This window comes from Oceanihabitans sp. 2_MG-2023 (genome assembly GCF_030547245.1).
Lineage (GTDB): Bacteria > Bacteroidota > Bacteroidia > Flavobacteriales > Flavobacteriaceae > Oceanihabitans.
Map to the genome: position 1 here is coordinate 1 of NZ_JAUOQT010000003.1, position 115343 is coordinate 115343.

The 115343-nt window shown below is 30.2% G+C and carries 101 protein-coding genes (1 of these 101 running past the window's edge); 31 read left to right on the forward strand and 70 right to left on the reverse strand.

Annotation, left to right across the window (positions count from 1 at the left end):
• The 3 genes from Q4512_RS06645 to Q4512_RS06655 all read left to right on the forward strand — a co-directional run.
• Nucleotides 1-637, forward strand: a 637-nt coding sequence (locus Q4512_RS06645) for a T9SS type B sorting domain-containing protein (protein WP_303423215.1), incomplete at its 5' end; no start/stop codon positions are given.
• A 19-nt stretch (nucleotides 638-656) separates the two neighbouring features.
• Complete coding sequence (locus tag Q4512_RS06650) at nucleotides 657-1595, forward strand: pyridoxal-phosphate dependent enzyme (protein WP_303423217.1); 939 nt, start codon at nucleotides 657-659, stop codon at nucleotides 1593-1595.
• 110 nt (nucleotides 1596-1705) lie between these two features.
• Complete coding sequence (locus Q4512_RS06655) at nucleotides 1706-2167, forward strand: cold-shock protein (RefSeq protein WP_303423220.1); 462 nt, start codon at nucleotides 1706-1708, stop codon at nucleotides 2165-2167.
• Nucleotides 2168-2288: 121 nt separating this feature from the next.
• Here Q4512_RS06655 and Q4512_RS06660 read toward each other — a convergent pair whose 3' ends face one another.
• From Q4512_RS06660 to Q4512_RS06730, 15 genes are all read right to left on the reverse strand, one after another.
• Nucleotides 2289-3548, reverse strand: a complete 1260-nt coding sequence (locus Q4512_RS06660) for a mechanosensitive ion channel family protein (RefSeq protein ID WP_303423222.1) — start codon at nucleotides 3546-3548, stop codon at nucleotides 2289-2291.
• Between the two features lie 1035 nt (nucleotides 3549-4583).
• Nucleotides 4584-4817 carry a hypothetical protein gene (locus tag Q4512_RS06665; protein ID WP_303423224.1) on the reverse strand — a complete coding sequence of 78 codons (234 nt, stop codon included), beginning with the start codon at nucleotides 4815-4817 and terminating at the stop codon, nucleotides 4584-4586.
• A 32-nt stretch (nucleotides 4818-4849) separates the two neighbouring features.
• Nucleotides 4850-7930 (reverse strand): hypothetical protein, encoded by a 3081-nt coding sequence (locus tag Q4512_RS06670; RefSeq protein WP_303423226.1) that lies wholly within the window; start codon nucleotides 7928-7930, stop codon nucleotides 4850-4852.
• Nucleotides 7927-8757, reverse strand: coding sequence for a hypothetical protein (locus tag Q4512_RS06675; protein WP_303423228.1), 831 nt, complete (start codon nucleotides 8755-8757; stop codon nucleotides 7927-7929). The genes Q4512_RS06670 and Q4512_RS06675 overlap by 4 nt, the downstream gene beginning before the upstream one ends.
• On the reverse strand, nucleotides 8747-9721 hold the full coding sequence (locus Q4512_RS06680) for a TRAFAC clade GTPase domain-containing protein (RefSeq protein ID WP_303423230.1): 975 nt from the start codon (nucleotides 9719-9721) through the stop codon (nucleotides 8747-8749). The genes Q4512_RS06675 and Q4512_RS06680 overlap by 11 nt, the downstream gene beginning before the upstream one ends.
• Nucleotides 9722-9728: 7 nt before the next feature.
• Entirely contained in the window at nucleotides 9729-11021 is a 1293-nt protein-coding gene (locus Q4512_RS06685; RefSeq protein ID WP_303423232.1) for a GTPase-associated system all-helical protein GASH, read from the reverse strand.
• A 469-nt stretch (nucleotides 11022-11490) separates the two neighbouring features.
• Entirely contained in the window at nucleotides 11491-13707 is a 2217-nt protein-coding gene (locus Q4512_RS06690) for a CocE/NonD family hydrolase (protein ID WP_303423234.1), read from the reverse strand.
• A gap of 32 nt (nucleotides 13708-13739) precedes the next feature.
• Complete coding sequence (locus tag Q4512_RS06695) at nucleotides 13740-14474, reverse strand: CPBP family intramembrane glutamic endopeptidase (RefSeq protein WP_303423236.1); 735 nt, start codon at nucleotides 14472-14474, stop codon at nucleotides 13740-13742.
• Nucleotides 14475-14511: 37 nt separating this feature from the next.
• A complete protein-coding gene (locus Q4512_RS06700; protein ID WP_303423238.1) occupies nucleotides 14512-15132 on the reverse strand; it encodes a hypothetical protein in 621 nt (206 codons plus the stop codon).
• A gap of 325 nt (nucleotides 15133-15457) precedes the next feature.
• Nucleotides 15458-16432, reverse strand: coding sequence for an NAD(P)-dependent alcohol dehydrogenase (locus tag Q4512_RS06705; protein ID WP_303423240.1), 975 nt, complete (start codon nucleotides 16430-16432; stop codon nucleotides 15458-15460).
• Nucleotides 16433-16516: 84 nt separating this feature from the next.
• On the reverse strand, nucleotides 16517-17191 hold the full coding sequence (locus Q4512_RS06710; RefSeq protein WP_303423242.1) for a DUF6624 domain-containing protein: 675 nt from the start codon (nucleotides 17189-17191) through the stop codon (nucleotides 16517-16519).
• 75 nt (nucleotides 17192-17266) lie between these two features.
• Nucleotides 17267-17869 (reverse strand): hypothetical protein, encoded by a 603-nt coding sequence (locus Q4512_RS06715; RefSeq protein ID WP_303423243.1) that lies wholly within the window; start codon nucleotides 17867-17869, stop codon nucleotides 17267-17269.
• Between the two features lie 239 nt (nucleotides 17870-18108).
• Entirely contained in the window at nucleotides 18109-18840 is a 732-nt protein-coding gene (locus Q4512_RS06720; RefSeq protein ID WP_303423246.1) for a hypothetical protein, read from the reverse strand.
• A gap of 46 nt (nucleotides 18841-18886) precedes the next feature.
• A complete protein-coding gene (locus tag Q4512_RS06725; protein WP_303423248.1) occupies nucleotides 18887-19972 on the reverse strand; it encodes an acyltransferase family protein in 1086 nt (361 codons plus the stop codon).
• Between the two features lie 12 nt (nucleotides 19973-19984).
• A complete protein-coding gene (locus Q4512_RS06730) occupies nucleotides 19985-20569 on the reverse strand; it encodes an ankyrin repeat domain-containing protein (RefSeq protein WP_303423250.1) in 585 nt (194 codons plus the stop codon).
• A gap of 226 nt (nucleotides 20570-20795) precedes the next feature.
• Here Q4512_RS06730 and Q4512_RS06735 point away from each other — a divergent pair, with 226 nt between their 5' ends.
• Nucleotides 20796-22895: a helix-turn-helix domain-containing protein gene (locus Q4512_RS06735; protein WP_303423252.1), complete on the forward strand. Its 2100-nt coding sequence runs from the start codon at nucleotides 20796-20798 to the stop codon at nucleotides 22893-22895.
• Nucleotides 22896-23026: 131 nt separating this feature from the next.
• Here Q4512_RS06735 and Q4512_RS06740 read toward each other — a convergent pair whose 3' ends face one another.
• Nucleotides 23027-26314, reverse strand: coding sequence for a M1 family aminopeptidase (locus Q4512_RS06740; RefSeq protein ID WP_303423254.1), 3288 nt, complete (start codon nucleotides 26312-26314; stop codon nucleotides 23027-23029).
• A 2-nt stretch (nucleotides 26315-26316) separates the two neighbouring features.
• Entirely contained in the window at nucleotides 26317-27204 is an 888-nt protein-coding gene (locus Q4512_RS06745; RefSeq protein ID WP_303423256.1) for an ABC transporter ATP-binding protein, read from the reverse strand.
• Nucleotides 27205-27476: 272 nt separating this feature from the next.
• On the opposite strand from Q4512_RS06745, the gene Q4512_RS06750 reads away from it, so the two are divergent.
• Both Q4512_RS06750 and Q4512_RS06755 read left to right on the forward strand, forming a co-directional pair.
• A complete protein-coding gene (locus Q4512_RS06750; protein ID WP_303423258.1) occupies nucleotides 27477-28211 on the forward strand; it encodes a sensor histidine kinase in 735 nt (244 codons plus the stop codon).
• Nucleotides 28208-28906 (forward strand): LytTR family DNA-binding domain-containing protein, encoded by a 699-nt coding sequence (locus Q4512_RS06755; protein WP_303423259.1) that lies wholly within the window; start codon nucleotides 28208-28210, stop codon nucleotides 28904-28906. Before Q4512_RS06750 ends, Q4512_RS06755 begins: the two co-directional genes overlap by 4 nt.
• A 110-nt stretch (nucleotides 28907-29016) precedes the next feature.
• Here Q4512_RS06755 and Q4512_RS06760 read toward each other — a convergent pair whose 3' ends face one another.
• From Q4512_RS06760 to Q4512_RS06815, 12 genes are all read right to left on the reverse strand, one after another.
• Nucleotides 29017-29874, reverse strand: a complete 858-nt coding sequence (locus Q4512_RS06760; protein ID WP_303423261.1) for an alpha/beta fold hydrolase — start codon at nucleotides 29872-29874, stop codon at nucleotides 29017-29019.
• A 287-nt stretch (nucleotides 29875-30161) separates the two neighbouring features.
• Nucleotides 30162-30614 (reverse strand): hypothetical protein, encoded by a 453-nt coding sequence (locus Q4512_RS06765; RefSeq protein ID WP_303423263.1) that lies wholly within the window; start codon nucleotides 30612-30614, stop codon nucleotides 30162-30164.
• Between the two features lie 102 nt (nucleotides 30615-30716).
• On the reverse strand, nucleotides 30717-31373 hold the full coding sequence (locus Q4512_RS06770) for a hypothetical protein (protein ID WP_303423265.1): 657 nt from the start codon (nucleotides 31371-31373) through the stop codon (nucleotides 30717-30719).
• Nucleotides 31357-31848 (reverse strand): RNA polymerase sigma factor, encoded by a 492-nt coding sequence (locus tag Q4512_RS06775; RefSeq protein WP_303423267.1) that lies wholly within the window; start codon nucleotides 31846-31848, stop codon nucleotides 31357-31359. Before Q4512_RS06775 ends, Q4512_RS06770 begins: the two co-directional genes overlap by 17 nt.
• 405 nt (nucleotides 31849-32253) lie before the next feature.
• Nucleotides 32254-33504 carry a S41 family peptidase gene (locus Q4512_RS06780; RefSeq protein ID WP_303423269.1) on the reverse strand — a complete coding sequence of 417 codons (1251 nt, stop codon included), beginning with the start codon at nucleotides 33502-33504 and terminating at the stop codon, nucleotides 32254-32256.
• Between the two features lies 1 nt (nucleotide 33505).
• The gene (locus tag Q4512_RS06785; RefSeq protein ID WP_303423271.1) at nucleotides 33506-34618 is read right to left on the reverse strand and encodes a serine hydrolase; all 1113 of its coding nucleotides are present in this window, start codon (nucleotides 34616-34618) and stop codon (nucleotides 33506-33508) included.
• 29 nt (nucleotides 34619-34647) lie between these two features.
• Nucleotides 34648-35520 (reverse strand): SDR family oxidoreductase, encoded by an 873-nt coding sequence (locus Q4512_RS06790; protein WP_303423273.1) that lies wholly within the window; start codon nucleotides 35518-35520, stop codon nucleotides 34648-34650.
• A gap of 19 nt (nucleotides 35521-35539) precedes the next feature.
• On the reverse strand, nucleotides 35540-36142 hold the full coding sequence (locus Q4512_RS06795; RefSeq protein ID WP_303423275.1) for a hypothetical protein: 603 nt from the start codon (nucleotides 36140-36142) through the stop codon (nucleotides 35540-35542).
• A gap of 58 nt (nucleotides 36143-36200) precedes the next feature.
• Entirely contained in the window at nucleotides 36201-36845 is a 645-nt protein-coding gene (locus tag Q4512_RS06800) for a hypothetical protein (protein WP_303423277.1), read from the reverse strand.
• 88 nt (nucleotides 36846-36933) lie between these two features.
• Nucleotides 36934-38190 (reverse strand): serine hydrolase, encoded by a 1257-nt coding sequence (locus Q4512_RS06805; RefSeq protein WP_303423279.1) that lies wholly within the window; start codon nucleotides 38188-38190, stop codon nucleotides 36934-36936.
• 462 nt (nucleotides 38191-38652) lie between these two features.
• Complete coding sequence (locus Q4512_RS06810; protein ID WP_303423281.1) at nucleotides 38653-40404, reverse strand: helix-turn-helix domain-containing protein; 1752 nt, start codon at nucleotides 40402-40404, stop codon at nucleotides 38653-38655.
• Between the two features lie 255 nt (nucleotides 40405-40659).
• The gene (locus Q4512_RS06815) at nucleotides 40660-41709 is read right to left on the reverse strand and encodes a serine hydrolase (RefSeq protein WP_303423283.1); all 1050 of its coding nucleotides are present in this window, start codon (nucleotides 41707-41709) and stop codon (nucleotides 40660-40662) included.
• A gap of 367 nt (nucleotides 41710-42076) precedes the next feature.
• Here Q4512_RS06815 and Q4512_RS06820 point away from each other — a divergent pair, with 367 nt between their 5' ends.
• Both Q4512_RS06820 and Q4512_RS06825 read left to right on the forward strand, forming a co-directional pair.
• On the forward strand, nucleotides 42077-44530 hold the full coding sequence (locus tag Q4512_RS06820) for a Plug domain-containing protein (RefSeq protein WP_303423285.1): 2454 nt from the start codon (nucleotides 42077-42079) through the stop codon (nucleotides 44528-44530).
• A 151-nt stretch (nucleotides 44531-44681) separates the two neighbouring features.
• Complete coding sequence (locus Q4512_RS06825) at nucleotides 44682-47057, forward strand: TonB-dependent receptor domain-containing protein (protein ID WP_303423289.1); 2376 nt, start codon at nucleotides 44682-44684, stop codon at nucleotides 47055-47057.
• 6 nt (nucleotides 47058-47063) lie between these two features.
• Here Q4512_RS06825 and Q4512_RS06830 read toward each other — a convergent pair whose 3' ends face one another.
• Nucleotides 47064-48299 carry a hypothetical protein gene (locus Q4512_RS06830; RefSeq protein ID WP_303423291.1) on the reverse strand — a complete coding sequence of 412 codons (1236 nt, stop codon included), beginning with the start codon at nucleotides 48297-48299 and terminating at the stop codon, nucleotides 47064-47066.
• Nucleotides 48292-49599 carry a DUF4270 family protein gene (locus Q4512_RS06835; protein ID WP_303423293.1) on the reverse strand — a complete coding sequence of 436 codons (1308 nt, stop codon included), beginning with the start codon at nucleotides 49597-49599 and terminating at the stop codon, nucleotides 48292-48294. The genes Q4512_RS06830 and Q4512_RS06835 overlap by 8 nt, the downstream gene beginning before the upstream one ends.
• A gap of 237 nt (nucleotides 49600-49836) precedes the next feature.
• Between Q4512_RS06835 and Q4512_RS06840 the strand changes: the two genes are divergently transcribed.
• The 5 genes from Q4512_RS06840 (at nucleotide 49837) to Q4512_RS06860 (ending at nucleotide 53952) form a co-directional block, all read left to right on the forward strand.
• The gene (locus tag Q4512_RS06840) at nucleotides 49837-50736 is read left to right on the forward strand and encodes a hypothetical protein (protein ID WP_303423295.1); all 900 of its coding nucleotides are present in this window, start codon (nucleotides 49837-49839) and stop codon (nucleotides 50734-50736) included.
• 1 nt (nucleotide 50737) lies between these two features.
• Nucleotides 50738-51742: a kelch repeat-containing protein gene (locus Q4512_RS06845; protein WP_303423297.1), complete on the forward strand. Its 1005-nt coding sequence runs from the start codon at nucleotides 50738-50740 to the stop codon at nucleotides 51740-51742.
• An 88-nt stretch (nucleotides 51743-51830) separates the two neighbouring features.
• The gene (locus tag Q4512_RS06850) at nucleotides 51831-52181 is read left to right on the forward strand and encodes a DUF4907 domain-containing protein (RefSeq protein WP_303423299.1); all 351 of its coding nucleotides are present in this window, start codon (nucleotides 51831-51833) and stop codon (nucleotides 52179-52181) included.
• A 21-nt stretch (nucleotides 52182-52202) separates the two neighbouring features.
• The gene (locus tag Q4512_RS06855; RefSeq protein WP_303423300.1) at nucleotides 52203-53243 is read left to right on the forward strand and encodes a sensor histidine kinase; all 1041 of its coding nucleotides are present in this window, start codon (nucleotides 52203-52205) and stop codon (nucleotides 53241-53243) included.
• Entirely contained in the window at nucleotides 53224-53952 is a 729-nt protein-coding gene (locus Q4512_RS06860) for a LytTR family DNA-binding domain-containing protein (RefSeq protein ID WP_303423302.1), read from the forward strand. Before Q4512_RS06855 ends, Q4512_RS06860 begins: the two co-directional genes overlap by 20 nt.
• A gap of 86 nt (nucleotides 53953-54038) precedes the next feature.
• Here Q4512_RS06860 and Q4512_RS06865 read toward each other — a convergent pair whose 3' ends face one another.
• The 10 genes from Q4512_RS06865 to Q4512_RS06910 form a co-directional block, all read right to left on the reverse strand.
• A complete protein-coding gene (locus tag Q4512_RS06865) occupies nucleotides 54039-54653 on the reverse strand; it encodes a DUF6515 family protein (RefSeq protein WP_303423304.1) in 615 nt (204 codons plus the stop codon).
• 229 nt (nucleotides 54654-54882) lie between these two features.
• A complete protein-coding gene (locus Q4512_RS06870; RefSeq protein WP_303423306.1) occupies nucleotides 54883-55182 on the reverse strand; it encodes a hypothetical protein in 300 nt (99 codons plus the stop codon).
• 133 nt (nucleotides 55183-55315) lie between these two features.
• On the reverse strand, nucleotides 55316-56044 hold the full coding sequence (locus tag Q4512_RS06875; RefSeq protein WP_303423308.1) for a LytTR family DNA-binding domain-containing protein: 729 nt from the start codon (nucleotides 56042-56044) through the stop codon (nucleotides 55316-55318).
• Nucleotides 56045-56047: 3 nt separating this feature from the next.
• Nucleotides 56048-57082, reverse strand: coding sequence for a sensor histidine kinase (locus Q4512_RS06880; protein WP_303423310.1), 1035 nt, complete (start codon nucleotides 57080-57082; stop codon nucleotides 56048-56050).
• A 16-nt stretch (nucleotides 57083-57098) separates the two neighbouring features.
• The gene (locus Q4512_RS06885) at nucleotides 57099-57497 is read right to left on the reverse strand and encodes a DoxX family protein (protein WP_303423312.1); all 399 of its coding nucleotides are present in this window, start codon (nucleotides 57495-57497) and stop codon (nucleotides 57099-57101) included.
• A gap of 294 nt (nucleotides 57498-57791) precedes the next feature.
• Nucleotides 57792-58985 (reverse strand): DUF1566 domain-containing protein, encoded by a 1194-nt coding sequence (locus Q4512_RS06890; protein WP_303423314.1) that lies wholly within the window; start codon nucleotides 58983-58985, stop codon nucleotides 57792-57794.
• Nucleotides 58986-59009: 24 nt separating this feature from the next.
• On the reverse strand, nucleotides 59010-60230 hold the full coding sequence (locus Q4512_RS06895; RefSeq protein WP_303423316.1) for an ABC transporter permease: 1221 nt from the start codon (nucleotides 60228-60230) through the stop codon (nucleotides 59010-59012).
• A gap of 2 nt (nucleotides 60231-60232) precedes the next feature.
• Entirely contained in the window at nucleotides 60233-60976 is a 744-nt protein-coding gene (locus Q4512_RS06900; protein ID WP_303423318.1) for an ABC transporter ATP-binding protein, read from the reverse strand.
• Nucleotides 60977-60981: 5 nt separating this feature from the next.
• Complete coding sequence (locus Q4512_RS06905) at nucleotides 60982-62193, reverse strand: efflux RND transporter periplasmic adaptor subunit (protein WP_303423320.1); 1212 nt, start codon at nucleotides 62191-62193, stop codon at nucleotides 60982-60984.
• An 11-nt stretch (nucleotides 62194-62204) separates the two neighbouring features.
• Nucleotides 62205-63536 (reverse strand): TolC family protein, encoded by a 1332-nt coding sequence (locus tag Q4512_RS06910; RefSeq protein WP_303423322.1) that lies wholly within the window; start codon nucleotides 63534-63536, stop codon nucleotides 62205-62207.
• 424 nt (nucleotides 63537-63960) lie between these two features.
• On the opposite strand from Q4512_RS06910, the gene Q4512_RS06915 reads away from it, so the two are divergent.
• Nucleotides 63961-64929, forward strand: coding sequence for a sugar phosphate isomerase/epimerase (locus Q4512_RS06915; protein WP_303423324.1), 969 nt, complete (start codon nucleotides 63961-63963; stop codon nucleotides 64927-64929).
• 30 nt (nucleotides 64930-64959) lie between these two features.
• Here Q4512_RS06915 and Q4512_RS06920 read toward each other — a convergent pair whose 3' ends face one another.
• Both Q4512_RS06920 and Q4512_RS06925 read right to left on the reverse strand, forming a co-directional pair.
• Entirely contained in the window at nucleotides 64960-66285 is a 1326-nt protein-coding gene (locus Q4512_RS06920; protein WP_303423326.1) for an ATP-binding protein, read from the reverse strand.
• Nucleotides 66286-66398: 113 nt separating this feature from the next.
• Nucleotides 66399-67211, reverse strand: a complete 813-nt coding sequence (locus Q4512_RS06925) for an RDD family protein (protein ID WP_303423328.1) — start codon at nucleotides 67209-67211, stop codon at nucleotides 66399-66401.
• Nucleotides 67212-67232: 21 nt separating this feature from the next.
• Between Q4512_RS06925 and Q4512_RS06930 the strand changes: the two genes are divergently transcribed.
• From Q4512_RS06930 to Q4512_RS06960, 7 genes are read left to right on the forward strand one after another with little or no spacing between them, the layout of a single operon-like run.
• On the forward strand, nucleotides 67233-68198 hold the full coding sequence (locus Q4512_RS06930) for a stage II sporulation protein M (RefSeq protein WP_303423330.1): 966 nt from the start codon (nucleotides 67233-67235) through the stop codon (nucleotides 68196-68198).
• 23 nt (nucleotides 68199-68221) lie between these two features.
• Nucleotides 68222-68923: a DUF4129 domain-containing protein gene (locus Q4512_RS06935; protein WP_303423332.1), complete on the forward strand. Its 702-nt coding sequence runs from the start codon at nucleotides 68222-68224 to the stop codon at nucleotides 68921-68923.
• Nucleotides 68920-70128 carry a hypothetical protein gene (locus Q4512_RS06940; RefSeq protein ID WP_303423334.1) on the forward strand — a complete coding sequence of 403 codons (1209 nt, stop codon included), beginning with the start codon at nucleotides 68920-68922 and terminating at the stop codon, nucleotides 70126-70128. The genes Q4512_RS06935 and Q4512_RS06940 overlap by 4 nt, the downstream gene beginning before the upstream one ends.
• A 4-nt stretch (nucleotides 70129-70132) precedes the next feature.
• Nucleotides 70133-71137, forward strand: a complete 1005-nt coding sequence (locus Q4512_RS06945; protein ID WP_303423336.1) for a MoxR family ATPase — start codon at nucleotides 70133-70135, stop codon at nucleotides 71135-71137.
• Nucleotides 71138-71141: 4 nt separating this feature from the next.
• Nucleotides 71142-72476, forward strand: a complete 1335-nt coding sequence (locus Q4512_RS06950; protein WP_303423338.1) for a DUF58 domain-containing protein — start codon at nucleotides 71142-71144, stop codon at nucleotides 72474-72476.
• 42 nt (nucleotides 72477-72518) lie between these two features.
• On the forward strand, nucleotides 72519-72950 hold the full coding sequence (locus Q4512_RS06955; protein ID WP_303423340.1) for a redoxin domain-containing protein: 432 nt from the start codon (nucleotides 72519-72521) through the stop codon (nucleotides 72948-72950).
• Nucleotides 72951-72989: 39 nt separating this feature from the next.
• The gene (locus Q4512_RS06960) at nucleotides 72990-73634 is read left to right on the forward strand and encodes a thiamine phosphate synthase (protein WP_303423342.1); all 645 of its coding nucleotides are present in this window, start codon (nucleotides 72990-72992) and stop codon (nucleotides 73632-73634) included.
• 91 nt (nucleotides 73635-73725) lie between these two features.
• Here Q4512_RS06960 and Q4512_RS06965 read toward each other — a convergent pair whose 3' ends face one another.
• Complete coding sequence (locus Q4512_RS06965; protein ID WP_303423344.1) at nucleotides 73726-73917, reverse strand: cold-shock protein; 192 nt, start codon at nucleotides 73915-73917, stop codon at nucleotides 73726-73728.
• A 105-nt stretch (nucleotides 73918-74022) separates the two neighbouring features.
• Nucleotides 74023-75285, reverse strand: coding sequence for a DUF2130 domain-containing protein (locus Q4512_RS06970; protein WP_303423345.1), 1263 nt, complete (start codon nucleotides 75283-75285; stop codon nucleotides 74023-74025).
• Nucleotides 75286-75583: 298 nt separating this feature from the next.
• On the opposite strand from Q4512_RS06970, the gene Q4512_RS06975 reads away from it, so the two are divergent.
• Nucleotides 75584-76489, forward strand: a complete 906-nt coding sequence (locus Q4512_RS06975) for a DMT family transporter (RefSeq protein WP_303423347.1) — start codon at nucleotides 75584-75586, stop codon at nucleotides 76487-76489.
• 10 nt (nucleotides 76490-76499) lie between these two features.
• Here the strand turns inward: Q4512_RS06975 and Q4512_RS06980 are convergent, their stop codons facing one another.
• On the reverse strand, nucleotides 76500-78203 hold the full coding sequence (locus Q4512_RS06980; RefSeq protein ID WP_303423349.1) for a patatin-like phospholipase family protein: 1704 nt from the start codon (nucleotides 78201-78203) through the stop codon (nucleotides 76500-76502).
• A 742-nt stretch (nucleotides 78204-78945) separates the two neighbouring features.
• Here Q4512_RS06980 and Q4512_RS06985 point away from each other — a divergent pair.
• From Q4512_RS06985 to Q4512_RS07020, 8 genes are all read left to right on the forward strand, one after another.
• Nucleotides 78946-79164, forward strand: coding sequence for a hypothetical protein (locus Q4512_RS06985; protein WP_303423351.1), 219 nt, complete (start codon nucleotides 78946-78948; stop codon nucleotides 79162-79164).
• Nucleotides 79165-79295: 131 nt separating this feature from the next.
• Nucleotides 79296-79880 (forward strand): TetR/AcrR family transcriptional regulator, encoded by a 585-nt coding sequence (locus Q4512_RS06990; RefSeq protein WP_303423353.1) that lies wholly within the window; start codon nucleotides 79296-79298, stop codon nucleotides 79878-79880.
• A 72-nt stretch (nucleotides 79881-79952) separates the two neighbouring features.
• Complete coding sequence (locus tag Q4512_RS06995) at nucleotides 79953-80585, forward strand: nitroreductase family protein (protein ID WP_303423355.1); 633 nt, start codon at nucleotides 79953-79955, stop codon at nucleotides 80583-80585.
• A gap of 44 nt (nucleotides 80586-80629) precedes the next feature.
• Nucleotides 80630-81790 (forward strand): iron-containing alcohol dehydrogenase, encoded by a 1161-nt coding sequence (locus tag Q4512_RS07000; RefSeq protein WP_303423357.1) that lies wholly within the window; start codon nucleotides 80630-80632, stop codon nucleotides 81788-81790.
• 6 nt (nucleotides 81791-81796) lie between these two features.
• Nucleotides 81797-82603 carry a type 1 glutamine amidotransferase domain-containing protein gene (locus Q4512_RS07005; protein WP_303423359.1) on the forward strand — a complete coding sequence of 269 codons (807 nt, stop codon included), beginning with the start codon at nucleotides 81797-81799 and terminating at the stop codon, nucleotides 82601-82603.
• A 364-nt stretch (nucleotides 82604-82967) separates the two neighbouring features.
• Nucleotides 82968-86300, forward strand: coding sequence for a DUF2126 domain-containing protein (locus Q4512_RS07010; RefSeq protein ID WP_303423361.1), 3333 nt, complete (start codon nucleotides 82968-82970; stop codon nucleotides 86298-86300).
• Between the two features lie 20 nt (nucleotides 86301-86320).
• Nucleotides 86321-88876: a circularly permuted type 2 ATP-grasp protein gene (locus tag Q4512_RS07015; RefSeq protein WP_303423363.1), complete on the forward strand. Its 2556-nt coding sequence runs from the start codon at nucleotides 86321-86323 to the stop codon at nucleotides 88874-88876.
• Between the two features lies 1 nt (nucleotide 88877).
• Nucleotides 88878-89822 (forward strand): transglutaminase family protein, encoded by a 945-nt coding sequence (locus Q4512_RS07020; protein WP_303423365.1) that lies wholly within the window; start codon nucleotides 88878-88880, stop codon nucleotides 89820-89822.
• A 7-nt stretch (nucleotides 89823-89829) separates the two neighbouring features.
• On the opposite strand, the gene Q4512_RS07025 is transcribed toward Q4512_RS07020, so the two are convergent.
• The 8 genes from Q4512_RS07025 to Q4512_RS07060 form a co-directional block, all read right to left on the reverse strand.
• A complete protein-coding gene (locus Q4512_RS07025) occupies nucleotides 89830-90873 on the reverse strand; it encodes an alpha-E domain-containing protein (protein WP_303423367.1) in 1044 nt (347 codons plus the stop codon).
• Nucleotides 90874-90880: 7 nt separating this feature from the next.
• The gene (locus Q4512_RS07030) at nucleotides 90881-92347 is read right to left on the reverse strand and encodes a circularly permuted type 2 ATP-grasp protein (RefSeq protein WP_303423369.1); all 1467 of its coding nucleotides are present in this window, start codon (nucleotides 92345-92347) and stop codon (nucleotides 90881-90883) included.
• A gap of 285 nt (nucleotides 92348-92632) precedes the next feature.
• Entirely contained in the window at nucleotides 92633-93535 is a 903-nt protein-coding gene (locus tag Q4512_RS07035; RefSeq protein WP_303423371.1) for a carbohydrate kinase, read from the reverse strand.
• Between the two features lie 12 nt (nucleotides 93536-93547).
• Entirely contained in the window at nucleotides 93548-95032 is a 1485-nt protein-coding gene (locus Q4512_RS07040; protein ID WP_303423373.1) for a mannitol dehydrogenase family protein, read from the reverse strand.
• 12 nt (nucleotides 95033-95044) lie between these two features.
• Nucleotides 95045-96013, reverse strand: a complete 969-nt coding sequence (locus Q4512_RS07045; RefSeq protein WP_303423375.1) for an ABC transporter permease — start codon at nucleotides 96011-96013, stop codon at nucleotides 95045-95047.
• A gap of 20 nt (nucleotides 96014-96033) precedes the next feature.
• Nucleotides 96034-97557, reverse strand: coding sequence for a sugar ABC transporter ATP-binding protein (locus tag Q4512_RS07050; protein WP_303423377.1), 1524 nt, complete (start codon nucleotides 97555-97557; stop codon nucleotides 96034-96036).
• Nucleotides 97558-97572: 15 nt separating this feature from the next.
• The gene (locus Q4512_RS07055; protein ID WP_303423379.1) at nucleotides 97573-98637 is read right to left on the reverse strand and encodes a substrate-binding domain-containing protein; all 1065 of its coding nucleotides are present in this window, start codon (nucleotides 98635-98637) and stop codon (nucleotides 97573-97575) included.
• A gap of 50 nt (nucleotides 98638-98687) precedes the next feature.
• Nucleotides 98688-99560, reverse strand: a complete 873-nt coding sequence (locus Q4512_RS07060; RefSeq protein ID WP_303423381.1) for a hypothetical protein — start codon at nucleotides 99558-99560, stop codon at nucleotides 98688-98690.
• 263 nt (nucleotides 99561-99823) lie between these two features.
• Here Q4512_RS07060 and Q4512_RS07065 point away from each other — a divergent pair, with 263 nt between their 5' ends.
• Nucleotides 99824-100555 carry an NrtR DNA-binding winged helix domain-containing protein gene (locus Q4512_RS07065; RefSeq protein ID WP_303423383.1) on the forward strand — a complete coding sequence of 244 codons (732 nt, stop codon included), beginning with the start codon at nucleotides 99824-99826 and terminating at the stop codon, nucleotides 100553-100555.
• 1 nt (nucleotide 100556) lies between these two features.
• Here Q4512_RS07065 and Q4512_RS07070 read toward each other — a convergent pair whose 3' ends face one another.
• The 16 genes from Q4512_RS07070 to Q4512_RS07145 form a co-directional block, all read right to left on the reverse strand.
• A complete protein-coding gene (locus Q4512_RS07070; protein WP_303423384.1) occupies nucleotides 100557-101867 on the reverse strand; it encodes a DEAD/DEAH box helicase in 1311 nt (436 codons plus the stop codon).
• Nucleotides 101868-101870: 3 nt separating this feature from the next.
• The gene (locus Q4512_RS07075; protein ID WP_303423386.1) at nucleotides 101871-103211 is read right to left on the reverse strand and encodes a DEAD/DEAH box helicase; all 1341 of its coding nucleotides are present in this window, start codon (nucleotides 103209-103211) and stop codon (nucleotides 101871-101873) included.
• 120 nt (nucleotides 103212-103331) lie between these two features.
• On the reverse strand, nucleotides 103332-103817 hold the full coding sequence (locus Q4512_RS07080; protein ID WP_303423388.1) for a DUF962 domain-containing protein: 486 nt from the start codon (nucleotides 103815-103817) through the stop codon (nucleotides 103332-103334).
• A gap of 3 nt (nucleotides 103818-103820) precedes the next feature.
• Nucleotides 103821-104447: a TetR/AcrR family transcriptional regulator gene (locus Q4512_RS07085; RefSeq protein WP_303423390.1), complete on the reverse strand. Its 627-nt coding sequence runs from the start codon at nucleotides 104445-104447 to the stop codon at nucleotides 103821-103823.
• 620 nt (nucleotides 104448-105067) lie between these two features.
• Complete coding sequence (locus tag Q4512_RS07090) at nucleotides 105068-105928, reverse strand: SDR family oxidoreductase (RefSeq protein WP_303423392.1); 861 nt, start codon at nucleotides 105926-105928, stop codon at nucleotides 105068-105070.
• A 103-nt stretch (nucleotides 105929-106031) separates the two neighbouring features.
• Nucleotides 106032-106700, reverse strand: a complete 669-nt coding sequence (locus tag Q4512_RS07095) for an aspartate/glutamate racemase family protein (RefSeq protein ID WP_303423394.1) — start codon at nucleotides 106698-106700, stop codon at nucleotides 106032-106034.
• Nucleotides 106701-106703: 3 nt separating this feature from the next.
• Nucleotides 106704-107699 carry an L-histidine N(alpha)-methyltransferase gene (locus Q4512_RS07100; RefSeq protein ID WP_303423399.1) on the reverse strand — a complete coding sequence of 332 codons (996 nt, stop codon included), beginning with the start codon at nucleotides 107697-107699 and terminating at the stop codon, nucleotides 106704-106706.
• Nucleotides 107700-108854, reverse strand: a complete 1155-nt coding sequence (gene egtB, locus Q4512_RS07105) for an ergothioneine biosynthesis protein EgtB (protein WP_368389411.1) — start codon at nucleotides 108852-108854, stop codon at nucleotides 107700-107702.
• Nucleotides 108855-108863: 9 nt separating this feature from the next.
• Nucleotides 108864-109604, reverse strand: a complete 741-nt coding sequence (locus Q4512_RS07110; protein ID WP_303423401.1) for a hypothetical protein — start codon at nucleotides 109602-109604, stop codon at nucleotides 108864-108866.
• Between the two features lie 6 nt (nucleotides 109605-109610).
• Nucleotides 109611-111221 carry a glutamate synthase-related protein gene (locus Q4512_RS07115; RefSeq protein ID WP_303423403.1) on the reverse strand — a complete coding sequence of 537 codons (1611 nt, stop codon included), beginning with the start codon at nucleotides 111219-111221 and terminating at the stop codon, nucleotides 109611-109613.
• Between the two features lie 97 nt (nucleotides 111222-111318).
• Nucleotides 111319-111948, reverse strand: coding sequence for a ferric reductase-like transmembrane domain-containing protein (locus tag Q4512_RS07120; RefSeq protein ID WP_303423405.1), 630 nt, complete (start codon nucleotides 111946-111948; stop codon nucleotides 111319-111321).
• An 8-nt stretch (nucleotides 111949-111956) separates the two neighbouring features.
• Nucleotides 111957-112334 carry a nuclear transport factor 2 family protein gene (locus Q4512_RS07125; protein ID WP_303423407.1) on the reverse strand — a complete coding sequence of 126 codons (378 nt, stop codon included), beginning with the start codon at nucleotides 112332-112334 and terminating at the stop codon, nucleotides 111957-111959.
• Between the two features lie 2 nt (nucleotides 112335-112336).
• Nucleotides 112337-112534 (reverse strand): hypothetical protein, encoded by a 198-nt coding sequence (locus Q4512_RS07130; RefSeq protein WP_303423410.1) that lies wholly within the window; start codon nucleotides 112532-112534, stop codon nucleotides 112337-112339.
• Between the two features lie 104 nt (nucleotides 112535-112638).
• Nucleotides 112639-113004: a hypothetical protein gene (locus tag Q4512_RS07135; protein WP_303423412.1), complete on the reverse strand. Its 366-nt coding sequence runs from the start codon at nucleotides 113002-113004 to the stop codon at nucleotides 112639-112641.
• A gap of 120 nt (nucleotides 113005-113124) precedes the next feature.
• Nucleotides 113125-114006 carry an AraC family transcriptional regulator gene (locus Q4512_RS07140; RefSeq protein WP_303423414.1) on the reverse strand — a complete coding sequence of 294 codons (882 nt, stop codon included), beginning with the start codon at nucleotides 114004-114006 and terminating at the stop codon, nucleotides 113125-113127.
• Nucleotides 114006-115343 carry the 3' portion of a monovalent cation:proton antiporter-2 (CPA2) family protein gene (locus Q4512_RS07145; protein WP_303423416.1) on the reverse strand. Its footprint extends 555 nt past the window's final position, so 1338 of the gene's 1893 nt are visible here — the last part of the coding sequence; the start codon falls outside the window, past its right edge; it ends in the stop codon at nucleotides 114006-114008. Before Q4512_RS07145 ends, Q4512_RS07140 begins: the two co-directional genes overlap by 1 nt.

Genomic DNA, 115343 nt, shown 5'->3' on the forward strand with positions numbered 1-115343 from the left:
CACAATAATTTATGTTTCTATAATTCCGTATAATGCGGCAGGAAATGCAACAACTTGTTCTGAAGAAAGTTTTACAACCGAAGCTTTAATTCCGAATTGTACAACATTAGTTTCCCCAGCAAATAATGACGCCAACGTTTCGGTTTCTACTGCAATTTCTTGGAACGCAATAGCCAATGCTACTGGATATTTTTTAAATATAGGAACCACAGCAGGAGGAACAGATATAGTTTTTAATGAAGATATTGGTAATATTACTACGTACTATCCGCTTTCTGATTTACCAGAAAACACAACCATTTATATTGCTGTAATTCCATATAATAGTCAAGGAGCAGCTTCTGGTTGTCATGCAGCATATTTTACCACAGAAAACTTAGCAATTGTTATCCCTTCAGTATTTACGCCAAATGGAGATGGTTATAATGATACTTGGTCTATTACCGATCCGAATAACGAAATTAAAACGGTTTATGTATTTGATCGTTATGGAAAACTTTTAAAAACATTTGTCCCCAACTCACAAGGATGGAATGGAGAATTTAATAATATACCATCTATAGCAAGTGATTATTGGTATCTTATAGAATTTCAAAACGGAAAGCAATCAAAAGGGCATTTCTCTTTAAAACGATAATTTCATTTTAATATACATAATGAATCACAAAAACGCTATCATAGAAAGTCAGCAACGTATTTCCAAGTATATACATAAAACGCCTGTACTAACCTCACAAGGAATAAATACGATCTGTGAAGCGACTCTATTTTTTAAATGTGAAAACTTTCAGAAAATGGGTGCTTTTAAGATGCGTGGAGCCACGAATGCTATTCTTCAATTAACCGAAGAACAAAGGAGTAGAGGAGTAGTAACACATTCTTCAGGAAACTTTGCACAAGCATTAGCTTTAGCAGCAAAAAGCTTGGGTGTTACTGCATATATTGTGATGCCAGAAAATGCGCCGCAGGTGAAAAAAGATGCCGTTTTAGGCTATGGTGGAAAAATAACGGAATGTGCATCTACTATTGAAGCAAGGGAGATAGCTTCCGCTAAAATGGTAAAAGAAATAGGAGCAACTTTTGTACATCCATCCAATGATATGGATGTTATTTATGGTAATGCAACAGCTTGCTTAGAATTATTGCAAGAACAACCAGATTTAGAGATGGTAATTGCTCCAGTTGGAGGAGGAGGATTATTGGCAGGAACAGCATTAACAACGCACTATTTTGGTAATAACGGTTTAGCGATTGGCGGAGAGCCAAGTGCAGTTAATGATGCATTTAGATCGTTGCAAAGTGGAAAAATAGAAACCAATTTACATACAAATACGATTGCAGATGGATTAAGAACCCATTTAGGAGATCTTAATTTTCCGATTTTAAAAAAATATGTACATGAAATTATTTGTGTAGAAGAACAAGCTATTTTAGAGGCGATGCAACTCATTTACCAACGGCTTAAAATTGTAGTAGAACCTTCTAGTGCTGTAGCTTTAGCAGTTGTATTAAATAACAAGGAAAGCTTTAAAAACAAACATATTGGTATACTACTTTCTGGTGGGAATGTAGATTTACAAAAACTTCCATTTTAAAAAAAAATGCGAATAGAACTATAAAAGGAAGCAGGAATCTTTGCTTACAAGTAAGGAAATCAATATCTTTGAGACTTATTAACAAGTAAAAACAATATTTTAGGTAATTAATGGCAAAATCACAACAGACATTTAACAAAAGCGAAAAGGAAAAGAAACGTTTAAAGAAACGTGAAGATAAACGTAAAAAAATGGAAGCTCGTAAGGCGGAAAAAGAAGCAAATGGAACAGAAGGAATTCAGTTTGCATACGTGGACCACAATGGTAATTTAACAGATACTCCTCCAGATCCTGCTTTAAAAGTTAAAGTAAAAGCTGCCAATATTGAAGTAAGTATTCCTAAAACTTTAGAAGGAGACAAAGAAGCATTCGATCCAGTTCGATCTGGTAATGTTTCGTTTTTTGATACCTCTAAAGGTTTCGGTTTTATTATAGATTCTGAAAACAATGAAAAATACTTTTGCCATGTTAGTGGTTTAATAGACCAAATAACAGAAGGTAATAGAGTTTCTTATGAACTTGAAAAAGGACAACGTGGTATGAATGCAGTTAAAGTAAAACTACTTAAGTAATTTTATTTACACAATATTAAAAAAAGCTTCTTATTTATAAGAAGCTTTTTTAGTTTATAGATGTTAAGGATTTCATTAAAATGAAAAGGAGTGAGGCTAGAAACGTAAATATGTTGCTTTGTTAAACTGTTCCTATTCCTGTGCTTAATTCGAATACTTCTAGATCAAAATAGGTAATAGCAGCCAAGCTATGATCGAAAATATCGGAAATAATATACTCGTAATTTTCCCAACGTTTATCTTTACTAAAAGCATAGATTTCCAGAGGCAAACCTTGAGCTGTTGGAGCTAATTGACGAGTCATAATAGTCATGTCTTTATTAATAGCAGAATGATTTTCGATATACGATTGTATATACTTTCTAAAAACCCCTAAATTGGTAAGGTTTCTACCATTAATTAAAACCGATTTATCAATGCCATGTGTTTCATTATGTTTATCAATTCCTTTTTTAGCATCGGTAAGGTAGGTCGTAATGAGTTGTATTTTCGTTAGTTTTTCAATGTCTTCCTGCGATAAATAATGTACACTAGAAGCTTTTATTAATATAGAACGTTTAATTCTTCTTCCACCAGAATCACTCATGCCACGCCAGTTTTTAAACGAATCGGAAATAAGCGCATATGTAGGAATTGTAGTTATGGTTTTATCAAAATTCTGCACTTTTACTGTAGATAAATTAATTTCAATAACATCACCATCTGCGCCATATTTTTCGAAGGTAATCCAATCTCCAATACGTACCATATCGTTTATAGACACCTGAATACTAGCCACAAAACCTAGAATTGTATCTCTAAATACTAGAATAATAATCGCAGAAGCAGCACCAAGTGTGGTAACAAATTTCCAAAAGGAAATTCCTGTAATAATAGCAAAGATAGAGAAGAGGCCAATTATCCAAGCAAAAATCATAATGACTTGAATGTAACTATCAATGGGTTTGTCTTTAAAACGTGGTAGTGTTTTTAGATAATCTTTTACCGAATTTAAAATACTACGAGCTACCCAAAGTGTTAGGATGATTCCGAAAACTTTAAGCGATTTTTCGATAATATTTTCTAGATAGGGAAAATCCTCAAAAACCATAGGAATAAACTCTAAGGCAAGAATAAGCGGAATAATGTGTGCAATATTACGAGGTACTTTATTTTTAACCAGAATATTATCAAATTTAGATTTTGACTTTATAGCAAATACATTAAATGCATTGATAAGTATTTTTCTAATGATGTAATCAATAATAAAAACAACAAGCATTAAAGCCAGTAACAAACCCAGCATATTAAGATATTTGGCAGTGTTGGCGGATACACCTAATTCGATTAGATAATCGTAAAGTAAATGTTTTATTGCTACAATATTTTTAAAAGAATGCATGGTATAAAATTTGACTACAAAAATACTTTATGTTTTAGGACTATACGATAGTTTTGTTTTTTATTAACGTTTTAAGTTTTAAAGAAAACATTTGATTTGTATAGATTATCAAGAAGTGCAGGAGTTTAGAAAAAGTCTATTTTACATAATATCAATTATAGTACATTTTACAACAATTAGCGAAATAGCGCATTTCAGCGATATTTTACATAATTAATGATATAACGTCTTTAGACTTATATCTACTAATTATGTAAAGCTAATTGTGGCTTCGTTAAAATAATTTAGATGTGTAGCTATAATTCAATATTATGTATAATATCCCAGTATGTGTTGTTTTCATAACAAACGTTTGTACTTGGGTAATTAAACATTAGTGTTTTACTTCTCGTTTAAATTGAATATTCTGTACAATGGTTCAAGTTTTTTCAAATACGCGATTTATCAAGAAGCTTCAGAATTCCATTTCTGTACTATAATTAGCCGTTATGTAAAATAGCCGCTACCAAGCGCTCGATTGTTTTATAAAATCAAATTGCTCTGGCAATTTATTTTACACACAATTATCCATCGCTTGCCAACGCCAAAATAAAAGCTAACCTTTTTTGCTCTTATTAAAAATCGCGTATTCGATAAAATGTACGTCATAAAAAATTTTAGACGATTCTCGTAAGCTTGCCACAAGAGTATAAAATTTTCCCTCGCTCAAATCCTAGCTTTAAAATTTCTATACACTTGTTATATGTAGAATTTCAATTAATCCTTTTTTTTAAATATTATATCTTTTTTTCTTGATAAAAAAAGAAACAAAAAAATCAAGGCTGCATAAACTTTTGGAAACAATTTACGGCTCATTCGCTATATTTCAGGAAACATTGTTACTCGTTTACATTGCTTTGAAATCCCTTGTATAATTAAAACTCTTAAGAAACTGTATTACTAAACCCCTAAAATATGAACGCTCACTTCACCTTATTGTTTTACCAAAATTTTATGAGGCCAAGTTAAAATCGAAATTCTATTTTACATAATATATTATTCTATAGACTCCCAAATTGAATCACAAACAAATTTCGATTCTCTTTCATTTGCATTATCAGTAATATAAAAATGTTGAGTTTTTCCAATATGATGTGCAAAAATATAATGCATACCTTCAGGTTGATTTACATCATCAATTATTAGTTCTTCAAGATGCACTCCTCTATCAATTAATGGTTTTAATTGCTCTTTTTGTTTATTAGATATTGCTTTCGAATTTATAAACATGATTTTTTGAATTAGTTATTATGTCATTTTTACTATACATTATTATATAAATTAAAAATTAACCAATAAGCGAATGCCGCAGCTGTATTTGATGCTAGTGCTTTGGCATTATCTGGTCTTCTGTCAGTTTCTTCTAAATTATTAGAATCCCCTACTCTTTCTAAAATATCGGAAATACCTCTAACTACACCAACCAACATTTTACTTTTAGACCTTCCTTGTCTTTCAGCAGCTTTGGCAAAGCCAAACCCTTCCATTTCTACTGCAGAAGTATCATTATAATACTTAGTCAATACTTGTCCAATATGAGAATCATAATGCTCAACTATCTGTTCACCAGAGGCGATTATTCCAAGATTTGCTTTAATTTTTTCTGTATCAAAACCTCCTTTTATTAAATTTTTCCAATCATCTTTATTTCTTTCAATTTTCGCCATTTCTGAAACAGCATATGAGCCCGTGCCTAAATCTGGACGAGCACTAAAAGAGTTTTCTTCGGATTTACCAGCTTCATATGAGTATATCTTTTCAGGATAAATAACGTCACCTACTTTAAAGTCATTTACTTTACGTGAACCAGCTATACCAACATAAAACATGCAATCTGGCAAAAAGTTATTTATAGCTCTTTCTGTTTCTTGTGCTGCGATATTATTTTTAGGTCCACATTCACGTATAACCACTTCTGCAACAATGTTTCCTGCTAATTCGAAAATTCCTAACTCATAGATTGTATCATCTTTATTAATACGTTTAATATTATTCAAATGGCTTCTAACAGCCATATATTCTTCATTTATTGCTGTCAGAATTATAACAACAGGTAATTTTTTATCCATATTCCCTTGATTCTTAATTGTGCTTTGCACATCGAAATTACTATTATCTTTTCTTCCAAAACCGAGCCTAAAAAAGAAATCCTTATTACATATCTCAATTGTAAATTGAAAACCTCTATTCTCAATTAAAATTCTATTTTTTATTTCTTTATAACTTTTAAACCAGTTATTTTTTAATATTAAATAACCTATACGTTTACAATCGTCGCTTTCAAATAATCCAGGTTTTCTACCTAAATATTTCAAAAACATTGACTCTTCTACATTAAAACTTTCGAAAAGTATTAAGAGTTTTGTAAAATTTAAATCATTAGTTTTCTCAATTAGCAAATTAACATGCTCAGAAAAAGAAATATCCTTTTTTAATTTATTCTCTGATTCTACAATTTGATTAATTAAAAGTACCTTCTCTAATTTATTAAATGAGCTAGTATTTTGAATGAAATTGTTTCTAGTAGTTAAACTTAAAAAATTCCATAATTTCGCCCTGTTTTTAAAGTTAGATAAATCACTATGTTTTGATTTTGAAATCTTGCTAAGTAAAAATTCTTCAACTTTTTTACCATTGATTAGCTCATCTAGTATACCGTATGTTAATTTTAACGGATTTATTACATAATCATAAGCAGATATGTTTTGTTTCTCACAGAGAGTCCAAATTTCAATCCAACCCTCATTATTAACCTTTATTTTCGAAAGTAATTTTGGTTTTTCAACAATTAGTCTAACAGAAAAATCAATCAAACTTTCCGATGGATTTTGTGAACTATAATCTATAAATGATTCACTACTAAAATTCGATGCTAATATTTGTAAACCTTCAAAATTATTTTCATTATTTTCTATTTTTAATTGCCTATTAATAGCAATATTTATAGGATATAATTTCGATAAAATTGAAGCATGGAATTTAATCCAATTTTTATTTATAGCTAGTTCTTCTAAATTCTTTAAAGCTTTAGAATCAATTTTATTGATATACAAAATAAAATTATTTTCAATATAATCAGGTAGTATTGATTCGAATATTCCTACCAATATAGGACTAGAATTAAACCAATTAATAATTGAAATTATATATTTTTCCTCCCAATTAGCAATTTTATCCTCAAAATAAGTTTTGATTGTTTCACGCCACCAATTTGCTTTATTTTCTAAATAAGTTTTTTCTAAAATTTTTACTATGTCAGTATTGGTTTCTTCCAAAAACAATTTATCATCTAACCAATTGATTAAAATATTGGAAAGAATGCTTTTGTAATTAAGAAAACTAGACCAATTAATATTAGGAATAGCATTAATTTCTTTATGAGTAGCATATTTAAACTTAGAAGCTACCGTTTTAAGTAAATCAGTTTTTTTCTCTTGAGCGACTTTTGTATTTGGACTAAATTTTGAAATTAAATCAACAAAAATTAACAAAGGTATAAGTTCTTTACTTTCAGAAATACTAATATAAGTTGGCAGAACTCTCTCAAGTTTTAATAAATCGTCAATTTCATTTATTTGAAGTCCAAAATCATTAACTAAACTATTTAATTCTTTTGCTTTATCAATATTACCAGTTAATAAATATGACGTCTGAGTTTCGTAATCTTCGATTTTATTACTATCTACAATTTTAAAATTATAGTTTACCCAGTTTTGTTTTATTTCTTCTGGAATATAAATTAAGTTAAGTAAATTCTTATCAATTTTTTGGGGATTGTATCCAACACCCAATTTAATATTTGGTTTTACAAGATTTGGAATATTTAACCAAATTCGATTTATCCAATCGATATAACCTTCTTCACCAACCCAAACAATTGTATTGTTAAATTCACTATGATTTACCAATCCATTAATAGCACTTGCTAATTGAGAAGGAGCAAATTTACTTATGTATTCTTTTGAATTGGAAATATCTAATTGAATTGGCTCTAAATTTAAATGCTTATCTACTTTTTCCAAATGCAATTCAAGTAGAGGTTTTAAATTATTAACTTCTATTAATTCATTTATTTTAATAATTAAAACATGCGAAAAAACTCTACCACTTCTAACATTTTCTGATGAGTCTGGAAAGGTTTTAATAAAAAGAAAAAACTCACCAACAGAAAACGCTCTAAATACAGGTTTACTTAATATTGAATTTGGTGGTCTATCAATTAAATCCGTAATATTACTTAATCGACTTGCAATACTAGAATCTTTAAATGAGGAGTCTAATAAATGATATCCTTTTGACGAATCTAATTCTCCATAGATTGCTTGCTGTATGTTAATTATCATATATTTAATGCAATCTCAATTAACTTGGTTAAATCCTTTTCATGTGTATTATTTTCATCAACTAAATACCCAAATGATTCTGGTAAGTCATCAAGATATTTGTCTTGTGCTTCTTTTGTGTCTAATGGAAATTCTTGAGATGATAAACCAATTATTTTATAAGAGTCAGTTTTCCAAACAGTATCTATAAAATGGCTAAACATTGGTAACTTTTCAATTAATATCTCAATGGGTTTTTTTGTTGTTCCCAACTCATCCCAACAAGTTAAAACAATTAGTAATTTAGGAATATCAATTTTTGATTTTACACCAACATCTCTAGCATAAAGTAGTGATTGTAATAATTCAATAAATAAATATTGATGTGATAGCTGATTTTCTAGGGTCGTATTATCTCTATTAGAATCAATATCAGTATATCCTTTTAAGCTTAAATCATAATGATGGTAAAGCTCTCCTGGTCGAATAAAAAGTATCCATCTATCATTTTCTTTAGTCAATTTTTGCCAATTATTGTCATACTCCATAAATTCTGTGACATTACTAACTTGTTCTCCTCCGTAATCTGGACAAATTAGATCAAATGATTTATTATCAAGTTCAACAGGTATTACTAATTTTACATTTTCACTAGCAGCAGTAGGTTCTGTTGGTTTTCCTTCGGCTAATCTTTCGCATGCACTCAAAATACTTTTGATATTTTCAGGTGTTTTACCTAAAGTAATTCTACAGTTTTTATTAATTATTCTATTATATAGTTGTGCTAAAAATGTAGTTTTTCCAGATTTGGGCAGACCTATTATTAATGTCGAATTATTAGCTTCCATAAGTTCCTCTATATTTAAAAAATATGTCTGTTGTATTTTCAATTTCTGGAATCATTTCCATTTTTTTAGGCTGACAAAGTTTGTCAAATAGATATTCAGAAACCGAAAGGTTGTTTTTATGACAAAGTACATCTGGATCATTTTTTGAAAAATTACTTATTTCAATTGTATATGCATGCGGTAAAAATTGTTCGATAGACTGCTCAATAGATGCTTTAATGTTTGGTCGTATTTCGTCAATCCTATCTGCTTTAGACCAAACAACAACTATAGGTCTATCGTTCAAATTCGATGCTATTTGGCTTGCCAATTGCACAATAGCTTGTTTTGTTCTTCCTCTACCTTCGATTACAGATACACAATCAATAAAAAAAATAAACGCATCTGAATTACTATATATCCATCTAGCATTTTCAGCATTTATATCATTAATGTCATTTGCCCATAAATTAAAAACTTCACCAGAAGAATCCGCATATAAAACATCATATATAGTTTCTTTATTTCTTAGTGCTAAATGATAAAGACTGTAGTAATCAGAATTAGAAGGAGTTGGTTCAGGAAAATCTACTTTTCCATTTGGTTTTATTTTAAGGTATTTGGCTAAATTTTCCCATGCAATTAAGGTGTGACTTCCAGCAAAATTCCAATTATCAAATTTTTTACCATTGAATAAAAGCGTATAAATCATACCTAAATATGAGGTTTTACCAGCATTTGGAGCACCAACTGTTCCAACTATTAATGGTTTTGAGCGATGCGATAATAATTTAATATCTTCTGGATGAAGAGCTAATCCACTCCAAGGAATGACGTTAACTTTAGTATTACTTTTTATTTCTTTTTCTACGTTTTCTTCATCAGTAATATTCCAATATTTACATTGTTGGTACTCTGGACTTATCAATTCTACACATAGACCCTTTGGTGCTGGACAATCTGGATTTGTACAAGTTTTTATCATATACAATCTATTTAGCTATTGCAATTTTATTAGCTTGTAAATCATTAAAGAGCCAAACTGTGAAATCTGCTAGTGAAACTTCTATTTTATTATCGATACCAATCTCATCAAAAGGATTGACTTCAGATTCTTCATTCAGCATATTTGCCACTACGATTCCTAAAGATTTACGTCCTATTCTATCATCCATTAAACTTAAAAGTGTGTTCTTTATACCTAAATCTAGTTCAGATGTACTTTTGAATAAATCTGCTAATGATTTATTGGAATCTATATCGTCACCAAGTACGCATCTTAAGGTTTCCTTAAGGAAAAAGTCTACACTTACAGGATAAATAGGGTCAACAAAACAGCTTAAATCATAAGCCATCGTTATTGCTACTCCAATAGGATCAAGACTTCTATAAGATTTATTTTGACTTGTAGACAATAGAGCTTCTTTCCACCATAGTAATTCACTTCTTTTATTATTTGCAACTATACCCTGTGTCAAATTTGTTGATAATTGTTCGTAATATGGTTGAATAGATAAAAAATAGTTTTCTAACTCTTTTTGAATAGATTCCGCTATAGCATTTAAAGATTTATTTTGTGCTGTAAATCCCTTATTTACTTCTGTTGCAATACCTTTAGCAGCATTTGTAGAGAAATGTGGTGCCCAGTTTTGATTATTGAGGCTGCTAGGATTTGTACCACCTCCACCATATTGAGACCAACCAGAATATTGAGAAGCGATTTGCAATTGTTCAGCTAAACTAGCTTCATTAATTTTTGCTGAAGAAACTACTGAACTATCAATCTTAACGTTGTGTGGTGTATTTGCTTCTTTAACATCTTTTATTCCCCAATAAGATCTACTCGAAATTTCTACTTTATTTCCAATGCTTTTTAAAAACTCTTCAACAACAACAGATTCATTAGCCAATTTATAATGTGATATAATATTACGTCCTGAAAGCCAAATAATAGTTGCAAAATGTTCATCACTTGCTAAATCATTTAAAGCCTCAAGAATTACCGCTCTTATATAGTTTACAGGCTTATCTTTTGTTTGAGAAACACTATTCTTAAAAGTTGACCATTTAGTAATAATTATTTTTTCTACATCGGCAACTATAGGTTCATCTTCAGAAATGAATGGGTCTAAAGCTACTAATGTATAAGGAATAACTTTTGCTTTTTTCTTAGAAAGCCTTTTTTTTACTTCTGTTGCTGCAGCTTTTAGTTTAGTAATATTTTCCTGTTCAGCAGTTTTTATAAATTGGTTATTTAAATAAGTTTGTAAGATTGATTCAGCCATATTCTAAATTTTATGTTAAAATAATGTCAATAATTAGACCAGTAACTAACTGGTGTCAAAATGACATTAACTCTTTTAATGGTAATTTTATTAATCAAATAGGGAGAGTTTAAATATAGTGAATTTTGTAGGAATTTATTTGAGGGTAAACCGCAAATAATTGAATATTTTATAATTTATATCCATTCCACACATATTACGCTTCCCTCCTACGTCGTCGCATAAAAAGTGTTCCATTAACATTGTAGAAGAAACTTTTAGAATAAATTTTTTCAAGAAACTATAGTAACAACTTTCGCTTTTAACCAAAGCTCAAGTTACATAACGCAGAACATTATAGTACAAATATAATATATGAGTAAAACGGCGAATAGAACTTTTTCTGTTCTATTTTACATAGATGCAGATATAGCGCCTTTAGGTCTATATCGTCAGCATTTATGTAACAGCCGTTTTACGACCTGAAAAACTAATCTTTCCAAACTGGTAAAGAAATACTGCTCTTGCCTGTAAAAGTAATTTGTAAAGGAATTTCAGCATCATTAATATTTTCTATATTCACGTCTTTTCCTGTACCATAATTAATCTGTGCATTATTATTTTTATTGACGTTAACAACAACAACTATCCTACTCCCTTTTTCTAACTTTTTGCTGATTAGTTTTGAATTATCGAAAGACACTAGCGTTTTTCGATTTGGTATAAGTAAATTTCTTTGCTCTCTATCTTCGGCATAACTAGCTCTACCAATAAAATAACTTAAATGGAAATACGTTCCTTCAGGAGTCAGTTGATTTACAATTACAGAATAATCAACATCTTTTTTATTGATTGATAACTCAAGCTTTCCAAAAAAGGATCCGTTTATAATAACATCTTCTTTTAATTCTTCAGATATAAAGACCAGACCATCATTTAAATTGATATTGTCTTTTTCTAATGGCCAAGGATAATACGCTGTGTTAGTCATATTTTCCCTATCTCTAAAATCAATAGACATTTTTATCTCTGAATTATTTTCTTTCGATTTCAAAGCATAAAAATCATTGTATTTATTAGAACTTAAATGAAACTTTAGCGTATCATTTGTCATTGCCTTTAAAGTTGGTTTGTGCATCCAAGAATTGGTGCCCATGACCTGAAAACTCACTTTATCTTTTAAAATGCCAGGTTTTTCTTTTCCGTTTAAAATGTAATCAAACCATTGATAAATTAAATCCTCTTCAATGTTTATCAAAGCAGCGTTATCTAATTTATAATTCCTTAGATTTTCTTGTGGTTTTGTTTGTGAAGTCCAATGATCATAAGGCCCAACTAACAAATAGTGATTCGGGTTTTTGGTGTATTTATAATGCTCATTAAAATAGTACATGGCTCCTCTTTGTGAGTCATCATAATAACCAGTAATGGTTAAAATTGGAATATCAATTTTAGCAAACTCTTGTTTGTATGGAATCATTTTTTTCCAATAATCATCATAACTAGGATGTTGCATATAAGTATTCCATAATGTATTTACCTGACCATCTAAACTATCTAATTTGTTAAATGCAACTCCTGTTTTGTACCATTTGTTTTTTAAAGAGTTCCATCGATTAAAATCATTTGAAGCTTCAAAATCTAAAAACTTGTTATTGGCCACATAGAAATTCCAAGAATACGAATAATTATGTAGTACATTATTTTCCATCGGATAATCAATTCCTGGAGCGACTGCTACCATAGGCACAATTGTTTTTAATGCAGGATGCACTTTGTGCTTCATAGATGCCCATTGTGTAAACCCATTGTAACTGCCTCCAAACATGGCTACTTTTTGATTAGACCATGGTTGTTTACTAATCCAATCAATCACTTCATAAACATCTGTGTGTTCATATTCAAGCGGTTTAATATCACTTTTACTTAATCGTTTTCCTCTTGTATTTGAAATAACTCCATTATAGCCTTTAGATGCTGCTAACATCGCACTGGTTTCATTGGTTCCTGCGTAAACAGAAGCTACTAATATGGTTGATTTTTTAGCTGTTGTATGTCCTTTTCGCTGTATTAAAACTATGGAAACTTCGGCACCATCTTTCATAGGAATTACAATACTATCATTTACGACATATCTACGATTATGATCTTGTTTAATTTCATCAAAGTATATTGCCCTAGTTTCTGAAAATACCCTTTTTAAAAAGTACTTTTTTACTAAATCTATTGCTACAGACTGTGAAATCTTTTCAGTTTTAATACTATTATAAGTGGTATTAAAATTATTAACGTAATAATCAGTAGGGTCTCTAACGATCAGGAATTTATCTAAATTAATAACTTGTAAGTCATTAGAATTCGCTACGTATTTGCTGTAAGCTTTTGTAAATGTCTCTTTGAAGTTCGTAGATAACTTTGCCTCTACATAATACTTGTAGACATCTAAATACTGGCTTTGATCTATTGGTGTTTCTTCTATTCTTTTTTTTATTGAAATTAAAGCGTCTTCATAATAACCTCTTATTAACTGGAATTTAAACTGATCGATTGCTGATAAGTTTTGAGTGTCACATTGTGTTGCAAATTGCTGCATTTGATTTGCAAGTGCTACTGAATCAGATAATTTGATCTTCTTAAAGGGTAATTCTTGTGTAAAAGAAGTAAAACTAATTACGAATAAAAGTAGTAAGAGAAATGATTTTTTCATTGTTTATTTTTTAAAAGTGCAAATAGATTAATTTAAGCAAGAATATCCCAACCAGCAAAACCAATAACAGTATAAAATAAGTTGTTTAAGACATGTATTAGAATGGCCATTTTTAAAGATCCTGTTCTTAAATATATCCATCCCCAAGTTATGCTAAAGAGAAAATACATTGGCCATAAAATCATGGGGCTATGACCAGCAGTAAAAACAACAGAAGTTATTAATATTGCTGCCCAAGCAGGTATCCGCTTTGTTAATGACGATTGCAAATATCCTCTAAAAACAACCTCCTCCATTAAAGGCCCTACAATAAGTGCCAAAAGTAGAAAGCCACTCATTTCAAGTACTCCTCCGTTGGCCTGAATAAAACTAAACATTTTAGAGCCACCACCTATAATCCCTCCTTGGTCAAAGCTTGGCAAAATAACCGACCTATATATCCAGGCTAAAAAATGTGTCGATACTAATGCCGCTATCACTAACAAAACTGCTTTGTTATTTTTAATCTTACTAGCTTGCAGTCCTATTTGTGGATATAAGGATTTGCCAGACCTATTTAGATCCCACCAGAATAGAAACAATATCATAATACCACCTAACACGGCAGAAGATACTCCAATAATCTCCATAGGAACAACCTTTGACGGCACAAAGAATTTAAATGCATAAGAGGTTATTATTGCTGCTAAAAGCTGACATGCGTACATACCAACAATGGCAAGAATTCCCCTTTTTATTGTTAATTGTGTATTTTTTTCTTCACTCATATTGATGAATTTGAAAAGTTAGAAGTAATAGTATATTTTAATTATTATTTGGGTTTGTGTACTGGATTAATTCTTCATTATATACAAAGCCGTCTTGATTTTGGGTCATTTTAATGAAGTTTTTTATTTCTGGAGCATACAACCAAACTTCATCCGTTTGTGCGTTGTAACCTCTAGAGTTTGAAACGGTTCCCTTGTATTCGATGGTGTACGCCATAAATGTTCCTGCTTCTACTGTTTCTTCTTTATAAGATAATACTTTTACATCTTGGCTTTGTTTTCTAGTAGTACCATCTTGACTGGTCCAGTCTTTTTCATATTTCCACGTTTCACCAACTTTTAAAGGCCATTTGTATCTTGGGGTTTCGCTTTCTTCAGGCTTTGTAATGTCTGATAGTGGAATTGTATCGTTTCCTACTGTTATCCCTAAAACACCATCTGTATTAACGATTTCTCTTGTGTCTTCTCCTTCTGAGCGTATTTCACCTTCCGTGGTTACGCCTTTATATTTCCAAGTCCATTTTTCTCCAACTGCATAGTCGGTAATTATTGGTTGAGTTGCTTCTTCTGTGTTGTTTTCACTACAGGAAGCTAACAATGAAATCATAACTAAATATATGATTTTTACAATTTTAAATACTCTTTTTAAATAATTCATAATATTGCTTTTAAATTAATTATAGTACAAAGTAAAGATGTCTGTTTCTATCAAAAAAGTAAAGTACACGAGCGTAAATAAAGGCTAATGAACGTTAGGAAACCTAGCGATTTAAAATACATGATTCTCAGGAATTAGCTATTTTAAAAATGCGATATGCGATAATAATATTACATAATCTAGGTAATGCTACAAAGAGCTCCTTCGGATGTCCCCCGGATATGCGTCGGGTATACCTCGGATATGCTTCGGGTAACGAGTGGATTAAGTTTTCGATTATAAAGCTTTAATATCCTTTCTTTTCTTTCTTTTGATTTGAAATTAATTAACTGTTTGTTTTTGGATTGATGATAACGATATTGCCTATTTTACGGTCGGTTTCAAGATAATAATGCGCTTCTATAATTTCTGATAGCTTGTAACTTTTATCTATAACCGTTTTAAGTCTTTTTTGCTTAAAAAAATCGGCTATTTCTAAAAATAACCTTTTTAATTCCTCGGTTTTTTTTAGACCTGTAGCCGCAAACTTCACTCTTTTTGGTTTAAATATTGAATACCACAAGGCATTTAAACTTAAAACAGGTGTTATAAAAACTCCATTTAACTTTAAAGCATTTTTAGACTTACTAAAATTGTTTTTACCCACTGCATCATATATAACATCGTAAGTATTCGTTTTATGTGTAAAGTCTTCCTTTTTATAGTCGATCACAAAATCTGCTCCTAAGGATTTAACTAAATCTATATTCCTTGTACTACAAACACCTGTGACGGTAGCTCCCATAATTTTAGCCAATTGAACTGCAGCAGTTCCTAAACTGCCAGAAGCACCATTTATAAGAATGTGCTGTCCTTCTTTCAAGTCACCAATATCTTTTAAAAAATTATATGAAGTTAGAAAACCATCACAAACAGGTGCAGCTTCCTCGTGTGATAAGGTTGTTGGCTTTAACGCTATTATAGAGGTTTCTGAAATGCATAAATATTCTGCATTAGTTCCATTACGGAATAACTTCTCTCCAAAAATTTCATCTCCAATTTTAAATATAGAAACATCACTGCCAACTGCTTCAACCGTACCTGAAAAACCAGTACCTAATGAAGTGTTTTTTGGCTTAAACAGGCCTAAAAACAATCTGCCAAATTTTGGCATTCCAGCTCTCATCATTGTATCTGCACGAGTAGCGGACGATGCTTTAATGTTTACTAAAACCTCATTAGGCTTAGGTGAAGGGGTCTCTTTATTAACGACCTCTATAACTTCTGGGGAACCATAGGATGTATAAATTGCTGTTTTCATAAGTACTATAATTTATTAATAAAGTTGTGAATTGTTCGGTTTTTAAAATTTCGTGTTTGGAAATTAGAACCTATTAATGAAGCATCAGTTATTCTGTTTTCTTTTTGTAAACTCTTTTGTTCTTCTTATCTGCTCTTCGAGATTCCATTCAAAATCAAATCTATTCTTTAGGAATATAGCGATGGAATCAAGACCAATTTCTGTTCTTCTTTTATCAATATTTTCTGGATCAAATATTGGCCACACATTAAAACTCTTGGTTTCTGGGTAATATTTCATTTGCCCTCCATAAATCTGTAAATCTTCTCTCTCTGTTGCAATTCTGTCTTCTGCTCTTACCAAGAATCGAGGTTCTAATTTCTTGTCTTTTACAGCCTGTCGCATCATTGGAAGGTATTGTATCCTAACTTCATTATCTGAGTGTTGAATAACATTACAAATGGTCCAATTACCACGTTCACCAGACATTTCTTTTGTTGGCCAACCATATTTATCAAGAATAGCCGCTACTTTTTTTTCATTAATTACATGATTCGTATCAATAATTAATTGTTGCTCTTTTACCAACTTAGAATCGACTCCAAATTTAGAAATCAATGAATCTCTTAATCTAATTGGGGTTTGTTCCGTTGTCCAAATCGTATCAAGTACTTCAATTAGACTTTCTTCTTTTTCTAAAACTATCGATATAGCTTTCGAATTGGTCGTATTGGAACAATTGAGCAGAAATAGTAAACAGGATAAAAAAATATATTTCATCTTAGGCTGTTTTTAATTTGACAATAAATCATTTGACTTATAGATGCCAAATGATTTATTTCGTGTTGTTGATACTTATAACCAGCTAAATCCTAATCCTACATTAAAGATTACTGCATCTCTATCCACATCTCCATCTAAAAACGCACGACCAAGAACTAATTTAGACTGCACATTAAGCGCGAATTTTTTCTTTTTGTAAATTTCATAACCTGTACTTGCCATAACAGCACAACCAAAGTTCCAATCGTCATTTACATCGTCTTTAATATCATATAGTGCTGGAGAGTCTATGGCTAAACCAATACCACCATGAATCCACCAACGATCTTTTGCCCAATATTGTACAGATGGAATAAAACCTCCAAAGTTTCTGTCATTATCTTGAAATTCGTATATACTTCCTGGCATAGAAACGGTAATGGCAAGCCTTTCATTTAACATATAGCCTAACTTTAAATCTGGAAAAACGAATGTTCCTTGCGATTTATCGAAAGTTTGAATACCTGCACTATCTTCTATACTAATAATGCCGCCACCAACTACGAATTCGACGATAAAGCCTTCTCTTTGTGTTGTTGATTCTTCTTTTGTGTTTTGTGCGTATGTTATACTAGATACTAATGCAAAGGCTACACAAGCCATTTTTAATAAAAATTGTTTTTGAATTGTTTTCATTTTAATTGATTTTATAATTGTTCGTTTTTTGATGGATGATTTATTTTGTAATCTCAGTTGTTGCATTAAGATTTTCTGGAGTATTCTAATGCTGCACCAATAGCAACACCAATGGGAAGCCACAAAGCTATGTTTGAGGTTAATAAGCCTAATAACACCCCTAAAACTATGCCTATTGCAAGTCTAATTCCTTTTTTACTTTTTAATTTGTTTCATAATTGTTTGACGTGTTTTCTATGTTATTCATTTGTATTTCCTAATTCAGCATAAGTGTTTTTTAGGTTTTTTAACGATTCAATTGCATCATCATAAGCCTCCCGATTTTGTGCAATCGTAGTCATTCTAGTTAGAACCATATTTTCAAAATAAATATCTTTTCCGTAAGTATCTGAAGACCTGCCCATTTCTCTGAATTTAACGTTTCGCATCAAAAAATTTTCATAATAAGCCTCGATTGCTTGTTGTTCTGAAGCTTCCAGTTTTTCTATGGGGTTGAATGTCTCGTATGTTTCTGAAATTGCGTTACGTAAGTTTAAATCGTTGAATAATTTTAAATCCCCAGAAAATTTTAAATTTTCATAGGTAATGCTTACTGGGTAAAACTTTTTAGACATGATTAGAAAAAATGATTTTGAGGATAATTTTGGGTTATCAAAATCCTTAAATAATAATATTTTGAATACGGTATCTAATTCTTGGAGCATTTGAGCTGCTTCATCATCAAGAAAGGTTAACTTTTTAAGGTTACGATCTGCCTCATCATGTAACTGAATAAGGTATGAATTCCGCAACTTTAATTTCTTTAAACTATTTGAATGTTCATTAATAGCCAATGCGATAAGGATTCCTACAATCACTAGAATAATTTCTCCCGCTGCATAAACAAAATAGTTAGCAAACTTACCTGCACGTCCGGCTGGCGGGTTTTTAGCTAATATTTTTCGTCTTTTATTTCTAAAGATTTTTATCATGGCTTAATGGTTTTATTAATTAAAATACAACGTCTTGAATAATACTCTAAATCCTTTTTAATTGGTTCTTTACGACACTTTTAAATTTCCATTTCAACCCAAATAATGGTCTTAAAATTGTGACTCTTTTTAGGATGAATTCATAGATAAGAAAACAGACGATAAACGTAAATACTGTAATACCTATAAATTTTAGCATGGGATGAAGTTCTAAAGGCAGAATGAGTAATGCACCTGCATATAGGACAAACATGTGAATAATATAAACAGGGTAAACGGCTGCACTCAAATAGTTTAGCAATGCACTTGGTTTATTAAGGTAACTATATCCCATTCCGAATACGCCCAATATCCAAGCATTAGACTCTACAGTAGTGATATACATATTTGATATGGACTCAAACCCTGTGAAACGAATCACGAAGAGTATGGTTGCCAAAGCAATATATAACCATTTCCACTTTGAAACGGTTTTCCAGAATGTTGTACCGCTATACACAAAAAGAAAACCAAAAAAGAAAGTCAGAAAGCCTATAAAAAATCCATGCCAAGTTTTAGCGTACATTTCAAATAGTTGTGGTTTCACAACACTAATTTCTATGATAAAAAATGCTGAAATAGATAATGGTCCTATGGCATAGGCCATCACTTTTGAAATTACATTCTTGAATTTACCATTTTCATTTTTCTTCAAATAGAAAAAAACAGGCGACAGAACTACGACATAGACAAAGATGTTTCCTAAAAACCATAAATGTCCCATATGTGGAAAATAACTCAATGGTATATTATAGTGCTTCTGAAAAAGTAAAAAATGTATTGGTGTTATTGCTAAAATCCCGAAGACAAAAGGTAATAGAATTCGCTTAGAGCGCTCTATTAATAATTGCTTCCAATTTCTTTTTTTCATTGCAAAATATAAACCCATACCAGACACAAAAAATAGTAAAGGTATTCGCCAAACATTGAGCATAATCATTGGTTTCCAAAGTCCTTCTAAAGCATTTTCGCTTCTTATAAATCCAATAAACATTGCCCAAGGTTGAAATATAATAGCTATATGATAGATTAATAATAAACCTATAGCAATGACTCTTAGCCAATCAATATCGTATCTTCTTTCTGTTGTCATTTTATTATATGTTTATTGTAACATCATTGCTACAACAGGACGTGCTTTTTGTAATTCATTAAGGTCTAATTTAAAACCCATTGGTTGTAATTGCAGAATTAACATGTCGTAAATAGGTTTCATTTCTGCAAAATCACTAGTTACTATTTCTCTTGGTGTTGCACCATAATTATTGCGTACAGTTTTATCTGCTTGTGCATCAATAAGTAATTTTACAATTTCTATACGTCCAAAGAATGCTGCTGTGTGTAGGGCTGTACCACCATCATTATTTTTTATTGACAAATCTGCATTTGCATTGATAAGTGTTTCAGCAATTTCAGGTTTATTGAAAGTAGCTGCAGACATTAAAGGTGTAGATCCAGACATGGCTTCTTTTTGATCAATATCAGTCCCAGCTTCAATATGCTGCTTAACTGCTTCCATATCTCCAGTTAATACAGCACCATGAATATCTATACTTGGTTTAGCAATTTCCTTTTTTGAAATGGCTGTTGTATCTTTGGTTTTACTTTTTTTTGAACAAGATGTTAATGACATTGCCATTATACTTATTATAGCCAAGCACATTACTTGAATTTTAATTGATTTTTTCATGATTTAAAGTTTTAAGAATTATTGTTTCTATTTGTTGATACAAAGATGCGATGAACTTTGAAGCAACAGTAAACAGCTATGATTCAAGAGCTATGAAGTTTAACGCAAGACTATAAATTATGAAGCAAGACTATAAATTATGGCGCATTTTATGATATTAAAAAAAATACCCTTAGATAAAATCTGTTTTTAAATTTTACTTATATTCGTTTCAGTTAATAAAAAAATGACTTCAAATCACACTTCAAATTCATTCTTGGCAGAAGCTAAATCAGCGGTTTTAGATCATATTTCTAACGAGCAATTTGGCGTTTCTGAGTTAGCAGATGTTATGAGTATGAGTCGCTCTAGTTTGCTTAGAAAAATAAAAAAGCAAACCAATTTGTCTGCCAGTCAGTTTATTCGAGAGATTCGTTTACAGACAGCAGCAACAATGCTAAAAGATACTGAGCTAACGGCTTCTGAAATTGCATTTGAAGTTGGCTTTAGTAATCCTTCTTATTTCACAAAATGTTATCGTGAATATTTTGGCTATCCTCCTGGTGAAACCAAAACCCAAATTGAGAAAGAAGAACTTGAAGCAGAAGCATCGAATTCAGAACAAGATCCTATAGAAGAAACAACAGCGCCTATAACAAAAAACAGAAATATAAATAGATATATTATAGCAATTACAACCCTATTTATAATTGCTATTGCTTATTTTTTTTATGACCAATTCACTTCAAATGAAACTCAAGTAATAAAGGAAAAATCAGTTGCGTTTTTACCTTTTAAAAATCTAAGTGAAGACGATTCTAATTTATATTTTATTAATGGCGTCATGGAATCTTCACTAAATAATCTTCAAAAAATTAAAGATTTACGAGTGATTAGTAGAACTTCCACAGAAAAATATAGGAACAATCCTAAAACTGTTTCAGAAATTGCCGAAGAATTACAAGTTAACTATTTAATTGAAGGCAGTGGACAAAAAATAGGCAATGAAGTTCTTTTAAGTATTCAATTGATAGATGTCAAAGCCGATAGCCCTATTTGGTCTGAGCAATACAAATACCAACTTGATAATGTTTTTAAGCTTCAAAATACTATTGCTAAAAAGATTGCCTTCGCCATAGAAGCGAATGTAACGCCAAAAGAATTGGCCCTTATTGATAGAAAACCAACAGAAAATATTATCGCTTATGATTTTTATTTAAAAGGTTTAGAACATCTAAATGAAAAAAGTGAAGAAGGCTTAAATAAGGCTATTTTAAATTTTGAAAAAGCAATAGAACAAGATGTAAAATACGCTAACGCATATGCTCAGGTTGCTATTTGTTACTATTATTTAGATTCGAATAAAATTGAAAAAAAATATTTGGATAAATTAAATGAATATGCTGACAATTCATTGCTGTATGATTCTACTTCAGAACTACCACTTATTGCAAAAGCGCTCTATTATATAAATGCAAACGAATATAAGTTAGCGATACCTTACTTAGAAAAAGCACTAGATTACAACCCAAATGCTTCTTCTATAGTATTAATTTTATCTGATCTATATTCTCGGGTTGTTCCAGATACACATAAATATCTCACATATGCTTTAAAAGGAATTAAATTAAATATAGAAGCTAATGATTCTATTAGCAAAAGTTATATGTATTTGGCGTTGAGTAATGCTTTTGCCCAAAACGGTTTTATAAATGAAGCACAGAAGTATGTAGAATTATCTTTAGATCATAATCCAGAGAATCATTATGCACCATTTTTAGAGGTATTTATCCAATACGCAAAGCATCAAAATATCGAAAAAGCGACTGACGCTTTAGTGAATGAATGGAAAAAGGATACGACGCGTTTAGATATTATGCAGGAAGTGGGAAAGTTTTATTATTACCAAGAAAAGTATGATAGTGCTTATTACTACTATGATAAATTTGCGGAAATCAAGGAAAAAAATGGTCTAAATATATATCCGCAAGAAAATTTAAAAATCGGATTGGTATACGATAAAATGGGCTTCCATGAAAAAGCTCAAGTTTATTATAAAGCTTATTCTGAATATTGTAAAAATGACCAATCTATATACCAGCCAATTAGCTTGGCTATAAAATACTTACATGAAGAAAAACTCAATCTTGCTATTGAGCAGTTAAAACTATTTGCTACTAAAAATAATTATCAATATTGGGTTTTGTTGTTTCTTCAAGAAGATCCATTAATGAAATCGTTGGAAATGCATCCTGATTACGATTCGGTTATTCAAAAAATTAGAAATAGATTTTGGGAAAATCATAATAAGCTTAAAGACATTTTAGAAAAAGAAAAGCTACTTTAAATCTTTGATGTATAGATGTTAAATCCAAATATAGGAGCCTAAGCATGATTAAAACCACTGTGTAATGTTTGTTTAAAAAATAGTATAGTCTTGCTTTCATTTTTGTTGCTTTCATTAAAAAAGCTCTTTATTTATTTTAACTCTATTGGCTCAACTTTTTCAAACAAATCAGTAATTACATATTGTTTTTCTTTTGGTGTAACCGCTCTAAAATAGCTTAATAGGTCTTTAGAAGTTGCATATCTGTCTGTGTTCATTTTTAGTTTTCCATTAGAAGTATTCCAATCTTCAAGAAAACGTTTTAAGGCTTTGTTTACATTCTCCTCTCCTATCGCTTTTTGAAATTGATACATATTTATAGCTCCTTTAGCATAGTACACATGGTCTTGATTTTCTACCAAAGCAAGTGATGGTTCTTTTGTTACTGCTCTATTTTTACCGTCTTTATAATCTTCCTTTTGAACCTCTAAAAACTGTAGTAATTTTTCTTCGGAAAAGGTCTGTTTTAAAACCATCATTGCAGCATATTGAGATAAGGTTTCTAAAATAAAATATTGTCCTTTTACATGTGCAGCTTCTACTTGCATGCCAAACCATTGATGCGCAATTTCGTGTGCTGTAACATAGAATGCCATGTCAACATCTTTTTTATCGTCAATATCTAGTACAAAACCTATAGATTCTGAAAACGGAATGGTACCAGGAAACGATTGTGCAAATTGTTCATATCGAGGAAATTCCATAATACGCAATTGCTCGTATTGATATGGACTGAAATTTTTACTGTAATAGTTTAAAGATGCTTTCATAGAAGCCATCATTCTATTAATATTATAGGAGTGTTCTTTGTGATAATAAATTTCAAGATTTACAGGTTTTGAATCTTTCTTAGCAACCCAAGAATCTTTTTTAATTTCATACGTTGCAGAAACAATAGAATAAAAATTTATGATTGGTTGTTTCATTTTATAATGAAAATAATTGCGGTTATTCTCTGACCAATGTTTAACTAAATTTCCAGGAACTAAAGCCGTTTGGTTGTTTGAAGTCCCTATAATCATTTCAAAATAAACACCATCAGAATCACTTCCAGACCTGGCATTTTTAAGTTCATTTAGATCTGTTATATCTACTCTATTAGCTCGAATTGGCAAGTTGTAATCTTCACGTTCAACAGCATCATTGAGTTCGTATTTTTTATTATAACCAATAGTTGGTAAATCTGTATTATTAAAAAATGTACCGTTTTTATTAATGTTTACATTTCCTGTTCCCGATTCAAACCCTTTAGTAGTAAAGCTTTGTTTAAAGTACATTTTTACTGAATCTCCAGTTTTTAAAGCTTTATTAAGATTGAAAACGGAATAGTCAAATTTCTTAAATTGATTATCAATTGTAAATTCGACATCAAAAGAAACACTATCTAACGAGACATTCTCTTCAAGAAGTTTTTGAATGTGAATGGATTTAATGTCTGTACTATTCGTGTTTTTCAACACATAATAACCTTCTACTATATAATCTCGTGTTGAAGGATACAGTTCTAATTTTAAGTTGACGTCAATCAACTTCGGTTGTGGTATATATTCAAATTGTTTGAGTTCTTTTTCGTAAGAGACTCTAAATGCAGTGGCATCAGAATTAGTCCAATACGTGTTTAAAATATTTGTATTGTAGAATATAAAACATCCAATAATTATAAATAATATATAGACAGTAGCTGTAAGCTGTATTAATGGTTTGCTAATTCTATATTTACTAGTTTTAATTCGTTTAAACAAGTTAGTTTCTGTACCTCTGACAATCACTAAAGATGCAATTATCAATACTAGTAAACCGAATAGAAACCAATACGATTTGATAATAATAAAGGGTATTAAAAAGTGGCCATAGCCATTCATATCTGAATAGGTTCCTAAAGCTCTTCCGCCAAAAAGGTATAATTCATGATCATAGCCAAATACGCCTAACAAAATAGTAGTAATAAAAAAAACAACCATCAACATAATCCCTATGAACTTATGATTAACCAATGCTTGTATAAAAAATGCGATAAAAGTGTATAATGCTAAAAAAGGAAATATTTCAATAAAGAAACCTGAGAAATAAACCTGTAATTCGTACTTGTAATAACCGCTTAATGTTTGAAATATAAGTCCAGAACCTATCAAGGCAATCATTAATACAACATAAATTAAGTTTAATCCAATGTATTTACCTAATAGGTTTATAAAACTTGACATTGGTGTAGCATCATAAATTAAATTTAGCTTAACTCCTCTTTCTTTCCAAATCAATTCACTTGAGTAAAACACTAAAATGATAATGAAGAAATACATAGAAGTTTCCTTTAATTCTTCAACAATAAAATAAGTTGCTGGATAACTATCTACACCGTACACTGTGCCAAGATTTACTGAGTTGATAAGGATGATAATCATACCACAAATAACAATTCCCCAAAATGATGATTGTTTACAAATACTTACAAAGTAAAACCATGAAAATTGTTTTAATTGTGTACATTTTGATAGTAAGCCATATTGCTTTTTAGCTTCAGGTATTACTATATTATTAGCTTTATTTGTTCTTTTAGCAACTAAGCTTGGAGCTTGCTTTTTCTTTGATTTTTGTTCTTTAACTACATTAAAATTAAATTTTATGTAACCATAAATTAGCGCTAGAATTCCAAGAGAAACCCAAAACAGTTTGTTATAAAAAAGCACGCTAAAAAAAGGAATACTCTGTGTACTCTTTTCAAAAGCAGACCAAGACTCTGTAGCCAGACTCGTTGTCGTTAATGAAAATGGATCTAAAATGGCTTGCCAAAAATCATTAGTTATGGCTTTAGTAAGCATGAAAATTACAAACACAAAAATACCTTGCGTATACACCACAACTAAATTTCTACTTAAAGCACCACTTATAAAAAATACAGAAGCTCCAAAAAACAAGGTTGGTAAGACTACCATTAAAAACGTTTTTACATAAACTATAGCATTAAACGTTAATAAGTTATTTGGGTCATTCCAAGGCATGAATTCCCCTAGAATCATTCCGAAGATAACTCCAGAAAATACAAATACTAATACCGTAAATGCTCCTAAAAATCGTCCTAATAAGTACTCTTTTTTACTAATTGGCGTAGAATACATTAGAGATTCAATATTATACTCAAAATCTCTTAGCACAGAAACACCCATAATCATTGATGCTAAAATCATAAAGATTCCAGAGATTGCACCCATAGTTTTTGCGATGACTAATGGTGAATTTTTTTTCATGAGTCCCATTTCAGAACCTTGAAAAATAAAATCTACACCTACAATAGAGAATAAAAAAAGGAATAAGAAAAACACATAGGTGTCTGGTCGTTTTATACGATATTGTAATTCGAACTTAAAAATAGTGTACCACATAATTAGTTAGATTTAGCGTTTGTAGTATTAAAAATTTCAGAGAAATACACATCTTCTAATTCGGCATTAATCAGAGAAAAACCATCTCTAGGATTCGTATCACTTAAGATGTGAATGGTTGGTTTTCCTAGAAACAATTTTTCACTTATAACTTTATAATTTTGCTTGTAAGTTTCTAATTCTGACTTTTCGATTGTTTTTTTATAAACTCTATCTTTTAGGTTTTCTAGTATTTGCAACGGATTACCTTGCAAGCACACTTGACCTTTATTGATAATTGCCATATTTGTACATAGCTCTTTAACATCATCAACAATATGTGTAGATAGAATAACCACGGTTTTCTCTCCTAATTCACTTAATACATTGTAAAATCGGTTACGCTCCATAGGATCTAATCCGGCTGTGGGTTCATCTACAATAAGTAATTTAGGGGTATTTAATAACGCTTGAGCAATACCAAAACGTTGCTTCATTCCGCCAGAAAACCCTTTAAGATTTTGTTTTCTTACTTCGTATAAGTTCGTTTTATATAATAAAGCATCAACTAAATTTTTGCGTTCACCTTTATTAGAAATGCCTTTTAGTACAGCAAAATGATTTAATAACACCTCGGCAGAAATTTTAGGATACAAACCAAATTGTTGTGGTAAATATCCTAAGACTTGCCGTAATTCTTTTTTTTGTGTGAGCACATCAATATTTCCAAGTTTGATTGTGCCTTGATCTGCCTCTTGTAAGGTAGCAATGGTTCTCATTAGAGTAGATTTACCTGCACCATTAGGACCAAGTAAGCCAAACATTCCTGTTGGAATTTCTAAGGAAATATCTTGAAGTGCTTTAACACCATTTGAATAGGTTTTTGATAAATTATCAATAATGAGTTCCATACTGTTCGTTTTTTGATTGATGATTGATTACAGCAAACATATGTGCGTTTTAAATCTTTAAAAAATGAAAGGGATACAAATAGGTGTAAATGGGATAAATACATTGCAATGAGTAACAAAAGCATCATATCACAGCTTTTTGATAGTTTATCACTAATTAATTACTGTTTATCAACTAATTTGTACAGAGCGTATTATTTAATTAATATTGACTTATGAAGTTTAAATTAACTCGCAAGAAACAGAAAACAATAAAGCGTATTTTTAAAATTATGCTTGTTATAATAGGCCTTGTCATTGTTGTTTTCAATGATACTTTTGGTAAGTTAGAGGGATTCGTAGAATTTATTGCATTCTATTTTATCCTTGTTTTTATTACTATCGCACATTGGCTTTTTAAACAAATCAAATCCATTATTAGATTAAAAAATGAAAAGGCCAAAACAGAATTGATGCATTTAAAAAGTCAGGTGAATCCACATTTCTTTTTTAATATGTTAAATAACCTATATGGCTTAGTGGAAAAAGATTCTAAGAAAGCTCAAAAACTCATCTTAAAACTGTCTGATATGATGCGTTATAGTATTTATGAAGGTGATAAAGACACTGTTTTGTTGTCTGAAGAGGTTACGTACCTACAAAATTATATTGAGCTTCATAAAATGCGTTATCATAAAGTTATTGATGTGCAATTTTATACTGACATTAAGGACAATGATTATGAAATAATGCCACTTCTTTTTATTATTCTTTTAGAAAATGCCTTTAAACATGGTGTTGAAAATTTAAGAGAACATGCTTTTGTTCGAATACATTTAGAAGTCCATAACAATATCGTTAATTTTGAAATAGAAAATAATTTTGATGCAACTCAAGATAATCATGAAGCAGGAATAGGTTTAAATAATCTAAAACGAAGATTAGAGTTAGTATATCCCAAAAAGCATACGTTAACGATCTCTAAAGCAAATAATATTTATAATGCAAAATTGAATATAACACTATGATTAAATATTTAATAATAGATGACGAGCATATTGCTCACGACATTATAAAAGGATATTGTGATATGCTGCCAAATTTAGAATTTAAAGCAAATTGCTATGATGCTATTGAAGCTATTGACTATTTAAATAAACATGATGTAGATCTGATTTTTTTAGATTTAAACATGCCCAAACTAAAAGGTTTTGATTTTTTAAAGACACTATCGTCTCCACCTAAAGTAATTGTAACTACTGCATATAGTGAGTTTGCTATAGAAGGATATGAATTAAATGTTGTGGATTATTTATTGAAGCCTTTTAGTTTTGAACGTTTTTTAAGTGCTTTAAATAAAGTCACATCTTCTAATACAATAGTAAAAAAGGAAGCTAAAGGAAGCTTAAAACCGGAGGAAAAATATATTTTTTTGAAACAAAACAATAGTCATATTCAAGTAGATCTAGATACTATTTTGTTTATAGAAGCTTCTGGGAATTATACCAAAGTTTTTACTACTAAAGACGTTATAATTATCCGAGAAAAAATAACAGATACCATACAACTACTTTCAGATCATGATGTTATTCAAGTTCATAAATCATTTGCAGTTTCAAAAAAACACATTCAAAGAATTGAAGGAAATAGAATTTTTATTCAAGAGCACATGGTACCCATAGGAAAGCTTTATAAAGTAAATATCAATCAGCTTTTAAAATAAACTAGGTTAGTAACCAATAACCCCACTTCCCTACTACATCTGCAAATACCAAAGCTCCAGTTACCCGTAAATTGTGCTCTGCATCAACGCCAAGTTAGAACATCATTGGTCTATTGGATGCTTTTTAGAATGTAACTTTCAATCGCCTTGAAATCTTGTTGATTTGGCACATGCTTAGACTCATGCAGTAATACTGTTTCCTTGATGTTTGGAAATATAGCATTAGCTCTTTTTAGCAATTTCTTACCTGGAAACATGATGTCTTTTTCGGCTGCAAAAATGGTAATGGATGTTTTTATGTTTTGAGCACTTTGTTTAGATATAGTTGGTAAAGGCGAAAAGTCCATGTTGCAATTCTGAAAAGTAGCAGACATAAATGTTAATGCAAAATCATCGTACTCCGTAAAAAGGACATCCAATACTTTTTTAATATAATCTTGATTATTGGTTCTTATGAACTTTTTTAACGGCATGAACATTTTAAAAAGACCTTTAAGAGGATTTCCATTAACGATATATACTGGTGCAATTAAGAAAATTTCTTTAATTAAGGTTTCACTAAACTCTAGCATTTTTAGACTAATGAAGCCACCAAACGAAAAACCAACTAGCGTGACTTGCTCTAGACCTAACTTTATAATGACTTCTGTAAGCCATTTGCCATATGCCATGGACTTCATGTCTGGTCTGTTTTCTGCACTTTTATTAGGTTGCGCAAGCACATCTATTGCATACACACAATACTTTAAAGAAAGGTTTGGAAAGGACTCTAAGAATTGAGGCGCGCAACCACCAGTACCATGAATGAGTACTAAAGGTGGAAGCTTAATATCTCCAGTAACAATGACATTTGTATTACCGAAAGCGGTTTCTATTAGCTTTTCAGTGTATGAAATATGGAGTTCTTTTAATTTTTGATTGTAGAGAGTTAAAATTTCCTCTTTTCCTTGTTGTGATTTGAAAAACATTTGCTGTTCTTTTTTTGATGGATTTTGTAAAGCCTTTAGGCCTTGTTATTTTGTTACACTAAGCACTCAATTAGAGATTATTTTAAAGGTTGTAGACAACCTTATTTCAGAAACTCCAATCGCATGAAATATAAGGACCATATGCGCTTATTAAGCATACAACGATTGCAATGATAATTCCTATTATGGTTTTCATTTTAGACAGTTTTTTTGGTTGTCCGAAATTTATTCGGCATGGAAGTTTTTTAAAAAAATACTTTAATTTTATGAATTGCTGTTGCAGTAAATTACAGGATATTTCCTGCTGCTTGTGCTTGAGCATCCTTTCGACGACCAATGAATGCGCCAATGAATAATCCCATACAAATTCCGAAGGAAATCCCTAACGATTTTTCGAAATGCTGACCTAAAAGAACGCCACCTACTACACCAAATAATAATCCGAAACTTACACTTAAATTAGTGTAATAGCCTTTGGTTATTAAGGAAAAATTTTCCTTTAAATACTTTTCAAATTTAGATAGTGCTTTGTTGAAAAACCTTTTCTTGTTCTTAGGATTTGATTTTATATTTAAATTCGCAAGTTCTGTTTCTATAGCATGCATTTCGTTTTCCGCGAGTGTTCTATCTTTCAATGCTTTTAGAATATGAAGGAACTTTTCATATACTTTCATTTCCGACTTCGTAGTTGCTTCTGTTTTTAAATTTTCAAAAGCGTTTTGTGCTTCTTGTAGTGTCATAATTTCTATTGTTTTCTTGGTTAGTGGCTAAAGACAAAAAATATTACATGTGACATCTGCTTTTTTTTTAAATATTGTGAAAAACTCTATACATAAAGGCTTTTAGCTTCTTAAACTTTCAATATCTTTCATTAATTCTTCTAGTTTTTTGAATACTCCTCCGTAAACCATGTTTAAATCCCATTTATAAATCCGATCTCCAAAAAATGCTAGTAGGCCTAAAATTAGTACTGCGATACCGAGTCCTATTACTGGTATTCCAAATAATAAATAGGTGTCTGGAAATCCAAGAAGAATTTCATCGACAAGTCTTTCACCTAAAGGAACACCTTCTGCATCTTTAAACCAAAAGCCTAAAATCATAGATAGAAATATAATAGGATAGAAAACTCTTGATATTTTTATATTGACAGTTATCTGTTTATTTTTCCATTGATTAAATGCCTTTAAATATTGATAACTACTGGCTCCCAAATCTATTTTTTCTAAATCATTTAATAACCTCTTATTAATCACAACAAGTACTGAAAGTGTCACAAAAAAGATAATACCAGTAATTGGTATGCCTATAAAGAACGAGATTACTAAAAAGAGAAATGAGAAGGCTACAATAGCAATCAAATTTATTTTAAACATGCGTTTAAACTTAGCAATGATATGAATGGATTTTTGGTTGTAAAGGTCATTTATTTTTGGTGCTACTAATGCATTACTTTTCAGAAACCCTTGTTTCCATATAGTTTCAATTGATCTTTCCATCTAATATTTTTTTAAGTCTCACTTTTATTCTTTTCACACGTACACCAATATTATTTGGGTTTGTTCCTATGATTTCTGCAATTTCCTTTTGCGATTTTTCTTCTAAATACAGCATGATAATGGCTCTATCTATTTCCGATAGTTTTCGAATGGCATCGTATAAAAGATTTAAAGATTCGTCTGAAAACGCGTAATTGTCTTCCGTTTCTTCAACGGTTATAGAATCTGAAACAAAATGTTGTACGTTGTTTTTCTTTTTCTTTAATAAAGTTAAACACACGTTTAATGAAATGCGATACACCCAAGTACTCCATTGTGATTCTTCCCGGAAGTTGTCTTTACTTCTCCAGATTTGCAAGCATACTTCTTGATAATAATCTTCAAAATCTTGTTGCGAGTTGGTATACGCGCGACATAACTTGATGATTATTCCTGCGAATGGTAAAATGGATGTTTTATAAAAATCGCTACTCAATAGTGCTGTTTTTATTGGTTAGTGGCTCGTTTTACTATTTATTACACTTTTATAAAAATAGTTATATTTTTTTGAAAAATTTCTAGGTGGTACCATATTACAATTGGATGGACATATTTCACTGCACTAGTAACTTCTAAGAACACTTCTTCTGCCTGTTTTAAAAGGCTTTCATTTTGTAAATGAAGACCCTAAAGGTATCGCCTAAATTTTAAAAATTACCCAGCTTTTTATGTAGATTAAACGATTTCATTCCACATACTTTACTCCAGTAACTCTATTGTTGGAAGAATTAGGGATTTATTTTTCGATTTACGCTTCTCTCCTATCGTTGTATATTCACTACTTTAATATTGTTAAGAGGAGTTCTAGCGTCTTGTTATATTATTGTATAATTTTAAAGAACTAATTTAAATTAGAAATATCTTTTACTACCCAATTTAAAATTTCATCCATTCCATTTTTATAGTTTTCCCATTTAGAAGTAATGTATATATCTGGTTGTACTCCATTACTTTTGGTATCTTGAAGTCGAAATAAGCGTTTAGAATATGTGATTAGCAACTTGGAATTTGGAAGATTAAATTGTCCCATATCCTGATATCCATTTGGGTTAGCTCCAGTTGGCTCACCTACTAATTTAGCATTTAATAATTGTTTAAATTGTATGGCATTTACCATCGCTGCCGAATATGTTTTTCTATTAATTAGCACATATACATTGGACTCCCAATTAATGGATTCACAAGCATTTAAATAGCTAGATAGAAGCAAGCCTTTAAAAAAATCGCCACCATAATTATCTCGTAAATCTATAATTAGATGTTCCGACTTATTTTCTTGAATAAATTGGTACACTTTCTTTGAAAAATTATTCATTTCCTCCTCCGAAGGATATGCTTTACACTTAATATAAACGGTTTTTGTGTTATTGAATGAAGAAAACCAAAGGTTTTTAAATTTTGAATCTTTTGGTTGCGTGATACTTGGATGCGTGTATTTTATTTTTTCATAATGGATACTATCTAATGCTTCAGATGTATATGCTTTCAATATAGTGGATTTGCTTACTCCTTTTGCATCTATAAATGTAAATTTTGTTTGTGCTGTATCTGTTGTAATGTTTAATGCATTTAATATTTCAGAAATAAGAATGTAGCTACACGTTCTATCTTTTAAAGAATATTGATTTTCAGTAAATGGGGTTAGTTTGGAAACTTTTTTATAAATGTATTCTACAGGAATATTATTAATGCTTTGCAATCTATTCCCTAGAAATTGTTCGTGCGATTTAGCAATATTCACTACTCTAAGATTGCCATTAAAATTAGAAAGAGTGATAGGATATTTAGTAAGGTTTTTATTCCATAATGGCACAGAAGTATGCCCATCTCCTTTACCACCACCAACTTTTTGCGTTATTCGCATGAGCGCGGTAATAATTTGAAAATCTGTTAAAAGCGGTAAGTTGTTCTTTAAGTTTTCAATTTCTGTTTCGAATTCCTTTTTTGAAATAGTATGGTATAAATTTATATGCTTTTCTTCTAATGTTTTATGATAAAAATCGATATCCGCTTTCCATTTATTGTTGTTTTGCGCATTACAAATGAATCCAAAAAGAAATATACACAATATTGATATCCAATTATTTTTCATTTTAGTTTGCTAATTTTAGTATTTGACTTAAAAATGCATAGGAGTTAAAACCTGGATTAGTTTGACTAATACTATATGAAAGCGTTGTTTTTGTTGTAGGGCAATATCCAACAAATGTGTTATAGAAGCCAAAATGACCATAATATACGTTGTCATTCAAATGAAACTCATAAACACCTAATCCGTAACGGTTTTCATTCTTTTTTGTGAATTTAACATCGATCATCTTTGCTAAAGATTCTTTATTTATCAACTCGTAATTAAATAGTGATTTTATAAATATTGCTAAATCTGTATTTGTAGATACGAGCCCACCTCCAGCCCAATCGAATGAAGTATTACGTTTAGAAAAATTTGTGTTTTCAATATATTGATTGATTTGTCTAGACTGTGTTTTTGGCTCTTCATAAAATTCAAAAAAGGTGTTCTTCATCTCCATTGGTTCTAATATTCGATTTCTTATGGATTGTGCTAGTTTCGTTTTATCTAATTTTTCAATAATTAACCCTAACAAAACATAATTAATATCTGAATAATGCCAACCTGTATTAGGTGTAAAATGTGGTTCTTGATTTAGGTTAAATTGATTGTATAATGCTACAATAGATTTTGGTGTATATTGCTTATTTGGGTTTTGCATTATCATTTCAAAAAAAGCCTCTTCTTTATCGGTAAAAAGATCTGCTAAACCAGACCTATGCGATAATAAGTGTTCGATTGTAATGTCTTGTGCATATTTTATACCCTTTAGATTATGAAAGTTTTTAAAATTAAGGTATTCTATATCCTTTAAATAAGGAAACACTTTGTCATTTATACTGAGTTTTCCCTCTTCTTCCAGTTGAAGGATAATTGTTGACACAAAGAGTTTCGTACTACTTGCAATTTTAAAGGAACTATTTTTTGTTACCGGTTTTCCGTTATCCGTTTCTAATCCAAAACCCTCGTTATATTTAAACCCTTTGCTTTCATTTTCTATATATAATAAAATACTATGTACAGGATTTTTGGAGTGATGGTTGATTCTATTTTTAATGCTTTCATTAATGGAATCCGTTTGTGAAAAAACCATATTTGATAAAAAGATTAAGCTTATTATTACAAGTATTCTCATTATTCTCTATTTATTTTGTTCTATTTTTTTTAAACATCATTTTCTATATTCTCTCTAAAGAAGTAGTATAATCGTTTTGTACCAAAACGTGGCGCAATATTATCTTCTGCCATTAGGGTTAAAAAGAACTCAATAGGTCCATAGGTTTTAGGCGATGTAAATGTGCGTAAAGTCCAAATTATAAATCGCCTTATCCAATCTGGTAAATGAATTATTTTTATAGGCTTTAGTAATGCATCTGAGGCCAACTCTGCGATTTCATTTAATGTGAAAATATCTGGGCCACCAACACTAATTTCATTACTATTGGTATGTATTGCTTGCAAACATATGGTTGCTAAATCCTCCCCATGAATGGGATTAAATTTCTGTTCTCCATTTCCAAAAAGATACACTTTTCCATTTTTAGCCATGTCTAAAAAATCTTTCATATCGGAAAAGAAACCATTTGGACGTATTACAGTAAAGTCTAGTCCTGAATTTTTTAACGCATCTACAAATTTTTCTTTAGCTTCAAAAATTTTAAGGTGCCTGTATTTATTTCCATTAATTGCTGAAACATAAATAAACTTTTTTACACCTGCCCTTTTTGCTTCATTTAATAAGTTCAAGTTCGCTTGATAATCAACATCCATATAGGTTAAACCATCTTTTTGTCGTGTAATACCTACTGCTGAAATTACTGTGGTTACACCTTTACAAACACCATGTAATGTATTTGGTTTTGTAACTTCAGCTTTGATTATTTGAACGGTTTTATTTTCTAGTGCTTTTAGCTTATGAGGAGATCTTGCCACTAATTTAGTTGTCACTTGCTCTTGCGATAGCGACTTTGCTATATAACCACCTAAGTAGCCAGTAGCTCCTGCAAGTAAAACGGTATGTGAATTAGAACTATTCATTTTTTTACATTAAAAATTATTACCAACTAAATCCTAGCCCTACATTGAAGGTGACAGCGTCTCTTTCTACATCATTTTCTAAAAAGGCACGACCTAGTACTAATTTGGATTGCATATTCAGTGCGAAATTTTTCTTTTTATAAATTTCGTAACCCGAACTAGCCATTACTGCACATCCAAAATTCCAGTCATCATTAAGATTGTCTTCTATATCGTAAAGCGCTGGTGCGTCTATGGCTAATCCAATCCCCCCATAAATCCACCAACGGTCTTTCACCCAATATTGTACTGATGGAATAAGCGCACCAAAGTGTCTGTCGTTGTCTTGAAATTCGTATATCATTCCTGGCATAGAGGCAGTAATGGCTAATTTATCATTTAGCATATATCCAAATTTAAATTCAGGGAAGCTTATGGCTCCTTGTGCTTTATCGAAAGTTTGCAAACCTTCACTATCTTCTATACTTATAATGCCTCCTCCGAGCGCAAATTCAAAAATAAAACCACTGCGTTGGGATAGCGTTTCATTATTGGAATTGTTTTGAGCAAATGCCATATTGGACATGAATAATAAGGTTAGAGCTATTCTTTTTAATAGCACTTGTTTTTTGATTGATCTCATAATTATTTATTTTTTGATTGTTTTATAATTTGATGCTGTACTAGTTATTGTGTTTTACTTAAAAAGTAAATCCTATATAAATGTTAGGTTCCAAGAGAAAATAGGTTTTCCACTGATTATCTATTCGTTTAAATTCTGCTGGTGTATTGGTGTCTATCATCCAATTTTGAAAATGAAATTGAGGTTCTATAAAGAATCGCTTTTTTTTACCAAAAGCAATGTGATACCCAACATGGTACGATGTGTAGAGCTTAAATCCATTTGCAATTTTTGTATTGTTTTCGTCTAGATACGTTTTGTATTGTGGTAAAACTTCGACTGTAGCAAATAACCCTTTCCAAAGCATTCGCTGATACGTAATTCCTATTCCAGTTTCTCTTACATATCCGGGATAAAATTCACTTTTAGAATCTATTTTGTCTTTTAATCCATCCCACCATTGTATTCCCATAGGTTGAAATAACCTCCAGGTAGCAAATTTTACACCAATACTATTTTTAGCATCTAATTTTCGCTTTACATGAAATTCAATGTGTTTCGTATTTGTTCTTTTTCCTCCTTTACCAATATTTCCTAGAATTATAGCAGGGAAGCTAAAGTTGTAATTATAATCGCTATGATCTGCTTTTGATAGTTCATTTTTACTTTGTGCGAAAATATTTATGGTACAAAAGCATAAAATAATTAATATACATTTTTTCATTTTTTGCTGTTATTTTATTGATTGAGATTTAATACATTAAAAAAGTTGATGCTAATTGTTGAATGGTATTAACACCAACTTATCGCTATTAATTATTTGAAATATATTGTTCAATAGCACTAGAAATAAGTGCTTTTACTTCTTCCCATTTGGATTCGTTGCCAGTAAACGTACCATCCATATTAGAGATAATAAAGTAACCTGAAGAACCATCTTTTTTTAATTGTATATGCGTGGAAACACCTAAACTATTACCACCGTGTACTAGGCTTCCATTTTTCATATACCAAAATAAGCCATGGTTTTCAGCAAAATCGGAAGGTACTAAGCCAGTTTCTAATTGCTCATGAAATAGCAAATCATAATATTCTTGAGAAAATAAAATAGAACCTTCTCCTCTAGCTCCTTTCATCATATCTAATAAATAGTTACTCATATCATCACTAGTACTATATAAGCCACCTTCTACATAGCCATGGTTTCCATATCTTGGAAATGGTGAGTTGGTGTTATAATATAGAGTTGCCACAGTTTGAAAATCGACAGCTTCAATATCAAAAGTTGTATTCGTCATTTGTAATGGATTGAGGATGTTATTTGCCACATAATCATCAAAAGATTCCCCAGATACATATTCAATAATATAACCTAACAATGAAGTAGCATCATTTGAGTAGGCCCAAACTTCACCTGGCATAGCATCTAAATAATTATCTAGATTATATAAATCGCCATCTGCATCAAAGATTTCTAATAAATAATCATCTAAATCGACTTGTTCCATTTGTTGCATACCTAGATTATTTACTAGAATGTTCCCAATATTAGTTGTTGTATCTTCTCCAAGGCGGATATAATAATTTGTTGCTATATATGTTTCGGGAACATCTACAATACCAGATGTATGTGTTACGAGATGCTTGATTTTAATCTTTCCAGTTGGTTGTTTTGGGTTATTAATGGTTATTGGTAGAAGATCATTTATATGCGTTTCTAATGTAAAAAGACCTTGTTCTATCGCTTTAGCAGCAGCAGCACCAACAAAAGTTTTACTTACTGATGCTAAGTTATTTACGGTTTGATTGGTATAAGGAATTTGATTGGCTAGATTGGCATAACCAAAAGATTGATTAAAGGCTACACTATTACCTATATTTACATTTACAGAAAACCCAGGAACATCACTAGTAGTTGCTAAATTTTCTAAATATGTTGTTAACTGCGCAGAAGTTTCAATACCAGTTGGTGTTAGATCTTGAACAGTATCATCGTCATTAGTACATGAAGTAATAAAAGTGATAATTAATCCTATTATTATAATTGATACGTGATTTATTGTTTTCATAATTGTTTTTTTGTGATTGTTTTAGTTGATTAATAAGTTTTGTAGCATTATATTAAATTCAATGTTTTATTGATTTATAACATATTTACAGTGCAAATTTGAGGTATTACTAGTTTCTAATCGTCCTAGATTATAATTCAGGACGTTCGGAATCATGTTCTTAACTGTTTTATTTACATAGCAATACAGCTTGTATTTACGGGAAAATGGTTAGGGTTTTACACTTAAAAGAAGAGTTTTGATGTCCTTATTTAGATGTTTTTTTTGAAAATATTCAATAGTCTTCAGAATATGTTTTTTTCTATACTATGAATTAGCTTGTTATTCTATTAATCGTTTTAAGTGAAAAGCATCACATTTATCTATAAATTATTTCAAACTTAGAAACAATGAGTACGTAAATCATTCTGAGATATAATTCAGTAAGAAATAAGACGAAGAAAATAAATTATTAATAAACAGTTAGTTTCCTTTAGATTTAACCCAGTGACTAGGTGTAACTCCTTCTGTTTTTTTAAAAAAAGTATTAAAAACACTCTTGGAATTAAAACCACTATCATAAGCTAATCCTAAAATAGTAATGTGTTTAAATTTTGGATCTAGAGCAATCCTTTTAAAATGGTTAAGACGATATTGATTAATAAAATCGTTGAAGTTTTTTTTAAAACTAAAGTTAAGTAACCAAGACATTTGATTAGCATTAATATTTAATTTTTGAGCCATTATACGCAACGATAAATCTGAGTTTAAAAACAACTGATCCTCTTCCATTATTTTCAATAACAATGCTTTACATTGTTTTTCTTGCGTTTTAGAAAAGAGTTGTTTAACAATAACTTCTTCTTTTACTAATTGCTCGTTAGAAAGTGCAAAAATAGTTTGTAAATATGTATTATACCTATCCAATTTTTGTAACGGTAATAATAAAGGATCTACTTTTAGTAGTGTCATTAACGGCTCTTTATGCATAATCCCAATTTCCATCATATCTAGCGCTGCATCGTACTTACCAATTAATGTATAAATGTAAATTAAAAAAAATCGTACTCTTTCACGACTATCAGATTCCAACAAGAGTAATAAAGCTTTAATATTAGCTTTTTGTTTTTCCTTTTTATCTTGTAAACAAAATGCAATAGTAGTCATTATTAAATGCTCTACTTTAGCGCCTTCAATTTCTGGCAAACGATTCGCTACGTTAATTATTTCTTGAGGTTTATTTTGTAAGGCTAGAGCAAGTGCGTAAATACCATAACCAACAATAAATCGATTATTTATTTCAAAACAACGATTAAAATAGATGTTAACACCTTGAAAGTCTTTATTTACATAGGCATTATAAGCCATAAAATAATTGTTTAAATCATTTAATGGGTCCAAACTATATGCTTTGTTTATGTGGTAATTTGCATCCGTAAAATTACCTTCTAAAATTAAAGTAATAAAAAGTTTTTGATGCGCATCTGAATATCCTGGTTTTAATTTTAATGCTTTTTGTAAATGTAAGTTTGCGGTTTTAAAATCCCAATTTTTATTTAAAGCATTCCAACCAAAAGAATGATGTACTTCTGGCAGATTTACATTTAATTCGTGAGATTTTTTAAGGTAAACTTCACCTATATTAAATGCATCTTTTACGGGCATTAATCCACCAGCTGCCATACTATTATACGCATAATGTATGTATACATGCGCTAAAGCAAAATTAGGAAATTTTTCTATAATTCCTTTTAAAATAGAAATTCCTTTTAAAATTGCATGTTTATTAAATTGGCTTGTTAATTTTTTTGCTTTCAAAAAATTTTGATACGCATGTGTGGATATATTTGGGTGTTCTACTAATTGCTCATTAACTTCAAAATGCCCAAAATTCTCTCTTATTTTATCTGCAATTAAAAGACTAATTTCATCTTGAAGCTCAAAAATATCAGAAAGTTCTCTGTCAAAATTACTAGACCAAAAATGTCCGCCATCTATAGTATTAATTAATTGCGCAGTAATTCTAATTCTTTTTTGAAAAACTCGTATACTGCCTTCTAAGACTGTTGCCACTCCTAATTGATTACCAATATGTCGAACATCAATATTTTTATTTTTAAATGCAAATGAAGAGGTTCTTGCTATAACTTTTAGCCCATTTACAGTAGTTAATGCATTAATTATTTCTTCGGTAATACCATCACAGAAATAATCATTATCAATATTATTACTCATATTGACAAAAGGTAATACTGCTATGGATTTTTGGTTAATCAAAGTATTATTTTATTAAAGCAAATGTATAAAAGAATGAAAACATAAAAAAGCTAAAGAAAATTTTATTAAGTAACTATATAACAAACAATTACACACGAACAGTCTTTTTCAATTCTGCTTATTGTTAAAAAAAGTGATTCCACCTAAAGTTACTATTATTTTAAAGAGGAGTCCTTGCTTCTTGCTCCTCAATGTCATTTTAAATAAACTTAATTACTTAGATTTTCGTAAGATTTTAACAACTCGCGAATGTGTTATTTGCAACAAATTCCATTGGTATCCATTAAAATCAGTGGTATTCATAAATTGAATAACAACCGCATCAATATCTTTATGATATTCAGCCATACTTTGGTAACCTGGTGCCAACCCTCCATGATTAAACTCATAAAGTGAGGTGTAGATTTCCATCTCTTTTTTATTAAGTAAAGTGCCATTATTTAAAGCTCTTAAAAAGATTCCAACATCTTCAGCTGTAGCTATCATCATTCCTTGATTCTCATTTTTAAAGTCCTTTTCAATTCCCACATAGTAACCGCTCATAACATCCTCTATATTTACATCATCAAGAGAACCAAAAGTATTTTTCAATCCTAATGGTATTAAAATTTCTTCTTCGAAATATTGCTGACGACTATAACCTACCACTTTCTCAAGGATTCGAGAAAGTAACAAATAATTGGTGTTGGAGTAACCATAATCTTTGTTAGGTTCAAAGTTTGCTGGCAAATCAAGTGCATATTCAAGTACATCTATATTTTTGTTTGGTTGATTTTTCCAAAAGGCAGCACTGTCTGTAAAATTTGGGATGCCACTTCTGTGTTGCACCATCATTCTAAGTGTGATTTTATCTGCATTTTCAATTCTCCCAATAAGTTCAGGAAAATACTCTGAGAGCGTTTTATCTAAATATATACGATTTTCGTTTGCCAATTTTGTGATAGCAACTGCTACATATAGCTTGCTGATACTAGCTATTTTGAATAAAGCCTTTGGGTTTGCAGGTATTTTAAGATCTCGATTATGATAACCAGCTGCATAAAACGCTGGTGGCTTACCGCCTTCATCTACGTATACAATAACACCATCAAAACCATAACTTAAGGACTCATCTACTTGCTCCTGAATCGTATTTGGCAGTGGTAATATCCATGCCTTTACTAAAACCCAAGGTACAAACCATAAGGAAATTAAAGTACCAGTAAACAATATGATTCTAAATATTTGCTTGACTTTAGTTGGTTTTCGAGTTGACTTATTCATATATATAAAATATAACTATTTTTTGTTGTTACTAATTTATGGTATAAATATATTTTAGATTATACTAGTAATAGTATTTAAACTACCGAATTGTAGTATACTATGGATGAACTGATAATTGCTTATTTTTTAAATACATTTGAATTGAAAAACTTTGTTTCTAAATATTTTCTTTTCTAGAATTTTATTCAAAATCTCCATGAATTAAGTTTATAATTTGTTTGTTATTTGTTTGTTATTTGAATCGACCCATTAAACCAAAATTCATTTTATAAGTCTAATAATAAATACTTTTTACAAAACCCTATAATATATTGATTTATATTACTTTTGAAAGAATAAACTTATAAAGAAATACACTAGAAGCATGTTAAAAAAAATCACCATTTTCACTAGCCTAATGCTACTTTTATCTTTTACCATACCTAATAATTTTAGTGCGCTAGTATTAAAAAAATTAGAAGCGTACTCTAGTGATTATCCTGAAAAAATTTATGTAAAAACAGACAAACCATATTATACTATTGGTGATGATATTTGGTATGCTGCATATCTAGTAAATGGTATTAATCATAAAGCATCTAGTAAAAGTAATGTTATTTATGTAGAATTAGTTAACGACAAAGATTCAATTGTGTCTCAAAAAAAACTATATACTAATGATTTGAGTGTTGCTGGTGATTTTGAAATCAATAAAGAATGGAAAGCTGGTACTTATGTTTTAAGAGCGTATACCAACTATATGCGAAATAGTGATGCTTCTTTTTTCTTTAAAAAAGAAATTCCTATTTGGGATGTCAAAGCTTTTAGCGAAAATGAAACACTAGAAATTGCTACAAATACAACAACTCCCAAAGAAGAAACTATTACCCAAAGACCAGACCTACATTTTTACCCAGAAGGTGGGTATTTAGTTCAAGGGCTTCCTTCAAAAGTTGGAATAAAAGTAAAAGACATAAAAAATAAAACAATACTTCTTGAAGGTGTAATTAAAGACCAAGAGAACAATACCATTACTCAATTTAAAACTTTTGAATTTGGTTTAGGCTTTTTTGCACTAACACCTGAACCTAATAAAACCTATTACGCAAGTATGGTTATTAATGGTAAGGAAGAAAAATACGAACTTCCAAAACCATTACCACAAGGATTTAATTTAAATTTATTAAATAATGGTCAAGAAATAATACTAAAAGTAAACGCTAATAATTCTATCGGATTATTAAATTCTTTTTTAGTAGTGCACCAACGTGGAAAAATCATTTTTCAAAAACTAGAAACAACAGGAACAAATTCGTATACCGTAAAACTAAATACTTCTAAATTAAACGCTGGTGTTACTAGCTTTACGTTATTTAATAATGAAGGAAAACCAGTATGCGAACGTTTAGCTTTTGTGGATAATCCAGATAAAAATGTTACGCTTTCTCTAAATGCAGATACTAAAACACCTCAAGAAAGAGAAAAAGTAACACTTCAATTAGACTTAAAAGATACCAATGGAAATCCAGTATCTGGAAATGTATCTTTAACTATCAATGATTTAGATGCTGTAGAAAAAAGTTCTAGAAGCGAAAATATTAAAACTTATTTATTATTAAATTCAGACCTAAGAGGTGCAATAGAAGACCCAGGCTATTTCTTTGAAAAAGAAAACGATTCTAAACGTCGATTTTTACTAGACTTAGTAATGTTTACACATGGTTGGAATAGATTTACTTGGAATGCGCTTTTATACCAACAAAAAAATAAAATGCAATATTCAATAGAAAATGGTATTTCTATTGCTGGACAAACACGAGCTTTAAAAGAAAAAAACACACGAATTTCGGCAGCTACTAGATTAACTTTTATGGGAGCTTTACCACATCAAGAGTTAACACAATCGAATGCAAACGGACAATTTAATTTTGGCCCTTTTGTATTTTACGATTCTATTCCTACACTTGTAGAAGCCCGTGTAAAGGAATTTAAAAGTGATTATAAAAAAAATAGAGATGTCGGTATTTTTTTGAACAATAGTACCTACCGTAGCCCCTTATTTTCGAATACTAATGTTATAAAACCAAATACTCTTAATACTTCTATAATTACCAACTTTATGAAGCAAGCACAGAATATTTCAGAAATCGATACTAAATATTTACAAGGTACCCAGCTATTAGATGAAGTGATTATTAATGCACAAAAGGAAACAGCTGAAGAACTTCGTGAAGAAGCACTAAATAATAGAGCTGGTAATAGTTTTCCAACACATCGAATAGACATGAATGATTATCCAAATTCGGAAACATTAAGTATCTATGATTTACTTAATAGATTGCCAGGTGTGACGGCTTATAATAATACTATATCTATACGAAATGGCGGGCAACCTGTTATATTATTAGATGGTATTCGTGTAGAAATAGAAGACATCACTTTTTTGAGAGGAATGGATATCGAATTTATTGATATTAATACAAGTACATCTATAATTAGTAATAGTTCTAATGGTGTAATTTCAATATTTACAAAACTTGGAAATGGTATTTTATTAAATGTTAAACGCGAACCAGGAATTATCGATTTTTACTATCCTGGTTTTTATACCGCTAGAGAATTTTACTCTCCAGATTATGCCGATAGCTTTTATGATAGTTCCAAACAAGACGTACGAACCACTTTATACTGGCAGCCTAAAATAGTAATAAACAAAAATGCTGAGGCAGAAATTTCTTTTTTTACCAGTGATTCTAATAGTAAATATGCTATAGAAATAGAAGGTATTAGTACGGAAGGTATTCCTGTGTACCATTTATCTACTTTCGAGGTAGAGTAAACAAACATTCTGTATAGTTGTATTAAACTTAGCACCTTTTTTAAGAAAAGGGTAAATGTTATGCAAACAATTGAAAATTTCAAAAAAATATATTTTCAATTCAAACCACGAAAAGGTATCTTCGCTAGTATATTTTACAACAGCTAATGTTATGATTTTCAATAGGCTTTATTTTTTATGTATTCTTTTATTCTGTCTTTGCTTCTCTCCTATTTATGCACAAAACACTGTAACCCTTGTTGGTGAAGTTTTAGAAGAACATACAAATACGCCTATAATTTTTGCAAACGTTACTTTACTCGATACCAATTCTAATGCTGCTATAACTGGCGCTATTACATTGGAAGATGGTTCGTTTGTATTAAAAACACAAGCTACCAATTTTTATATACAAATAAGTTATATTGGTTATGCAACTACTACCATTAGGAACTACAAAACTGTAAATAACCAAATTGATCTAAATACCATATATTTAGAACAAACTCTTGAAGGCTTAGATGAAGTTATAGTTCGTGCCGAAACCTCTCAAACCGAATTTAAACTAGACAAACGTATCTTTAATGTGGGTAAAGATTTAAGTGCTACAGGTGCTAGTGCTTTAGAAGTTTTAAATAATGTGCCTTCGGTAAATGTGAATATTGAAGGTGTAATTAGTTTACGTGGTGGTCAAGGAGTTCAAATACTGATTAATGGAAAACCTTCGGTTATTGCAGCAGATGATGGTAATGTACTGGGTACTATTACTGCAGATATGATTGAGAAAATTGAAGTTATTACTAATCCATCTGCAAAATATGACGCACAAGGAACTTCCGGAATTATTAATATCATTATTAAAAAATCGGAAAAGAAAGGTTTAAACGGCTCTGCATCTTTAAATGTTGGTGTACCAAATAGCAATAGCTTTGGCTTAAGTGTTAATAAACGTACCGAAAAATTCAATTTGTTTAGTCAGCTGGGATTCGGGATTAGAACTTATCCAGATACACGCGAATCTATAAATAAAGATCTCGTTAACAACACTTCTATAACCAGTATTGGAGAAAGTGAGTTTGATGAAAAATTTACTAATATTCTTATTGGTACCGATTATCATTTAAACGATAGAAATGTAATTACGCTTTCTGGTTCGTATGCTTACGAAGTAGAAGACCAATGGGCCAAAACTGATTATGATGCATTAGATGCTTCTAATTCGATAACCGATCGATGGCTTCGAGATGAAAAAACAGAAGCCACAAACCCAAAAGTACGTTATGAATTGGTTTATAAGAGCGACTTTAAAAGACACGAAAATCAGAGTCTCTTGTTTAGTGCTTTAGGTCGATATTTTAGAAAAGACCAATCTTCTATATTTGAGGATAGTACTAGTTTTGGTGATTTGGAAGATGCGCAACAAGAATCGAGAACCGACTATAAATTAGAAGAATATACTTTCAAACTAGATTATACACATCCTTTTTTAGAAAAATACACTTTAGAAACTGGTGCACAATTTGCTATTAACAATGTGTCTAATGATTTTGCTGTAAGTGATTTAGTAGATGGGAATTGGGTAAATAACTTAGATGTAACTAATGTATTTGATTTAGATCAAAACGTTTTTGCTATGTACGCTACTGGAGCATATGAAGGCGAAAAATGGGGCATTAAATTAGGGCTTCGAATGGAAAACACACTTATTAATACGGTATTACAAACCACCAACGAATCGGATACTCAAAATTATACCAATGTATTTCCAAGTGCGCATACTTCATATAAAGTATCCGATAATTTTTCGTTACAAGCTGGATATTCTAAACGTATTAACAGACCTAATTTGCGACAGTTAAATCCGTTTTCTAACATTAGGAATAACTTTAGCATATCAGAAGGAAACCCAGATTTACAACCAGAATTTACAGATTCTTATGAGGTTACCAGTATTCATAAATTTGATAAAGCATCTTTAAACTTCAGCCTATATAATAGATACACAAAAGATGCTGTAGAATACATCACTGTTTTTGAAGATAATGTAAGTATTTCTCGTCCAGAAAATATTGGAACAGACAACACCACAGGTTTTGAAATGAATGGAAAATATAGTCCTTTAGACTGGTTAACCATAAATGGTGATTTTAATATTAATTATTATGATAGAAAAGGAGTTTATGCATCAGAATCCTTTGATTTTAAAGGAAGAATTTGGTCTACTAGTTTAACTTCTAAATTCAAACTTCCTGCAAAATTTGATTTTGAAATATCTGGAAATTATATCTCCAATTATGAAACCTTACAACAAGAAGTTTCCGAAAATAAATATGTAGATATCGGCTTAAGAAAAAAAATAGTGAAAGGCAAAATCATTCTTAACTTAAGTGTTCGCGATGTATTTGCATCTCGATTAGATGAAACGACTACATCGCAACCAGACTTTTATTTATATACTACGCGCCAACGAGGACGCTTTATAACTTTTGGTGTAAGTTATGGTTTTGGTAAAGGAGAAGCTATGGAATTCTCTGGACAACGAAGATAATACGGCTTATTCATACTTTGTTTTTTGAAACCATTTATCGGATAATGAGATATTAATATTTAATGTATTGATATATTCTTCTACCAAAATACTTTCTGTAGTTCCTTTTTTACTTAAGGAATATGAAATATTTAAAAGCGATCTTCTACCAATTGGTAATCCGATACCTAATGAAGCTGCATAGGTGTCTATTTTTTTATCGTCGACTTTTAGATATCCAGAATTATAATTTAATCCCAATCTATAATCTACAAGGTCCCAATATTTATTTCCGTTAGGGTTTCTAGTGTAAGCAGCTCCTAAAGCAAAAATATTTTGATCGGTAAAATTACCAATAGCATCCGATTGATTGGTAGAAGACCAAAAACTTCGATTATAATCTGCCGTTACTAAAATGTTTTTAAATGAAGTACTATAACCAATTCCTACTTTTAAAGGAAGGTTAAAATTATCAATGCCTTCTCCATCGGTATCTTCTAATAAGATATAAGTGTCATTAGAGTACTTACTAATTCTTACATCTTTACTTCCTTTTAAAATAGTTGGAAAATCTACAGTTAAACCAAAATTATGTGTATCTAAATATTTATATTGAAAACCTAATCCTAACTGTGCACCATTATAATAATTACTTTCGGTAATAGCCAAATAACTTTCGTCTGTAGCAATGGTTTCGGTTTCTTCAATTTTCCCAAATAAATATGATATTTTAGCACCTACATTTAGGTTTTTAAATAGGTATCTTCCATAGTCTAATCGTAATTCATTTAATCCACCAGAACCTTCCACATTAGTGGTAAAGGTTTCATTACTACCTTCAATATTACTTTGTAAACCTATTAAAGAGTAGCCAACAGAGGTAGCAGGTTTTAACGTTAATCCCATACCATACTTCCCTTTACTATTAAATCCTAAAGAAATATTTGTAAATTGACTGGTGATGCTTTGTTCTTTTATGTCATCGGCAAAAACATTGATAATTTCTGCTGAACCTCCAAAATCAAATACAAATTCATCCTCTGGTATGGTAGCAAAAGAAGCCGAGTTTGTTAAGTTAATTCCCTTACTAGCATCTAAAGAAATTCCTGTCTTACCTAAACCACTATTTCTTCCTGTATTCGAATTATTCTCTACTCCTAACCCAAAAAGTGAATACGGTGAACTGGTAAGATTATTGGTTTGCGAATAACCATGCATCGATAAGAGTATTATTAAAACAATGCTATAATTAGATTTATTCATATACTGCATAGGTTACAATTAATTTTGTTTGATAATCAGATTTCTGACTGTCATTAAATATTATTTTATTTATAGAAGAATTATAATCCTCTGGAATTACAATTAGTGCATCTTCTGTCTCTGGGCTTTCGCTTAATTTTTGATCAATAAAATCAATCACAGGAACCGAATAAACAAGTTGATTAAATTCTGAATTATCGGAACTTAATGTTGCAGTTACTTCAATTTCATTATTAGAAATTAGTGTTGCTAAATCGTTGTTTTGATCAATAGTATATAGTAGTAAGGATTCACTTAGTGGTTGAATTTCGGAATACGAATCGAGATTTGGTTCTATATAAAGTGTTGCTTCCAATATGGTGCCTTCGTTACCAATATCGTAGATGTTTTTTATCGTAGGGAATTCAATTTTTGTAACATAACCTGTACCCGCTTGATTGTAACTTATATTATTACTTGCAGAGGACGAAAGATTATATTCTTGGTCTGTTATCCATTCTAAAGGCAAACCACTAACATCACTTTCTATATGGTTAAAATACGTGTTTAAAGTTATATCATAAGAATATGTATCACTTTCAAACTCACCAGGAATGCTATAATAAAATCGAATATAGGTGTCTTCGCTATTTGTTGAAAAGCCAATTACAGAACCATTATTATTTGGATCTGGATGTATGGTTAGTCCTTTTAATTGTTGGTAAAAAGTTTCTGCATCTGTAATAATATTGTCTCTAATACCGTCAAATATCGATGCTCCAAAATCGTAAGGAAGTGAAACAACCAAGGAATCTTTATTTGGAGTTGGATAATACTCTTTAGTTACCAAAGGAGAAGCTTCGTAACCAAATTCGGTGGTATTATAAAAGAAGGAATCCTCTGTCGTTAATTTATCGGTAAGTTTATGAATGTTTAATGTTGCAACTTGAGTAGTATCGTTATAGTAATAGGTATCATAACCAAGTATTAAATCAACACTATCTAATACAGCATCATTATCTAAGTAATAATTATATGTATTTAGTTGAAAATAAGAAGATGCATTTATTGTTCCCATTTCTTCATCTCTATATTGCCCAACCAAGAGTCTATCATTTGCAGAACTAATAATAGAATCAAACTTAATAGTAGATAATGCCACAGTAAAAGTATCTATCGAATACACCTTTATATTTGTACTTGTAAAATCTTCGCCAGCTAAAAGACTAGCATCTTCTGTTTCTGATGAACAAGAAATTATAGATAATAATATAGCTATAACAGTTATTAAGGGTATTAATTTTTGATGTGATGTAAACATATGATTTTTAGTATTTGTACAAATCAACCACCCTTTACATCTAATAAAAAGTCAAATATACAGACCGCTTTAATGTATCTACAAACGCCAAAATTTATACTACTAAACACGGCTACTGTGTTTGTAGATTAAAAAGCATTGCTTGTCTACAAAAAAAGAGGATAGGTATATTTTGTAATTAATCTAAAGGTATAGGTAGTATGTTAGCACTCGATCTGTAAAAAAATATTACACTTAATGAGTAAAAGAGCGATACATTATATAACCTTTAGTTTGTTTTCTTTGGTGTCTTTTGGACAAGAAGTCTTAACGACTACTAATCCAGAAGATTTAATTAATGTAGATTATGAAATCTACCCAAACGTAAATGATGTTCAAATAAAAAATAAAACAGTTGCTATTAACTTCGCTTCCTTACTAGATACCTCTAAATTTAATTTTGGATTAAACTATACCTACAATACTATAGATTTTAATGATCATGATACGCATAATGATTTTAATGCTTTTGAAGAGTTACACACCATACAAGCCTTTGCGCAATATAAAAAAGCACTTATAAATACATGGGATGCAGAGTTCACCATTGCTCCTTATATCTATTCTACATTAAATAAAAAAATTACAAAAGAGGATTTTGTATTAAGCTACAAAGCAAATTTTATTAAAACTTGGGATAAAAACGGACTTAAATCCTATTTAAAATTAGGAGCTGGTTATGGTTCCTTATTTGGTAAGCCAAACTTTTATCCTATAATTTCATATACTAGTACTATAAATGAAAAGTTTAAATACGAAATAGGAATTCCTGTTACCGGAGCTTATTATAAAATAAATAATCATAATACGCTTCAAATTACAGCAAAACCAGAATCTATATATGCTAATAATGCATCTAATTTTATGTTAGATACTAATGAAATGATTTCGGATTCGAAATTAGAATTCAAAGCCATAAAATTAGCACTTGGTTACTCCTATCGATTAGATAAAAATTGGACAACAAAATGTAATGTAGGCTATTTAACAAATAGTGAACTTACCATAAAAGAGAATGACAATAAAATATATGATTTTGATTCCACAGAATCACTATCTATAAACGTAGGTCTTAGTTTTAATTTAAATAAAAAGTGAAATGAAAAAAACGATTAACAAAACAACATTAAAATTTATTTATTTATGCACACTAAGTGTGCTATTTTTAAATTGTAGTAACGATGACGACAGTGATGATACTGTAGGAAACTGGGTGAAAAAATCCACATTTAATGAAGATGCAAGAAGTAGTTCAACCGCATTTACCATTGGTAATATTGGCTATATGGGAACAGGTTATGATGGTGATGATTATTATAGTGATTTTTGGAGCTATAATATGGATACCAACTCTTGGCAACAATTATCCGATTTTCCTGGTTTAGAAAGAAGTTCTGCGGTATCCTTTGTAATTAATGGTGAAGGGTATATAGGAACTGGTTATAATGGCGATTCTGCAGACGAATTATCCGATTTCTATAAGTATAATAGCAATACGAATAGCTGGACCCAAATAGCAGATTTTGCTGGATCGGCACGTTATGGTGCTGTTGGATTTGGATCTGACACCTATGGCTATATTGGTACCGGATATGATGGTAGTGATAAAAAAGACTTCTGGAAATACGACCCAATAGCAGATACTTGGGAAGAAACTTTTGGATTTGGTGGAGATAAAAGAAGAGATGCAGTAACATTTACCATTGGTGATGATGTATATATGACAACCGGAATTAGTAATGGTGTTTACGAAGAAGATTTTTGGGTATTTAATCTAAATACTGAAGAATGGACAGAACTAGAAGATATTGACGAAGACTACGATTATATTACTAGATCTAATGCTGTTGCTTTTACAATAAATGGTTTAGGCTATATCGCTTGTGGAGATTTTGGAACCAGTATTAGCTCGGTTTATGAATATGATCCTTCCGATCAAGAATGGGAAGAAAGAACAGAGTTTGAATTATACGCAAGAAGAGATGCTGTATCTTTTAGTAATGGCGAACGTGCTTTTGTAGCTCTTGGTAGAAATGGTACATTATATCTAGATGATAATATGGAATTTTTTCCAAATGAAGAACAAGATGATGATGATAATTAAACCATACAACTTTTAGATTAATAGCTAAATTTGAGTCAGAATAATATAGTAATTCTGTATGGTTCTGACTCTTTTTAAATTAAATACAATGAAAAAGATATATAACTATATTGCAGTTTTTTCAACAATTTCGGTGCTAACTATTTTGTTTTTCTATTTTCAATCGGTAAATTCAGTATCGAATATAGTAGAAGAATCTCCATATACTTTAAAGGTTTTATCAAAAGAAGATTTTTGGATATATGAGGTATATAACAAGGATAATTTGTTTATTCGCCAAGAATATATTCCTGCAGCAAATGGGAAACAAGTTTTTCAATCGAAAGAAGATGCAGAAAAAATGGGGAAAGTTGTAATAGCAAAACTTGCTCATGATAGGTTTCCAGTAATTAATTTAAGAGATCTTCAAAACAATAATATTAATTTTAAGAAAATATAAAAGGTAATTAATTATTCCAATTTGAAAAAGAAAATATCCTATAAAGAAATTATAATACACACCATCGTTTGGATATGTATAAGTATTTTTCCGTTGCTAACGGCTTATATTGATTTGGGAGAAGTACCATCTGATATGTATTTAAGGCAAGCTATGCGACCTATTCTTTTTTATGTTAATTACTCCATTTTTGTACCTTACTTATTACTAAGACGTAAACTGTTTTTATATATAATAATTTCTATTGTTTTTCTATTTCTATATAATTATATCTCTGAGGAAATAATTTTTAGTGAGTTTAGAAATAACATGCCAAAACCTCCTAATAATCGTGGGGGTCCTTTTGGTTTAAGACACGCTATACCTATAGTGTTTTCATTATCTATCTTTTTATTAGGTGGGATTTTCAGCTTAGTAGTAGACTTTTATAAAAGAGATCGATTATCTAAAGAACTACAAAATGAACAAAAAGATATTAAGCTTCAGTTTTTAAGAAATCAATTAAATCCACACTTTTTATTTAATTCCTTAAATAGTATTTATTCTTTAGTTAGAAGTAAATCGGATGATGCTCCAGAAGCAGTAATTACACTATCTGAATTAATGCGTTACATGCTTTATGAAGTTGGTGACAAACAAGTTCTGTTAGAAAAAGAAATCAATTATATTACAAATTATATCGCTTTACAACGATTGCGACTTAAAAATACGGAAGCTGTTAAAGTGAATATTAATGGCGAAACAAGAAATTTAAAAATATATCCTTTATTATTAATTTCTTTCATTGAAAATGCCTTTAAATATGGCACAGATTACAAAGGAAACACGCAAATTGATATAAAGATTAAAGTAACGAATAATAAACTAATTTTTAAAGTAGAAAATATAATTGGACTTTATAAACGGGATATAAAAAATTCTGGTGTTGGATTAAAGAATATTGAAAATCAGCTCAATTATTTGTATAAAAACAATCATGAATTGATTATAAATGAAGACAAAACACATTATAAAGTACATTTAACCTTAAACCTGAATGATGATGAAGTGTATAATAATTGATGACGAACCTTTAGCGATTGATATTATTGAATCGTATTGCCAAGCAATTGGTGGTATTGAAGTAATAAGTACATTTACGAATGCCATTGAAGCGCTAGACTTTATAAATAATAATACTATTGATCTGGTTTTTTCGGATATTGAAATGCCAAACATTTCTGGAATAGAGCTTATAAAATCTTTAGAAGGAAAAATACCTTATTTTATTTTTACTACTGCTTACCCACAATACGCTTTAGAAGGTTTTGATTTAAATGCTGTAGATTATTTAGTGAAGCCTATCCCCTTTCCTCGCTTTATTAAGGCGGTGAATAGAGTTAAAGAAATGATTAAATTAAATGATAATAACACTTCAATAAATTTTTCATCTGCTGGTGGAGAAACTAAAACGCATGAAGACGATTTTATATTTGTTAAATCGGAATATGAAAATCTAAAAATCGATATTAATAGCATCAAACACATTCAAGGTTTAAAAGATTATTTAAAAATTCATTCTGAAGATGCTAGACCTATTTTAACATTGATGAGCTTTAAAGAAATTCAGTCTAAATTACCTGAAAATACCTTTATAAGAGTACACCGATCGTATATTGTTAATGTAAATAAAATTACATCCATTCAAAAAAATAGAATTGTAATAAAAGAAGAAAAAATCCCTATAGGAGAAAGCTATAAATCTATGGTATATAGCAGATTGAATATTTAATTCTAAAATAAACACATCAAAAAGGAGAATAGTAATACAACTATTCTCCTTTTTTGCTATTCATCAATTAATCACTATATTTTCATTTATTCTATATCAATAATACCAACAACTTCGTAAGCTCTAGTACCATCTATTTGCACTTTTTCGTATAAAATATTAGCATACTCATAATACGTTTGACCATCTATTACTACTTTTTCATAATCATTAGGTAATTCGTAAACTACTGTACCTACCATTGGTTCTACAACTTCATATTCATTATTTATATTGATGTAAAAAATACCATCTACATTATAATAATAATCGTTGTTAAAATGTACCCTTCTATAGTTTGTTGGTAGTGTTTTAATTCTAAATCCAACTTTTGGAGCAATAACTACATAATGGCCTCTAGATTGTGTATAGAATTTATTATTAGAATAATAATAATTTTGACCTTTATGGTTAACGACTGTTCTATTTGGTACATTTCTAACCGAAACCACTTTCTTTTTTGGTGTTTTATAGGTTACTTGATTGCTAGATACTCTTCTGCTTGTAGTCGTATTATTTTTAACAGGTGTTGTTCTAGTTGTTTTTTCTGTTTTATTTGTTGTAGTAGTAGTTGTGTTTCTTCGTGTTTGCGCTGTAACTTGTGTGGTTATAGCTACCATAAATAAAGATGGTAATACGAATGTTTTTATAAAAGATTTCATAATTTTTAATTTTTAAGGTTATACATTTTCTGTTACTAGTAAGACTCTTTTTCTTAATCTTAGTTTAAAGATATTTACAATGCACCTACAAAAAAAGAGAAATAGATAGTTGCTTAAATTGTATCGACCAAAAAGGATTTTTTATAGATTTCATTGGTACGCTACGCTTTAAAATAGAAGAGGTATGCTATAAAGCATACCTCTTCTATTTTGTAATGCAAAGAAAATATTATTTCAATAAACTTAATAAACCTGTTAATTCTGTTAGGTTTAAGCTTGAATTACTATCTGTATCTAAAACATTAAAGTTGTCAGCAACAGATCCAATTGCTTCTGTGGTGCTTATTGCCTCATCTTTATTAGTGTCTAATAAACTAAATAGACTTGTAATTTGTTGTACTGTAGAATTAGAACTCAATGAGCTTAATAATGTTGCAGCATTTGCAACTGAAGATGTGTCTACATTTTTTACAGTATTACAACTAAATACTGTAGATACTAGAGCCAATGACAATATAATTTTTTTCATAATATACATTTGATTTATTAATTATGATGCAAAAGTATTTTATGTGCATAACATAGAAAAAGACAATCTACAAACACTTGTTATTTCTATACCATTGAAGCGGAATTATAGACGAAACCCAAACAACTAGGTTTTAAAGGGAATTACTATTAATAAATTCTAAAAATTTAGATTTGTATTGTTCTGAAACAGTAATACGTTGTTGATTGATAATAATTTGACTACGTTCAATAACATCTATATTTTTTAAAGCCACAATAAACGAACGATGTACACGCATAAACTGTGTGTCTGGTAGTTCTGCTTCTAACGACTTTAAACTTAGGAGTGTTAAAATAGGTTTCGGATTATCTTTCAACCAAATCTTTATATAATCTTTTAATCCTTCAAAATACAATACATCAGCAAGCTTAATGCGAAGTTGTTTGTATTCCGATTTTACAAAAAGAAATTCTTTTTCTTCAGAGACTATACTTTTTTGTTTTCCTTTTACCAATTCAAACCAAGTATTTGCTTTGTTTGCTGCAGCTAGAAATTCGGCGTAATCAAAAGGTTTTAAAAGGTAATCTAATGCTTCTACTTTAAAACCTTCTAAGGCATATTGATCGAATGCTGTGGTAAAAATAACGCGTGTTTCTTTTGGTAACATTTTTGAAAACTCAATACCTGTTAAATCTGGCATTTGTATATCTAAAAACAGTACATCTACGGGTTCCGTTTTTATGAACTCCATAGCTTCAATAGCACTACTACACTTTTTTTTTAAAACTAAAAAAGGTGTTTTTTTCACATAGCTTTCTACTAAATTAAGTGCCATTGGTTCATCATCTACTACAACACAGGTAATTTTTATATTGCTCATAACTTAATTCGTATCAATTTCTAAATGTCCAATAAAACGATTGTCTTTAACAAAAGTTTTAAAATCGTTTTTATTTGGATAAAGTAATTCTATTCGTTTTTCAATATTTTGAATTCCAATTCCAGATCCGCTTTTATCGTCTGTCTTTTTAGGAAAATTATCATTTTCAATCGTAAATAAAACCGTCTTTTCATCACAAGTCATAGTAATATCTATGGTGCTTTCTTTAGAAGCAGAAACACCATGTTTAAAAGCATTTTCTATTAATGAGATGAATAATAAAGGAGCAATTTTAACTCCAGTTCCTTCTTTTGGAAAATTATAATTTACTACCGTTTTATCTGAAACTCTAAGTTTCATCAAATCGATATATCTTTTCATGAAATCAATTTCTTTTGATAATGGAATAGTCTCTACATTCGTTTCATACAGCATATAACGCATTAATTTACTTAAACTGTGAATTGATGTTTTCGCTTGATCTGGTGAAATATCGACCATCGCATAAATATTATTTAACGAATTAAAAAAGAAATGTGGTTGTAGCTGATAATGTAAATGTTGCAGCTCAGATTTAAGCTTAAAGTTAATTGCTTCCTTTCGTTCTGCTTCTGTTTTCACCCAACGTTTCGTAGTTTTTATGGCAATTGAAAACAGTAATGGCACCATGTAAAATAACATTTGTATGTAAACAAACATTTTAAATGGTGGCCCTTCACCATCCGTTTTATCTGATTTTTTAATAAGTTCTTCAAAAAAAGTGACTTCAATTTGCTCTTTAAAAAATATGAATAAAGCAATAAATACAACATTTATTAAAATGAATTGCGCTGTTTTTTTTACAAATAAAAAATGATCGATAAATAAAAAATAATTGATATAAAAAATGCAAGCATAAAATATTATTGGAATCCAGAAATGAGCAATAATTCTATTAATTTCCTGCTCTTGTCCGTAAGACAAAAGATAAGGTAAACTAAATAACACAAGCCAAACTAGAATGTGTGAAAGGATATTGATTTTTTTATTTTTATGCATTTTATAATATTAATTGTTAATCCCACTTATTAGTAGTAGATACTGCATAGCTTCCAGAACCTGTAAAATAGAATACTAAACTACCAAAGGCATACAGCAAAAGTAACTCAATTTCTAGACCTCCTGTTTTTGAAATGGCAAATATATGATCTGAATGAACTAAAACAAGTGCGGCAATCATTCCAAAGAAAAAAACCAACGATGCAATTCGTGTTCTAAATCCAATAATAATTAGTATTGGTGCAACCAATTCAGTAATATATACGCCGTAAGCCATAAAGGTTGGAAAACCAGCTTCAGTAAGCATATTTTCAATACCCGCTAAACTTTTCAATTTAGCAATGCCATGAAATAGCATTAATCCAGCAATTATTATTCTTAACAATAATAACCCGAAGTTTATATCTTTTTTCATTTTTTATATTTTTTTCAATGTCTTTCAAAGATAAATTTTATCAATATACATTTTTAATGTAATAGATGGTTTGGGGTATTTAATATACCAAAACCTTTATTTTATAGATGAGATTTTAACGTAGATAATAAAAAAATGTCTTAATTGATTTTAAGACATTTTTTTATTCCTAGTTTTCCCATCCCTTCAATACTAGCTGGGAATTCTCTATAAAAATCCGCCATTTATGGGCTAACTGTTAGCAATAAGATGCTTAAAAAAGCTAATTCAAATAAATATTTTTTCTTAGAGAATTTAATTAATTTCTCTAACCAAGCGTATGTGATTTTTAATTCTAAGAGAATCTGCAGCATTTACAGACTCCATTAAATAGTCTTCTATATTTCCAGCTTTAGGATCTGAACGTTGTGCTCCTGCTCCATGCCAATCATAGTATTCAGTCGCACTACTATTATCTTTACTATATGCTTTCCCAAATGCTACATAACACGCTGTGTATTTAAAATCGCCTTGTGTTGTGCTTGACCAGAACCAACTATCATCAGTACATTCAAAAAAGTTTTCATCTATTGCAGGAAAAGTTTCTTTGTCGTAATCCACAATACTCTGTAATTCTTTGGTATTAGGTAACCTCCAGTCTATATAACCTGCTATTTTACTGTTTTTAGCTACTTGTAATGCTTCAGCCCAATTGTAAGTATTGCCATCGTCTGCTTTTTGCCACATTAATCCGGTTGCTTTATCGGTAACTGTTCCGTTTTTATTATCCACAAAATCATTTACACCATACACATTTTCTGTTCCTCTAACTGCTCTTACATAGTTTCCTGGATCATGAACACCTTCGCTACCATCAAAATACAAACCCGTTTCATAAGCTTTAATATGTCCATCAGCAAAATTAAATCCGAAGGCACCTTCCATTTTTATGTTCTGTAATGGTCCTTTTACATATTTTGTACTCGACCAATATTGTCCGGCATACGGCATGCGTTTATCGTATTCAAAATCGAAATAATCTGTGTTTAAGTAAGGCTGTGATTTTTCTAAATCTTGGGGGTATAATTCGCCATTAGAATTAAGAAGTGAATACAATTCTTTAATGGTAGGCATTCTCCAATCTGTATAACCACCAATTTCAAGACTATCCACATAATTGAAAGCATCGTAAAAATTATGATGTTTAAAATCTGGTGTTTTTTGCCACATTAAACCTGTGTTATTGTCGGTTATAGTACCATTTCCATTATCAGTATATGAAGATTGCATACCTGTAAACTGTGCATCTTGACCGTAAAATTTATTGTCTATACTAGGTTTATCTATTTGATTTCCTTCGTTATCATAAAATTTATCTTGTCCTGTATCTGTCAATACAAAATGAATGTCATTATCGGTGTATTTTACCGTTTTATTTTCTTCAGTTTTACAACTTAAAAAAAGCAGAATAGAACAAAGCATACTTGTTGCATTTGGATATGATTTCATAGGAAGTATGATTTTAAGAATTAATTATTCGTAACGTAATGCGGTAATAGGATCTAAAGCCGAAGCTTTTCTCGCAGGATACCATCCGAAGAAAATACCTGTTACAGCACAAACAGCAAATGAAATGACAATAGAATATAAAGCAACACTTGTAGGCCAATTTAAGAATTTTTCTATAAACACTGTGGCTCCAAGCCCTAATAAAACACCTAAAACACCACCTGTAATACTTATTAAAATAGCCTCGATAAGAAATTGCATTAATATATCGGAGCCCTTTCCTCCTACAGCCATTCGTAAACCTATTTCTTTGGTACGTTCTTTTACCGAAACATACATAATATTCATAATTCCTATTCCACCAATTAACAAGGAAATACTTGCTACTGCGACCAAAAGAATAGTTAACATTTCACTGGTAGAACTGAAGGTCGATATTAATTCTTCCATAGAACGAACAGTAAAGTCATCGTCTTCATAATCCAGAAGCTTATGTTCTGTTCGTAAAATATCTGTTACTTGCGTTACAGCCTCAGGAGCATCGTCTTCACTAATTGCTGATGCCATAATTTGATTTAAGTAATCTATAGCCAGAATACGTTTTTGTACCGTAGTGTATGGTGCAATAACCACATCATCTTGATCTTGACCAAAAGTGTTTTCGCCTTTTTCTTCTAAAACTCCAATAACTTTAAATGGAATATTATTAAAACGAATCATTTGCCCAACAGGCTCTTGCCCATCAGGAAATACATTATCGACAACAGTTTGCCCAATTACAGCAACTTTTGAAGCAGATTGTACTTCTGCATCTGTAAACATACTTCCACTTTGTAAATCCACCACTTTTATATTAAGATATTCCGGATTTACTCCATAAATAGTACTTGGCCAGTTGTTAGAACCGTTAATAACCTGTCCGCTTCCATTTACAACCGGTGTCATATAACTTAACAAAGTTGCTTGTTCTTTAATAGTTTCGAAATTTTTAAGCGTTAAAGTTTGTACCTCTCCACCACTTCCTCTAGCAGGACCTCTATCGTCTGCTCCTGGTCTAATAGTAATCATATTAGAACCCATTGCCGAGATGGTAGTACGAATACTTTCTTTAGAGCCTTCACCAATAGCTAACATAGCTATTACAGAAGCTACACCAATGATGATACCTAACATGGTAAGCAATGTTCTTGTTTTATTAAGAATGATTGCTTTTGTTGCGATTTTAAATAAATTGAATAGTCTCATAATTAATCCTCTTGTTTAGGTAATTTTGCTAATTCTGCGGATGCAGATTGCACATTATGATTTTGATAATCTTGTATGATTTCGCCATCTTTTAAAACCACTGTTCTACTACTAAAAGTTGCTATATCAGGTTCGTGCGTTACAAATGTGATTGTAATACCTTGTTTGTTTAATTCTTGAAACAGGGACATAATTTCGTAAGAAGTTCGTGTATCTAAATTTCCTGTAGCTTCATCTGCAAGAATCATTACTGGATTATTAACTAGCGATCTTGCAATAGCGACACGCTGTTGTTGTCCTCCCGAAAGCTGCGAAGGTGTATGCTGTAGTCTTTCCCCTAAACCAACCATTTCTAAAGCTTTTATAGCGCGTTCTCTTCGTTCTTCTGTAGATACCTTACTGTTATATAATAATGGTAACTCTACATTTTCAATCGCAGATGTTCTAGCTAATAAATTATACGATTGAAATATGAATCCTATTTTTTCGTTTCTGATAGTTGCTAATTGATTTCTACTTAAATCTTTTACACTAACACCATCAATTTCATACACTCCAGATGTAGGCTGATCTAAACATCCCAAAATATTAAGCATGGTACTTTTACCAGATCCACTAGATCCCATGATGGTAACAAACTCCCCTTCTTTTATAGTGACCGAAATACCTCGTAATGCATGAACTGTTTCGGTTCCCATGGTAAACTCCCGTTTTAAATCTTCTATTTTTATGATTTCTTTACTCATGGTTTTTATTTTTTCTTGTTTCCTCCTGGACGTTGTGGCATAAAAGGGCTTTCGTTTGTTCCGGATGGTGGACCTACTACTTCCGATTTGGATACACTTTTTAGGCTATATACTAATTCATCTCCTTTAGAAATCCCACTTAAAACCTGTACGTTTACACCATCACTTGCTCCTAATGTTATTGTTTTTGGAGTAATACTTCGGTCGTTACCTAATACCCAAAGTGTCTTTTCATTTTCAGAAGTACTTATTGAAGTATTTGGTAAGTTATGATCTAAATTATAGCTTGCTAATATTGCAGCTTCTGGTTTAAAATTTATCGCTTTTGCTTCTGCTGTTAATACATCGTTTAATTCTAAAGTGTAAATCGAAATGGTTGCAGTTAAGCCTGGTTTCAATTTTAGATCTTCATTTTCTGCTTTAATTACCACGGTGTATGTTACTACATTTGAGGTTATTGTAGGGTCTAAACGAACCTGTGTCACTATTCCATTAAAAGTTTCCCCTATATAGGCATCTACTGTAAACTCTACACGTTGTCCTTCAGTTACTTGTCCTATATCTGCTTCATCTACATCTGCTTCTACTTGCATTTCTTTTAAATCTTGCGCAATAGTAAATAAAGTTGGTGTGCTATAACTTGCAGCAACGGTTTGTCCTTCGTCTATATCTCTAGATAAAACAACACCATCAATTGGCGAATAAATATTAGCATATCCTAAATTAGTTCTTGCCGATTGTAAGTCGGAATAACGCTGTGTAACAGTACCTTTTGCTGTTTCGTAATTGTATGCAGCATCATCGAAATCGGATTTACTAATTACCTGACTATCGTATAACGTTTTTTGTCTGTCGTAAATCGTTTTGGTGTAATTTCTTTGACTTACTGCATTATCATAAGCAGCTTGTGCTTGTGTTTTAGATGCATTAAGATTCGTTTTATCCAATTCTGCTATTAGTTGCCCTTCTTTTACGATACTATTATAATCGACATAAACTTTCTCTACAACTCCAGAAACTTGTGTACCAACATCAACTTGATTTATTGGTTCTATAGTACCTGTTGCTGTAACCATTGTAGTTACATTCGCTGTTTTTGCTGTAACCGTTTTAGGCTCTATAATTATAGTATCGTCTCCTTTAAAAAAACTATAGCCTACTATAGCTAATACAACTAGTATCATGCTACTTATTATGATTTTCTTTTGATTTTTCATTGTTTTGTTGATTAAATTTTAATATCGTTTCCTTGGTAAAATTGTAATAATTGGTGGTATAAAATATTTAAGTACTTAGCTTGTAAATAGTTTTGTTGCGCATTGGTAAATGTGTTCTGACTAATCACTAAATCGGTAGTACTTAAAGCACCTAACTCATATTTTTTTTGAGCTAATTCATAACTTTTTTCTGCCGCAAATTTCGAAGCTTCGGAAGCAATTACTTGCTCTTGAGCAGATACTGCATTTTGAAAAGCAGTTTCTACTTTTTTATATACTTCTTTTTCTGTAGATTGCTTTTGAAGTTCGGCTTTTTCTATATTTAGAGTTGCCGTTTTTACAGCTGCTTTTGTTTGATTTCTATTAAAAATTGGAATACTTAAAGACAAGCCTAATTTTTGATTAAAATTAACATCAAACTGATCGGAAAAAGTATTGTCATTAATACTAGTATACCCAGAACCTATACTACCTGTTAAGGATAATGTTGGTAAAAAAGCACCTTTAGCAATATCTAATTCTTTTTCATTTGCTTTCACATTTAGAATGCTGGACTGGATTTCTGGTAAAAAACTAATCGCATTATTATAGACTTTCATTTTGTCTAATTCTAGATTTACTAAGTCCATGTTATCATCAATAGTTTCAATTTGCATGTCTTCTAATGGCGATAACTCTAATAATTGTTTTAACGCAATGATATATTGTTGATACTCATTTTTAGCCGCAATAACATTGTATTTATTTGTAGCAGCTTGGCTTTGCGCTTCCGTATAATCACTTAGTGCAATGGTTCCTGCATCTAAACGTGCTTTTGCTCTTTGTTCTTCTTTTAAAGAAGCGGTTACATTGTTTTCCGCAATAGCGATATTTTCTTTACTGTAAAGCGTTTGTAAATAGACTTCTAAAATATTTAAAACAATGTTGTTTTTTTCAACTTCCTCTTCAAAAATACTTTGCTCTAAAAACAATTTATTTTGTTGGATTTGATTTGTAATTTGATTTCCTTGAAACAAGGTCACCGAACTATTTATTCCAACATTTGTACTATTTATCTGGTCTGTTACATAATTACTTGTAATAGGGTCTATCGTATTTCCGCTTGAAAAATTTTGGGAAGCACTACCAAATAGGTTTGGTAATCTTGAAGATTTTGCCTTTTTATAATCTACTTCTGCTATACTTTTATCTAGAGTTGCATCTTTTATAGTAATGTTATTTTCAATTGCATAATCAATACAATCTTCTAAAGACCATATTTTTGAAGTAATATTTGTAGAAGCTTCCTGAGCAAAAGTGAGCTGCACCAATAATAAGCTTACAAGGATTAGATATAATTTCATTTTTTTGTGTTTTTATTTAACACTGTAAAGGTGAAATTATATAGAGACCTATTAAACTGAAATAGATGTTTGCAGATATTGTCTATACAAAAAGGGGAATTTTATCGATGGCTTTTTTTGGCATAAATACAGAAAGAAGAAAAAGTACTATTTAATAAACCATAAAAGCTTCAGAAACCTCTGAAGCTTTTAAATATTAAGGCGTATACAATGTTTCTTTTTAGTGATTTAAAAAATCAATTACTTTATGTTTCATTCTATACAGTTAGGGTTTTCAATATAAGACTAGAATACAATATGCAAAACAACCATATTATCACAATGCTATACTATTTTAACATTAATATTAGTTTTATACCTTTTAATTAAAGTAATCCTTACATTTATAATCGTAAAAGAAGGAGATTATTAAAAAAGAAAAAATATGACTAAGCATTTAAACAAGTATTCTAGAAGAGAGTTTACAAAACTTTCTTCTATAGCATTAGCAAGTATTCCTTTACTATCTTTTTCAAATAAACTACCTATACTTACTACTAAATCACCAAAACAATTAGAAGTACATTTGTTTTCTAAGCATTTACAGTTTCTAAATTATAAGGATATGTCTGCAGCAGCAGCAGCAATGGGTTTTAATGGTTTAGATTTAACAGTAAGAAGAAAAGGACATGTGCTGCCTGAAAACGTAATTGAAGATTTACCAAAAGCGGTTGAAGCGATGCAAAAACATGGTCTTTCTTCAAAAATGTTTTCTTCAAATGTTTGGAATACCAAAAGCGTATTAAATCAAAACGTTTTACAAACTGCTAGTAAACTGGGGTTTTCTCATTATCGAACCGATTGGTTAAAGTATCCTGAAGAAAAATCAATTATTGAAAGTCAGGAGCTTTATGGTAAACAAGCACAAGATTTAGAAAAACTTAATGAAAAACTAGACCTTATTGGTGGTTACCAGAATCATGCAGGGAACCATGTTGGTGCACCTGTTTGGGATTTACTTCCAATTTTGGAGGTTACTAATGGTAAGTTTATAGGTTGCCAATACGATATTAGACATGCTGTTGTAGAAGGAGGAGAAAGTTGGGAACTTGGTTTAAAACGTATACACCCTTTTATAAACTCTATAGTATTAAAAGATTTTAAATGGGGAAAAGTGGATGGGAAATGGAAACCAATTAATGTACCTATGGGAGAAGGTATGATTGATTTTAATCGATATTTTTCACTACTTAAAAAGTATCAAATTGATGTTCCAGTATCGCTTCATGCAGAATATGATTTAGGTGGAGCCGAAAAAGGAAAAACAAGCTTAACAATAGCTAAGAAAGAAGTTTTAAAACGAATTGAAAAGGATTTAGTTTTTATAAATGAAACTTGGACAAATGCTGAATAACATTTAAATTTTAAAACCATCACGTTTCTTTTATTTTAAAAAAGTAAAATAAAAGGTAGAACCAATCCCCTTTTGGCTTTCTAGCCAAATAGAACCATTATAATAATTAATAATTTTTTTAACAATAGAAAGCCCAATTCCTGAAGAAGAACCGGTACTTTCTAATTTGGTAAATACTTTAAATATTTTATCAAAATAATCCGATTTAATCCCCATGCCGTTGTCTTTTACAAAAAACTCATAGTGTGTATCTTTTTCAATGCATCCAATTTCTACTAATCCGTTTTGCTTATCACAATATTTTATAGCATTTTGAATTAAGTTTTGAAAAACTTGTTTAAACCTCCAGGTATTTCCAAATATGCTTGGTAAATCTTCTTGAATACGAATTTGTATATGCTCTGGTATTAATAAGGTTTGTAATACCTCTTTAATGATTAAATTAAAATTTACGAGTTTATCTTCTGCTTCTATTTTATCTATAGTAGAATAGTCTAAAATTCCTTTAATTAAAAAATCCATTTTTTCTACATTAAATAATACTTGGTGTAAAGGTTTAAAGGCATTTAGATCTATTGCATCCTTATTATCCTCCATAAACCAACTTACTAAAGTGTGAATATTTATTAGAGGAGCTTTTAAATCATGCGAAACCACATGTGCATATTCATTTAGTTCCTCATTTTGAATAGATAAACTTTTTAATAATTCTTCCTTTTTCTTTTCCTGTTCTTTTATACGTTCTTCATATTCCTTCTTTTGAATAACATTAACAAGCATATTGGCATAAACAAAAAGGATTTCTTGTTCGTTTTTAGAATAACTATTTAATTTTTTAACCGAATCAAAACCTATAAAACCAATTAATTCGTTGTTTTTAATTTTTGGTATTGTTATTAAGCTTTTTATACCTTGAGGTTCTAAAATAGCACGTAAACCAAACTCTCCATCTTCTTCTAAAAGGCTAACATCTTCTACATAAAAAGCTTCTCCTTTTTTATGAGCTTCTAACCAATGCGTAATATAATCTAAAGGTATATTTTGTAAGTTATCTATTTCTGGTTCTATGCCTTTAGAACACCACTCATAGGTATTAGCGCAGGTATTACTAACAAAATCATATGAAAAAATATAACTTCTATCTGATGCTACGAATTCACCTATTTGTTTCAATGATTCCTTTATTAATTTATCAATATCCGATAAGTCAGAATTAATATATTTTGTAGAAATGCTAATCAATAAGTCTTGAAAACGTAAATGCCTTTCTATAATACGATCTTTTTCAAGTTGTTTAGCGTCTAAATTATTGTTACTTATTGTTGTATTGGATGAATTTAGGTTTTCTTTTTGCATTCAATTTTCGATATTAGAATAAACGTAGCCTCTTTACTTTTAACGAATATAATGTTTACTTTTTTCATTAGAAAATGAATTGAAAATCAGTTTCTTAAACTTTTCCACAATTTTCACATATTCTGTGTATAATAATTATAATCTTTTAAAACCGTATCAATAAATTCTCTGTCACTAGTATTTGTAGATTTAATTTCGGTTACTTCTAATATTTTATTGCGTAACTTAATTAGGGTTTTATAGTCATTTAATTTAGATGCATTTATAAATGTTTCTTTAATAATTCTGGCATCATTATCCGATAATTTAATCACAGCAGGATATACAGGTTTATAGGTCTCTGCAATTTTTTCTAAGATAGTATCTGAAAACTTTACTTCATCTTTTAAATAAATAACAACAGTATTTGCCATAATATCACCTAAACGTTGACTTTTATTTGTGAATAGTATCATTAAAAAGCCAATAAGTTTTCCAATTATAAAGATAGTAACTAATAAAAACTCATTACTATCTAAGTTTAACGAAGCGATATAAATAAATACCAAAGAGAAAAAATTAAAATCAATAACTCTTAAAAACCATCTAATTAAATAATCTGTAATCGAAGGTTTAAAGCCATCCTCATTAATTACTTTAATTTTAAGTAGCTTCTTCCCTATGGTTTGTCCATTTAATAAAATTTCAGAATATAAAGAGTAAAAAGTAATTGGCAAAAAAAGCAAAACGTCTATAGCTTTTATAGTCCATTGGTCATTATCAAAAGTATTTTCTATTAAACTAAAGTCAAAAAAAGAGATGACAAAATATAGGTATGCAAATTTTATAATGTTATCTATTACAAAGGCTAACAAACGTTGGCCTACATTTGCCATGGTAAAATGGATGTTTACATTTTGTGCAGTTTTTATTTGGAGTCTTTTCATGCAATGTTTAAATTCGCCTTAATGAGAGAAGTCGCTTTTATAAAGCAAAATAAAGAAAAATGGCTTGAATTTGAGCAAATAAGTTTAAATAAAGAAAAAAAAAGCCCAGACGATATAGCAAATCTGCACATTAAAATCATGAATGATTTAGTGTATGCGCAAACCTATTATCCCAAAAGTAAGGTTACTGTATATTTAAATAAATTAGCAAAAACTAGTTTCGATAAGGTATACCATACAAAAAGAAAGGATAAAAATATTTTAGTGAATTTCTTTTTTGATCGAGTTCCTCTTGTTGCATACCAGCACAGAAAATATATTTATATTTCTTTTATCTTTTTCTTTATCTGTTTTTTTATAGGATTGCTTTCTACTTTAAATGATGCTTCTTTTGCTAGACAAATTTTAGGTAATGAATATGTAAACCAAACACTAGAAAATATTGAAAATGGAGATGCCATGGCTATTTATAAAGGTGGTAGTAATTGGGGAACTTTTATTGGCATATACGATAATAACCAACGTGTAGGATTAAACATGTTTCTTTCGGGATTATTTTTTGGAATTGGCACTGGTTTTTACATCGTTTATAATGCCATTATGGTGGCTGTGTTTCAAGCTTTATTTTACCAACATAATAGTTTATTAGATAGCTTAAAAGGGATTTGGATTCATGGAACGTATGAAATTTTCGGAATGATTATAGAAGCTGCTGCTGGTTACATTATTGGAGCAAGCATGCTATTTCCAGGAACTTTTAAAAGATTCGAATCTTTTAAAAAAGGGGTTCGAGAAGCATTTTACATCTTTATTAGCACCATTCCGTTTACCATTATTGCTGCTTTTTTAGAAGGATATATTACTAGATACTCCAATACAATGCCTGTCGTTTTTTGTTTCGCAATTATTCTATTCAGTTTAGTTACTATTAGCTATTATTATCTAATTCTACCTTTTCAAGTAGCAAAAAAACATGGTTTAAGATAATGAAAAAACACGTGCTTTTTTTCATGTTATTAATATCTATTTTTGGATACTCTCAAGAGTATGATGAAGATTATACGCAAGTTAAAAACGATCCTATTGTGCAAAATAAAAGTACAAATTTTGAAGAAAAAAGGGCGTTTAAATCGGATTTAAAAGAAAAATATAACGATAAAGATTTTATTTATATTGATGATTTAAAAAAACCGGAACCTAAAGTAATACCAGAAAATTCTACATCTAATAATTTTGGATTTTTAGCAGCTTTTGGAAGTTTTATGAGCTATATTTTTCCGTTTCTTTTAGGGTTAGTTATTGTGCTAATTGTTTTAAAAACTTTTTTTGGAACAGATATAGCTTTTTGGAATTTTAATAAAAATTCAAATAAAACAGCAGAAAAACTAGTGTATGAAGAAGAAAATATACACGAAGCAGATTTTAGTAAACTTCTGGAAAAGGCGATCTTAAATTCCGATTTCAGACTAGCAACAAGATATTATTATTTATCCTTATTAAAACGCTTAACCGATAATAATGCTATTGATTATCATAAAGATAAAACCAATACAGAATATGTATTCGAAATAGAAAACAAGCAGATTAGAAAACAATTTGCAGATGTATCATACATATATAATTATGTTTGGTATGGCGAATTTCCTATAGATGCACTTACGTTTAAAACCGTAGAAAAAAAATATAAATCCATTTTTAATTCCATGCATTGATTTTCTTTAAAAACATAAAAAAGTATCTCGTACTCCTTATTTTATTCAGCATTCTAAGCTGCAATAAAACCAATTGGTACGAAAATTTTAAAGAGAAAAAGAAAAGTCCTTTTGGTACTTATATTGTTTATAATGAAGCGGAAGAATTGTTTTCAGAAAACAAAATACATTACTTAAAAGAAAACATTTACGACTATCTTTTTCACAATGGAAAAGACAATGATTTTGGCAACTATATTTGTATTAAGTCTAGTGCTTATAAAATAGATGCAGATGGCTTAGATTATTTATTAGGCGCTGTAAAACAAGGTAGTAATGCTTTTTTCTCCCTTCATCATTTTTCTGATCATATTCAAGATTCATTAAAATTTACCATAAACAATCTTGACAAAGACATTTATGCTCCAGAAGCATTAAAGCAATTAAGCGGAAAGTTATTTTTAGAAAATGAAACTTTTAAAGATCAACCATTTTTTTTCGACAGAAATATTAGAAGAAACTACTTTGAAACCTATAATAAAAACAACACTATCGTATTAGGAAGCCTAGAAGTAAATGGCGAAAAAAAACCAAATTTTATTAAAATTTATTATGGTAAAGGAGCAGTATATTTGCATACAAACCCTATAGTTTTCACCAATTACTACATGCTAAATGGCAATGAAAATTATGTAGAAAACCTTTTTTCTTATTTGCCTTCTAAAACCATTTTGTGGGATCCACAAATTAAATCTAGTAAATATGCTAATACGAGAAATGAAAAACAGGATTCTGTTTTTAAATTCTTTTTTAAACATCCAACATTAAAATGGTTTTTAATAGTTTCCTTTTTCGGATTGCTATTATTTATGGTATTTAACGCCAGAAGAAAACAAAGAGCTATCCCAATTATAAAACCATTAGAAAACTCAACTATAGAGTTTGCGCAAACTATTGCTAATTTGTATTTAGAAGAAGAAGATCATAAAAACCTTGTAGATAAAAAAATAAGTTACTTTTTAGAAAAAATTAGAGAGAAATATTTAATTAATACCAGTAACTTAAATAGTGAGTTTATTGAAAAATTAGCTTTAAAATCGAATAACGAAATCAGTAGTACTAAATATTTAATAAACACCATTATTGCTTTAAATAGTAAATCGGAATGCACAGAAGTAGACCTGATTGTATTAAACAAAATGATAGAAAATTTCTTTAAAAAATAACCTTATGGAAGAACAGAATCACTTAGAAGCTTCAGATAATTTAGAATTTAAAAACAGAATAGATGTATCCGAATTACAGGAAGCTGTTTTTAAAATAAAGAAACAATTAAAGAAAGTAATTGTTGGTCAAAAAGATATGATGGACCTTCTAATGGTATCCCTTTTAGCAAACGGACATGTATTAATAGAAGGTGTACCTGGAGTTGCAAAAACAATTACAGCTAAATTACTTTCTAAAACAATAGATGTAGATTTTAGTCGCATTCAATTTACACCAGATTTAATGCCTTCCGATATTTTAGGAACCTCTGTTTTTAATGCAAAAACTTCCGATTTCGAATTTAAAAAAGGCCCAATTTTTTCCAGTATGATTTTAATAGATGAAATTAATAGAGCGCCAGCAAAAACGCAAGCAGCACTCTTTGAAGTTATGGAAGAAAAACAAGTTACTATAGATGGGCAAACCTATAAAATGAAAGAACCTTTTATTGTTTTGGCGACACAAAACCCAATAGAACAAGAAGGAACCTATAGATTACCTGAAGCACAATTAGATAGGTTTTTATTTAAAATTAATGTAGAATACCCAAATGCTGAAGAAGAACTAGAAATTATAACCAGAGAGCAGGCTTTAGAGAACATCAAAAAAACTGAAAAAATAGAAACTATAATTTCTGGTGAAAAAATCGAGAAATATAGAGCCATTGTTAATCAAATAAATCTGGAAGAAAATTTATTAAAATACATTGCCAATATTGTGGTGAATACGAGATCAAATTCCTTTTTGTATTTAGGTGCTTCACCAAGAGCAAGTATAGCAATTTTAAAAGCTTCGAAAGCATTTGCAGCTATTGATGGTAGAGATTTTGTTACACCAGAAGATATAAAAAGAGCTTCTATTCCTGTATTACAACACCGCGTAATAGTAACTCCAGAAAGAGAAATGGAAGGAGTAACCAGCAAACAAATTATTGAGCAAATTATTGAAGCTGTAGAAATTCCTAGATAAATACATGAAAAAATTATACAGCACATTATTTTTAAACAATAGATTATTCTACATTTTAGCAGGTATTTGTTTCTTATTTGTAGTTGGTTTTTTTGTGCCTGTTTTTTTCTATATCTCTAAAATATTACTAGGTATTTTATCCCTTTTAGTATTTGTAGATGTTTATGCCCTTTTTGTTATTGAAAAAGGTGTGGAAGTCTCACGTTTTTTACCCGAAAGATTATCGAATGGAGACAACAATAAAATTACACTTCAAATAAAAAACAACTATTCGTTTTTAAGTAATTTATCGGTTATTGAAGAACTTCCTTTTCAATTTCAAAAACGAGATTTTATTTTTAATATCAAGTTAGCTTCAAAAAAAGAAAAAACAATTCATTACGATGTAAAACCTACACAAAGAGGTGTTTATCATTTTGGAAATGTAAATATTTATGCTTCTACTCCACTTCAGTTAGCGACAAAAAAATATATTTTAGGAGATACAAAAGAACTAAAATGTTATCCTTCGTTTTTAAAGTTAAGAGATTTTAATTTTAAAGCATTTACTGATGCAACTATTTCTTACGGATCTAAAAAAGTAAGAAGAATTGGACATTCATTAGAGTTTGAACAAATTAAAGAATATGTTTCTGGAGACGACATACGAACGCTAAATTGGAAAGCTACTGCAAAGAGAAATCAATTAATGATTAATCAATATGTAGAAGAAAAATCGCAACCAGTTTATTCTATAATTGATAAAGGGCGTGCTATGCAATTGCACTTTAATAATATTAGTTTATTAGATTATGCCGTAAATGCAACCTTAGCCATTAGTAATGTTATTTTAAGAAAACAAGATAAGGCAGGCATGTTATCGTTTTCAAGAAAACTAGAAGATATTATTGTTGCAGAACAAAGAAACTCGCAAATGCAGTTAATTTCGGAAGCCTTATATAATATAAAAACAGATTTTTCGGAATCGGATTTTAGTAGTTTATATGCTGCAGTAAAAAGAAAAATAACCAACAGAAGTTTACTTATTTTATATACCAATTTTGAAACTATGGATGGATTAAATAGACAACTCTCCTATTTACGTGCATTGGCAAAAAACCATTTACTATTGGTTGTATTTTTTAAAAACACCGAATTAAATACTGTAGTACATTCGAAGTCTGAAAACATACAGGATGTTTACGATACTATTATTGCAGAGAAGTTTATGCATGAAAAAAAGAGAATTGTAAAAGCATTAAAAAAATATGGTATTCCATCTGTATTAACAGAACCTGAAAATTTAACAGGAGATACCATTAATAAATATCTGGAATTAAAATCTAGAGGGCTTTTTTAAAAACTGGAACAAAACTTTTAAACTAACTTATATAAATATAAAATGAATACAATCATAAAATCCATTCCTGTTTTAGATTTAGATGGTGTTGCTACAGACTTAATGGTATTGTATAAAAACAAAGTACAATTACTTCTTATTTACAATAATGATTGTTTAGGTTGCACAGGACGAGCAATACCTTTAGCTTATAAATTGCAACAACAATACCCAAACATTCAAGTTGCAGGTATTCATGCCGATTTTATGCATAGAGAAGGAACAAAAGAAAATATTAAAAGTATTTTTACTAGTGGTGAAAATCCATTTCCTATTTATATGGATAAATCGCATAAAGTTTACGACCAATTTCAGGCAGAAGGAACGCCACAATGGTTAATAATTTCAAAAAACGGAGAACTTTTTCGGTCTGTTTTTGGCTCGCAAGATAATGCACAAAATCGAATTTTTTATGCCTTAGAAAGCCTTGTGTGAAAACGCAAAAGAATACTTAATTACACAGAAAAATAAAATATGATTATACCAAAGTTACACTATATATCACAAGGAGAATCACCAAAAGAGCTTTTAGAGAACATACAAAAAGCATGCACTTCGGGAGCAGAATTGGTACAATTACGTATAGAAAATGCTTCCGAAAAAAAAGTATTAAAAATAGCTAAAGAAGCTATAAAAATCACTTCTCATTTTCAAACTAGATTAATAATATTCGAATATTTTAAAGTAGCTAAAGAAATTAAAGCTGATGGAATTCATATAGAAAAAATCGACTCCTTCACTTCTATTGCTCGTAAACAATTATATCCTTGGCAAATTATTGGAGCAACAGCAAATACATTACAAGATTGTGAAAAATTAATTGCTAAAGAAGTAGATTATATTACTTTAAGTCCTTTTAAAGCAGTAGAAATGCAAAGTAAACATAGTTCTGCTTTAGGTTTAAATGGTTTTTTAGCAATTACGGAAGCTTTAAAAACCGAAACTCCGATCCTTGGTTTTGGAGAAATAACGACTAATGATGTTGCAGATATATTAAAAACAGGGATATCTGGTATTGCTGTTTCTAATGCTATTACGCAAAATTTTGATTCGATTAAAACTTTTCATCAACTATTAAATGCCTCTGCAACACAAGAACAGCGTCACACTTTTAAATAAGCATTTTAGATTGTGCCATTTATTTTGATTTTAAAACATGAAAAAGCCTATCCAAATTTGGATAGGCTTTTATAAAACTTAAGTATATGTCTTAGATAACTTTTACGTTAACTGCATTTAATCCTTTGTTTCCTTCTTTTAAGTCAAACTCTACTACATCACCTTCTCTAATCTCATCGATTAATCCAGAAATGTGTACGAAGTGATCTTTATCAACTCCTTCTTCGGTGATGAATCCAAAACCTTTAGTGTCGTTGAAAAATTTTACTGTTCCTTTATTCATTGTAATTTAATTTATTATTATTTAATACTTTGCAAAGATGGTGCCATTAATTGTAAGTTGCAAGATATTAATTGACTAATTTTCAATTTATTATAAATTAGGCATTTACAAATTTAATTCTTCATCACCTTCTGGTAATTCTAATGCTTTAACCGATTGAATAGCATTTCCAGCAATTCCTTTTATAGAACCATACATATCGATGGTATTGGTCACCACTTTTTCAATTTGCTTTTCTCTTTGTTTCCATATTCTTTGCATGGAACGTTTTTCACTATCTAGATCCGATTTCATTTGGGTAAACCCTTCTACAATAGCTTCAATTTGCATTCGAAAAGTAGTACTCGTAAGATAATCATAAAGTAAATCCATTTTATCTCCTTTGTTTTCTTGGGTAATAATAGCGTTATTTACTTGCAAAATCCCTTCTCTTAAAACAGTACAGAGGCCTTTAAATTCTTCATAATTACAAATCCAAATACCATCTTTCAATCCCATTCTATCCATATCGGAAGGCATCACTTCTGTTACCAACACACCAATATTTGCTCCTCGATCTCTTATATCTGCTTTAAACTTTTCAATCCAACTAGGCTGAAAATCCTTTGTTCGTTTACTTTCATAATAAATAGACCCACAATTTTGCTCTGTTCTAGTATGCACTATTTGAATACAATCTCCTCCTCTAGCCCCTTTTTTAATTTCTTCAATAGTATCTAATGGAAATTTTGAAGCTAGCCATTCTTCTATTGCTAATTCTTGAACTTCTCCTTGCAATTGCATAGATCCTTGTTCTTGCTTACGTTTCATTTCTTCGGTAAGCTTTTTTTGGTCTTCTAATTGTTTTTGCATTTCTTTAAAACGCAATTCGTTTTTGTCTTCTTCCGATTTTTTTATCTTTTCTTTTTCTGCTATTAAAATTTCATTTAATTTTTTTTGTGCTTCCGCTTCTGCTGCTTCCTTTAATTCTCCTTTTTCTCTTTTGAGTTTTTCTATTTCTGCTTTAGATCGATTTAACTCTTTAACTTGTTCCGACTTTTCATTTAGTTCTTTTTGTAAAGCATCAAATTGGTCAGACTGCTCTTCTTTTAATTTTCGTTTAAGATTTGCTTCTATTTCTTTTTTGTCTTGTTTTAATTGATTTTCTAAACGCTCTTGAAAAAGTTCGTTTTCTTTCTTTTTCTTTTGCTCAAAATCAAACTTTTCTTGTTTTAATTTTTCTTGCTGAGTGGCATATTTCTTTTTTTCCTCTGCAATTTGTGACTGATATTTTTGTTTTATCTCTTCTTCTAATTGATGAGATAAAATATCTTGAACATCTATAGATGTACCACAATTAGGGCATTTTATTTGAGTTTCGTTTTTCATATGTTTTATTCTAAAGGCTTCAAATTACTTAAAATAGTTTATGTATTACTATAACAAAAATTAATGTTATGTCTTTTTTTACAATCATTTTTTATGATTCAATACTATATATCTACTATTCAAACAGTTAATTAGGAAGTGTTTAAAATTACAAATTATTGTAAGAATACTGTAGCATAAAAATGTAAATATTGAAGTTCTTTTTTATTATTACTTAACCGTTTTTGTTTCTGATTAATATTATAAAAATCGCCATACTTTATAATCACAAAATTGACTAATTAACTATATTCGCGACATGTGGATGTATCTAGGTTTATTGGCTGCACTTTTTTTGGGATTACATAATCTTTGTAAAAAACATGCTGTGCAAGGTAATGAAGTATTTCCTGTTCTTTTAGGTACAGTTTCTAGTGGATTTATTTTTGTAGCGCTATTTTATATGCTATCCATCTTCTATCCAGAATATGCTATAAATAATGGTTATAATTTTCAAAAAATTAATTGGCAAACACATGGTTTTATATGCATTAAATCTGCTATTATGGCTAGTTCTTGGGTTTTAGCTTATCAAGCATTAAAACATTTACCTATAACTATTGTAACACCAATACGTTCTGCTGGTCCATTTTTTACATTTATTGGAGCTATTTTGATTTATAAAGAGAGTCCCAGTTTCTTACAGTGGATTGGTTTTTTTGTTATTATTTTCTCCGTAATTCTTTATTCTAAAATAGGAAAAAAAGAAGGTATAAATTTTAAAAAAAACAAATGGATATTTGCGATTATTGTTGCCACTTTTTTAGGTGCTTCTAGTGGTTTATATGATAAGTTTTTAATTCAGAGACTAACTCTAAACCCACAAACGCTTCAGTTTTGGTTTTGCTTATATACGATTCTAATTTTACTAGTCATTTTATCTATAACTTGGTTTCCTTTTCCAAAAAAAAGAAAGGCCTTTACTTTTAGATGGTCTATTATAGCTGTTGGTGTTTTATTGCAAGCAGCAGATTACTTCTACTTTAAAGCTTTACAAGATCCTGATGCTTTAATTATGTTACTATCTGCTATAAAAAGAAGCCAAATACTTATTGCAGTTGTAGTTGGAGGCTTGATTTTTAAAGAAAAAAACAAACGCAAGAAACTAATCCCTTTAGCAGGAATAATGGTTGGTATATTTTTAATATTATATTCAAATAGATAGAAAGTAATACTCAACTTTTTAAATCATCTACCAACCATAAAGGCTGTTTATTAAATGTATTCCAATCGTTTTCTAGTGCTTGATATAAAGCATCGATTTCGGTAAAGTCTGCTATTTTATTATCTGGATCTGCTTTTAGCTTTAAAATGTAATCCATTAGTTCATAACATACTGTAAATTGCCCACAAGCGATTAGGATTTCCATTCGGTTTTTTGCAATATCCTTTTTGTCCCACCACAAAGTTGTTGGTGTTTCTGAAGCTGTTAAACAAACATTCTCTAAATTTTTACTTGGTGCTGGTTTTATATCTTTATTATATCCTGTACCATTGTTATATGTTGATTTTTTTCCATTCAATTTATACACAGTAGCAGTAATTCTTTTATTTTTCAATTCACTTTTAGAATAAAACAAATCGTAATTTATACGTCGCATTTGTTTTAAAAAAACATCATTTATCATGGTTAAAGCAGAGGATAACCTGTTGGTTAGCATTACTTGTATTAAACTAATTTCTAGTTTCTTAAAGGATAATATGTCATCTATTAAAGGTGCTGGAACATTTTTTTTAAACATTCCTTTTAGTTTAGATAAAACGGATGCTTTAAGTATAGAAGCTACCAAACCAAAAATGGTTAATAATAAACCAATACCAAAAAGCACTCCACCCAAAATATACAAGCCTGTATATGCTTGTTTACCAAAAACTTGCATATTGTTTAAAAGTAAGATTAGTGATCCTATAATAAATATTATCCAGTACAAAGGCTTTATAGTAAAGTATTGTAGTATTTTATTAATGGCACGTTTTAATGTCGAACTTTTCTCAATTTTGGTAGTGTCTTGTTGCCAAGGTTTCATTTTATAACTTCCTACATCGTTAACAATAATTAGATCTAAACCTTTTTTTGCTCTTTCCATTCTTTCATTAATAAGCATCATGCTACCAATACCCTGATTGTCTGCAATGCCACCATCCATAATACCTACACCATTAATAAAGTCATCTAATTCTTTTAAGTTTTTGTATGCTGGACTTTTATGATTATCAAAATAATCATCTGGAAAAATAAGAGGCTCAAACCCTACAGGAAAACAAGAAGAAGAAGCAATAACATCGCCTAAGATTATTTCATCTCTTAAAGCATTCATTTCTTTTTGGTTATTTTTATATAATGGATTATTACCAAAATACCCTTTGTTTTGAAATCGATAGGTTAACCCAAATGAAAAATCGGTAGCATTAAAACAAACTTGTTCTAATTGTTTTATTTTATTGCCTTTAAATTGTTCGAAAGCGCCTTCAAACAAAGGCATTTCTGCATAAGTTAAAGCAAATGCATTAATTAGAGATCTATTTTTATACTCATTTGTTTTCCAAACAGAATCATCTTCTAATTTCGATATTGCCGTTTTTAAAAGTTTATCATTTTTTGGCGTAAAGGTTGTATAGAAATTTTTAAAAAAATCTTTAAAATTATAATCTTTACTTTGTACAGCTTTAGCAAAACCAACTCCTGCAAGTGTACCTCCACTTACTGTACTTAATGCTTTAACAGATTGTAATAACGATGTATCTTTATACCTAATCTGATCTAAATAAGATAATACTCCTAAAGCAAAAAAAGTTGCACGATAACCACCTCCACTAAAGCAAAGTCCAATGTTTTCAAAGGGTTTAAAATTGTTGTTGTGTATATTTTCGTTCGTCATTAAATAATATAAGTTTAGTCTTTTTAAATATAGTTATTAATTAAGAATTGATTATAAGTATAAGTACCTGATTATTTTAAATAAGCAACTCCTCAAAATATTAGTATGCTTATTAACATATCAACTTGAAGTTTTCGACATAGTCCTCTTAATTATAGAATCAATCTAAATACTTTTTCGAAACTAATTAATTATATTTATAGTGTAATTGTATTATAAATAGACGTTTTTAATGGTTAAAAAATTTTTAAATCGATTGGCTTTTTTTAAACAAAATACTTTATTTGATGTCTTATTTTATATCTCATTCTTCGCTTCAGTAGCTGTAGGTATTTCATCAAACAAAAGGGATTTAATTTATGTAGTTCCTTTTGTTTTTATTTCTATACTTTTAAAATATATTAGTGTTGTAAAGGAAAAAGTAAATCTTTTTTTTGTTTTTTCTATATTTTTTGGTCTAATTTCTAACGTTTTATCTTTCTACAATTTTATAGACTACTATTTTTGGATTGTTTTAGCGACCTCTGTTTATTTAATTTTATTTACGTTAATTATTAAATCCTATTTAAATAAAGTAAATTTAAAATCTATACGCTCCATTTCGGTATTGTTAGGGATTTTTATATTTAGTTACACTATTTTTGCTGTTCTAGAATTGATATTCGATTTCATTCCTAAAAACATGCTTTTTATCACTCTATTATGTGTTTTATGCTTGATGATTTATACCCTAACATTTACGATGATTTATATAAAAGATAAATACAGTAATGCAATTATCTTATTAACCTCAGGAATATTTACTTTTTTTCAAGTTTGCTTGTCTTCTATTAACGAGCTTTTTCTTTATAATAAAACCTTTACTGTTTTAATTGTTATCTGTAATGTTATGTCTTTTTATCTTTTTATGGTTTTTATTTCTGAAAATAAAGTAACAGATAATAGAATTAAATATTTTTAAAATATTTCCACTTACAAGCAAGCTTAGCTACCTTGTCTTATATTATGCAGGAATCTATTAATTATAAGTTTTTGTTAAAAAAGAATGAACATTCATTTTTTTATATACCTTTGTAGTCTGATAATTAGAACATGGCAAAACTTCAAAAAAGTATTGATAAGAAAAATGCATTAATAAAAGCAACTATTGAGTTAGTAAACAATAATGGTTTTCATGCTACACCTATGAGTAAAATAGCTAAGATGGCTAATGTTTCACCTGCTACTATCTATCTATATTTTGAAAATAAACAAGACTTAGTAAATCAGACATATATAGAAGTAAAAGCTGCATATACTAAATATGCATTTGCAACTTACAATAAAAACATGTCTATAGAAGATGGTTTTAAATTAATATGGAAACGTATTGCAGATTTTAAACTTAAAGAATGTGAAAACGCAATGTTTTTAGCACAATGTGACAATACACCAATGATTGATGAGCCGAGTAGAAAAGAAGGTATCAAACATTTACAACCTTTACTTGATCTTTGGTCTCGTGGTAAAAACGAAGGTGTTATTAAACCTTTATCGGATTATTTATTATATGCTTACTCCATTAATCCTTTGTCTTTTTTAATGATTACTCAAAAACGTGGAGATTTTCAATTAAATAAAACACATTTAGAAGAAGCTTATCAATCTGCTTGGAACAGTATAAAAGTACATTCCTAACATAAAAAAACAGCTATTTAGTTCAACTAAAACGGATATACTAAAAACATAAAACTAGAACAAAAAAATAAAATGGAATTATTAAACAAATTAAATTGGAGATATGCTGCAAAAGCAATGAATGGTAAAAAAGTTACTGAAGAAAAAATAGAAAGAATTTTAGAGGCTGCTCGACTTGCTCCAACGTCTAGTGGTTTGCAACCTTTTGAAATATTTGTAATAAAAAACCAACAAATAAAAGAAAAAATTAAACCTGTTGCATGGAACCAATCGGTAATTACAGACTGCTCTCACCTACTCGTCTTTGCAGCTTGGGATCATTATACCGAAGACCGAATTAACTATATGTTCGATTTAACTAACGAAATTCGAGGCTTTAAAAATGAAGGTTGGGAAAACTATCGCCAAATGTTATTAAAGGCATATCCACAAAAAGAAAAAGAAGAAAACTTTAATCATGCTGCCAAACAAGCATACATCTCTTTTGCTCATGCAATTATTGCTGCTGCTTTCGAAGGTGTAGATGCCACTCCTATAGAAGGATTCGATCCTGCTGCTGTAGATAAAATTTTAGGATTACGTGAAAAAGGCTTAAGAAGCACTGTTTTGTTACCTATTGGTTACAGGCAAGAAAGTGAAGATTGGTTAGTAAACTTAGTAAAGGTTAGAAAACCAATGACAGATTTAGTTACTGTTATTGAATAAATAACACTTTAAAACATATTAAAAATTAAAAAAAGAAAAAGAAGATGAACAATTTTGAATTTAAAAATCCTACCAAAATTATTTTTGGAAAGAATACCATAGAAAAATTAAAAACAGAAATCCCTCAAGATGCTAAAGTATTGTTGCTATATGGAGGTGGAAGTATAAAGAAAAACGGAATTTACGACCAAGTAAAAACTGCTTTAACTAATGTAAATGTTATTGAATTTGGAGGCATCCCAGCAAATCCAGAATATGCAACCTTAATGGAAGCTTTAAAAGTTATTAAAGACCAAAACATCAACTATTTACTAGCTGTTGGTGGAGGTTCTGTTATCGATGGCACTAAATTTTTATCTGCAGCTGCAGTATACAATGGAGATACACCATGGGATATTTTAACAAAAAATATAAGAACCAATAAAGGCATGCCTTTTGGAACCGTTTTAACTTTACCAGCTACTGGATCTGAAATGAATTCTGGTGCTGTAATTACAAGGGCAGAAACTAAAGAAAAACTTGCAATGGGTGGTCCTGGATTATTCCCAGAGTTTTCCATTTTAGACCCACAAGTAATTACTTCTATTCCTAGACGTCAATTAGCAAATGGCTTAACAGATGCTTTTACACACGTTTTAGAGCAATACATGACCTATCCAATTGGAGCATTATTACAAGATCGTTTTGCCGAAAGTATATTACAAACTTTAGTAGAAGTTGCACCATCCGTTTTAAAAGATCCAACCGATTATCAAGCTGCTTCTAATTTTATGTGGAGTTGTACGATGGCTTTAAACGGATTAATTCAAAAAGGAGTACCAACAGATTGGGCAGTTCATGCAATGGGCCACGAGTTAACTGCTTTATTCGGAATCGATCACGCACGTACCTTAGCTGTAATTGCTCCAAGCCATTACAAGTTTAATTTTGAATCTAAAAAAGAAAAATTAGCACAATACGGAGAACGCATTTGGAATATTACTGAAGGTAATACGGAAGATAAAGCATATGAAGCTATAGCGAAAACAGAAGCTTTTTTCCACGAATTAGGAATCGACACTAAATTATCCAACTATACTAAAGAATATGAAGGTACTGCTGAAAAAATCTCAAAACGATTTACAGACCGTGGTTGGACAGCTTTGGGAGAACATCAAACATTAACTCCAGAGAAAGTGGAGAAAATAATAAAAATGGCATATTAAATTAAGATGAAAATATTAAAAACAATAGCCGTTACACTAACTATCATTACTGCTTCAAGTTGTAAAGATTCCAAAAACGAAACTCTTTCCGAAAACGTTTCGGAAGCAAAAAAAGCATTAAAAAAAGAAAAAAAAATGAAAATATTATTTGTATTAACCTCTCACGATAAACTAGGAAACACAGAAGAAAAAACAGGTTTCTGGATAGAAGAATTTGCAAGCCCATATTATGCTTTGCTAGATAAAGGTGCTAATATCACAATTGCTACACCTAAAGGAGGAGCTGCTCCAATAGACCCAAAAAGTAATACTCCCGATGCAGCTACCGAATATACCGAACGTTTTAATGTAGATGAAACCGCACAAAATAAAATTGCAAATACTAATAAATTAATCGATATAAATACAGACGACTTTGATGCTGTATTCTATCCTGGTGGTCATGGACCATTATGGGATTTAGCGATAGATAAAACGTCTATTGCTATAATTGAAAAATTTAACGAGCAAGAAAAACCAATTGCATTTGTATGCCATGCTCCTGCTGCTTTAAAAAATGTTAAAAATATAGATGGAACTCCTTTAGTAAAAGGCAAAAAAGTAACAGGTTTTACTAATTCTGAAGAAGCTGCTGTTGGTTTAACAGACGTTGTACCATTTCTAGTGGAAGATATGTTAAATCAAAATGGAGCAATCTATTCTAAAAAAGAAGATTGGGCTGCATATGCTATTCAAGATGGTAATTTAATAACTGGCCAAAATCCAGCATCCTCCGAATTAGTTGCTGAAAAATTATTACAAAATTTAAACTAATGTATATTTTAATTTTGTAAAACAAGGTTGTCGAATTTGGACAACCTTTTTTATATTCCAATTTTATAATTTTATAATTTTCTATTAATTACGATACAAAATAGTGTTTTTTACATTTTCAAAAGAAAGAAATTCTATAAAAAAGAATAAGATACAATTCATTATTTATCCAAAAATGGCAATTCTATTTTATAAAGCCACATAAATTTTTAATTCCTTAAAAATTAAACCAAATTATAGATTATTATTACTTATCTCTTTATTTAAGATTATATGTTTTTAGCATATAAAATTACTTAAATTTGCATTTATTTTCAGTAGCTTTATAAATCACATTTAATTACTGATTTCTTATAATTAACCTATGGCTTTAAAAATTGTAATTTCCCACAAGACAACCTATAAATATGATCGAAAAGTATCTTTATCTCCACATATTTTTAGACTAAGGCCTGCTCCGCATTCGAGAACTCCAATAGAATCTTATTCTATTAAAATAACTCCAGAAAATCAGTTTTTTAATTGGCAACAAGATCCTTTTGGAAATTATGTAGCACGCTTGGTTTTTCCAGATAAAACAGATGAGCTTTCTGTAGATGTAGAAATTATAGCAGATTTAAAAACCATCAATCCTTTTGATTTTTTTATTGAAGAATATGCAGAGGAATTTCCATTTACATATACCGATATAATTAAAAAGGAATTACAACCTTATTTGGAGGTAACCGATAATGGGGAACTTTTAAAAGCGTTTATTAAAACATTAGATTATACACCAAGAAAAACCATTTATTTTTTAATTGATATTAATCAAAAAATCTACGAATATTTAAATTATAATATTCGTATGGATCCTGGTGTACAAACCTGCGAAGAAACATTATCACAAAAAAATGGTTCCTGTAGAGATTATGCATGGCTATTTGTGCAAACCTTACGTCACTTAGGTTTTGGTGCACGATTTGTTTCTGGATATTTAGTACAACTAAAATCGGATGAAAAATCCCTAGATGGTCCTTCTGGTCCTGAAGAAGATTTTACCGACTTACATGCATGGGCAGAAGTATATTTACCAGGTGCTGGTTGGATTGGTTTTGATGCTACTTCTGGTTTATTAGCTGGCGAAGGACACATACCTCTTGCTTGTACGCCTTCCTTTGAAAGTGCTGCTCCTGTTTCTGGTATGACCGATGTGTGTGAAACCGAATTCTTTTTTGAAAATTCTGTTAAACGTATTTTCGAATCGCCAAGAGTTACAAAGCCATATACCGAAGAACAATGGAAAGCTATTGATAAACTAGGAAATAAAGTAGAAAAACAACTTCAAAAAAATGATGTTCGTTTAACCATGGGTGGTGAACCTACTTTTATTTCTATTGATGATTTAGAATCTCCAGAATGGAATACAGCTGCCGATGGTCCGCACAAACAAAAACTTGCAAAAGATTTATCGCAAAGACTTTATGACAAGTTTGGTAATGGTGCTGTTCTACATCATGCACAAGGAAAATGGTATCCTGGCGAACCTTTACCTAGATGGCAAATAGAAATTTGTTGGCGTAAAGATGGTAGACCCATTTGGTTTAATAAAAAATACTTAGCCACATTTGCCGATGATTTTGTGGTACCTGCCAATACAGATAAACTGTTTCTAGAAACCTTAACGAAATATTTAGGTGTTTCTTCGCAACATATAATTCCTGGTTTTGAAGATGCTTTCTACTTTTTATGGGAACAAGGAAACTTACCAATAGACATAGATCCTACTAAAGATAAAGACAATGCTTTAGTAAAAAATAAGCTGAAAGAGATACTAGAAAACGGAACCTCTACTCCTATAGGTCATTTACTACCTTTAAATTATACGCAAGGAAAATGGTTTACTAGTGCATGGACATTTAGAAGACAACATTTATTCTTAACTCCAGGAAATTCTCCTATGGGATTAAGATTACCGCTAAATGCATTGATGGAAAAACCAGAACATGAAGTTTTTCCTGTATACGAACCAGATTTGTTTTCTAAAAAGAAACGCTTCCCTAGTTTTAGAAATATTGTAAAGAAAAGATATCAAGAATTTTTAGACTTCGGAGTAGACACTAACCAACCTAATTATTTTGTTAGAACTGCTTTATGTGCAGAAATAAGAGAAGGTAAATTGTATTTGTTTTTACCACCTTTAGAATCTGCTGAAAACTTTTTAGATTTAATTGCTGCCATCGAGTTTACAGCAAAAGAACTAAACGTACCTGTTATTATGGAAGGTTACGATCCTCCAAAAGACAACAGATTAGAATCGTTAAAAATCACTCCAGATCCTGGAGTTATAGAAGTAAATGTACAACCTGTTACTAATTGGAAAGACTTATGTAACAATACTTTTACTTTTTACGAGCAAGCAAAACTGTCTAGATTAGGTACCGAAAAATTTATGCTAGACGGAAAACATACAGGAACCGGTGGCGGAAATCATGTTACTTTAGGAGGAACTAGTCCCGCAGATAGTCCTTTATTACGTAAACCAAGCTTGTTGCGAAGTTTATTAACCTTTTGGCAACACCATCCAGGATTAACTTATTTATTTTCGGGTTCTTTTGTTGGCCCTACTAGTCAAGCTCCTAGAATAGACGAAGCTCGTTTAGAAAACTTATATGAATTAGAAATTGCCTTTAGTCAAATTCCTAAAGATGGCGAAGTTCCTTTTTGGTTAACAGATAGACTTTTTAGACACCTTTTAACCGATTTAACAGGAAATACACACAGAGCAGAGTTTTGTATCGATAAATTATATTCACCAGATTCTTCAACAGGAAGATTAGGTATTTTAGAACTTCGTGGTTTTGATATGCCACCACATCCTAAAATGAGTTTGGTGCAAATGTTATTGGTTAGAACCTTAGTTTCTTGGTTCTGGAAAAAACCATACGAACATAATTTAGTACGTTGGGGAACCGAATTACATGATAAATTTTTAATAGAACATTATGTAAGAGAAGATATAAAAGATATTGTTTCGCAATTAAATAGAGCTGGTTATAAATTTGAAGAAGATTGGTTTAATCCGTTTTTTGAATTTAGATTTCCGTTACACGGCATGGTTGAAATTAACAATATTCATTTAGAATTACGAGCAGGAATAGAGCCTTGGAATGTTTTAGGAGAAGAAATGACTGGTGGCGGAACGGCAAGATATGTTGATTCTTCATTAGAAAGACTACAAGTAAAAGTTGCTAACTTTACCGAAGAAAGATTTGTATTAACCTGTAATGGTGTAAAAGTACAATTGCAAAGTACCGGAGTAAAAGGCGAATATGTTGCAGGAATTCGTTATAAAGCTTGGGATCCATATTCTGCTTTACACCCAACTATTCCTGTAGATACGCCTTTAGTTTTTGATATTGTAGATACCTGGAATAAGCGTTCTATTGGTGGTTGTACTTATTTTGTAGCACATCCTGGAGGAAGATCTTATGATGCATATCCTGTAAATAGTTATGAAGCAGAATCGAGACGAATTAATCGTTTTTGGGAGTTTGGCCATACACAAGGCGAAATTGATCCAGTAGAAGAAATCCATCCAGACTCAGAGGATGTAACAAGAAATGTAGAAGAAAAAGGGAGTTCTAAAAAATTCTCTTATAAGGAATTACCAATTAATTTTGAATTTCCTTACACGTTAGATTTACGTAAAAAATAAAAAGTACCATTGTTTCCTATATGATTACAAAAACAAAAACATTATTTGAAAAATATTTTTCAGAAACACCTAGTTATGATGAATTGCTCTCTTCTAAATTGAGCATTAAAGACAATTGGAAAAAAATGTCTCAAAATTTAAATAAAATTGGTGTTAAAAAACTTGCTCTAAAACAAGAAGAAATTAATTGGCTTCTAGCAGAAAACGGGGTTACTTATAATGTTTATAATGACCCAAAAGGGTTAAATAGACCTTGGGATTTAAATATTGTACCGTATATTATTCACAAAAAAGAATGGGATCTAGTTGAAAAAGGAATACAGCAAAGGTCTGAGATTCTAAACCTTATTTTAAAAGATTTATACGGAAAAAGAGAGCTCTTTAAAAATGGAATTTTACCTCCTGAAGTTATTTATGCACATAGTGGCTTTTTACGTTCTTGTGATCAAATTCAATATAAAAACACTAAACAACTCTTAATTTACGCGGCAGATTTAGCGAGAGGACCTGATGGACAAATGTGGGTTGTAAACGATAGAACACAAGCACCTTCAGGAATGGGTTATGCATTAGAAAACCGATTTTCAACCAGTAAAGTTATACCAGAATTATATACCGATATTCATGTAGAGCAACCTTCGCAATTTTTTAATGACTTTAACGAGCTATTATTAAATGCAGCACCTACAAATACTGAAAATCCTATGGTGGTTATTTTAACCCCAGGACCGCATAACGAAACCTATTTTGAACATTCTTATTTATCCTCTTTTCTAGGATATCCACTTGTAAAAGGAAATGATTTAGTAGTAAGAAATGGCAAAGTTTGGTTAAAATCTTTAAAAGGATTAAAACAAGTGGATGTTATTTTAAGAAGAATTGATGATAGTTTTGTTGATCCTTTAGAGTTACGAGAAGATTCGTATTTAGGTGTTGCTGGCTTATTAGAAGTCGTACGCTTACAAAATGTTGCCATTGTAAACCCTATAGGTAGTGGTGTATTAGAAAATCCTGCATTAGTTCCATTTATGGAAAATATTTGCAAGTATTTTTTAGATGAAGAATTAATCTTACCGCAAATTGCATCTTGGTGGTGCGGACAAGAAAAAGAGAGAAAACACGTGTTAGCAGATTTACCTTCTTTTGTTGTAAAAAGAATCGATAGGTCGCATAGAGAGCATATATACTTCTGTGAATTTTTGGATAAAAAAGCACTAGAAGCACTTAAAAAAGAAATCATTGAAAACCCTTATAAATTTGTTGCTCAAGAAAAAATTTCTTTTTCTACAGCTCCCAATTTTGTAGATGATAAATTAGAACCTCGTAAAATATTATGCCGTACTTTTTCTATCGCAAAAAAAAATGGTTATAGCGTCATGCCTGGAGGATTAGTTCGTGTAGCTGCAGAAAGAGAAGAATTATTTGTTTCTAATCAACGTGGTGGAACGAGTAAAGATTTTTGGGTTATTAATGACAATCCGCAACCCAACTTACAAAATTATTCTTGGAATAAAACAAATGCTACTCCATCTATAGACATTAATGATGTACCAAGTAATACTGCCGAAAATTTATTTTGGTCTGGACGTTATTTAGGAAGAACTTTAGTTACTGCTAGATATTTACGTATGGTATTAAATCAAATGGCACAAGTACAATATAATAGTAGGAAATCGGATTCTGAAAACTTAAAAAATCTATTTAAATCTATTACTAAAATCACATCTACATTTCCAGGTTTTACTGGCGAAAATGAAGAAGAAGCTTTAAAAAATCCGTTAAAAGAAATAGAAAGCCTCATTTTAGATGAAACCAGAATAGGAAGTTTTGCACAATCTATGCAAAGCTTTAATAATTCTTATTTTTCCTTACGTAATTTATGGTCTAAAGATATGTGGCGTGTTTTTGATGGTATTCAAAAACATGTTAAAAAATTAAAAAAAGAAGAAACACATTCTATATATTCACTAACTACTTTTTTCGATAAAATCATTACAAGGCTTATTGCTTTTATGGCACTAACAGAAGAAAGTATTTTAGTAAGACAAGGGCTACTACTCTACTTTATTGGTTTAGAATTAGAAATTAGCGCCATGTCTATTGAAAAATTTAGAGCTTTACTTATTGTAAATCATAATGAAGAACTAACCTATGAAGTTTTAGAATCTTTATTAAATAGCCATGAAAGCTTAAATATTTACCGATATAGCTACAAATCGTATTTAAGCATTGAAAACGTAGTAAACCTATTGATCTTAGATACCGAATATTCTAGATCTTTAACGTATAGAATGCGACGTTTAAAAAAGGATATTAATAAATTACCAAATACAAATAAGAATAAAGAAAAGACGATTTGTCAAGAAAATATTGATGCGGTTATTTCTAAAATTGAATGCTTAAATTTACAAGAAATGTTACATATTGATCCAGCATCTAATATGCGAAAAAACCTTGATGACATGCTTTCCGATTTAAGCAATTTATTACATATTACCTCTTTATCTATTTCAGACACTTATTTTAATCATTCACAACCACAAAAACAGTTGGTGAATAGAAACATCTCTAATTAATATGGTTTTTGATCTTTGGCATAAAACAAAATACTCTTACGAAAATGGCGCATCTTTTTGCCATAATCTAACAACTTTAAAACCGAAAAATTTTCCTGGACAAACCCTTTTAGAGTATCGATTAGAAATAAGTCCTACCCCAACAGATGTAACAGAAAGACTAGATTTTTTTGGAAATGCTGTAACTCGTTTTTCTATTCAGCAAAATCATGACGAACTCCTTGTAATTGCACACAGTAAAGTATCTAGAGATTACGCATTACAAATAGATGAAGCAAAATTTTTAGAAGGAAAAAAAGTAACTATAGAAGCAAGTTTAAAGCATCTAAAAAAAACAGATTCTGAAATTATTAATGTACGCCAATTTGTATTAGCGTCGCCACTTATATCTAATAATAGTGAAGAAATTAAAGCCTATGCAGCACTTTCTTTTACACCTAATCGTTCTTTATATGAAGCTTCATACGAATTAATGCAACGAATTTTTACCGATTTTGATTTTGTTCCAGGCTTTACAAATATTGCAACACCACTTCATGAAGTTATGAAAGAAAAAAAAGGTGTTTGTCAAGATTTTGCGCAAATTGCAATTGCCTGTGTTCGTGCTATGGGTTTACCAGCAAGATATGTTAGTGGTTATATTGAAACTATTGCACCAGAAGGAAAAGAAAAATTAATAGGAACAGATGCCTCTCATGCATGGTTTTCGGTTTATATACCAACCTATGGATGGGTAGATTTTGATCCAACGAACAATCAAATCCCAAAAAACCAACATATTGTTGTTGCACACGGAAGAGATTATTATGATGTACCACCGTTAAAAGGTGTAATTTATAGTATGGGAAAAAATGAAATGAGTGTTGCTGTAGATTTAAGACCTTCCGTATCTCAGGAATTACCAAATACATCCAACAGTCTTTCGCAATCGCAATCGCAAAACTAGTATTTACTTATTGTGTTTGATTTTGAGTCTCTTTTTTAGTATCTTTTTTTTCTTCAACTTTAACTTCTGCCTTTTCCTCCTCTTTGGCCACCGCTACTGTATCCGTAATATTGAAGTAATTATCCTCTAATTTTACTGCGATTAAAACTAATTTTTCAATTAAATCAGCAATAAATTCTTCTAAATTATCATTAATATCTGAAATTAGTTTGTATTCAAATTCCGCTTTCATTTTACCTATTAAAAATGCTGCAGAATCATTGGCTATTTCTTTGTTTTTAGAAATAATACAGATATACTTATATATTTGAGATAGACAATTTTTAATGGATCTTGGACATTTTTCGTTTAATATTATAAACTCTAAAGTAGTTTCTCTAGATGGTGTTTTTTTATAATAACGACGCATCATATCGTAAGTAGAGACACATTTTAAAAGTGTGGACCATTGGTAACTTCCTTCTGTGGAGTCGCCATTCAATTCTTTAGAAGCTGCAACATCACTCATTTTAGAGTTTATAATTCTAGATACTTGAATTGCTCTTTCTAAATTTACACCTAACATAATAATAGCATATACTTCGTCATGTAAAAGTGTGCTTTTTATTTTACTTCTTGCTTCTGATGTAGATTGTGTAACAATTGTTGTAAAATCATACAAGCCACTTTTTACAAATTGTTCTATAGGATATGCTTTAATAGTATGGTTAATTCTATTAATACATTCAAATAATTCTGTTGAAATTAGATCTCTAGAACTTCTGGCATTTTCGTGTGCATTTATAAATGTACTTAATATAGAGTACGGTTTTTCTTGATTTAAACCAACATTAAATAAAACAGCTTCTTCTTCTAATGTAATGTCTGCATCAATAATTTCGTTTGCAGACATATACATTACAGATCGTAAAACAAATTGTCTAGATTGTGATAATTCGTCTGGTGCATCTAATGACGAAAAATAATTGACGCTTAAAAACCTTGCTAAGTGTTCTGAACGCTCAATATATCGTCCCATCCAAAAAAGGTTATTGGCTACTCTTGCTAACATATATTCTTTATTTTTTTAAAACCCAAGTGTCTTTTGATCCGCCACCTTGAGATGAGTTTACTACTAAATTTCCTTTTTTAAGTGCTACTCTTGTTAAACCTCCTTTTAACACAAAATCGACATCTTTACCTAATAGTGTAAACGTTCTTAAATCTACATGTCTAGATTCAAAAGATTCATTTTCATCGATATACGTTGGATGAGTAGATAAGGACATAATTGGCTGTGCTATGTATTTTCTAGGTTCAGCTAAAATGGTCTTTTTAACTTTTTCTATCTCTTCTTTTGTAAGCTTATTTCCAATAGAAATACCATAACCTCCAGATTCGTCGACTGGTTTAATTACCAATTTATCAATGTTTTCTATAACGTATTTTAGTTCGTCTTTTCTACTGCAATGATAGGTATGTACATTACTTAAAATAGGTTCTTCATCTAAATAATATTTAATAATTTCTGGCATGTAAGTATATACAGCTTTGTCATCTGCAACACCAGTTCCCGGAGCATTTACTAAAGTTACATTTCCTTTTTGATATACTGAAAACAAACCAGGAACACCTAAAAGGGAATCCTTTTTAAAGACCAGAGGATCTATAAACAAATCATCTACTCGTCTGTAAATAACATCTACTTTTTCTGGTCCGTAAATAGTTCGCATGTATACAAAACCATTTTCAACAAATAAGTCTCTACCTTCTACTAAAACAACTCCCATTTGTTTTGCAAGAAAAGAATGCTCATAATATGCCGAATTATAAACTCCAGGAGTAATAATAACACAAACAGGAGCATCTACTCCATTTGGTTTTACAGACTCTATAGTTTCTAATAATCTAGCTCCATAATCTACAACCGTATGCGTATTGTATTGATTAAAAACACCAAATAATGCATGTTTAACTGCATTTCTATTACCAACTACATAACTCACACCAGAAGGACATCTAATATTATCTTCTAATACATAATAATTCCCATCCGAATGTTTGATTAAATCGGTACCTGAAATATGGTTGTAAATTCCTCCAGGAGGATCTAAACCTATCATTTGAGGTAAAAAATTAATAGAAGATTTAATTAAATCTATAGGAACAATTCCTTGTTTTATTATTTTTTGGTCATGATATAAATCCCAAAGAAAAAGGTTTAAAGCTTTACTTCTTTGTAATACTCCTTTCTCAATAGTACACCATTCTTTATTATTAATAATTCTTGGAAATAAATCGAAAGGAAATATTTGTTCTTTCACCTCTTTTTCTCCATATACCTGAAAAGTAATCCCTAAATTAAAAAAGGAATCTTTTGCTTGTTTATTTAGACGATCGAACTCATTTACAGAGTATTTTCCAAAGATTTCAAATAAGGTTTTATAAATGCTTCTAATTTCTTCATTCTTATTAAAAAGCTCGTCATAAAATCTAGAATCTAAATCGTAAGTTGAAAATAGCGGAAGTGTTTTGGTTTTTTTCAAATCTTATATTTTAGTAAATGTGAATTACATTCTCTAAAATAGTAAGATTATATTAATATATACTAACTTTTAGCTAAACATTTATTGATCGTTTACAATTTTATTACATTTATAATATTGGAGACTATTTTTGTTGTTTTAATAAAATAGATATCTAATTTACAGTTTTTTGCATCGGTTAATGAAAAAGAACTCTACCTATTTAATAAGGGGTATTTATTTAAACGAAAAAAGCTTTATGAAAAAAATCATAAAGCTTTGCATAATTGAGTTGCTATTAATCAATTATTGGTCACAAAAGATATTTTTAGGGTTAATAAACTTTGTGATTTGTTCGTTACTTATTTTTGGATTTGCTCCTTCACTTCCTGCTACTAAAGCACCAACTGCACAAGCATAATCTATTGCTTCTTGCGGATTATCTTTATCTAATAGTTTATTTATTAGTGTAGCTAAAAACGAGTCGCCAGCACCTACGGTATCCACCACTTTAATTGTATAGCCTTCATTATTATAAAATGTATCATTATAATATAAAACAGCACCTTTACTACCTTTAGTAACACAAATAGATGTTGTGTTTGTTTGTTCTGCTATGAATTTTATGTTTTCTTCTATAACATTAGAATCAAACTTTAGACTTTGGCAAATTTCATAGATTTCATCATCATTAAATTTAATAAAATCAGCTTCTTGCATCAAAAATTTTAAGATTTCAGTAGTATAAAAAGGAGCTCTAAGATTAACATCAAAAATTTTATGTTTTGCTAATTTTAAAAGCTTATATAAGGTTTTTTCTGATATAATATCTCTAGTTACTAAACTTCCATAAATAAAAGCATCTGCTTGTATTGTAGCTTCTTCAGCGGTTTTAGTATACTGAATATTATCCCATGCTCTAGGATGTTTAATTTCGTAAGTTGCAACGCCATCATTATCTAAGCTTACTTGAACTTCTCCAGTTTTAAGCGTCTCATCTATTTGCAAATTTTCTGTATTAATACCTTGACTTATACTATAAGATTCAATTAATTTTCCTTCAGAATCTTTTCCAATTCGAGTAATAATTGAGACATTATTTTCTAAAGATTGTAAACGTAGAGCAACATTTAAAGGAGCTCCTCCCATTTTTTTATTCGAAGGAAAAACATCCCATAATACCTCTCCAAAACAAACTATATTTTTCATACTAATTACTTTTTAATAAGCACTATTAATACTTTTTAAATTATCTTCAATGTTCTTATTTGTAATATCTTGATACGCTTTTACAAATACTTCAGTAAACACAGTATTCTGTTTTAAAGCTCCAAAAACCGACTCCAATTCTAAAAAGGCAATCGGATTTTGTTTTGCTTCTTTAGCTTTTTCGTTTAACTCCTGTTTAAGAGCATCTTTTATGTTTAAAACTTCACCATCTTCATTAGCACCTAAACTATAAATAGCCCAAGCAGCTGTTACAAATGCAGCCAATTGAATTGAATTATTTTTTTCTAATTGGGTTTGAATCGTTGGTAGAATAAAAATTGGAAATTTTGCAGAAGTTTCGGAACAGATACGATCAATTTGATCTTTAATATTTATATTTCCGAAGCGCTCCAACAACGATTTTTTATAGGCATCTAAATCAACACCTTCTAAATCTCCTAAAGTTGGTGTCACTTCTTCATTCATATAATGCTTTAAAAAGACTCTAATATTTGGATTATTAACTGCTTCGTCAATAGTGTTATACCCCATTAATGCACCTAAAATCCCTAATACGGAATGTCCTGCATTTAATAAACTTAGCTTCATTTTTTCATAAGGCACAACATCTGCAACAAACTGTGCTCCTACTTTTTCCCAAGCTGGTCTTCCTGCAATAAAATGATCTTCAATAACCCATTGTTTAAAAGGCTCACAAACTACTGGCCAAGCATCATCAATACCAGACGTTTCTTTTAGATGTTTAATATCCTCTGCTGCAGTTACAGGTGTAATTCTGTCTACCATTGCATTTGGAAAAGAAACGTTTTCGTTAATCCAACCTACCAATTCTGGCTCTGCTTTAGACACGTAGCTTAATAGCATATTTTGTGTCATGTGACCATTACCTTGAATATTATCGCAAGATTGAATAGTAATTCCTTTTAATCCTTGTTCTTGTCTTAATTTTAAAGCTTGTGTTAGGTAACCAAATATGGTTTTTGGTATGTTTGGATTTTCTAAATCGTGAATAATTAACGGGTTTGCAAAATCGAATTTTTTAGTCGCTTCATTATAATTATAACCACCTTCTGTAATGGTTAAAGTGATAATTTTAACCTCTGGGCTAGCCATTTTTTCAATGACTTTTAATGGATTTTCTGGAGCAAACAGACATTCTGTTATAGCACCAATAACACGTTTGGTATGTGTACCATCTAATTCTTTAACAATTAAAGTATACAAGCCATCTTGTTCCTTTAAAGTGTTGTATATTTTAGTGTCAAAATCTAATAAAGCCACACCACAAATCCCCCAATCTTTTACAGCTTCATTTTGCAACAATTGGTCTGTATAGAAGGCTTCATGCGCTCTATGAAATCCGCCAATACCAACATGTACAATACCCGTTTTAATCGTTTCTCTATTGTATTTTGGTACAGCAATTCTTTCTGAAATCTCAGAAAGGTTTTTATTATTTAATTTTAAGTTTTCCATTACAGAATATATTTATTTGCTTTCGAATCTTTGTAATAACACTGCAAAAATGATGATAGCGCCTTTAACCACTTGTTGCGGATACGAAGGAACATTTAGTAAGTTTAAAATGTTTCCTATTAATCCTAAAATAAGCACCCCCATTAAAGTATTTATTGCAGTTCCTTTTCCTCCATTTAAACTTGCACCACCAATAACTACAGCAGCAATAGCATCTAGCTCCCAAGCCATTCCCATGTTTGGAGAACCTAAATTAGTTCTAGAAGCCACAATAATAGCAGCAGTTGCAGCTAAAGCACCAGAAATAGCATAGACTAAAAACTTGTATTTATTAACTTTTATTCCAGATAAACGAGACGCTTCTTCGTTACTACCAATAGCGATAATTAATCTTCCAAAAACGTTGTATCGTAGCATTACCATAGTACAGATAACTATGATAAAAAAGACTATAGCGATATTAGGAATACCCAAAGTAGCGTTGTTTGCGAAGTCTGACATGAATTTTCCACCAACGGTTGTAAATGTAACAGGAGAACCTTTAGAGTAGATAAAACTTAAACCTCTGGCAATAGTCATTAATGCTAATGTAGCTACAAATGGAGCCATTTTTTGATAAGCAACGAGGTAACCAGAAACACTTCCTAATCCGAAACCAATAACTATAGTCATTAAAATAGCCAGTGGTAAAGCAAAAATATTAACCAAAATGGCAAAAGTGACCGCTAATAATGCTACCATTGAACCTACAGACAAATCAATACCACCTGTTAGAATAACTATGAGCATACCAATACTGATAATACCAATACCAGACACTTGTTTTAATAAGTTCGAAAGGTTTACGGAAGTAAAAAACACATCGGAAATTAATGCCGAAAAAATCACTAATAATATAAAAATGAATATCGTATTATACTTGACTAAAAACTTAAGTATTCCTCCAGGAGTACTAAGTTGTTGTTTTATTGTTAAAGCCATAACGTGAATGTTTAGTTAGTTTAATTATATTGTTTTAATGCTTCTCCAATGGAGTAACGTAAAATGTTTTCTTCTGAAAATTGTTGTTTTTGCAATTCGCCATAAATGGTACCTTCATGCATTACGAGAATACGATCTGAAATCCCCATAATTTCTGGCATGTCTGAAGATATTACAACGACACCAACTCCTTTTTTTGCAACCTCATTAATAAGGTTGTAGATTTCAATCTTTGCACCTACATCTACGCCTCTAGTTGGTTCATCAATAAAAATAACTTTACTATCAATACTTAACCATTTCGCTAAAGCTACTTTTTGTTGATTTCCACCACTAAGATTTTTCACATTAACCTCAGAGTTAGGTGTTTTGATGTTTAATTTTTCAATTAAACCTAATACCTTTTTGTATTCGTTTTCTACATTTATAAAACCTAGTTTACTAGAAATAGATTTAAAACTAGTCACACTAATATTTCTTCTTATAGATAGTGGTAAGAAAACACCTTCCTCTTTTCTATCTTCGGAAACAAAGCCAATTTGATATCCTGCAGCATCTACTGGAGAATTGGTTTTAATCTCTTTGCCTTCTAGAATTAAGGTTCCAGATTTCTTTTTATCTGCACCAAAAATCAATTTAGCAGTTTCTGTTCTTCCACTTCCACCTAAACCAGCAATACCTAGTACTTCACCTGGTTTTACATGAAAAGAAACATCATTTACCATAGTTTCCTTAGCGGTTAAGTTTTTTACTTGAAAGATTGGCACCTCTCCAATTTTAATATCCCTTTTTGGATATAAATCTTTTAATTCGCGTCCAATCATTAAATGTATCACGCCATCTTTATCTGTATCTGCAATAGGCATACTACCAGTATCAACGCCATCTCTAAGCACTGTAACGGTATCAGCTATTTTGAAAACTTCATCTAAATGATGTGATATATAAATTATAGAAATACCTTGTTCTTTTAATTTGAAAAGAATTTGAAACAGTTTTTTAACATCTTTTGGATCGAAAACTGTTGTAGGCTCATCAAGTACAAGAATTTTGGTGTCTTCTGAAATAGCTTTAGCAATTTCAACCACTTGTTTTTGCACAATACTTAAGTTTTTCACTTTAGCGGAAGCATCAATTTTAAAGTCTAAAGAATCTAATAATTCTTGAGCATCTTTAATTAAACCTTTCCAATTCATCCAAGATTTACTTGCACCTAATTTGTGTAAATAAATGTTTTCTGCAACGGATAAATCGTTTACTAAAGACAATTCTTGATAGACCACATTAATACCTAAAACCTGACCTTCATGTGTGTTTTTAGGGTTAATCACTTCACCATCTAAAACTACAGTACCTGTATCTTTTTGGTGTACACCACTTAAAATTTTAATTAAAGTAGATTTACCTGCACCATTTTCACCTAATAAAGCATGAATTTCTCCAGACTTTACTTTTAAGTTCACATCTTTAAGTACAGAAACAACACCAAAACTTTTGGAAATTCCTGACATTTCTAGACGATATTCACTTGCTGAGTTTTTCATATCTATTAGATTAAATTAAAATATCGCGTTTGGATTGTAGTACTTAGCAGCATTCTCTTTAGTAATTAATAAAGGTGCTGTGTATGATTTTTTATCAAAATCGGTTCTACCATTCATATATTCTACAGCATATTGTACTGCATTTTTACCAATTTGCACAGGACTATTCATTGCAGTACAACCATAAAAATCGGTTTCCATGATGTATTTAATCGCTTCTTTTTGTCCATCTGCACCAGCAACAATTAAAATATCATCGGTTTTACCAGCTTGTGCAATTGCTTTAATAGCACCTAACACACAAACATCCGATTCTGTAATGACTACATTAACATCTGGATGCGCTACTAAAATATCTTCCATAGCTTTAAGTCCTCCTGCATAAGACCATTCGGTATAGGCTTGTGTTTTTACATTCAAGTTAATCTTACCAAGCGTACGCAATTGTTCTTCGGTAATCCCTTGTAATAAACCTTGTTTACGTGTACGACCAACTGGGTTTCCTGCATTTCCGCTTAATAAAGCAATGTTCATAGGTTTGTTTCCAAATTTTTTAGCTAACCATTCTCCAGCTAACTCACCATTAGCTAAATTGTTAGATTGTATAGTCGTTACAAATTCTGCTTCAGGGCTTATAGAACTATCAATTATAAAAACAGGGATACCAGCAGCTTCTGCTAATTTAGTAACACCAACTAAAGCATCGGGATCTTTAGGGTTAAGAAGTAGTGCATCTACACCTTTAGTAATTAAATCTTCTACAGCAGCAATTTGCTTATTAATATCATCTTGGCCATCCGCAGATAAAAATTGCATGCCATTTTTTTCTGTAGTAGACTTTATACTTTGCCATAAAGCCTGATAATAAGGTGCATTTAATGAAGGAGAACAATAGCCTATTTTTTTACTACTAAGATCTATTTTACTTTCAAAAACATCTCCTATTTCTTCAGTATCATCATTCGTGGACTCAGAATTATTTAACTGCTCTGCACAACTATTAAGATTAAATATCCATACAATTAGTAATACTGGAAGTATTCTATTCTTTATACAGAGTGTTATCGTTTTTGTTTTCATAATCTTTAATTTATTTATTCTACAAAAAGGTTTGTTATATAGCTATACAATTAAAACAAAGTAACATCTAATTGCACTACCGTTTTTTCTTGTTCAGGATTCCACATAAGTGTAACATCTACAGGTATATTGTGTTTAAAAACTGCAAATTGTTTATTAAAAGTGGCGCCAACATTAATAATATTTCCTGCTCCTTCTGTATAAAATGTTTTATCGGTTATAAAAGACCATGCTCCTCCTGCAAATAGTGACAAACTTGAGTTTTTGTTCTGCCAAACTTTACTACTCACTTCAAAATAATGTGTCCAAGAATTTTCTAAATCCCCATTATCTTGCACTTCATAATCACCAGAACCACCTCCAATAATGGTTGCAAAATACAATAAGGTGTTAGGTGTTATATTGTAACCAAAATTAAGATCAACAAAGTTATACCCCTGTGTTTTATCATAGCTCCAATATTCTAATTTATCTCCTCTTTCTTCAACTCCTGTATAGTTATTATGTGAAACAGCTTCAATAAAGAATTTATCTGAAAATCGATATTTAGTATAAATAGATACTTCTTTATAGTATGCACTTTCATTTACTCCCGTATTAATATTTTTTACATCTACTTTAGAAAAACTTGCTCCTCCCCAAAAACCAAAAGTGAATTTTTTATTTTTTGAATTGAATTCTATGTTTGTAGCAATCATCGCCCCAGGATGCACAACAAAACCATGCCAAGTATGCATGTTTTTTAAATGCGCACCAATACTAAATGGAACATATTTGTTTTCTTCCTCCACTTCCATTTTGTCTTCCTGAGAAAATGTTACATAGGATGAAAGAAATAGCAAAGCACATAAAGTTATAAAAATAGTTTTTCTTTTTTTTTCTTTATTAAAACTTAAAATACTGAAGGTGAATAGTTTTTCCATTTTACAATAGGTTAAATAATGAATAAATTATAAAACGTCATTTTTACGTTTATTTTTCAAATGTATTATAAAAAAACTTTAAAAACCTAATTATTCTAAAAAAATATATGTTAAATTATCATTTATATATGTAAAATTGATAAAAAATTAAGGTTTTATCAATAAAAAGCACTATTATTGCTAATGTACAATTGACGTTTAATACCAATATTAATTGTTTTATGAAATTCTATTAGGAATTAATATTGAAAATTGAAAGACTTATGAAGCCCGAAAAAATATTAAATATATCTGTAGATTGCGTTGTTTTTGGATATGATGTAAATACTAAATCATTAAATATTTTATTAATAAAGCGATATTTAGAATCGAAAAATGAAGTTTTAGTAGATGACTATGTATTAACTGGTTATCATGTTTATACACATGAAACCTTAGATGATACCGCAACAAGAGTTCTAAAAGAATTAACAGGATTAACCAATCAATACAAAAAGCAATTTAAAGCCTTTGGAAATCCGAATCGTTTAACTAATGCAAAAGATGTATTATGGATAAAAAATGAAGAATTTAATTCTAGAACCATTACGGTTGCTTACTACTTTTTGTTAAAAACAGAAGATGTTGATTTAACAAACAATAAGAATAATGCGACGTGGTTTCCTGTAAATGATTTACCAGAATTGGGATTTGATCATGAGAAAATCATAAAAGAAGCATATGCAGATTTAAAAGTAAAGTGTTTATCTGAACCTATTATATTTAAGTTACTTCCGGATAAATTTACCATCAATGATGTACAAGATTTATATGAATCTATTCTAGGAATAGAAATAGACAATAGAAATTTTAGAAGAAAACTAATCAATAAAAAATATATTATCGCATTAGATGAAAAGCAAGTTGGTGTTTCAAAAAGACCAGCACAATTATATATGTTTAGTAAAGATATATATGATAAAATGTTTCAAAAAAACTATTTGATAAGTATCTAGATTAAACCAAAGTTACACGAACTTTCTTTTTCTTTAAACGTAGATTATTAACTGTATCTATTATGGAAAGTATTTTCGTTTTAGGTACAGCAACAAATGCGCAATCTTGTTTCAGTTCAATAATACCAATTTCAGATTTCTCTAGATTACATTGTTTAAAAAGTAACCCTGCAATATCGCCTTTCGATATTTTATCTTTTCTTCCCCCTGAAATGAATAAAGTAGCCCATTGGGTTTCTATTGTGGAAATTTTACCATTTGGTTTGTAAACACTTTTCGTTTCAATAAACGCTGGTAAAGTTTCATTTTCCCACTGTAAAACATAAGCTGTACCTTCGGCATTCATACGGGCTGTTCTTCCATTTCTATGTGTAAACTCTTCCGCTTTTATAGGCAATTGGTAATGAATAATATAATTTAACTCCGGAATATCTAATCCTCGAGCTGCTAAATCTGTTGCAATTATTATTTGATGTGTACCGTTTCTAAATTTTATTAAAGCTCGTTCTCTATCAATTTGTTCCATTCCTCCTTGAAAACAACCATGAGCAATATTGTTTTCGTTTAAAAAATCACTCACATATTGAATAGTATCTTTAAAATTACAGAAAACGATTCCTGGTTTATTACCAATATCCTGTAATAAATCTACTAAAGTTTGAAGCTTATTTTTAGCTGGAGAAATTACTTTTTTAATTTCTAAATTAGAGGTAACAGTATCTAAATAATCAATAATTAATTCATTTTTCAATCCTACAAAACGAGGAATTTCCATGTCTTGTGTTGCAGATGTTAAAATGCGTTTTTTAATAAAAGGTAGACTACTTATAATTTCTTTCATTTCTTTTTCGAAACCTACTTCTAGCGATTTATCAAATTCATCTAAAACAAAAGTGTTAATATCTTCAACACTAAAAGTTTCTCGACGTAAATGATCTGCAACTCTTCCAGGAGTACCAATTAAAATTGCTGGTGTATGTGCTAAATCCAATTTATCTTTACTAAAAGGTCTTCCTCCATAAACTGCATTAGCTTTAAAACCGGAGCCCATAGTGCGAATTACTTGTTCTATTTGAATCGCCAATTCGCGAGAAGGCACTAAAATTAATAACTGTACATTTTTATTATTGGTATTTAATGCCGCAATAGTTGGTAATAAGAAAGCAACTGTTTTTCCTGTTCCTGTAGGAGATAATAAAACAGTATTTGCTGTACTTGTAATGGATAACAATGCTTCTTCCTGCATAGGATTTAGCGCTTTTATTTTTAGTTTATCTAAAATATCTTGCTGTGCTTTTAAATAATGTGCCATTGCTTATTTTTTCTTTTTCTTCTTTACTACTTCTTGTTTTTCAACAATGGTATTATTATTTGCGATATAATTAGATAGTATTTTATCCACCAATTCTTCTTTAGTTAAATGATGAAAGATGGTTTTTACTTTTGCTTTAAAATCTTCAGGAATATCTCGATTTACTTTCGTTTTAAAAATTTTTCTTGCCCAAAGTAATCCATTATTTTCCTCAATACTTTTGGTATCTGCTTTTTGATATTCTTTAAAAACGATGCCTAATTCGTCTTCAAACTCTGGAATGTCTTGTACTTCATCTTGCTGTATAACGCTTAAAGACAAGCCCTTCGCTCCTGCTCTTGCTGTACGACCACTTCGGTGTACATATGCATCGTAGGTATCTGGCAAATGATAATTAACAACAAATGCTAAATCTTTTACATCAATACCACGAGCAGCCAAATCGGTAGCCACTAAAATATGAATGTGACCTTCTCGAAATTGCCCCATAATACGATCACGAATGCCTTGAGAAAGGCTTCCGTGAATAGCTCCAGAAGAGAATTTATTTATTGCTAATTTTTTTGCTAATTTATTTACTGCTGCTTTAGTTTTACAAAAAATGATTCCGCGTTTACCTTCATTGGAATTCAAGAAATGCATTAAAACATTTAATTTTTCTATAGGTTCAACAATTACATATTGATGGTCTATACCTTGATGACCAATAGTTTGCATATCTGCTTCAATAGTAATTACATTTTTAGATAAGCTATTTTGCACCAATTGCTTGATGGTTCCAGGCATAGTTGCTGTAAACAAAAGTGTTCTTCTGTCTTTTGGCAATGCTTTAATTATAGTATCCACACCTTCTTTGTGTGCGCTAACCATTTCGTCTGCTTCATCTAAAACAAAATAGGAAACAGCTTTAATCTCTATTGCATTTCTTTCCATTAAATCTGCAAGACGTCCTGGTGTAGCAACTACAATATGTGTAGTATCTTTAAGTCTTTCTATTTGTGGTTTTATAGGAATTCCCCCAAAAACACCTGCTATAGAAATCTGTAATTCTTCAGAATTAAAAGTCGATAGGCTTTTATGAATTTGTTGTCCTAGCTCTCGTGTTGGAGCTAAGATTACAACTTGAATATTCTCTTTATTTGTGTCTATTAATTGTAATAAAGGCAAACCGAAGGCTGCGGTTTTACCCGTTCCTGTTTTTGCTATTGCGACAACATCTTCTGTATTATTAAGAATTACTGGAATTGCTTTTACTTGAATATCTGTTGGAACAGTAATATTTAAGTCTGCTAAATTACTCTCTAATACATTGTTAATACCTAAACTAGAAAATGTTTTTGACATAATTTTTATTTTGTGCAAAGATAGTAGAGTTTTATTGGTTTTAACACTTTATAACTGAAGTATTAAAACATAAAAAAAACAGACGTTTCCATCTGTTTCTAAATGCTAAGATATATCTGTTTAAAATTTAATCTTTAAGGCTTCGAACACATGACTCATCGTCCAAGCTGGACCAATCATTAAAAACTGAAGATCTTTTAAAAAGGAAGGTTTTTTTCCTTCGTGATTATGACCTATAAATTGCCCAATCCAAGCTACTACAAAAAGGATAAGCATCATGATCCAAAGTGGTGCTATATTAAGTTGTGCAATTTGATGAATCCCAAAAAGTACTAAAGCAGAAAATAACAGCATTCCAATAAAAAGAACTACAGATAAACGTAAATAATAGAATAGTCCAAATAGAATGATTAAAGTTCCAAAATGCGCATACGATGTTAAAGTCGTTGGTAAACTATTCGTGATTATTTCTGGCATCGGAATACTAGCTAATAACCCAATTAAACTAAAGAAAATTAATGGCACACAAACATAGTGTATGGCAATATTCATTTTTGTTTGGTGGCTTTCTGCATATTCGGTTAAAAGGGAATCTATTTTTCTCATATATTATTTATTAGATATTTTTACAAATTTTCGTAATTGTTGATATTCTTCTAACCCTTTTGGGGTTAAATAAGGTAAAAATAAGGTCCAAAGCATTTCTATTGCAGAACACTTATTTACAGTATAATCTGTAGTTTGAATTGCTAATTTTTGCGATTGCCAAAAAGTACTAGTCATCCAAACGGTATAAATGGTTTTGTTGTAATCTATATATTGATTTTCTGCTTGCATTCTACCCGTTTCTATATAATAATCTATTAATTTTCTAGCTTCTTTAAAGCGAATTAAATTAGATGCTTCATATTGTTTCGCTATTTTGGGGTAGGTTTTAATAATATGTACTATATCATTAAAAAAGAAAGCATAGCGATATTGCAAATTGTCAAACTTTAACAGCATCTCTTGAAAATGAAATAAAGTGATATAGGTATTTTGTGGCAATATATAATCTAATGTTTCTGCATACATTTCTTTATAAATAACCTCTAATAGATCTGCTTTTATTTTATAATGGTAGCTTAAATTTCCTGCACTTATGCTTAGAGCATCTGCAATTTGTTTCATAGAAACATTGGAAATACCGTAGCTATTATATAGAGAAATAGCTTTTTTTTTAATTTTAGTTTTCAAATCCATTTTAGTAATAAAAAACTAATATATTAAAAATATTAGTAAGTGCTTACTAATTTATTTAAAACTATATTTCCATAGGGAAATATAATAGTCGTATTTTTTGTAGCATATTCCATTTTAATAATACCAGAGATAGTAAAAACTAGTTATAATCATACCTAAATTACATTATATAGCTGCTGGAGATTTGAAAAAATAAATCTTAAAAACATTCTAAAAGCGTATACTTCTACACTAGAATCAGTGCGTTTAGACATGAAAATGCTTCCGAAAAAAGTATTAAAGGTCACAAAAGAAGCTACTAATAAAATCACGACACATTATCAAACCAGATTCATCATTAATGGTTATTATAAAGTAGCTAAAGAAATTAAATAGTGTTTATTTAGAAAAAACAGATACTGCTCCTACTATTTATTTACAGAACAAGGTGTGCTTTTTCGTTGTGTTTTTGGATCACAAGACAATGCAAAAAAACAGATTGTATTATACCTTGTAAAATTTAGTAGAAAAAGACAACTAACTCTACAACAAACACTTATTTAGTAACGAATTCGAATTTTATTGCAAACACCTTTAAAATTTTGGTATTGCTAAAAATAATTTATTAATTAAATTTAGATGGAATTAGCAAAATTAATGTATGCTTTTATCATTTCGACTGTAGATTTGTGTGGTCTACCAGCAACAATTTCAAAATCGGAAGTAACAGCATTTGCTCCTTCTTTAATGCCTTCGTAAATTCCTGCTATAACTGTTCCCATAAAATCACCTAAAGCAGCTGTTCTTTCTTTCTTATATGCTTCAACAGAAACATTATTAAAAATTAAATGTGTACCAAACACAATGTTTAAATAGTCTGCAAGTTCTCCTTGCGTTATAGCATTTCCTACAAGATTGTAAATTTTGCCATTATGTTTCTCTTCAATAAGCATTTTAGCATAAGCATAACCAAGTTCTTCACGACTAGTATAGGTGCATTTTCCTTCAGCTGCACAATTTCTAATTTCACCTTCTTTTATATAGGTGTCTAGATATTCTATATCTGGCTCAATGTAAATCCCATTTCTTCCAATACTCCATTCTAGACCAGAATTTTGTATGTCTTTTTCTGTTTGTCTGTTGGTTTGAACTATTGGACTAAAGGCGTTTCCTTTCTCTGCACCAACAATACTTGTATAAACTATTTTTTTTACGCCATTTAATTTAGCAGCTTCAATAACATTTCTATGCTGAACAATTCGTTTATCTGGTGCATCCATTCCAGAAACCAGTAAAACAGCATCTATTCCTTTTAATGCAGTATCAAAATCTTCACGACTATTATAATCTCCTTTTCTAATTGCAACACCTAAATGCTCTGCTTTTTGAGGGGTTCTAGCAATTGCTATTATATTATTTTTACCAATTAATGGAATAAGATGCTTTACAATAGAAGCTCCTAATTTTCCACTTGCTGATGTTACTGCTATTTTCATAATACTTTTTGTATACATTTTGCCTTATACTATTTTACAAAGGTTATTTATATTCCCTTGATATGGAAGATACATTTGAGACTAAAAATGGTAAATGTCTGCTTTATTTTAAAATACATTGAATGGCTTGCTCTATCTGAACCGTTGCCATATCTAAAAGGTTCTTAGATGTTTTTGGTTTTAAAATAGATAATTCTGTACAAGCCAATACTACTGGGTGTTTTGCGGAATAAATATCGATAAGTGTATGGAATTTTTCAATATCTTCCATGGTTTCTGTTTCGTTATACACTTGTTTTCTAAACACATCAAGAAACTGCATATCTTCTTCTGAAGGTACTATCCATTCAATAGCATTTTCAGAAAATTTATTTTTTATGTAGGAAGCATGCATGCTGAATAAAGAACCAAACAAAACCACTTTTTTCCAATGGTTGGCTTTTATTTTTTTTATACTTAAAGAAATAGGATGATGCACCTTTTTATTGATATTTAATCTATCTATTGTTTCATGAAGCGTAATATTTGGAATTAAAACATGTTCTACTTGCAGTTTTTCTATTTCATCTGTATACTGTTTTACAACCATATCTAATTCTTTTGAAGTGTTTGGTAATAAAACATTAATAGTATTAAAATTAATGTTTAATAGTATAAAAGGACAGGTAGAATAATTTCCTTTTACAATATTATATAAACGATTTAATTCGCTTAGATAAAATAATGTGGAGCGACTACCAAGTCCTAAAACGGCTAGATTTGTTATTTCCATTTGCTAGTTTCTTGTCAATATATAATCTGCAAAATATGCTTTACTATCTAGTATTTTAGTTTGAAGAGTAAAGTCTGTATTTGCTATTATTTTTTCGATTAAAGCATCGTTATATTTTCTAGAAATTTCGGTGTGAATTTTTTCATCTGCTTCAAAAGTATAAGAAGTTTCTAATGCATTTATAGTTACTGTTTGTTGTTCTGTACTTACTATGTAACTTTTAGCAATACCTTCCTCTTTATTATATTCTGGCTGATGTTTAAAGTTTTTTAGATTAAAATCGGCACCTAATTCTTCATTTATTCTATGCAATAAATTAAGATTAAATTTAGCGGTAATTCCTTGCTTATCATTATAAGCAGGTAATACAATTTCTTTCGCCTTAATTAAATCTACACCTAATAACAGTTTGTCTCCAGGTTTTAAATTAGCACCTAAATTATAGATGAATTCAGCAGCTTTTTCATCATCCATATTTCCAATATTAGAACCTAAAAATAAAATAACTTTGGGTTTACTACTCTTTTTTAACGAAGCTAATATTTTAAAATAATCACCTTGTTGTGTTTTAACAGATACATTTGGTAATGTATTTGAAAGGTCTTTTTTTAATAATTGCAATGCATTTGATGAAATATCTATAGGTAAATAATCAAAGGTATAGTTTTGCTTATCTAAAGAACGCAACAATTTTTTAGTTTTTAAACCGTCACCAGCTCCTAACTCAATTAATTCAAAAGGTGTATTGGAATTTAATTGTAGAGCGTTTATTAAATCTTGTGTTTTATTTTGAAAAATATCTAATTCACTTCGAGTTAGATAGTATTCTGGAAGATTCATGATCTCCACAAAAAGTGCATCACCAATTTTATTATAGAAATATTTTGAGGATAAGGTTTTAGGATTGGAATCTAGTCCTTGTTTTACATCCTTTTTAAATGTTTCTAGCATCTCTATATTTTGGCTATTATGATTTTTAGTTTTTGTTAGGTCTATCATCTATTTTGCTAGTCTAATTCCAGTAAATTGCCACCTTTCTGTTGGGTTAAAAAAATTACGATATGTTGGTCTGCTATGGTTTTTAGAAGTCGCTACAGAAGCACCACGAAGTACCATTTTATTACTCATAAATTTACCATTATACTCACCTACTGCTCCATTTTCGGTTTCAAAATTTGGATATGGCAAATAAGCACTATTTGTCCATTCCCAACGTTTTCCCCAATGGAGTGCTTTGGATGCAATTTCCCATTCAAATTCGGTTGGTAAACGCATCCCTTTCCATGCAGCAAAGGCATTAGCTTCAAAGAAATTAATATGACTTAAAATAGCATCTTTAGCTACTTTTTGTATTCCTGCAAGGGTATAACTATGCCACTCACCATCTATTTTATGCCAATACATTGGTGCTTTTATTTCATTTTTATTTACCCAAGACCAACCTTCATCTAACCAAAGATTAAAATCGGAATATCCACCAGATTGCATAAATTCAAGATATTCACCATTAGTGACCAAGTGATTGTTGATTTCAAAATCGTCGACATATACTTTGTGTACACCTAATTCATTATCATAACAAAAACCATCTTCTTGATGACCAATTTGGTATACACCAGATTGAATTTTAACGCTATTTGCAGTTGTATTTTCGTCTTTAATTAAATTGAAATCTTTGTGATACTCCGGAAAAATAGGATTATGACCAAGCATGTATTTCACATCTGTAATTAACAATTCTTGATGTTGCTGCTCGTGATTTAAACCAAGAATGACTAAATCGATTATGTTTTCGTCTGAAGTATTTTTCAGAAAATCTTGCATTTTAGCATCTACATATGTTCTGTATGCAAAAACTTTGTCTGTGCTTGGACGCGACATGTTGCCTCTGTTGTTTTGTAAAATTCTATCGCCAAGATTGTTGTAATAACTATTAAAGAGAAAATTAAAATCGGCATCAAACTCTTTATAATCTTTTACATAATTTTTAAGGATAAAAGTTTCAAAAAACCAAGTCGTATGTGCTAAATGCCATTTTGCAGGACTTGCAAATTGTACCACTTGAATAGAAAAATCTTCTATGTGCAAATGGCTGCAAAAATCTATAGTCGCTGTTCTTACGTCGTTATACTTTTTTATAATGTCTATTTTCAAACTGAATTTTTATCTATTAAATGGATTTATGGCTTCTTTAAAAAACAAAACTGCTTCTTTTTTTGAAACTTGTGTCGCTGGTAAAATGGCACCTTTAAAGTCTTTATTAATCCATGTACCATTTTTTAAAGCATTAAAATTTGAAGGTTCTATTGCTTTTCCATCTTTATAACCACTAATATAAAGATAATGCACATCGCTTAAATTATCAGGAATTGCCAATCCAAGACCAAAGCTCATAGCACTGTCATCTAATTGTGTGTAGATACCAGTATCAAAATGATGTGGCCAAACCCTAATACTTGCAGTTTTATTAAAATCTGTATTGATTTGCTCTAAGCTTAATTGCGCTAATGTTCTTAATTGAATTAACTCTTTTAATTCTTCAGTACTTTCTAATTGAAAGATATAAGAATTATCAATGCTATATGGTAAATCGTAGTGTAAGTTATAGGTGTATGCTTTATCTAAATGAGATTTAGAAGTGTCTGTTAACCAACTCAATACATCTTGATGCGTCGCGCCATCTAAATCGAATGAAACTGTTTTGGCTTTTGATTTCCATTGTAATGAAAAGTCGTTATAATTTAAACATAACTGGTCTCCATTTTTTGAAAGTAAATGTGATTCTAAGGAAGCTTTGCTAACGTTAAAACCCATATTGGTGTGACTATCATCATCTTTTTTATCAAGAAAACTAATTCCAGCAGCAGATAAATATTGTGCTGCTATATGCATTTGTTCTTTCATAGTTTCTTAGTTTATTCCAGCGTAGTTTATTCCTGTTAGTTTATGAATATCAACATCAAAAGTAGACAAATCATCATGATTAAATTTATTGACATCATCATAACCACAAGCTCTTGCGACTACTTTAATTAAATCATTTGTAGCATCAAAAAAGTTATGTAATTGTTTTGCAGATGAGTCAATAATTATACGACTACGTAACGATTCTTTTTGAGTTGCAATACCCACAGGACAATTATTACTTCCACAAGCACGCATACCTAAACAACCGATAGCTTGTAAAGCTGAATTTGAAACTGCAATGGCATCTGCACCAAGCATTAATGCTTTTGCAAAATCTTCAGCAACTCTAAGTCCACCAGTAATTACCAATGTAATATTGTTGGCTCCAACTTTATCTAAATATTTACGAGCTCTAGCTAATGCTGGAATCGTTGGAACATTAATATGGTCTCTTAAAATGGTTGGTGCAGAACCTGTTCCGCCTCCACGACCATCGAGTATGATGTAATCCACACCAACATCTAGTGCAAATTGTATGTCTTTTTCAATATGACTTGCCGCTATTTTAAATCCGATAGGAATTCCGCCAGTTCTCTCACGAACTTGTTTAGCAAAATCTTTGAAATCATCTACACCATGAAAATCAGGAAACGTTGCTGGTGAGATAGCCGTTTCTCCTTCTTTTAATCCTCTTACTTCGGCAATTTCTTTACTTACTTTACTGCCTGGTAAATGTCCGCCAGTACCTGTTTTTGCACCTTGACCACCTTTAAAGTGAAACGCTTGAACATTATCTAATTTATCCCAAGAAAATCCAAATTGAGCAGATGCTAATTCATAAAAATATCTCGAGTTATTAGCTTGTTCATCAGGAAGCATTCCGCCTTCACCAGAACAAATACCTGTTCCTGCAAGTTCTGCACCTTTAGATAATGAGATTTTAGCTTCTCTAGATAAAGCACCAAAACTCATGTCACTTACAAATAAAGGAATATCTAATTCTAATGGTTTTTTAGCATTTGGACCAATAACCACTTTAGTCACCACAGATTCTTCATCCAATAAAGGACGTGTTGCTAATTGCGCTGGTAAAAACTGTATGTTATCCCATTTAGGTAATGTATTTCTATCAACACCCATGGAGGCAGAAAAGCCATGATGACCAAGGTTTTTAAGTCCGTTTTGAGCTAATTCTTTAATATAACCTGTGTAAGGTTCTGTATCTTCAGGATGTGTATCTGCATAAGCACCTAAGTAGGCATCACGATTAAAAGGTTGAGGATTATTAACTAAATAAGCATCGATTTCAAAGGCATCAACAAATAAATCATCACCTTCAATTTTTGTTGAAAATTTATGAAGTACCTCTTTATTATTATATTCTGAAACTCCTGAATCTACACGATAATCCCATCCGTGAACACCACAAATTAGGTTGTGTCCATCTACATGACCATCAGACATTAAAGCGCCTCGATGCAAACACCTTCCGTAAAGCACAGAAATATCGTCATCGAACTTTACAATGACTAAATCTAAACCATTGACCAAAGCGTGTTCTGGTACTTTATTTTTTAATTGACTTACTTTTAATACTTTGGTTGGTTGTTTCATTTTTTAGCTTTTTTGGTTTTTTATTATGTTTAGGTCGAACCAATTTTAAAAAAATTACAGAAACACAACATATAAAAGTTAAGACTGTACATCCTAATTAAGAATTCGCAATTTTTTTGTTTTTTCTAAAAATAACGAATTTATTTTTTACAACCGGAATTCTTATAATGAAACCTAAACCAATAATTACAGCATAGATTATCCAAGTTTTATCTAAAATAGCAACATGAATTAAGCTTAATAAAACGGCAACATATGCAAAGCTTTGAAGCTTTTTCCATCTCGCTTTTAGCTTTTTCATGGCTTTTCTATTTGAGGTAAGTAGCAACGGAATAAGAATTAAAACTGCTATAAACCCAGCAACATAATTAGTTTGTGTAAAGGTTTCTAAAAAACCTTCAGCAGCAATAAAAAAGATAAAATGTAATATACTCCAAACTGCGGTTGCAATTCCCATAGCTTGCCTAACAAAAAGGTTAGAAACACCGAAAATGATAAAGAAAGGTGTGCAAGTTAACACAGCAGTCATCCAACGAATTGCAAACTCACCTGTTACGTGATATAACATTTCTATAGTCGTTCTACCTTCACCAACAGCATTTTCAGCAAAAGACATAGATACCCCATTTGAAAAATCGATGTTTATCATTTTAAAAACCACCAATAATGGTAAACTAGATAAAATAGTAACAATTATCCAACCGTAATTTTTTTTAATAATTTTCATATAACTAATTAATACATCGTATTATTATTAGCAGAAGTTTTTGGAATTTGTTGTATGCTATCCCAATGTTCTACAATTTTTCCGTTGGTATTAAACCTAAAAAAATCCATAGTTATATATTGATCGTTATCTGGCCAGATTTGATGTGTATGTAATGCAACTAAATCACCTTCAGCAACAGCTCTCACAAAATCCATAGTTTTAACAGGATATTCTTTTTGCATGCGATCAAAATAATCTATAAACGCTTGCGGACCATCGGCAACCATTGGGTTATGCTGAATGTATTCATCTCCAACATATAATGCTACTGCTTTTGTTGGATTACCTTCGTAAGCCATTTTGTAAAAAGCAATGGCGTTTTTTTTATTTTGCTGAATATCCATAATTATATTTTAGTTTTTAATATTTCTAACTCCTTTTCTAAAGCCTCAGCTTTATCCTTAAATTTTTGCATTGCTTTTTTAAGCTGACCTATTTTTTTGAAGGCTTCATCATCTTGTACAGCTTCAAAAGACTCAATAGTTCCTTTTACTTTATATTTTGCTTTAGCGCCACATTTTGGGCATGTTTTTATATCTGACATTAGTTTTTTTAATTTATTAAGAACTTTACTATATGCTATAAATAGAAAAGGCTACTATAGGGAAAGTAACCTTTTACTACTTGCTATTAATCAATGATTACTATTTAATTTACTAAATAGCGGGACATTTTCATAGTGCTTCCTTCAATCATGTTTGCAAAATCTGCTACAGATTCATCTTTCATAAACTTAGCCATTGAAGCTTCTGCATCTTCCATTGTTTTCCATTTGGCTACTACCAAAAAAGTTTTAGTGTCTTCGTTATAAGCACTTTCTCGACTTATATAACCTGGTTGTTTACTTGTGTAATTAGCATCTACTTTTGCGTCTTCAATCCAGTAATTCTCATTACTTACTGCTTCTTTAATTTTATATGTTGTTACTTCAATAACGTAAGTATTTATGGTTTTTTCTTTTTTTGTGAAGCTTAATAAGGTGATACTCGTTAATAGAATTAATAAATATTTCATGATTTTATTGTTTATTAAATATTACTTGTTTACAAGTGTTTAGGTAAACAAATTTAAAATTTAAGAAAGTTTCTTTAGAGATAAATATGAGTGTAAAAATGGTTAATATCGAACCTATACTTACAAATAGTTCTTTTTGAAGTTGTTTGGGGTAAAACCCGTATGCTTCTTAAAATATTTTACAAAGTTTGTGGGTTCTTGAAAACCTAAATCATACGCAAGTTCTGAACTTTTAATATCCGAATTTATAAGCAATCTTTTGCCTTCAAGTATGATAAATCGATCTATATATTGTTTTGCAGTAATGGACACAGTGGCCTTACAAATGGTATTTAAATGTTTGTAAGTAATATGAAGTTTTTCAGCATAAAAATCTGCATTTCTGCTGGCTTTAAAATGAAGTTCTAGAAGTGCTTTAAAATCTAAAAATATATTTATTTGCTTAGATTGCTTTATATGAAAAGGCTGGAATTGCTTTAGGCCTTCTAACTTAGAAAAAATGATAGCGTATAATGATTTATAGGTGTTTTGCTGATTTAAATCTTCTGTTTGATTGTTATACTCCTCATAAAACAAATCAAAATAACGTGTCATATTAGAATCTTGTGGCACTTGAATACTTGGTGAAAATAAGTGCGTATTAAACAACCTTAAATATTCATTTTTTGGTAAATTATTTATCTGATTTTTTAAATAGGCTTCCGTAAATAATAAAATGTAGCCTTTTAATTTTTTTGTAAATTGAAAAGCATTTATTTGCCCTTTAGATAGATGGATAATGGTATTTTTCTTTACAGGATGCCATACAAAATCTACCAATTGCTTGCTTTCTCCCTGCGTGTAAAAAACAATCATGTGAAAAGCAACCTGATGTGCTTTTTCTGGATTATGGTCTATAATTTCGGTTTTACGAGAAGCAAGACTTTCAATGGTTAAAATTTCAATACCACTATTTTTTGGTTTTTTAGAATCGAAAACAATGTGCGGTACCTTTTTTTGCATTACATTTTTGTTTTAGAATTTTCTAAAGCTTTTCTAATATGCTCACTATCCCAATGATTATCGAAGTCTACAATACCACGTTTAAAATCTTCATTTAAGAATTTTTCTTGTTGTTCTAATTCTTTTCGAGCTTTAAAAATATAATTTTCCTTTCGTTCTGGTTCCGCAGCTAATCTTCTTAAACTATCCTCATCGTATTTAATAAAATTCTGAACTTGTCTATTTAGTGTATATTTTCTGAAACCCATTTTACTCAACACATCTTTGGCTAAAGTTAAAGAAGTTTCTAAAGATTCTCTATAAATATTTTCATGTCCAAGATTCAATAATTCATAAGCATCATATCTGTTTTTTGTACGAATCATAAGTTCTACATTAGGATATTTTTCTTTCACTATTTTACTAATAGCTTTGGAAACGCTAATTTTATTGGTAGCACAAATTATAATTTTAGCTTCGGAAATCCCAGCCGACTCGAGTAAATCTAGCCTTGTTGCATCTCCATAATAAACTTCAAATCCCATTTTTCTTAAAAAATCTACACGATTAGAGTCGTGATCTAAAATAGTAGCTTCTACACCATGCGAACGTAAAAACCTGCCTATAGTACTTCCAAAATGACCAAAACCAACTAATATTATTTTTTGTGATTTTGCAATATGATCCATTGGTCTTTTAATAGATTCTTTAGTTCCTGTTTTTGGCAGAATAAAACGCTCGTTAATAATACCGATTATTGGTGTTAAAGACATACTAAGTGCTGTAATTACGAGCATCATATCCATTTGTTCTTGAGACAAGATATGAAGCCCAAAAGCAAAAGATAACAGTACAAATGCAAATTCTCCAATTTGTGCTAAACTAAAAGTGAGCAGTAGTTTTTGGTCTAATTTTATTTTAAAGACATGTCCAGTAATGAATAAAACAAGCGCTTTTAAAACAACAATAGCTATTAATATCCCTCCAATAGTTAACGGGCTTTTTGCTATAACAATAAAATTAATAGACGCACCAACTGCCATGAAAAACAATCCTAAAAGTAAATTTTTAAAAGGTTCCAGTGTACTTTCTAGCTCGTGTTTAAATTCACTATTTGAGAGTACTACTCCACCTAGAAAGGCTCCCAAAGCAGGACTAATACCAACATATTCCATTAAAAAAGAAATTCCGAAAACAATTAATAATGCTGCAGCAATAAGTAATTCTCTAACCCCTGTTTTTGCTACTTTTCGTAACATAGGAACAATTAAATAACGGCCTGCAACAATAATTAAAACTACTGATAATATTATCGCCAACGTTTGAAATCCCATTGGTAAGCTTTCTAATAAATTGGT

Coding starts and splice junctions, on each gene's coding strand:
- Q4512_RS06650 (WP_303423217.1), top strand. CDS start 657: ATGAATCACAAAAACGCTATCATAGAAAGTCAGCAACGTATTTCCAAG.
- Q4512_RS06655 (WP_303423220.1), top strand. CDS start 1,706: ATGGCAAAATCACAACAGACATTTAACAAAAGCGAAAAGGAAAAGAAA.
- Q4512_RS06660 (WP_303423222.1), bottom strand. CDS start 3,548: ATGCATTCTTTTAAAAATATTGTAGCAATAAAACATTTACTTTACGAT.
- Q4512_RS06665 (WP_303423224.1), bottom strand. CDS start 4,817: ATGTTTATAAATTCGAAAGCAATATCTAATAAACAAAAAGAGCAATTA.
- Q4512_RS06670 (WP_303423226.1), bottom strand. CDS start 7,930: ATGATAATTAACATACAGCAAGCAATCTATGGAGAATTAGATTCGTCA.
- Q4512_RS06675 (WP_303423228.1), bottom strand. CDS start 8,757: ATGGAAGCTAATAATTCGACATTAATAATAGGTCTGCCCAAATCTGGA.
- Q4512_RS06680 (WP_303423230.1), bottom strand. CDS start 9,721: ATGATAAAAACTTGTACAAATCCAGATTGTCCAGCACCAAAGGGTCTA.
- Q4512_RS06685 (WP_303423232.1), bottom strand. CDS start 11,021: ATGGCTGAATCAATCTTACAAACTTATTTAAATAACCAATTTATAAAA.
- Q4512_RS06690 (WP_303423234.1), bottom strand. CDS start 13,707: ATGAAAAAATCATTTCTCTTACTACTTTTATTCGTAATTAGTTTTACT.
- Q4512_RS06695 (WP_303423236.1), bottom strand. CDS start 14,474: ATGAGTGAAGAAAAAAATACACAATTAACAATAAAAAGGGGAATTCTT.
- Q4512_RS06700 (WP_303423238.1), bottom strand. CDS start 15,132: ATGAATTATTTAAAAAGAGTATTTAAAATTGTAAAAATCATATATTTA.
- Q4512_RS06705 (WP_303423240.1), bottom strand. CDS start 16,432: ATGAAAACAGCAATTTATACATCCTATGGTTCCCCAGAAGTTATAGAG.
- Q4512_RS06710 (WP_303423242.1), bottom strand. CDS start 17,191: ATGAAATATATTTTTTTATCCTGTTTACTATTTCTGCTCAATTGTTCC.
- Q4512_RS06715 (WP_303423243.1), bottom strand. CDS start 17,869: ATGAAAACAATTCAAAAACAATTTTTATTAAAAATGGCTTGTGTAGCC.
- Q4512_RS06720 (WP_303423246.1), bottom strand. CDS start 18,840: ATGATAAAAATCTTTAGAAATAAAAGACGAAAAATATTAGCTAAAAAC.
- Q4512_RS06725 (WP_303423248.1), bottom strand. CDS start 19,972: ATGACAACAGAAAGAAGATACGATATTGATTGGCTAAGAGTCATTGCT.
- Q4512_RS06730 (WP_303423250.1), bottom strand. CDS start 20,569: ATGAAAAAATCAATTAAAATTCAAGTAATGTGCTTGGCTATAATAAGT.
- Q4512_RS06735 (WP_303423252.1), top strand. CDS start 20,796: ATGACTTCAAATCACACTTCAAATTCATTCTTGGCAGAAGCTAAATCA.
- Q4512_RS06740 (WP_303423254.1), bottom strand. CDS start 26,314: ATGTGGTACACTATTTTTAAGTTCGAATTACAATATCGTATAAAACGA.
- Q4512_RS06745 (WP_303423256.1), bottom strand. CDS start 27,204: ATGGAACTCATTATTGATAATTTATCAAAAACCTATTCAAATGGTGTT.
- Q4512_RS06750 (WP_303423258.1), top strand. CDS start 27,477: ATGCTTGTTATAATAGGCCTTGTCATTGTTGTTTTCAATGATACTTTT.
- Q4512_RS06755 (WP_303423259.1), top strand. CDS start 28,208: ATGATTAAATATTTAATAATAGATGACGAGCATATTGCTCACGACATT.
- Q4512_RS06760 (WP_303423261.1), bottom strand. CDS start 29,874: ATGTTTTTCAAATCACAACAAGGAAAAGAGGAAATTTTAACTCTCTAC.
- Q4512_RS06765 (WP_303423263.1), bottom strand. CDS start 30,614: ATGACACTACAAGAAGCACAAAACGCTTTTGAAAATTTAAAAACAGAA.
- Q4512_RS06770 (WP_303423265.1), bottom strand. CDS start 31,373: ATGGAAAGATCAATTGAAACTATATGGAAACAAGGGTTTCTGAAAAGT.
- Q4512_RS06780 (WP_303423269.1), bottom strand. CDS start 33,504: ATGAAAAATAATTGGATATCAATATTGTGTATATTTCTTTTTGGATTC.
- Q4512_RS06785 (WP_303423271.1), bottom strand. CDS start 34,618: ATGAGAATACTTGTAATAATAAGCTTAATCTTTTTATCAAATATGGTT.
- Q4512_RS06790 (WP_303423273.1), bottom strand. CDS start 35,520: ATGAATAGTTCTAATTCACATACCGTTTTACTTGCAGGAGCTACTGGC.
- Q4512_RS06795 (WP_303423275.1), bottom strand. CDS start 36,142: ATGAGATCAATCAAAAAACAAGTGCTATTAAAAAGAATAGCTCTAACC.
- Q4512_RS06800 (WP_303423277.1), bottom strand. CDS start 36,845: ATGAAAAAATGTATATTAATTATTTTATGCTTTTGTACCATAAATATT.
- Q4512_RS06805 (WP_303423279.1), bottom strand. CDS start 38,190: ATGAAAACAATAAATCACGTATCAATTATAATAATAGGATTAATTATC.
- Q4512_RS06810 (WP_303423281.1), bottom strand. CDS start 40,404: ATGAGTAATAATATTGATAATGATTATTTCTGTGATGGTATTACCGAA.
- Q4512_RS06815 (WP_303423283.1), bottom strand. CDS start 41,709: ATGAATAAGTCAACTCGAAAACCAACTAAAGTCAAGCAAATATTTAGA.
- Q4512_RS06820 (WP_303423285.1), top strand. CDS start 42,077: ATGTTAAAAAAAATCACCATTTTCACTAGCCTAATGCTACTTTTATCT.
- Q4512_RS06825 (WP_303423289.1), top strand. CDS start 44,682: ATGATTTTCAATAGGCTTTATTTTTTATGTATTCTTTTATTCTGTCTT.
- Q4512_RS06830 (WP_303423291.1), bottom strand. CDS start 48,299: ATGAATAAATCTAATTATAGCATTGTTTTAATAATACTCTTATCGATG.
- Q4512_RS06835 (WP_303423293.1), bottom strand. CDS start 49,599: ATGTTTACATCACATCAAAAATTAATACCCTTAATAACTGTTATAGCT.
- Q4512_RS06840 (WP_303423295.1), top strand. CDS start 49,837: ATGAGTAAAAGAGCGATACATTATATAACCTTTAGTTTGTTTTCTTTG.
- Q4512_RS06845 (WP_303423297.1), top strand. CDS start 50,738: ATGAAAAAAACGATTAACAAAACAACATTAAAATTTATTTATTTATGC.
- Q4512_RS06850 (WP_303423299.1), top strand. CDS start 51,831: ATGAAAAAGATATATAACTATATTGCAGTTTTTTCAACAATTTCGGTG.
- Q4512_RS06860 (WP_303423302.1), top strand. CDS start 53,224: ATGAAGTGTATAATAATTGATGACGAACCTTTAGCGATTGATATTATT.
- Q4512_RS06865 (WP_303423304.1), bottom strand. CDS start 54,653: ATGAAATCTTTTATAAAAACATTCGTATTACCATCTTTATTTATGGTA.
- Q4512_RS06870 (WP_303423306.1), bottom strand. CDS start 55,182: ATGAAAAAAATTATATTGTCATTGGCTCTAGTATCTACAGTATTTAGT.
- Q4512_RS06875 (WP_303423308.1), bottom strand. CDS start 56,044: ATGAGCAATATAAAAATTACCTGTGTTGTAGTAGATGATGAACCAATG.
- Q4512_RS06880 (WP_303423310.1), bottom strand. CDS start 57,082: ATGCATAAAAATAAAAAAATCAATATCCTTTCACACATTCTAGTTTGG.
- Q4512_RS06885 (WP_303423312.1), bottom strand. CDS start 57,497: ATGAAAAAAGATATAAACTTCGGGTTATTATTGTTAAGAATAATAATT.
- Q4512_RS06890 (WP_303423314.1), bottom strand. CDS start 58,985: ATGAAATCATATCCAAATGCAACAAGTATGCTTTGTTCTATTCTGCTT.
- Q4512_RS06895 (WP_303423316.1), bottom strand. CDS start 60,230: ATGAGACTATTCAATTTATTTAAAATCGCAACAAAAGCAATCATTCTT.
- Q4512_RS06900 (WP_303423318.1), bottom strand. CDS start 60,976: ATGAGTAAAGAAATCATAAAAATAGAAGATTTAAAACGGGAGTTTACC.
- Q4512_RS06905 (WP_303423320.1), bottom strand. CDS start 62,193: ATGAAAAATCAAAAGAAAATCATAATAAGTAGCATGATACTAGTTGTA.
- Q4512_RS06910 (WP_303423322.1), bottom strand. CDS start 63,536: ATGAAATTATATCTAATCCTTGTAAGCTTATTATTGGTGCAGCTCACT.
- Q4512_RS06915 (WP_303423324.1), top strand. CDS start 63,961: ATGACTAAGCATTTAAACAAGTATTCTAGAAGAGAGTTTACAAAACTT.
- Q4512_RS06920 (WP_303423326.1), bottom strand. CDS start 66,285: ATGCAAAAAGAAAACCTAAATTCATCCAATACAACAATAAGTAACAAT.
- Q4512_RS06925 (WP_303423328.1), bottom strand. CDS start 67,211: ATGAAAAGACTCCAAATAAAAACTGCACAAAATGTAAACATCCATTTT.
- Q4512_RS06930 (WP_303423330.1), top strand. CDS start 67,233: ATGAGAGAAGTCGCTTTTATAAAGCAAAATAAAGAAAAATGGCTTGAA.
- Q4512_RS06935 (WP_303423332.1), top strand. CDS start 68,222: ATGTTATTAATATCTATTTTTGGATACTCTCAAGAGTATGATGAAGAT.
- Q4512_RS06945 (WP_303423336.1), top strand. CDS start 70,133: ATGGAAGAACAGAATCACTTAGAAGCTTCAGATAATTTAGAATTTAAA.
- Q4512_RS06950 (WP_303423338.1), top strand. CDS start 71,142: ATGAAAAAATTATACAGCACATTATTTTTAAACAATAGATTATTCTAC.
- Q4512_RS06955 (WP_303423340.1), top strand. CDS start 72,519: ATGAATACAATCATAAAATCCATTCCTGTTTTAGATTTAGATGGTGTT.
- Q4512_RS06960 (WP_303423342.1), top strand. CDS start 72,990: ATGATTATACCAAAGTTACACTATATATCACAAGGAGAATCACCAAAA.
- Q4512_RS06965 (WP_303423344.1), bottom strand. CDS start 73,917: ATGAATAAAGGAACAGTAAAATTTTTCAACGACACTAAAGGTTTTGGA.
- Q4512_RS06970 (WP_303423345.1), bottom strand. CDS start 75,285: ATGAAAAACGAAACTCAAATAAAATGCCCTAATTGTGGTACATCTATA.
- Q4512_RS06975 (WP_303423347.1), top strand. CDS start 75,584: ATGTGGATGTATCTAGGTTTATTGGCTGCACTTTTTTTGGGATTACAT.
- Q4512_RS06980 (WP_303423349.1), bottom strand. CDS start 78,203: ATGACGAACGAAAATATACACAACAACAATTTTAAACCCTTTGAAAAC.
- Q4512_RS06985 (WP_303423351.1), top strand. CDS start 78,946: ATGATTTATATAAAAGATAAATACAGTAATGCAATTATCTTATTAACC.
- Q4512_RS06990 (WP_303423353.1), top strand. CDS start 79,296: ATGGCAAAACTTCAAAAAAGTATTGATAAGAAAAATGCATTAATAAAA.
- Q4512_RS06995 (WP_303423355.1), top strand. CDS start 79,953: ATGGAATTATTAAACAAATTAAATTGGAGATATGCTGCAAAAGCAATG.
- Q4512_RS07000 (WP_303423357.1), top strand. CDS start 80,630: ATGAACAATTTTGAATTTAAAAATCCTACCAAAATTATTTTTGGAAAG.
- Q4512_RS07005 (WP_303423359.1), top strand. CDS start 81,797: ATGAAAATATTAAAAACAATAGCCGTTACACTAACTATCATTACTGCT.
- Q4512_RS07010 (WP_303423361.1), top strand. CDS start 82,968: ATGGCTTTAAAAATTGTAATTTCCCACAAGACAACCTATAAATATGAT.
- Q4512_RS07015 (WP_303423363.1), top strand. CDS start 86,321: ATGATTACAAAAACAAAAACATTATTTGAAAAATATTTTTCAGAAACA.
- Q4512_RS07020 (WP_303423365.1), top strand. CDS start 88,878: ATGGTTTTTGATCTTTGGCATAAAACAAAATACTCTTACGAAAATGGC.
- Q4512_RS07025 (WP_303423367.1), bottom strand. CDS start 90,873: ATGTTAGCAAGAGTAGCCAATAACCTTTTTTGGATGGGACGATATATT.
- Q4512_RS07035 (WP_303423371.1), bottom strand. CDS start 93,535: ATGAAAAATATAGTTTGTTTTGGAGAGGTATTATGGGATGTTTTTCCT.
- Q4512_RS07040 (WP_303423373.1), bottom strand. CDS start 95,032: ATGGAAAACTTAAAATTAAATAATAAAAACCTTTCTGAGATTTCAGAA.
- Q4512_RS07045 (WP_303423375.1), bottom strand. CDS start 96,013: ATGGCTTTAACAATAAAACAACAACTTAGTACTCCTGGAGGAATACTT.
- Q4512_RS07050 (WP_303423377.1), bottom strand. CDS start 97,557: ATGAAAAACTCAGCAAGTGAATATCGTCTAGAAATGTCAGGAATTTCC.
- Q4512_RS07055 (WP_303423379.1), bottom strand. CDS start 98,637: ATGAAAACAAAAACGATAACACTCTGTATAAAGAATAGAATACTTCCA.
- Q4512_RS07060 (WP_303423381.1), bottom strand. CDS start 99,560: ATGGAAAAACTATTCACCTTCAGTATTTTAAGTTTTAATAAAGAAAAA.
- Q4512_RS07065 (WP_303423383.1), top strand. CDS start 99,824: ATGAAGCCCGAAAAAATATTAAATATATCTGTAGATTGCGTTGTTTTT.
- Q4512_RS07070 (WP_303423384.1), bottom strand. CDS start 101,867: ATGGCACATTATTTAAAAGCACAGCAAGATATTTTAGATAAACTAAAA.
- Q4512_RS07075 (WP_303423386.1), bottom strand. CDS start 103,211: ATGTCAAAAACATTTTCTAGTTTAGGTATTAACAATGTATTAGAGAGT.
- Q4512_RS07080 (WP_303423388.1), bottom strand. CDS start 103,817: ATGAGAAAAATAGATTCCCTTTTAACCGAATATGCAGAAAGCCACCAA.
- Q4512_RS07090 (WP_303423392.1), bottom strand. CDS start 105,928: ATGAAAATAGCAGTAACATCAGCAAGTGGAAAATTAGGAGCTTCTATT.
- Q4512_RS07095 (WP_303423394.1), bottom strand. CDS start 106,700: ATGGAAATAACAAATCTAGCCGTTTTAGGACTTGGTAGTCGCTCCACA.
- Q4512_RS07100 (WP_303423399.1), bottom strand. CDS start 107,699: ATGATAGACCTAACAAAAACTAAAAATCATAATAGCCAAAATATAGAG.
- Q4512_RS07110 (WP_303423401.1), bottom strand. CDS start 109,604: ATGAAAGAACAAATGCATATAGCAGCACAATATTTATCTGCTGCTGGA.
- Q4512_RS07115 (WP_303423403.1), bottom strand. CDS start 111,221: ATGAAACAACCAACCAAAGTATTAAAAGTAAGTCAATTAAAAAATAAA.
- Q4512_RS07120 (WP_303423405.1), bottom strand. CDS start 111,948: ATGAAAATTATTAAAAAAAATTACGGTTGGATAATTGTTACTATTTTA.
- Q4512_RS07125 (WP_303423407.1), bottom strand. CDS start 112,334: ATGGATATTCAGCAAAATAAAAAAAACGCCATTGCTTTTTACAAAATG.
- Q4512_RS07130 (WP_303423410.1), bottom strand. CDS start 112,534: ATGTCAGATATAAAAACATGCCCAAAATGTGGCGCTAAAGCAAAATAT.
- Q4512_RS07135 (WP_303423412.1), bottom strand. CDS start 113,004: ATGAAATATTTATTAATTCTATTAACGAGTATCACCTTATTAAGCTTC.
- Q4512_RS07140 (WP_303423414.1), bottom strand. CDS start 114,006: ATGCAAAAAAAGGTACCGCACATTGTTTTCGATTCTAAAAAACCAAAA.